At 68.5% G+C, this 115,343-nt stretch carries 96 protein-coding genes and 2 pseudogenes (2 of these 98 cut by a window edge); 58 read left to right on the top strand and 40 right to left on the bottom strand.

The genetic code is table 11. From position 1 onward, the window contains the following. The 16 genes from AFR_RS29675 to AFR_RS44095 all read left to right on the top strand — a co-directional run. Positions 1–387: the end of a phospholipase D-like domain-containing protein gene (locus AFR_RS29675; protein WP_023560509.1), read on the top strand. It extends 1,161 nt beyond the left edge of the window; 387 of the gene's 1,548 nt are visible here — the last part of the coding sequence; its start codon lies off the left edge, out of view; its stop codon occupies positions 385–387. Between the two features lie 948 nt (positions 388–1,335). Continuing rightward, on the top strand, positions 1,336–1,785 hold the full coding sequence (locus AFR_RS29670) for a hypothetical protein (RefSeq protein WP_148308100.1): 450 nt from the start codon (positions 1,336–1,338) through the stop codon (positions 1,783–1,785). A gap of 398 nt (positions 1,786–2,183) precedes the next feature. Then, a complete protein-coding gene (locus AFR_RS48495; protein ID WP_274519439.1) occupies positions 2,184–2,318 on the top strand; it encodes a hypothetical protein in 135 nt (44 codons plus the stop codon). A 124-nt stretch (positions 2,319–2,442) separates the two neighbouring features. Next, entirely contained in the window at positions 2,443–2,832 is a 390-nt protein-coding gene (locus AFR_RS29665; RefSeq protein WP_023560507.1) for a sigma factor, read from the top strand. Between the two features lie 139 nt (positions 2,833–2,971). After that, complete coding sequence (locus AFR_RS29660; protein WP_148308099.1) at positions 2,972–4,117, top strand: hypothetical protein; 1,146 nt, start codon at positions 2,972–2,974, stop codon at positions 4,115–4,117. 393 nt (positions 4,118–4,510) lie between these two features. Beyond that, positions 4,511–5,413 carry a hypothetical protein gene (locus tag AFR_RS29655; protein WP_148308098.1) on the top strand — a complete coding sequence of 301 codons (903 nt, stop codon included), beginning with the start codon at positions 4,511–4,513 and terminating at the stop codon, positions 5,411–5,413. Positions 5,414–6,513: 1,100 nt separating this feature from the next. Next, positions 6,514–7,179, top strand: coding sequence for a hypothetical protein (locus tag AFR_RS29650; protein WP_148308097.1), 666 nt, complete (start codon positions 6,514–6,516; stop codon positions 7,177–7,179). Continuing rightward, entirely contained in the window at positions 7,176–10,319 is a 3,144-nt protein-coding gene (locus tag AFR_RS29645) for an ATP-binding protein (protein WP_023560503.1), read from the top strand. The genes AFR_RS29650 and AFR_RS29645 overlap by 4 nt, the downstream gene beginning before the upstream one ends. 23 nt (positions 10,320–10,342) lie before the next feature. Further along, complete coding sequence (locus AFR_RS29640; RefSeq protein ID WP_023560502.1) at positions 10,343–12,073, top strand: AIPR family protein; 1,731 nt, start codon at positions 10,343–10,345, stop codon at positions 12,071–12,073. Positions 12,074–12,169: 96 nt separating this feature from the next. Next, positions 12,170–12,508 (top strand): site-specific integrase, encoded by a 339-nt coding sequence (locus AFR_RS29635; RefSeq protein WP_041841238.1) that lies wholly within the window; start codon positions 12,170–12,172, stop codon positions 12,506–12,508. A gap of 726 nt (positions 12,509–13,234) precedes the next feature. Then, positions 13,235–13,654 carry a hypothetical protein gene (locus AFR_RS44110; RefSeq protein ID WP_148308096.1) on the top strand — a complete coding sequence of 140 codons (420 nt, stop codon included), beginning with the start codon at positions 13,235–13,237 and terminating at the stop codon, positions 13,652–13,654. Between the two features lie 157 nt (positions 13,655–13,811). Next, positions 13,812–14,597 (top strand): alpha/beta hydrolase, encoded by a 786-nt coding sequence (locus AFR_RS29625; RefSeq protein WP_023560499.1) that lies wholly within the window; start codon positions 13,812–13,814, stop codon positions 14,595–14,597. After that, complete coding sequence (locus AFR_RS29620) at positions 14,594–16,219, top strand: MFS transporter (RefSeq protein ID WP_023560498.1); 1,626 nt, start codon at positions 14,594–14,596, stop codon at positions 16,217–16,219. The genes AFR_RS29625 and AFR_RS29620 overlap by 4 nt, the downstream gene beginning before the upstream one ends. Further along, positions 16,216–16,578 (top strand): VOC family protein, encoded by a 363-nt coding sequence (locus AFR_RS44105; RefSeq protein ID WP_023560497.1) that lies wholly within the window; start codon positions 16,216–16,218, stop codon positions 16,576–16,578. Before AFR_RS29620 ends, AFR_RS44105 begins: the two co-directional genes overlap by 4 nt. 136 nt (positions 16,579–16,714) lie before the next feature. Beyond that, positions 16,715–18,289 (top strand): discoidin domain-containing protein, encoded by a 1,575-nt coding sequence (locus AFR_RS44100; protein ID WP_023560496.1) that lies wholly within the window; start codon positions 16,715–16,717, stop codon positions 18,287–18,289. 134 nt (positions 18,290–18,423) lie between these two features. Beyond that, positions 18,424–19,215, top strand: a complete 792-nt coding sequence (locus AFR_RS44095) for a DUF1963 domain-containing protein (protein ID WP_052359505.1) — start codon at positions 18,424–18,426, stop codon at positions 19,213–19,215. Between the two features lie 43 nt (positions 19,216–19,258). Here AFR_RS44095 and AFR_RS29600 read toward each other — a convergent pair whose 3' ends face one another. Together AFR_RS29600 and AFR_RS29595 are read right to left on the bottom strand one after the other, a co-directional pair. Next, positions 19,259–20,257, bottom strand: coding sequence for a pirin family protein (locus AFR_RS29600; RefSeq protein WP_023560494.1), 999 nt, complete (start codon positions 20,255–20,257; stop codon positions 19,259–19,261). 38 nt (positions 20,258–20,295) lie between these two features. Then, positions 20,296–21,036 carry an SDR family oxidoreductase gene (locus tag AFR_RS29595; RefSeq protein WP_023560493.1) on the bottom strand — a complete coding sequence of 247 codons (741 nt, stop codon included), beginning with the start codon at positions 21,034–21,036 and terminating at the stop codon, positions 20,296–20,298. A gap of 185 nt (positions 21,037–21,221) precedes the next feature. Between AFR_RS29595 and AFR_RS29590 the strand changes: the two genes are divergently transcribed. Then, positions 21,222–21,875 carry a TetR/AcrR family transcriptional regulator gene (locus tag AFR_RS29590; RefSeq protein ID WP_084298188.1) on the top strand — a complete coding sequence of 218 codons (654 nt, stop codon included), beginning with the start codon at positions 21,222–21,224 and terminating at the stop codon, positions 21,873–21,875. Between the two features lie 205 nt (positions 21,876–22,080). Here AFR_RS29590 and AFR_RS29585 read toward each other — a convergent pair whose 3' ends face one another. After that, positions 22,081–22,575, bottom strand: coding sequence for a MarR family winged helix-turn-helix transcriptional regulator (locus tag AFR_RS29585; protein ID WP_238547151.1), 495 nt, complete (start codon positions 22,573–22,575; stop codon positions 22,081–22,083). 122 nt (positions 22,576–22,697) lie between these two features. Here AFR_RS29585 and AFR_RS29580 point away from each other — a divergent pair, with 122 nt between their 5' ends. From AFR_RS29580 to AFR_RS29565, 4 genes are all read left to right on the top strand, one after another. Then, positions 22,698–23,138 (top strand): ester cyclase, encoded by a 441-nt coding sequence (locus AFR_RS29580; RefSeq protein ID WP_023560490.1) that lies wholly within the window; start codon positions 22,698–22,700, stop codon positions 23,136–23,138. A 195-nt stretch (positions 23,139–23,333) separates the two neighbouring features. Beyond that, positions 23,334–24,746 (top strand): FAD-binding oxidoreductase, encoded by a 1,413-nt coding sequence (locus AFR_RS29575; RefSeq protein ID WP_023560489.1) that lies wholly within the window; start codon positions 23,334–23,336, stop codon positions 24,744–24,746. A 101-nt stretch (positions 24,747–24,847) separates the two neighbouring features. Beyond that, entirely contained in the window at positions 24,848–26,650 is a 1,803-nt protein-coding gene (locus tag AFR_RS29570; RefSeq protein ID WP_023560488.1) for an AfsR/SARP family transcriptional regulator, read from the top strand. A 135-nt stretch (positions 26,651–26,785) separates the two neighbouring features. Continuing rightward, the gene (locus tag AFR_RS29565; RefSeq protein ID WP_023560487.1) at positions 26,786–27,280 is read left to right on the top strand and encodes a nuclear transport factor 2 family protein; all 495 of its coding nucleotides are present in this window, start codon (positions 26,786–26,788) and stop codon (positions 27,278–27,280) included. A 79-nt stretch (positions 27,281–27,359) separates the two neighbouring features. Here AFR_RS29565 and AFR_RS29560 read toward each other — a convergent pair whose 3' ends face one another. Continuing rightward, a complete protein-coding gene (locus AFR_RS29560; protein WP_023560486.1) occupies positions 27,360–27,980 on the bottom strand; it encodes a TetR/AcrR family transcriptional regulator in 621 nt (206 codons plus the stop codon). Positions 27,981–28,047: 67 nt separating this feature from the next. Here AFR_RS29560 and AFR_RS29555 point away from each other — a divergent pair, with 67 nt between their 5' ends. Next, a complete protein-coding gene (locus AFR_RS29555) occupies positions 28,048–30,216 on the top strand; it encodes a 2Fe-2S iron-sulfur cluster-binding protein (RefSeq protein WP_052359841.1) in 2,169 nt (722 codons plus the stop codon). Here AFR_RS29555 and AFR_RS44090 read toward each other — a convergent pair. From AFR_RS44090 to AFR_RS29540, 3 genes are read right to left on the bottom strand one after another with little or no spacing between them, the layout of a single operon-like run. Continuing rightward, the gene (locus AFR_RS44090; RefSeq protein ID WP_023560484.1) at positions 30,209–31,045 is read right to left on the bottom strand and encodes a DUF1963 domain-containing protein; all 837 of its coding nucleotides are present in this window, start codon (positions 31,043–31,045) and stop codon (positions 30,209–30,211) included. The two genes, AFR_RS29555 and AFR_RS44090, sit on opposite strands and share 8 nt — an antisense overlap. A 28-nt stretch (positions 31,046–31,073) precedes the next feature. Further along, positions 31,074–32,867, bottom strand: coding sequence for a sensor histidine kinase (locus AFR_RS29545; protein WP_023560483.1), 1,794 nt, complete (start codon positions 32,865–32,867; stop codon positions 31,074–31,076). Next, positions 32,867–33,556 carry a response regulator transcription factor gene (locus tag AFR_RS29540; protein WP_041841236.1) on the bottom strand — a complete coding sequence of 230 codons (690 nt, stop codon included), beginning with the start codon at positions 33,554–33,556 and terminating at the stop codon, positions 32,867–32,869. The genes AFR_RS29545 and AFR_RS29540 overlap by 1 nt, the downstream gene beginning before the upstream one ends. Positions 33,557–33,653: 97 nt before the next feature. Between AFR_RS29540 and AFR_RS29535 the strand changes: the two genes are divergently transcribed. The 3 genes from AFR_RS29535 to AFR_RS29525 are packed head-to-tail and all read left to right on the top strand — an operon-like array spanning position 33,654 to position 36,681. After that, complete coding sequence (locus AFR_RS29535) at positions 33,654–34,829, top strand: hypothetical protein (protein ID WP_041842894.1); 1,176 nt, start codon at positions 33,654–33,656, stop codon at positions 34,827–34,829. Then, positions 34,826–35,497, top strand: coding sequence for an ABC transporter ATP-binding protein (locus AFR_RS29530; RefSeq protein WP_023560480.1), 672 nt, complete (start codon positions 34,826–34,828; stop codon positions 35,495–35,497). Before AFR_RS29535 ends, AFR_RS29530 begins: the two co-directional genes overlap by 4 nt. Next, entirely contained in the window at positions 35,494–36,681 is a 1,188-nt protein-coding gene (locus tag AFR_RS29525) for an ABC transporter permease (RefSeq protein WP_041841235.1), read from the top strand. Before AFR_RS29530 ends, AFR_RS29525 begins: the two co-directional genes overlap by 4 nt. A gap of 16 nt (positions 36,682–36,697) precedes the next feature. Here AFR_RS29525 and AFR_RS29520 read toward each other — a convergent pair whose 3' ends face one another. The 5 genes and pseudogenes from AFR_RS29520 to tnpA form a co-directional block, all read right to left on the bottom strand. Further along, the gene (locus AFR_RS29520; RefSeq protein WP_148308095.1) at positions 36,698–37,243 is read right to left on the bottom strand and encodes a hypothetical protein; all 546 of its coding nucleotides are present in this window, start codon (positions 37,241–37,243) and stop codon (positions 36,698–36,700) included. A 79-nt stretch (positions 37,244–37,322) separates the two neighbouring features. Further along, positions 37,323–38,084, bottom strand: a complete 762-nt coding sequence (locus AFR_RS29515; protein WP_023560477.1) for an SDR family NAD(P)-dependent oxidoreductase — start codon at positions 38,082–38,084, stop codon at positions 37,323–37,325. Then, positions 38,081–38,890, bottom strand: coding sequence for an amidohydrolase family protein (locus AFR_RS29510; protein ID WP_023560476.1), 810 nt, complete (start codon positions 38,888–38,890; stop codon positions 38,081–38,083). The genes AFR_RS29515 and AFR_RS29510 overlap by 4 nt, the downstream gene beginning before the upstream one ends. A 2-nt stretch (positions 38,891–38,892) precedes the next feature. Continuing rightward, the gene (locus AFR_RS29505) at positions 38,893–40,047 is read right to left on the bottom strand and encodes an alpha/beta hydrolase (RefSeq protein WP_023560475.1); all 1,155 of its coding nucleotides are present in this window, start codon (positions 40,045–40,047) and stop codon (positions 38,893–38,895) included. Positions 40,048–40,155: 108 nt separating this feature from the next. Beyond that, positions 40,156–40,386 (bottom strand): annotated as a pseudogene (gene tnpA, locus AFR_RS29500) (IS200/IS605 family transposase); the annotation flags it as partial. Positions 40,387–40,400: 14 nt separating this feature from the next. Here tnpA and AFR_RS29495 point away from each other — a divergent pair. Then, positions 40,401–41,633 carry an RNA-guided endonuclease InsQ/TnpB family protein gene (locus AFR_RS29495; protein ID WP_148308094.1) on the top strand — a complete coding sequence of 411 codons (1,233 nt, stop codon included), beginning with the start codon at positions 40,401–40,403 and terminating at the stop codon, positions 41,631–41,633. Here AFR_RS29495 and AFR_RS29490 read toward each other — a convergent pair. After that, on the bottom strand, positions 41,630–43,129 hold the full coding sequence (locus AFR_RS29490) for an FAD-dependent monooxygenase (RefSeq protein ID WP_023560472.1): 1,500 nt from the start codon (positions 43,127–43,129) through the stop codon (positions 41,630–41,632). The genes AFR_RS29495 and AFR_RS29490 overlap by 4 nt on opposite strands. A gap of 168 nt (positions 43,130–43,297) precedes the next feature. Between AFR_RS29490 and AFR_RS29485 the strand changes: the two genes are divergently transcribed. Beyond that, a complete protein-coding gene (locus AFR_RS29485; protein WP_023560471.1) occupies positions 43,298–43,792 on the top strand; it encodes an FBP domain-containing protein in 495 nt (164 codons plus the stop codon). Between the two features lie 21 nt (positions 43,793–43,813). Here AFR_RS29485 and AFR_RS29480 read toward each other — a convergent pair whose 3' ends face one another. Beyond that, entirely contained in the window at positions 43,814–44,383 is a 570-nt protein-coding gene (locus AFR_RS29480) for a TetR/AcrR family transcriptional regulator (RefSeq protein ID WP_023560470.1), read from the bottom strand. Positions 44,384–44,516: 133 nt separating this feature from the next. On the opposite strand from AFR_RS29480, the gene AFR_RS29475 reads away from it, so the two are divergent. The 3 genes from AFR_RS29475 to AFR_RS29465 all read left to right on the top strand — a co-directional run bounded on the left by AFR_RS29475 (position 44,517) and on the right by AFR_RS29465 (position 47,318). Next, on the top strand, positions 44,517–46,058 hold the full coding sequence (locus AFR_RS29475; RefSeq protein ID WP_052359840.1) for a dolichyl-phosphate-mannose--protein mannosyltransferase: 1,542 nt from the start codon (positions 44,517–44,519) through the stop codon (positions 46,056–46,058). A 207-nt stretch (positions 46,059–46,265) separates the two neighbouring features. Then, positions 46,266–46,736 (top strand): nuclear transport factor 2 family protein, encoded by a 471-nt coding sequence (locus tag AFR_RS29470; protein WP_023560468.1) that lies wholly within the window; start codon positions 46,266–46,268, stop codon positions 46,734–46,736. Between the two features lie 45 nt (positions 46,737–46,781). After that, positions 46,782–47,318, top strand: a complete 537-nt coding sequence (locus AFR_RS29465; protein ID WP_023560467.1) for a TetR/AcrR family transcriptional regulator — start codon at positions 46,782–46,784, stop codon at positions 47,316–47,318. A gap of 374 nt (positions 47,319–47,692) precedes the next feature. On the opposite strand, the gene AFR_RS46315 is transcribed toward AFR_RS29465, so the two are convergent. The 5 genes and pseudogenes from AFR_RS46315 to AFR_RS29450 form a co-directional block, all read right to left on the bottom strand. Then, a complete protein-coding gene (locus AFR_RS46315; protein ID WP_148308093.1) occupies positions 47,693–48,142 on the bottom strand; it encodes a hypothetical protein in 450 nt (149 codons plus the stop codon). A 477-nt stretch (positions 48,143–48,619) separates the two neighbouring features. Further along, positions 48,620–49,126 carry a hypothetical protein gene (locus AFR_RS29460; protein ID WP_023560466.1) on the bottom strand — a complete coding sequence of 169 codons (507 nt, stop codon included), beginning with the start codon at positions 49,124–49,126 and terminating at the stop codon, positions 48,620–48,622. After that, a complete protein-coding gene (locus AFR_RS29455) occupies positions 49,123–49,788 on the bottom strand; it encodes a hypothetical protein (protein WP_148308092.1) in 666 nt (221 codons plus the stop codon). The genes AFR_RS29460 and AFR_RS29455 overlap by 4 nt, the downstream gene beginning before the upstream one ends. A gap of 272 nt (positions 49,789–50,060) precedes the next feature. Further along, positions 50,061–50,210, bottom strand: a pseudogene (locus AFR_RS48830) (IS630 family transposase); the annotation flags it as partial. A gap of 71 nt (positions 50,211–50,281) precedes the next feature. Next, complete coding sequence (locus AFR_RS29450) at positions 50,282–51,514, bottom strand: MFS transporter (RefSeq protein WP_023560464.1); 1,233 nt, start codon at positions 51,512–51,514, stop codon at positions 50,282–50,284. 195 nt (positions 51,515–51,709) lie between these two features. Between AFR_RS29450 and AFR_RS29445 the strand changes: the two genes are divergently transcribed. Next, positions 51,710–52,144, top strand: coding sequence for an ester cyclase (locus tag AFR_RS29445; protein WP_063749552.1), 435 nt, complete (start codon positions 51,710–51,712; stop codon positions 52,142–52,144). Here AFR_RS29445 and AFR_RS29440 read toward each other — a convergent pair. The 3 genes from AFR_RS29440 to AFR_RS29430 form a co-directional block, all read right to left on the bottom strand. After that, a complete protein-coding gene (locus tag AFR_RS29440; RefSeq protein WP_023560462.1) occupies positions 52,138–52,686 on the bottom strand; it encodes an AraC family transcriptional regulator in 549 nt (182 codons plus the stop codon). The genes AFR_RS29445 and AFR_RS29440 overlap by 7 nt on opposite strands. An 83-nt stretch (positions 52,687–52,769) precedes the next feature. Next, positions 52,770–53,603 carry an alpha/beta fold hydrolase gene (locus AFR_RS29435; protein WP_023560461.1) on the bottom strand — a complete coding sequence of 278 codons (834 nt, stop codon included), beginning with the start codon at positions 53,601–53,603 and terminating at the stop codon, positions 52,770–52,772. A 109-nt stretch (positions 53,604–53,712) separates the two neighbouring features. Continuing rightward, entirely contained in the window at positions 53,713–54,129 is a 417-nt protein-coding gene (locus AFR_RS29430) for a hypothetical protein (protein ID WP_052359501.1), read from the bottom strand. Between the two features lie 280 nt (positions 54,130–54,409). Here AFR_RS29430 and AFR_RS29425 point away from each other — a divergent pair, with 280 nt between their 5' ends. Beyond that, on the top strand, positions 54,410–55,096 hold the full coding sequence (locus tag AFR_RS29425; RefSeq protein WP_063749641.1) for a TetR/AcrR family transcriptional regulator: 687 nt from the start codon (positions 54,410–54,412) through the stop codon (positions 55,094–55,096). Here the strand turns inward: AFR_RS29425 and AFR_RS29420 are convergent. From AFR_RS29420 to AFR_RS29395, 6 genes are all read right to left on the bottom strand, one after another. Next, positions 55,082–55,768, bottom strand: a complete 687-nt coding sequence (locus tag AFR_RS29420) for an NAD(P)H-binding protein (RefSeq protein WP_023560458.1) — start codon at positions 55,766–55,768, stop codon at positions 55,082–55,084. The genes AFR_RS29425 and AFR_RS29420 overlap by 15 nt on opposite strands. A gap of 22 nt (positions 55,769–55,790) precedes the next feature. Then, the gene (locus tag AFR_RS29415; RefSeq protein ID WP_023560457.1) at positions 55,791–57,197 is read right to left on the bottom strand and encodes an amidase; all 1,407 of its coding nucleotides are present in this window, start codon (positions 57,195–57,197) and stop codon (positions 55,791–55,793) included. 59 nt (positions 57,198–57,256) lie between these two features. Further along, entirely contained in the window at positions 57,257–57,949 is a 693-nt protein-coding gene (locus tag AFR_RS29410; protein WP_193786328.1) for a type 1 glutamine amidotransferase domain-containing protein, read from the bottom strand. Between the two features lie 253 nt (positions 57,950–58,202). Continuing rightward, the gene (locus AFR_RS29405; RefSeq protein WP_023560455.1) at positions 58,203–59,708 is read right to left on the bottom strand and encodes a class II fumarate hydratase; all 1,506 of its coding nucleotides are present in this window, start codon (positions 59,706–59,708) and stop codon (positions 58,203–58,205) included. Between the two features lie 3 nt (positions 59,709–59,711). Beyond that, positions 59,712–61,376: an NAD-dependent malic enzyme gene (locus AFR_RS29400; protein ID WP_023560454.1), complete on the bottom strand. Its 1,665-nt coding sequence runs from the start codon at positions 61,374–61,376 to the stop codon at positions 59,712–59,714. 50 nt (positions 61,377–61,426) lie between these two features. Next, entirely contained in the window at positions 61,427–62,275 is an 849-nt protein-coding gene (locus AFR_RS29395) for an SDR family oxidoreductase (RefSeq protein WP_023560453.1), read from the bottom strand. Between the two features lie 359 nt (positions 62,276–62,634). Here AFR_RS29395 and AFR_RS29390 point away from each other — a divergent pair, with 359 nt between their 5' ends. Further along, positions 62,635–63,555 (top strand): LysR family transcriptional regulator, encoded by a 921-nt coding sequence (locus AFR_RS29390; protein WP_023560452.1) that lies wholly within the window; start codon positions 62,635–62,637, stop codon positions 63,553–63,555. A gap of 3 nt (positions 63,556–63,558) precedes the next feature. Here the strand turns inward: AFR_RS29390 and AFR_RS29385 are convergent, their stop codons facing one another. Continuing rightward, positions 63,559–64,455 carry a LysR family transcriptional regulator gene (locus AFR_RS29385; protein WP_023560451.1) on the bottom strand — a complete coding sequence of 299 codons (897 nt, stop codon included), beginning with the start codon at positions 64,453–64,455 and terminating at the stop codon, positions 63,559–63,561. 91 nt (positions 64,456–64,546) lie between these two features. On the opposite strand from AFR_RS29385, the gene AFR_RS45415 reads away from it, so the two are divergent. Further along, complete coding sequence (locus AFR_RS45415; protein WP_023560450.1) at positions 64,547–65,104, top strand: VOC family protein; 558 nt, start codon at positions 64,547–64,549, stop codon at positions 65,102–65,104. Positions 65,105–65,336: 232 nt separating this feature from the next. Next, the gene (locus tag AFR_RS29375; RefSeq protein ID WP_023560449.1) at positions 65,337–65,681 is read left to right on the top strand and encodes a hypothetical protein; all 345 of its coding nucleotides are present in this window, start codon (positions 65,337–65,339) and stop codon (positions 65,679–65,681) included. Between the two features lie 31 nt (positions 65,682–65,712). Here AFR_RS29375 and bdeA read toward each other — a convergent pair whose 3' ends face one another. After that, positions 65,713–66,585, bottom strand: coding sequence for a bis(hydroxyethyl) terephthalate hydrolase (gene bdeA / locus AFR_RS29370; protein WP_023560448.1), 873 nt, complete (start codon positions 66,583–66,585; stop codon positions 65,713–65,715). A 421-nt stretch (positions 66,586–67,006) separates the two neighbouring features. Between bdeA and AFR_RS29365 the strand changes: the two genes are divergently transcribed. From AFR_RS29365 to AFR_RS29345, 5 genes are all read left to right on the top strand, one after another. Beyond that, on the top strand, positions 67,007–67,582 hold the full coding sequence (locus tag AFR_RS29365) for a QsdR family transcriptional regulator (protein ID WP_202963961.1): 576 nt from the start codon (positions 67,007–67,009) through the stop codon (positions 67,580–67,582). A gap of 20 nt (positions 67,583–67,602) precedes the next feature. After that, positions 67,603–68,358, top strand: a complete 756-nt coding sequence (locus AFR_RS29360) for an MBL fold metallo-hydrolase (RefSeq protein WP_023560446.1) — start codon at positions 67,603–67,605, stop codon at positions 68,356–68,358. A 324-nt stretch (positions 68,359–68,682) separates the two neighbouring features. Next, positions 68,683–74,649 carry a non-ribosomal peptide synthetase gene (locus AFR_RS29355; protein ID WP_023560445.1) on the top strand — a complete coding sequence of 1,989 codons (5,967 nt, stop codon included), beginning with the start codon at positions 68,683–68,685 and terminating at the stop codon, positions 74,647–74,649. Next, positions 74,646–74,867, top strand: coding sequence for an MbtH family protein (locus AFR_RS29350; RefSeq protein WP_023560444.1), 222 nt, complete (start codon positions 74,646–74,648; stop codon positions 74,865–74,867). The genes AFR_RS29355 and AFR_RS29350 overlap by 4 nt, the downstream gene beginning before the upstream one ends. After that, positions 74,864–75,607 (top strand): sulfotransferase-like domain-containing protein, encoded by a 744-nt coding sequence (locus AFR_RS29345; protein WP_148308090.1) that lies wholly within the window; start codon positions 74,864–74,866, stop codon positions 75,605–75,607. The genes AFR_RS29350 and AFR_RS29345 overlap by 4 nt, the downstream gene beginning before the upstream one ends. Here AFR_RS29345 and AFR_RS29340 read toward each other — a convergent pair. Continuing rightward, a complete protein-coding gene (locus AFR_RS29340; protein WP_023560442.1) occupies positions 75,586–77,340 on the bottom strand; it encodes an ABC transporter ATP-binding protein in 1,755 nt (584 codons plus the stop codon). The genes AFR_RS29345 and AFR_RS29340 overlap by 22 nt on opposite strands. A 598-nt stretch (positions 77,341–77,938) precedes the next feature. Here AFR_RS29340 and AFR_RS44085 point away from each other — a divergent pair. Further along, entirely contained in the window at positions 77,939–78,706 is a 768-nt protein-coding gene (locus AFR_RS44085) for an alpha/beta fold hydrolase (RefSeq protein ID WP_148308089.1), read from the top strand. A gap of 116 nt (positions 78,707–78,822) precedes the next feature. On the opposite strand, the gene AFR_RS29330 is transcribed toward AFR_RS44085, so the two are convergent. Genes AFR_RS29330 through AFR_RS29320 form a run of 3 tightly spaced genes read right to left on the bottom strand, consistent with a single transcriptional unit; the run spans position 78,823 to position 86,218 of the window. Further along, a complete protein-coding gene (locus AFR_RS29330; RefSeq protein ID WP_023560440.1) occupies positions 78,823–81,681 on the bottom strand; it encodes a glycosyl hydrolase family 95 catalytic domain-containing protein in 2,859 nt (952 codons plus the stop codon). Beyond that, positions 81,678–83,375 (bottom strand): ThuA domain-containing protein, encoded by a 1,698-nt coding sequence (locus AFR_RS29325; protein ID WP_023560439.1) that lies wholly within the window; start codon positions 83,373–83,375, stop codon positions 81,678–81,680. The genes AFR_RS29330 and AFR_RS29325 overlap by 4 nt, the downstream gene beginning before the upstream one ends. A gap of 14 nt (positions 83,376–83,389) precedes the next feature. Next, positions 83,390–86,218 (bottom strand): PQQ-dependent sugar dehydrogenase, encoded by a 2,829-nt coding sequence (locus tag AFR_RS29320; RefSeq protein ID WP_041841231.1) that lies wholly within the window; start codon positions 86,216–86,218, stop codon positions 83,390–83,392. Between the two features lie 433 nt (positions 86,219–86,651). Between AFR_RS29320 and AFR_RS29315 the strand changes: the two genes are divergently transcribed. The 4 genes from AFR_RS29315 (at position 86,652) to AFR_RS29300 (ending at position 94,673) form a co-directional block, all read left to right on the top strand. Further along, the gene (locus tag AFR_RS29315) at positions 86,652–88,097 is read left to right on the top strand and encodes a ricin-type beta-trefoil lectin domain protein (protein WP_041841230.1); all 1,446 of its coding nucleotides are present in this window, start codon (positions 86,652–86,654) and stop codon (positions 88,095–88,097) included. A 226-nt stretch (positions 88,098–88,323) separates the two neighbouring features. Next, entirely contained in the window at positions 88,324–90,381 is a 2,058-nt protein-coding gene (locus AFR_RS29310; protein WP_041842881.1) for a family 43 glycosylhydrolase, read from the top strand. Between the two features lie 31 nt (positions 90,382–90,412). After that, positions 90,413–92,263, top strand: a complete 1,851-nt coding sequence (locus AFR_RS29305) for a family 43 glycosylhydrolase (RefSeq protein ID WP_023560435.1) — start codon at positions 90,413–90,415, stop codon at positions 92,261–92,263. Between the two features lie 28 nt (positions 92,264–92,291). Next, a complete protein-coding gene (locus tag AFR_RS29300) occupies positions 92,292–94,673 on the top strand; it encodes a ricin-type beta-trefoil lectin domain protein (protein WP_023560434.1) in 2,382 nt (793 codons plus the stop codon). Between the two features lie 58 nt (positions 94,674–94,731). Here AFR_RS29300 and AFR_RS29295 read toward each other — a convergent pair whose 3' ends face one another. After that, complete coding sequence (locus AFR_RS29295; RefSeq protein WP_023560433.1) at positions 94,732–97,062, bottom strand: beta-L-arabinofuranosidase domain-containing protein; 2,331 nt, start codon at positions 97,060–97,062, stop codon at positions 94,732–94,734. A gap of 254 nt (positions 97,063–97,316) precedes the next feature. Between AFR_RS29295 and AFR_RS29290 the strand changes: the two genes are divergently transcribed. From AFR_RS29290 to AFR_RS29280, 3 genes are read left to right on the top strand one after another with little or no spacing between them, the layout of a single operon-like run. Then, on the top strand, positions 97,317–98,420 hold the full coding sequence (locus tag AFR_RS29290; RefSeq protein WP_023560432.1) for a ricin-type beta-trefoil lectin domain protein: 1,104 nt from the start codon (positions 97,317–97,319) through the stop codon (positions 98,418–98,420). A gap of 21 nt (positions 98,421–98,441) precedes the next feature. Continuing rightward, positions 98,442–100,058: a glycoside hydrolase family 27 protein gene (locus tag AFR_RS29285; protein WP_023560431.1), complete on the top strand. Its 1,617-nt coding sequence runs from the start codon at positions 98,442–98,444 to the stop codon at positions 100,056–100,058. Beyond that, positions 100,055–102,436 carry a ricin-type beta-trefoil lectin domain protein gene (locus AFR_RS29280; protein WP_084298456.1) on the top strand — a complete coding sequence of 794 codons (2,382 nt, stop codon included), beginning with the start codon at positions 100,055–100,057 and terminating at the stop codon, positions 102,434–102,436. The genes AFR_RS29285 and AFR_RS29280 overlap by 4 nt, the downstream gene beginning before the upstream one ends. Before the next feature lie 29 nt (positions 102,437–102,465). On the opposite strand, the gene AFR_RS29275 is transcribed toward AFR_RS29280, so the two are convergent. Next, positions 102,466–103,404, bottom strand: coding sequence for an AraC family transcriptional regulator (locus tag AFR_RS29275; RefSeq protein WP_023560429.1), 939 nt, complete (start codon positions 103,402–103,404; stop codon positions 102,466–102,468). An 80-nt stretch (positions 103,405–103,484) separates the two neighbouring features. Here AFR_RS29275 and AFR_RS29270 point away from each other — a divergent pair, with 80 nt between their 5' ends. Further along, positions 103,485–104,162, top strand: coding sequence for an NADPH-dependent F420 reductase (locus tag AFR_RS29270; protein ID WP_023560428.1), 678 nt, complete (start codon positions 103,485–103,487; stop codon positions 104,160–104,162). Further along, on the top strand, positions 104,159–105,103 hold the full coding sequence (locus tag AFR_RS29265) for a quinone oxidoreductase family protein (protein WP_023560427.1): 945 nt from the start codon (positions 104,159–104,161) through the stop codon (positions 105,101–105,103). Before AFR_RS29270 ends, AFR_RS29265 begins: the two co-directional genes overlap by 4 nt. 34 nt (positions 105,104–105,137) lie before the next feature. Here the strand turns inward: AFR_RS29265 and AFR_RS29260 are convergent, their stop codons facing one another. Beyond that, positions 105,138–105,833: an NADPH-dependent F420 reductase gene (locus AFR_RS29260; RefSeq protein WP_023560426.1), complete on the bottom strand. Its 696-nt coding sequence runs from the start codon at positions 105,831–105,833 to the stop codon at positions 105,138–105,140. A 100-nt stretch (positions 105,834–105,933) separates the two neighbouring features. On the opposite strand from AFR_RS29260, the gene AFR_RS29255 reads away from it, so the two are divergent. After that, positions 105,934–106,296, top strand: a complete 363-nt coding sequence (locus tag AFR_RS29255; RefSeq protein ID WP_023560425.1) for a winged helix-turn-helix transcriptional regulator — start codon at positions 105,934–105,936, stop codon at positions 106,294–106,296. 8 nt (positions 106,297–106,304) lie between these two features. Here the strand turns inward: AFR_RS29255 and AFR_RS29250 are convergent, their stop codons facing one another. Both AFR_RS29250 and AFR_RS29245 read right to left on the bottom strand, forming a co-directional pair. Further along, complete coding sequence (locus tag AFR_RS29250) at positions 106,305–107,060, bottom strand: SDR family oxidoreductase (protein WP_023560424.1); 756 nt, start codon at positions 107,058–107,060, stop codon at positions 106,305–106,307. Further along, positions 107,057–108,088 (bottom strand): zinc-dependent alcohol dehydrogenase, encoded by a 1,032-nt coding sequence (locus tag AFR_RS29245; protein ID WP_023560423.1) that lies wholly within the window; start codon positions 108,086–108,088, stop codon positions 107,057–107,059. Before AFR_RS29245 ends, AFR_RS29250 begins: the two co-directional genes overlap by 4 nt. A gap of 117 nt (positions 108,089–108,205) precedes the next feature. On the opposite strand from AFR_RS29245, the gene AFR_RS29240 reads away from it, so the two are divergent. The 7 genes from AFR_RS29240 to AFR_RS29210 are packed head-to-tail and all read left to right on the top strand — an operon-like array spanning position 108,206 to position 114,803. Beyond that, positions 108,206–109,573, top strand: coding sequence for an ABC transporter substrate-binding protein (locus AFR_RS29240; RefSeq protein ID WP_041841228.1), 1,368 nt, complete (start codon positions 108,206–108,208; stop codon positions 109,571–109,573). After that, the gene (locus tag AFR_RS29235) at positions 109,570–110,502 is read left to right on the top strand and encodes a carbohydrate ABC transporter permease (protein ID WP_023560421.1); all 933 of its coding nucleotides are present in this window, start codon (positions 109,570–109,572) and stop codon (positions 110,500–110,502) included. The genes AFR_RS29240 and AFR_RS29235 overlap by 4 nt, the downstream gene beginning before the upstream one ends. A 4-nt stretch (positions 110,503–110,506) precedes the next feature. Then, the gene (locus tag AFR_RS29230) at positions 110,507–111,418 is read left to right on the top strand and encodes a carbohydrate ABC transporter permease (protein WP_023560420.1); all 912 of its coding nucleotides are present in this window, start codon (positions 110,507–110,509) and stop codon (positions 111,416–111,418) included. Positions 111,419–111,446: 28 nt separating this feature from the next. Beyond that, complete coding sequence (locus AFR_RS29225; RefSeq protein WP_023560419.1) at positions 111,447–112,634, top strand: mandelate racemase/muconate lactonizing enzyme family protein; 1,188 nt, start codon at positions 111,447–111,449, stop codon at positions 112,632–112,634. Next, complete coding sequence (locus AFR_RS29220; RefSeq protein WP_041842878.1) at positions 112,631–112,972, top strand: L-rhamnose mutarotase; 342 nt, start codon at positions 112,631–112,633, stop codon at positions 112,970–112,972. The genes AFR_RS29225 and AFR_RS29220 overlap by 4 nt, the downstream gene beginning before the upstream one ends. Then, the gene (locus AFR_RS29215) at positions 112,969–113,784 is read left to right on the top strand and encodes an amidohydrolase family protein (protein ID WP_023560417.1); all 816 of its coding nucleotides are present in this window, start codon (positions 112,969–112,971) and stop codon (positions 113,782–113,784) included. The genes AFR_RS29220 and AFR_RS29215 overlap by 4 nt, the downstream gene beginning before the upstream one ends. A gap of 8 nt (positions 113,785–113,792) precedes the next feature. Next, positions 113,793–114,803 carry an aldo/keto reductase gene (locus AFR_RS29210; protein ID WP_023560416.1) on the top strand — a complete coding sequence of 337 codons (1,011 nt, stop codon included), beginning with the start codon at positions 113,793–113,795 and terminating at the stop codon, positions 114,801–114,803. Here the strand turns inward: AFR_RS29210 and AFR_RS29205 are convergent. Then, positions 114,745–115,343, bottom strand: partial view of a FadR/GntR family transcriptional regulator gene (locus AFR_RS29205; protein ID WP_023560415.1) — the 3' portion only. It continues 157 nt past the right edge of the window; 599 of the gene's 756 nt are visible here — the last part of the coding sequence; its start codon lies off the right edge, out of view — the gene reads right to left on this strand; the stop codon is at positions 114,745–114,747. The two genes, AFR_RS29210 and AFR_RS29205, sit on opposite strands and share 59 nt — an antisense overlap.

Genomic DNA, 115,343 nt, shown 5'->3' with positions numbered 1-115,343 from the left:
GCAGAGACCGACCTGGAACTCGCCGTGAACCCGCCGGCCGGCGTCACCGCCGACCGGCTACTGGCCGACTCGCTGCGACGATGGCCCCTCCCGGGCCACGGATTTGTGTCTTGTAACGATCAGACCTGGGCTCAGCTCGCTACCCACACCGGTCCTGCTTTGTGGGAGCAGGACGGCGACCATCACCTGGTGTTCAGCGGGGCACGCTGCTACCGGCTCATCGGAGAGGGAGCCAGATGGCGCATGGAGCCAGCCAACCGCCCCGCGGGATCTCGGAACATTCGTCAACTAATCGAAGGTTGGATTTCGCCTCGGCGCGGCAATAGATCCACTGACACCAACAGGCGCGGCATCTTTGCTCCAGTGCTCCGCAGGGCTAGCTCCTAATATGCGAGGTATGCGGAAGCAAATTTTATGTCAGTTGGCTTTAGGAATGGTGTGCGCATCGAATGACAGTCACTGCACTTGATTGGCCGTGGTCACAGGCATGGTCAACTTCTCTTCATTGGGCGATACTGGGCGGTACTAAGATGCCGTTCTGTCCAGATCTGTGTACATAAAGGCACCCCCTGATACTGCTTAACAGAATTGTAATGCGACTGGGGGTCAAGGGGTCGCAGGTTCAAATCCTGTCAGCCCGACTTAACAAAAGGCCAGCGTAGCTGGCCTTTTGCATTTGTCGACATTGATGTACCCGCGTCGGCGCGACACGTGTTTTTTGGACGTACGCGCGTACGGTGTACGCCGGGATTCCGACCGATCTTCGTGGCCTGCTCGGTACTCGACGCTCCTTGAGCTTCCAACCTGAATCGCTCTTACCTTCAGGAACCCTCGGTGAGCAGGGCGTTCGCGGGGCGGGAGGATCGGATTCGATGTGGCAGGCTTCCTTGTCTGCGATGCCAAACATCGGTGTGCGGCTTACTCCTACATGGACGATCACGACACCTCGCTGACACCAACGCCCGTACGGTGATCATTCTTAGGTTCGCCGACCAATTTCGGGCCAGTAGTCCATCGGGTCGGCACCGGCCAGCCGGCCAAGGACATGGTTCACGCCAGGCCCTGTATTCAGCCAAGCAGCGCAACCTCTTACTCACGCTGCTGCACCATCGGCCGACCAACAAGATCAAAGGACTCGCCCGCATCCATGTAGGTATCTGGATGTAATGGGGCGATGAGTACGTGCCCACACGACAAGCCCTGCGAGCGCTCCAGACCTGGGTCGGCGACCCGCGGGCCAGCAAGCGGCAGGCCCGCCAGATCGCCTAGCGGGTTGTCCAACAACTCGACAATCCGAGCGCCACCACGTCTGCACGGCAGACGCTGGTGGAGACCTTGACGGACATCGCCTACACCGGGCGTGCGGACCTCGACAGCTTGACGGTCGCCATACGTGAGGTGTTCGAACCCGGTGCCGGAGCCATCCGCAAAGCCATCGGCCACCCCGCAGCACCGCTGCTGGCCGAGTCTCTGATCGTGCTCATACGAGCACGCCTGGAGGCAATCGCACGACTGGCCGAGGGCGTGGTCACCGAAGACGAACTCCGGCGGGCGCGGCACGCTCATCTCGTTGCCTATGCCGAGTACGCCATCCAGCAACCTTCATATACGGCCCACGCTCCATCGGCGATGCCGGACATGTATGAGCCCGTCACGGCCGAGACCATGCTGGTCAACTCCTGCGGCCATCTCCTGACTATCTTGGGGATCAACGCGCTGAACCCTCAGCGGACTGTTGGGTTCGCCGCGGTACCGGCACCCCGGATCGTCTTTGAGGTGAGGTGACCGGGCTGGTGGTGTCCTGCACTCGCACCAGTCGTCCGCAGTGTTGCGCGTCAGGGCCGACCCCCGAGCCGGGGCGGTTGCAGGTGCGCGCTAGTGCGCTGACCGGCAAGGCCGGCGGCTATACGGTGGCTGTGCCGTTTATCCCGGACATGCTCTTGGTGCGGTGTCTGCAACGGGGATCACGCGAATGGACTTGGGGGACCTCCTTCCCACTTCTAGCGTCGGCGGGGAGAGGTTCGAGGCGTTCCTCGCCGACCTGCTGAAGGCCGGCCGCGGCTCAGCAGGCGCCTCCGCCGGCGGCGGTCAAGCAGTCGGCGCGTTCTCGTCCTGACGGACTGCCGAGGCATGAGCGTCCCCGGAGCCCGCGGCGCCGCGCGTCCCATCTGCACAAGGCCGCCGTGACGGGACTGGCCGGCCACCTGACGGCCACCTTCGCGGTGACCGGATTCTCGGTAAACGCGCTGCTGCGGGCACCGGAGGCCGGATTGCGCACGACCCGTGCTGACCGCCGCAGCCTCCGCGACGGACCGTGAGACCGGCGCTGACCACAACGCGGTCGCGGGTGCCGCGAGCCCCGCAATTTCAGAAAAGCGATCATCCCGTGCAACCCATGGCAGTCCACCGCGCCTCTTAACACGACGAAGGGAGCACAACGGAGTGGATACCGAAGACGCGGACGATTTTCGCGAGTTTGTCCGCAGCCGGTTCGAGCAGCTGCGCTCGCTCGCGTTCGTGACCTGTGGCGATTGGCAGACGGCTGAGGACGCCACGGCGGCGACCCTCGCGAAGCTCTACCGGCGCTGGAAGAAGGTCACCACACCGGACGCGTACGCCCGCACCATGGTGGTCCGCGCGGCGATCAGCGAGAAACGGAAGCCGTGGCGGCGTGAGCGCTCCTTCGGCAGCGAGATGCCGGACGCCGCCCTGCCCGACCATGCCGACGTCATCGACGAACAGATGCGCCTGCATCACGCACTGAGCAAGGTGCCGACGCGGCAACGAGCGGTGCTCGTCCTGAGGTTCCTCGAGGGCCTCAGCGTTGAGTAGACCGCCGAGGTCTTGAAGTGCCGGCCGGGCACCGTCAAGAGCCAGTGCGCCCGAGGACTGGCCACCGCACGGGCCCTGCTGGCGGTCGAGGAAATCACCCTGTACGACGACGATGAGGGGAACGAACGTGGTGTACCGCATGCAGGACGTTTTGAGATCGGTCGAAGCGATGCCGCCGCCTCCGTCGCGTACGACCACCGATGACATCATCGGCCGCGCGCGCCGCTCCCAGATCTGGCGGAACGTCGCCCTGGGCTCGGGAGTGGCTGCCTGCCTGGCCGTGGTCGTCACCGTTCCCGCGCTGGCCCTGACCGGGCCCGACATGGGCGGTGCTCAACCGGCCGCGCAGCCGGCTCAACAGCAGTCATCGGCCCCGCCGCCGGCAACACCGACCGATCCGCCGCTGCCGGTCAAGAAAGTCGCCTTTCGCACCGATCTAGCGGGGTACCGAATCGGGGAGTTCCAGGTCGGCCCGCCCGCCTACGTCACCGCCGGGTACACCGAACTGCCGGTCTACCGAGATGGCGTCGTCGGTCTGATGAGTACGCCGCAGGGCACGTCGCCGACGATGCTTCCGGTGGAGATTGCGACGATCACGGTCTACGCCAAGGATGTGTACGACACGGCGACGTTCGGCGGCGCCGGTAACGCCACCCTCGCCATCGGTCAGCGGTATCCGATGTCGATCGAGGGGCGGCAGGCCTGGACCCGGGACTGGGTCTACACCTCACCCGTCAACCCCAAGAAAAAGATGACCATGGCCGCTCTGGCCTGGCAGCACGCAGACGGCGCCTGGGCCACCCTGGTGCCCAACTTCAACAGCCTGGACCTGAGCCGGGAGCAGGCGACGAAGATCGCCACCGGGCTGACCACAAGGACTCCGGTCGATCTGAAGGTGCCGTACCGGCTGAGCTACCTTCCGGCTAACTGGCAGGCGGTCGCGGTCCGGCAGAACCCTGCCGCCAACAGAAATCTCATCTCACAGGTTTTCCTGCACCAGGGCCCGGTGGCCGATCCTGCCGCCCGGATCGACGATGTACTCCCCGGCAACCTGCAGATATCGCTGATGAAGGGCTTGGGAGCGGGGAAGGCAGAATCCATCAAGAAAGAAGGGGTGCACTGCACTCCGGGTAAGGCGACCTGCGCGGTCATCCACGGCGACTACCGGATCGACCTGTACGGCTACGGCGGCACCCTGTCTGACACCGAGATCAAGAAGATCGCCGACGGTCTGCAATTGGGCGACCTGGCTCACCAGAACACCTGGTACAAGGTCGACTTCTAGGCTCGACCACTACCTTCGACCGTCATGCGCTACCTCACCTTCGCGATACTTCGGGTGCGCGCCGCGCAGGTTTCCACGCTGCATCTGCTCACCGGCCTCGCCACCGTCACCGCGGCGGCGAGGCCGTAGGCGGTGCGGTCAGCACCGGGCGAACTGCGGCGGCAGACCTCGTCGAGGTACCACCCCGGGACGGGCACACGTTCACGCTCGACCTCGAACCGAGTGACAAGCTCACCGATCTATCCGTACGGGCGGCCGACAAGCGCGCCCATCTCCTCTCAGAGTTTGTTCCGCCAAGCTGGCGCTGGGGCGCACACGGCCGATGAGCCTGGCCAGGTTGGGCTGACTCCGGCCGGCGCCCCGGCTGCGACGATAACCATTACAGTCGCATTCGTGAGCGCAGATCAAGGTCTTGTCCGGGTGTCCGACTCCTTCGGCGTACGCCGTACCCGAGCCGGATCGATCCTCGCGGATGACGGGACGAACTATCAGGTCAAGTGGGATGACACCGATGAGGAAGAGCTTGTCCCACGGGACGCCGGCGTTCACGTCGCGACGAGGGGTTCGCTGCGTTTCCTGGCTCTGTCCGACTCCCGGCTGTTCCACGCCGTCTTCGCCCAAGAGCCCCTCGCGGTGGTTCTCCACCTGTTGGCCGAGTCGTCGGTCCCGCTGAAGGTGCGAGAGATCCGGGAGCGTCTGGCCGAGCTCGGTCTCCGGAACGAGACCTGGGCCCGGCACGGGCCCCGCGCGCTGGCGGTTCTGCCCAAGTGGCCAAATGTCGTCCGACGGCCGAGGGGCGACACTCTGGCTTACGCCTGGGTGGGGGACGACCTTCCCGAACTCCCGTCAGAGGCCGAGCCTGAACCGGAGCCGGCACCTACGCCCGCGCCTGTGTCGAAGCCCGCTCCTTCTCCCGCCAAGCCGATCGCGGCAGCCGCGACACCGGCCGAACCGGCGGTGCCGTCCGCCGAGCGCCTTCGGCGCCAGATGAGCGCCGCGCGGAGCATCGGCGAGGTCGCTCGCCTGCTCACGCTCCCGAGAGAGTTCGTGGCTGAGTTGTCACCGGAGGTGGTCGCCTCCGCGCTCCGCCGGGTCGCCGCTGAGGATCGGCTGGTCGCGGGCTGGCTCGACGCCCTGACCGCCTCCGGGCCGATCGGTGCGCTGACCGAGGAACTGGCGACGGCCCGGGCGGCGAACGTCGCACTCCAGAGCCGGGTCGATGAGCTGGAGGAGTGGTGGACGGCCCTTGAGCAGAGCACCGATCCAGGCGACGCAACCCGTCAGCCGGGTAGCTGAGGAGCTTCGGGTGCGCCGGCTCGGAAGTGCGCAGTTAGGGCGATCCGCACCGCCTTGTATCTCCCCTCGCTAGAACACGCCGATTTCTGTACCCCGCTGGCGCGATCCGGAAGTTGCTGGAGACCTATGCGATGCCAGCGCCGCTAGGGCGCCCGTGGCGCTGGCTTCCAGAAGGATGCCGCACCACGCCGCTCCAGCACGCCGGCGCACTATGGCCGGCGACAGCTCCCGCGACAACGCCGCCTTCCACGAATCGAGATGTGCGTACCCGCTGATCTCAGCCACCTGCAGATCCCCAAGCTCGGCAACAACTCGCCCCGCGCAGGGTTCGCGCGTATTCGGCGTGGGTGGTCGGGGCGGCGTCGACCTTGAGCGCCAGCCACCGCTCGATCCACTCACGCAACAGCGTTGTGGGCGGCCGCGGCAACGCCCGAGACGAGATCGGATCGATCGCCGCGTACACCCGCGCAAGGGTCACCAACGTGCCGTGCACCTCGACTTACTGCTTGGCCGCGACGGCCTTGATGTTGGACAGGCCGCTAAACGTGCAGCACTGCTGGCGCCCACCGGCAGCCCGCCACCGGACACAGAACGACTTTCCTCGTGCATAGATCGAAGCCATGGCGTGTCGTCGGTACCCCTCTGATAGGTGCCGGACCGCCGGCGTCTACCGCCGCATCTTGGTGGGTGGCCGGCTCGACGCCGGCGCTTCGGCGGAGGCGTTGCACGAGACGGTTCAGTCGCAGCGGCGTCGGTTCCCGCGCAATCCCAGCGTTTGGGCGTCCTTCCTGCATATCGGCCGGTGACGTGGGCGACCGCCGGGACGGCTCCGGGGGAGAGGCCCTTCCGGCGGTTACCGGGATCGGGTCAACTCAGCTGCAGCCCTTGGCCCCGCCGCCGACGCCAGCCCGGTCTCGACCCACCGGTCTTCCTGCACAGCGGTTGATCCTGTCGAGTCGTCAAGACCAATTGTCATCTCGGTGTGACGGATACCTGACAGAGCGGCATCAGACATTACGGCAGTCGGGGGGTTCCCGGCGGTCACCAGACTTGGGAATGATGCCCCCGTACGGGTCCCTTCCCCCTCGGAGAACACCTTCATGACTTCTGACCTTGGCACGTCCGCACGGCAGGCTCTGATTGCCCTCATGGTGCGCGTGACGCCAGCGTCGAATCCCGATCTCCGTGAGAGCTATCGGGTGCAGATCGACAAGGCGACGCGACAAGAGTTGGCGGACGCTGGATTGATCAGCTGGCGGAAGGGACTGCGTGGCGCGATCTTCCACGAGCTGACCGAGCGCGGCTGGATCCGAGCCCGGCAGGAATTCGTGGTCGCTCCGCCGGAAAGGGTGTCGAGCGCCTGGCTTCTGCACTACGCGACCCTGCGGCACCTCGCTTCGATCATGGAGCGCAACGATCACAAGATCGCCGATGTCTTCGCCGCCACCGACCCCGGACCCGAGACCGCGCCGTCCGGGAAAACTGAGGACACGCCCTTGGAGGATCGCATCAAGCGGGCGTATTCCGAGGTCGCCGAGAGCCCCGGAGACCTGGTCAGCCTGTTCTCCATCCGGGAGCGGCTCGCCGATTTCGACCGTGCTGAGCTCGACCGGGCGCTCAAGGAGATGGATCGTCGCCGCGAGATCCACCTCGATCCCGACCCCCGGCGCAACGAGCTCCCGCAGGAGGTCCTCGACGCGGCCATCGCCGTCGGGGGAGAAGACAAGCATTTACTGACGATCGGCCAGGCGAACGGTCCAGCGTGATCGGCGACGGCGAGAAGCGGGCGCTGATAGAACTGCGCCGTCTCGACTGGGCACCCACGGCCGAGGACGTGTGGACCTCGTTGGACATCCACCTCGATTCGCTGAACGGGACCGCCGGCGCGGCGGTGCTGCGGGCGTTCGACGATGCGGGCGTCAACCGGAGCGCCTCCCCACTCGGGCTGGTGATCGAGGGACAGCACGGCTCGGGGAAGACCCACCTCTTGCGGTGGGCGCGCGAGAAGGTGCAGCTCCAGCACGGCTATTTCTTCCTGATGGGTGTGGCGGACGGCCGCTCGTTCTGGGTGAACATCGTCAATACGTTCCTGCGCGGGCTCCGGCGCTCCGGCTCCTACCGCCATTCGCAATTGGCGGTCCTCCTGGAGCGGTTGAGTGAACGCGCTCGCATGCCGCTCGCGTTGCGCCAGCAAGTGCGCGGACAGGCGCCGCTGTCTCCCACCACTCTCGACACCTTTGCGGCGGAGTTCCGCAGGGCCGAGCCGGATGCCGGCCGCGAGTGCCGGCAGACCCTCCGGGCGCTGGTTCTGCTCGCCTCGTCGGACGGCAACGTCGCCGACCTGGGCGAGTCCTGGCTGCTGTCCCTGCCGGATCTCGCACCGGCGGATCTCGCCCACTGGGGGCTACCCGCTCACCCGAAGAACGCGCAGGATGTGGCGCAGGAGATCTCCCGCTTGCTCGCGTGCACGGGCGCCAGCATGCTCGCGGTCGACCAGATCGACACGATCTTCGCGCAGAGCCGGCCCGAGACGGCCGGGCAGCGCGCCGCTGATCCCGTTCACCGGGTGACCGCGACCATGACCCTCGCCGAGGACCTTGGCAACGGGCTCATGGATCTGCGCGAGAAGCTGTTCCGAACCGTGACGGTCGTGGCCTGCCTGCCGATGTCGTGGGATCTGATCAAGAAGCAGGCGCTCGTCTCCGTGGGTGGCCGCTTCCGGCAGGAGACCAGGCTCAGCCGGCTCCCGTCCCGGGAGGTTGCCGCAGAGCTGATCAGCGTGCGCTTCGCGCCCCTGTTCGAGGTGGCAAACTTCAAGCCGCCGTACGCCACCTGGCCGATCCGTCCCGAAGCCCTCACCGACGCCCTGGACTACACGCCTCGCCAGCTGATCGAGCGAGCCGACGAGCACGTGCGGTACTGCCTGGCCCACAACGAAGTCGTTCCGCTTACCAATCTTCATCAGCATCGCCTACACGTCGAACTGGCAGTGCCGCAAATCGACCCGGGCAAGCTGGCCGCCTTCGATGCCCACTTCTCCCAGCTCCGGACCGAGGCCACCGTGGACGGCGCACTGCAGCCGAAGACGGAAGACACCGAGATGTCGCGCCTACTGGAGGCCGGCCTGCGCGCTTGGACGATCGAACAGGGTGACCGGGCGAGCCGCTACCGCGTGCAGCCCGGCGAGCAGGGGAGCCCCTCGGCGCACGCCTGGCTTCGCGAGCTACTCAACAAGGAGACCGAGGACGAGGCGCATTGGTCCTTCCGGGGGCTCTCGCACTCCCACCACCGTGCGGTGCAGGCCCGGATGGCGCGGTTGCGCGGGTTCGTCAACCTCGACCCTGCGGTGAGTAAGCGGCGCGCCATCCTGCTGCGCAACGTGCCGTGGCCGAACGGCCCGGTCAGCCGGCGGGTCCTGGACGACTTCCTGGATGTCGGCGGCGTCGTCACGGACGTCTCGAGCGACGATCTTCGTACCTTCGCCGCGCTGGCCGAGCTGCTGACCGAGAACGACGCCGCGCTGGCCGACTACCTGCGGACCCGCCAGCCCGCAAGCCGCACCACGCTGTTTGTCAAAGTTTTCGGGGCCCCGCCCGGGCCGCCGGCACCGACTCCGGACCCACCCACCGGTGGATCGCCGTCGTCGGCGGCGGACGTGCCGACCGCGCAGGACGACAGCATTCCCCTCGGCGCGGTCACGGAGACGGGACAGCCGGTGTGGGTGCCGCTCGAGTCGCTGCGCAAACACGCCGTGATCTTCGCCGGCTCCGGGTCGGGAAAGACTGTGCTGATTCGCCGGCTCGTAGAGGAGAGTGCGCTGCTGGGCGTCTCGGCCATCATCCTGGACCCGAACAACGATCTCGCCCGGCTCGGCGACGCCTGGCCCGAACCGCCGACCTCGTGGCGCGAGGACGATCCGGCCAAGGCTGACAACTATCTGACCGGGACCGACGTGGTGGTCTGGACTCCGAGGCGAGAGGCGGGACGGCCGCTCAGCCTGCAACCACTGCCGGACTTCAGCGCCGTACGCGACGAGCCGGACGAGTTCGCCCTCGCTCTGGACGCGGCGGTTGCCACGCTGGCTCCCCGAGCCCGAATGGCGGCCAACACGGCCAAGGCGGATCGTGGGCGCGCCGTGTTACGTCAGGCGCTGGAGCACTTCGGGCGCGACGATGGAGGCGGGCTGGACGAATTCGTCGAGCTTCTCAGCGACCTGCCGGACGAAGCCACCTCGTTGACGCGAGCCCGCGAGGTCGCCGCCGACATGGCCGAGACTCTGAAGGCCGCCATGGTCAACGATCCGCTGTTCGGTGGGGCCGGCACGCCGCTCGACCCGGGAGTCCTGCTCACGCCCCGGCCCGGGCGGCGATCGAGGGTCTCGGTGATCGGCCTGATCGGTCTGCCGAGTGACGAGCAGCGGCAGAGCTTCGTGAATCAGTTGCAGATGGCGCTCTTCGCGTGGATCAAGCGAAATCCCGCGGGCGATCGTCCGCTGGGCGGGCTGTTCGTCATGGACGAGGCGCAGAACTTCGCGCCCTCCGGCGCCATGACCGCCTGCACGGAGAGCACTCTGGCGCTGGCCAGCCAGGCGAGGAAGTACGGACTCGGGCTGGTGTTCGCTACGCAGGCGCCCAAGGGAATCCACAACCGCATCGTCGGCAACGCCGCGACCCAGTTCTACGGTTTTCTCAACAGCCCGACCCAGATCGCGGCAGCCAACGAGGTGGCCCGGGCCAAGGGAAGCGCGGTGCTGGACATCTCCCGCCTCCGTGCCGGCCAGTTCTACGCAGTCACCGAGGGAAAGCCGTTCCGCAAGGTGTCCACGCCGATGTGTCTCACCTACCACCCGAGTAGCGCTCTGACCGCGGAAGAAGTGCTGCTCAGGGCCCGGCGCGAAGGCGCCTGAGTACGAGTCGCAGGGGGCATCCGATGGACATTGTCATCGACAGGCTGGTCAAGCAGTTCCAGGAGGATCACGATCTGGCCGCGCTGCCCGGTGACGAGGCCTTCGAGGCCTTCACCGGTTACTGCGTGCTCAGTTCCTACTACGAAAGCGAGTTCAACCCGGACGACTTCCGGATGGGCGGAGGCAACGACCTAGGGATCGATGTCGCCGGCGTCCTGGTCAACGGTGTTCTTCTGCGCGACGAGGCCGAGGTGCGGGCCGCCGCCGAGCAAGCCAGACAGCTCGACGTCCGAATCGTCGTGGTCCAGGCCAAGACGAGCCCGAAGTTCGAGGCCAAGGTCATCGCGGACCTCGCGGACAACCTCTCCCACATCGTCGCCAAGGACAAGTTGCCGTATCCGGCGTCCGATGATGTGGAGAACCTCCGCAAATGCCTCACCGCCATCTACGAGAACATCGCCAAGTTCTCGGGCGGGCGGCCCCAGTTGCACGTCCACTATGCAACGACCGGCAATCAGGTGGCGGACCTGCTGCGGCGCAAGGCGGTGTCCGCCGAGAAGATGCTCATGAAGTCCGGGCTGTTCGACGTCGTCGACGTTCGCTGCGTCACCCGTGACGATCTGCGAGAGCTCTACAAGCGGGCCACCCAGGCGGTGCCGGCCACGTTCGAGATGCCGAAGAAGATGTCGCTGCCGCGGATGCCCGGTGTCGAAGAATCACTGCTCGGGCTGCTGTCGGCGCGCGAGCTGGTCGAGAAGGTGCTCACCGATCCCACCGGACATATCCGCACGGCGCTGTTCCATGAGAATGTGCGGGACTTCCAGGGATACAACGGCGTGAACGCTCAGATTCGCGACACCATTCGCGACGAGATCGGCCACCGGCGCTTCGCCGTCCTGAACAATGGCATCACTATCGTCACGCGGAACCTCCGAGTCGTCGGCGACGAGGTCCACATACGCGACTTTCAGGTGGTCAACGGGTGCCAGACCTGCCACGTGCTGTTCGACGAGCGGAGCCACCTGAACAACGACGTGCAGGTCAGCGTCCGGGTGGTGCACAGCGCCGACGAGAACGTCATCACCGGCATCATCGCTGCGACGAACCGGCAGACGGCAGTCAGCGAGGAGGATCTCTCGACCCGCGAGGACTTCCACAAGCAGCTCGAGGACTGGTTCGCCGCCCAGGACGCACCACGGCGGTTGTTCTACGAACGCCGATCCAAGCAGTACGCGGCCCGGCAAGACGTCGAGAAGACTCGAGTGATCAACCGGAGCCAGCTCACCCGCGCTTATGCCGCAATGTTCCTCGGAGAGCCGTCAGCCGTCGGCCACTACAAGGACCTGACGACGCGGCGAAAGAACGATCTGTTCCAGGCCGGCCACCTACCGGACGCCTATTATGTCGCGGCGGCGACGCTGTACCGCATCGAGTGGCTACTGCGCACGCGTCGGGTACGCGCCGGCCTCCGTCCCGTCCGCTACCACTTGATGGCCGCGCTCCGGTGGCAGCTCCTGGGTGATGAAAGGCTTCCGGCGAGTCCCAAGAAGGCATCCGAGCAATGTCGTCGGCTCATCGAGCTGGTCTGGGAGCCGGGAAAGGCGGAGCAGGCCGTCCTCAAGCTCATCCCGACGCTCACCGAGATCATCGGAAAGGAGGAGGCGACGGGGGTGCCGCTCGGCGAGATGGTCCGCAACCGCCGCTTCGCGGACGCCGTCCGAGCCGCCGCGCTGGGCCCGCGGGTGTCGGCATGACGCGTCACGTCGCCGCGGATCACGGGCCGAGATGGATGTGGGACGCCCACAGGTGTGGTTGGTCCGGGTAGTTTTGCGGGTCTGCCGTCCCGCCAGGTGCAGCGCCTCGGCCGTGAGAGCGCCGCCGTCCAGGTGCGCATAGCCGCGAAGGCCCGGCCGATCGGCCCGCACCAGATCCGGGACCTGACCGCTTCAACTCTGCTCGACGCCGGCTACGGCGTCCACGAAGTCGCGGAAAGGCTCGGCCATGACCCGGCCACGCTCATGCGCTACTACACCCGGGTCGACGCAACTAGACGCCTGCAGGCCACGGACCGGATCACCGACCTGATGACAGTGTCCGAAGTCCCGCCGAGGCCGCTACGGAACTGGGGTGGCTGCACCGCGAGTCTGCTCTTTGACGATGGTAAGTCCGTGGAGACGCTTGCCAGCTGAGGCCCGGAAGGCGCGTACCCGGATACGCCGGCCGACGGCGATGACGTGTCACCTGGCTCTGACGATGATGCGGGAAGAACCGGATCTGACCCGTATTGAGATCGCCCGCCGGCTGGGAGTGTCGACGCGCCGGCTCCGCGAAGTGCTCGCGGGCTGATCGAGCGCGAAAGCCCGGACCGAGCTGCCGCCTGTTCGAAGTTCGAAGCCGACTGCGATCGGGCCGGAGTCCTCGTCATCGACGTCAGATCCTGCGCCGCGTCTCCGCGAGTGCGGTCGCTGAGCCGGTTGACCGCCGATGCTCGAGCGCTCAGGGCGGACGTACGTTACGTCATGAAGCGGAAACACGGTGTGTTCTAGGTGGGCCAAGACGGTCTGCTTCGCGATCCGGCCGTTCGCCAACTTGACCGGTTCGTACGCGGCGCACGGGCTCGGCCGGCCGAGCGCTTGCCGAGGAGTCGTCGATGCCTGCCGGTCCAGCTCGACATAAGCATGGACCTGACATCGTGACTTTCGCCGACCGCTGCGGGCAATGCCTGCTGCGTGAGTGAAACGGTCTCTGGTGAGTTCGGTAAGGGAGCGGTAGAAAGTGCTGGCGAACTCTCTGGGCGTGCTGGTCAAGGCACCACGGACGCGATCGGTATCAACCGGTACGGTCCATCACCACAAGTGCCAGGATCCGTGACGGGGGCACCTGGGTGATTTTTGAACCGCAGATTGCTGATTGAGGTGACGGTGGTCAAGACGGTCGGGATGTTCGTCGAGTTGAGCCAGGGCTTTCACCCGGCGCCGCCGCAGAGCATCAGGGATCACATCGCGCTCGGTCCGTTGCCTGATGTCGACAAGGTGGTGGCGTATCTCGATGCGGGCCACCCTCTGATCGACATGATGGATATCGAGAACGACCCCCTCGATCCCACGCACCAGGTCATGAACGGCAGTTCTGTTCTGACCAATGGACAGTGGCTGTGGCGCCAGGATTTCGGCTACTACGTGCGCCGGCACAATGTGGTCGTCCCGGAGCAGCTGCTGAGCCTTATCCGTGGCCGCGGATATGTCGTGCCTGAGTGTTCGGTCGAGGAACTCACCGAGTTGGCGGCGGAAGCGGAAAAGTTTGCGTTCGGCCTCGATGGCGGTGTGTCTCCGTAGATTGCGCAGGTCATGGTGTGGCCCGGCCGGGATTGCCGACGACACCGAGAATGTCCGGCACTCGCTTTCGCCGCTTGACGGCACCCACAGGGACGCCCCGGCCGGCATCGGTCGTTTGACCTTTGACACCCGGGCGCCCTGGACGGGAGGGTGAGTCATGATCTCGATCGACCTCGACGTTCCGTACGCCTCGGCGAAGGAGCAGGTCCTCGACGTGTACGGGGACCCGGCCGGCTCCCGCCCGGCCGTCGTGCTGGTGCACGGTGGCGGCTGGTTCCGCGGTGACAAGTCGAAGGAACAAAAGCTGGCGTCGATCCTGGTGGACGCGGGGTACCTCGTCTTCGTGCCCAACTACCGGCTCGCGCCGGATCACCCGTTCCCGGCCGGCCGCGAGGATGTCCTGGCCGCCGCGGACTGGGCCCGTGCGTCCGGGTACGCCTTCGACCGTGACCGGCTCGCGTTCCTCGGCGGCTCGGCGGGCGGCAACCTGGCCGTCGAGGCGGGCCTCGCCACCGGGCGGCCGTCGGCGAGCTGGTCGGGCATCTTCAACCTCGAGGCGTTCATCGAGGCGACCGACGCCACCGTCGCGGCGACGCCGACCACCCAGGACCTGGACGCCATGCGCAGCGCGGACATCAACCAGACAGGCCGGGATGATGCCTTCCTGCGCTGGTGCATCCTGCAGGAGGTTGGCGGCGACCGGTCCCTGCTGCCGCGCGCCTCGACCGTCCGGCACGCCGTGGCGTCGGCCGGTCCGGTCTACCTGGCCAACTCGCTGGCCGAGTTCGTGCCGGTCAGCGATCCGGTGGCGATGCAGCAGGCGCTCACCGATGTCGGGGTGGCCAGCACACTCCAGCTGATCCCCGGGACCAAGCATGCGGAGGGCTACCTCGAGCACGCGGTCGAGGGCACGCTGGCCTTCCTCCGGCAGGTGCTGGCATGACCACCGTGGCGGGTACCTGGGCGCCCCTGCGGCACCCGGTGTTCCGGGCGGTCTGGATCGCCGCCTTCGTGGCGAACGTCGGCACCTGGATGCAGACCGTCGCCGGCCAGTGGCTGCTCATCGAGCAGCACAGTTCCAGTCTGCTGATCTCCCTGGTGCAGAGCGCCTCCAGCGTGCCGGTGCTGCTGCTGGTGATCCCCGCCGGTATGGTCGCTGACTTCCTGGACCGCCGGCGGCTGCTGCTGGTCACCCAGGGCGTGCAGGCGGTCCTCGCCGGGATCCTGGCGTTGCTGACCGCGGCCGGGCGCACGTCGCCCGAGGTGCTGCTGCTGTTCACCTTCCTGCTCGGCTGCGGCGCGGCCGCTCAGATGCCGGCCTTCCAGGCGATGGTGTCCGACCTGCTGCCGCGTTCCGAGCTCGGCCCCGGCGCGTCGCTGAGCTCGCTCGGCGTCAACCTCGCGCGGGCGGTCGGCCCGGCCATCGCCGGGCTGCTGCTCGCCCACCTCGGCGTGCCGTGGCTCTTCGGCCTGAACGCGATCAGCTTTGTGCTCTTCGGCGCCGCGCTGCTGCTGACCCCGGCGGGCCGGCCGGGGACAGGCTCGGCGGTGAAGGCCGCCTCGCTGTCGAGCTTCGAGGCGGGTGGCCGGTACGTGCTGAACTCGCCCGCGGTGCGCCGCATCCTGCTGCGGCTGGTGCTGTTCGCCCTGCCCGCCAACGTGCTGTGGGCGTTGCTGGCGCCGCTGGCCGAGGGCCGGCTGGGACTGGGCGCCGCCGGCTACGGCGTCCTGTTGGGCGCGGCCGGCGCCGGGGCGGTCGCGGGCGCGGTCCTGATGCCGCTGGTGCAGAACCGGCTGTCGGCGTCCGCGAAGCTCACCGTCGCGGGCGCGGTTTACGGCGCCGGGCTGATCGGGCTGGCCCTGACCCGTAACGTCGGCGTGGCGGTGGCCCTGCTGGTGCCAATTGGCGTCGGCTGGATCGCGGTGATCGCCGGCCTCAACGCCGGCGTGCAGGCGTTCCTGCCGGACTGGGTACGCGCCCGCGCCCTGGCCGTCTATCAGATGGTGCTGTTCGCGACGTTCGCCGGCAGCGCCGCTCTCTGGGGAGCGGTGGCCACCTGGATCGGGCTGGGCCGCACTTTCGCCGGCGCCGGAATCCTGCTGGTCGCCACGACGGTGGCCGGGGTGTGGCTGCCTTTGCGCCGTACCGATATCGGTGACCGGACGGCGGTCCCGCCCGGGGTGCTGCCGGAGGCGACATTTGTCGGCGCGATCACGCCGGACGACCCGGTGGAGGTCCTGGTCCGGTATCACGTACGGCCGGAGCGACGCGACGACTTCGTCCGGGCGATCGCCGAGCTGCGGACCAGCCGGTTGCGCACCGGCGCGACCCAGTGGGTGCTGCTCAGCGACGCCGTCGAGACGGATCAGCTGGTCGAGCGCTACCGGGTCGCCTCCTGGACCGAGCTTCTCGACCAGCGCAGCAACCGGCAGACGCCGTTCGACGAGGAGGTACGCCGGCGCGTCGAGGCGCTCGCCGACACGGTCACCCAGCAGCACCTGCTGAACGTCGCCGTCCCGCATCACGTGCACAACGTCGTCCAGCACCTCGGGGAGCCCGCATGACCAGCCCGTTCACCACCGTCGCCGACGTCTTCTGCTTCGTGCCCGACCTGGCCGCCGCGACCGCCTGGTACACCGACCGGCTGGGCGTCCCGCCGGCTTTGCAGGCCGCCCAGCTGGCCCGCTTCGATCTCGGTACGAGCAGCCTGACCCTGCACCAGTTCGACGAGTTCAACACCGGTGGCACGGCGGGCTGCGTGGCCTACTGGGACGTCGAGGACGTCGACGCGGTGGTCGCCGAGTGGGGCCGGCACGGCGCGATCGCCCACCGTGGACCCAAGACGATCATGACCGGCGAACGGCTCTGCCAGCTGCTCGACCCCTTCGGCAACCTGATCGGCGTCCGGCAGGCGAGCAGGTGACAGCCCTCCTCGTGGGGGTCCCTCGGCCCGTGACCGAGGGGCTCTCCGGTACCTGATCGCCGATTTCCGTTATCGAGGGTTGCCGTTGTCGGTCTCCCATCTGGTTCAGCCAGGAGCTTCCAGAAGGAGATCGCCCATGCGCATCCGTACAGCGGCGTCGGCCTGCGCCGTTGCGCTGGTCGCCGCGGCCGCACTGGTGGCCGGCAACCTGCACGGCAACGCCTTCGCCGCCGACTCGCTGTCGGCGGGCAGGTCCGCCACCGCATCGAGTGCCACCGCCGGCAACACCGCCGCCAAAGCGGTCGACGGCGACAGCGGTACCCGATGGGAATCCGCGCAGGGCCTCGACCCGCAGTGGCTGCAGGTCGACCTGGGCTCCGCGCAGGCGCTGGGCCGTGTCGAGCTCGACTGGGAGCGCGCCGCCGCCAAGTCCTACTCTCTGCAGCTGTCGGACGACGGCCAGACCTGGCGAACGGTCTACTCCACGACGACGTCGGCGGGTGGCAAGCAGAGCGTGCCGGTGAGCGGCACGGGTCGCTTCGTCCGCATGTACGGCACGGCGCGCACCACCCAGTACGGATACTCCCTGTACGAGTTCGGCGTCTACGCACCGGACGGCACGGGAGGCCAGCCGAGCCCGTCGGGTGCTGCGGCGATCTCCGGCGTCTCGCTGATCGACAACACGGCGCGGCAGCCGGTGGCAGGGTTCAACCCTCTCCGCGACGGCGCGACCGTCGATCTGGCTCAGCTGGCCCACCGTACGCTCAGCCTGCGCGCCGATCCGTCCTCCGGCGCCGCCGTCGGCAGTGTGTTCTTCACTCTCACCGGGGCCGGCGGGAACACCTACACCAGGGTCGAGAGCAAAGCACCGTACTTCCTGTGCAACGACTTCATCGACTGCCCGCAGTTGCTCGTCGCCGGCACCTACACCGTGACCGTTCAGGCGTACACGGGTGCCGACCGCCAGGGAGCTGTCCTGGGGGCACCGTTGACGGTGCACTTCACCGTGCGCGGCGACGCGGCGCCCACCGATGCCCTCGACGTGCTCTTCATCGGCAACAGCCTGATCGGTACCCGGACCGGTGCCACCAACCAGGACACCGCGGACGTCGTCAAGAGTCTGGCCGCGACGTCCGGCCGGGCGCTGAACCTGACCGAGGTCATCCACTTCGGCAACACCCTGCAGGAGACCTGGGACGCGGGTGAGGTCAAGAGCGCACTCAGCTCGGCCAAGAAGTACGACCTCATCCTGCTGCAGGAACAGAGCACCCTGGTGACGAAGAACTTCGCCGCCGCCGAGAAGGCACTGCTCGACACGTACGCTCCCGCGGTGGTGAAGAACCTCGAACCGGGCGGCCGGGTCCTGCTGTTCGAGAACTGGGCCCTGGCCGACAACGCGGGCTTCCCGTCGCGGGCGGCGAACGTCGCGGCGATCGAATCCGGCTACGCACGGCTGTCAGCCGAGCTGACCGTGCCGAACACGATCGTGCCGATCAGCGACGCCTTCGAGAAGATCATCGCGGCCGACGGCACCTCGGGCCTGATCGTCGCGGACGGGCGGCACCCGAACGACAAGGCCATCTACCTGGATGCGGCGGTCCTCTACGGCATCCTGTTCACTACATCCCCTGAGAACCTCGCCGGCCTCTACCTCCCGGCGGCCACCGCGGCTCGGCTGCGGGCGGTTGCCGCGGACGTGCTCGGCTACTGAGCGACCGCCGGGGGCCGGCATCGACTGTTCAGCAGTCAAGCCGCCTGCCCTCGGTGACCACCCCCGGGTTCCCGCCGCGGCAGTTCTTGACGGGCGGCCTTCCGTGCCGTCTCCGTGGTGCCTACCTTCACAGCATGTCCGACATGGGAATCGATCTCACCACCTACAAAGAGCGCTTTCGGCAGGTGGCGTCCGAGCGTCAGGCCTCCGCGGCGGAGGTGGAGAGATTCCTGGCGGTGCTGCGTCCCCGCGTCGCGCTCCATGAGGAGGCCAACGACGGGGGTGTGGTCTTCCGATACGGAGGCCTGCCGCGTTTGCCGGAGGACGTCGAGTGGCCTGGAGGTGCCAGCTTCCTCGGTGCTCTGGACTGCGCGGCCGTACCCCGCGGGGAGCTCGATCTCCCATATCCGGAGTCGGGTCAGCTCATGGTCTTCTGGGGTGGCGAAGCCCACTGGGGCGACTGCTGGGGTGAGGTGATCTACGTCGCTGATCCAACGACGGCGACACTGCGGCAGCCACCGTCCCAGGTCGGAGACGTCTTCGCTCCGGTGGACTATTTCGCGACACCTCAAGTTCGTCTTCCGTACGACTCCGGCTGGTACGACGATGTCGCTTTCGACGGCCTGGAGGGCATCGCCGATGCCGTGGAGAAGACGTTCTCCGAGGTGTTCGATCAGTTCGCCCTGGGTGGATTCCCGAACACCGAGGCCGGACCCGAATGGGACAAGATCAACGAAACACCCGACGCGATCTCGGTACAGGAGGCGCAGCAGAGGTTTGCTCTACTGCGCAGCCAGTACCGCGTGCTCCTGCTGAGCGATTGGGAGCCTCGGGACCAGTCCCGCATCAACTACGTCATCCGAACCCAGGACATGGCTGCCGGCCGCTTCGACACCGTCGAGATGTTCGCTGAAGTCGGCCACTGAGCCGGCTCGCCGTTCGCCCGGCTGCGCCCACTCCTCACGCCGGTCAGCGGTACTGCAGGCGGGCCTGCCGGGGGACCGCGCCGAAGCGGCCGGATCGGAAGTCGCGGTGTGCCTGGACGATCTCGGCCTGGGTGTTCATGACGAACGGGCCGCCGAACACGACGGGCTGCCGCATCGGTTGGCCGCTGAAGGCCAGCACGACGGCCCGCTGATCGGTGTCGCCGGTGCGGAGCGCGATGGTCGAGGTTTCCGGGCCGCCGCCCGGCAGCGGATCGGACCAGCCGGTCTGCCCGGTGGTCAGGGTGCGTCCGGCGATGGTGACAGTCCCACTGAGCACGGTGAAGAACGCCCGGTCGTGGGCGGGCAGCGTGTGCCGCAGGGTGCGGTTCGGTTCCAGCGTCAGGGTGGCGCCGGTGATCGGCCAATGGTTCTGCGCCGGGCCGGTGTGGCCGCCGGCGCGCCCGGAGATCAGGTCGATGCGGGTGCCGTCCGCCTCGATGACCGGCCGTTGCGCGGCGAGCAGGTCCTGGTAGCGGTTGTCGACCATCTTCTGTTCCGCCGGCAGATTCACCCACAACTGCAGGATGTGGGCGCGTTCGTTGCGGAACGCGAGCTCGCGGTGAATCACGCCGCGGCCGGCCGTCATCCACTGGACGTCCCCGGTGGACAGGGTGCCGACGTGGCCGATGTTGTCGCCGTGTTCGAGGACACCGTCGAGGACGACCGTGACGGTCTCCAGGCCGCGGTGCGGGTGCCACTCGAAGCCGGGCGACGAGAACAGGTCGTCGACGAGCACGAGAAACGGATCGGTCAACTGCGGCGACTTCGGGGTGAACAGCAAGGCCTTGTCGTCGACCTGCTGGTCCGGACCGAGATGCAGGCGGTCGTCGACCCGATCGATGGTGCGTTGCTGGACCGTGTGCATCATGTTGTTCCTCCGGCCGGTCGAGTTCAGGTTCCTCACCGGACGGTGGGAACGGTTGACGGGGTGACGCCGGGACGGGTCGGTGGTCTTGCCGTCCGAGCTGCTCGGCGCGGTCACGTCTCCAGCGGATCGATCATCGAACGGCGGCCTGCCGGCTAGATCTGCTCGGCGCCGCCGTCAACGAAGATCTCGGAGCCGGTCATGAAGCTGGACTGATCCGACACCAGGAACAGCGCCGCGTTGGCGATCTCCTCCGGGCGGCCGATCCGGCCCATCGGGATGCCCGTGGCGAGCTGCTGGAACAGCGCCTGCGGGTTGTCGGGCACGAGGCCGCCGAGGCCGGGGGTCTCGGTCGGGCCGGGAACGATCGTGTTGACCCGGATGCCGCGCCCGACCAGCTCGCCCGCCCAAGTGCGGCCCAGCGAGCGGATCGCGGCTTTGCTGGCGGCGTAGAGACCGAACGACGGCTGCCCGTTGCCGGCCGAGCTCGAGCCGGTCAGCACGATGGCGGCGCCCGGGTTGAGCAGCGGCAGCACCTTCTGCACGGTGAAGATCACGCCGCCCACGTTGGTGTTGAAGGTCTTCTGGTAGTCCTGCCAGCCGACCGAGTCGAGCGTCGCGAACTCGCCGATGCCCGCGTTGACGAAGACCGCGTCGAGCCCCGTGCCGTGCTCCCTGATCGCGAGGGCGAGCCGGTCGAGGTCGGCGAGGTCACTGACGTCGCTGCGCACGCCCGTCGCGTTGCCCACCTCTTTGACGGCGTTGTCGAGGCGCTGCTGATCGCGCCCGGTGATGAACACGTGCGCGCCCTCAGCGGCGAACCGGTGCGCGGTGGCCAGGCCGATCCCGCTCGTACCCCCGGTGACCAGTGCGATCTTGCCATCCAGTTGTCCCATCGAACTTCCTCCCTGTAGCCCACGACCGGTCGTCCCGATGACCGGTCTCACCATAAAATCAATCGCTTGTTTTAATTTAAGAGCGCGGCTGGAGTTTGTCAAGCGACTGTTTGACCTTCTTCCGTCACCCGAGTGCGCGACACAGTCGGGTTGACAAGAAATCAAGCGCTTGTTTCAGTTTGGGCATGGCATCGGGAGGGTCGGATCTGCGCCGGGAGGCCGGACAGCGAACACGTGAGTGCCTGCTGCGCACGACGTTGCACCTTCTCGCAGCGCGCGGCCCGGACGGACTCTCGTTACGGGAGGTCACCGAGGCCGCCGGCACCAACGTGGCTGCGGTCAGCTATCACTTCGGCTCGCTCAGGGCCCTGCGTGACGCCGCTGTGGAGAGCGCGCTGGAAACCTACCTGGACGCACAGCTCGGCGCGCTCGCCCCGCTGTCGGCCGACTCGACGCTGAGGGAGCTGGCCGCGGCGTTCGCCCGGCCCATGATGCACGCCCTGGCCGTCGGCGGGCCCGAGCTCGCCATCATGCGCACGGTGGCCCGGGTCGGCATCGATCCGCCCGACAGCTGGGGCCGCCTGACCGCGAAGTTCGAGCAGACCCGCACCGACGCGCTCCGGGTGCTGACTGCGCGCCTGCCCGAGGTCGGCCACGAGGAACTGACGTTCCGGACGCGGTGCGCCGCGGGCCTGCTGAACTGGCTGGTGATGGCGCCCATCGGCGGCGAACTGGCCGCTCGGCCGGCTGAGCAGATCGAGCGTTGGCTGGTCCCGGTCCTGACCGGAACCCTCGAGGGGCACGCGCACCCGGGAACCGGCGCGCTTCTCCGCGGCTGACGGTTCCGGGGAGCCCGTACCCTTCGCACGGCGAAGTGCCCGCGACCACGCTCGACGCCGAGTTCGCCGACGCGACAAACCTCACCTGCGCGGCTCAGGCAACGATGCGCCGATCCGGCCTGCGGTCACCGGCTGGACCGACGTCGTGGTTGTCCGCGCCGAGATCCCGGCCACCGTCGAACGGCAGAGCTGGAGCCCCGGGAGGCTATGCCGGCGGGGGGCCCTCCGCCGCTTGGTGCCGGTTCTGGCCGAAATCAGCGACAGCGGCGGCGAACGACTCCAGGTCGAGGTCGGCCAGGTGGTCCATCACATTGGTTCGCACGCTGGCCAGAGCAGCCGGGTAGGCCTGCTGCAACCGCTGGAGGCCGGCCGCCGTCAGCGTTGCCGTCATCCCGCGCCCGTCGTGCTCGGCCTGCCCTCGCGTCACCAGACCTTGGCGTTCCATCCGCGCGACCAGCCGGGTGACGCCGCCGGAGGTCAATGTGGACTCGGCGGCGAGCTCGTACATCCGCAGCGTGCGGTGCGGCGCTTCGGAGAGGTTCACCAGCACGATGTACTCGGCGAGGTTGAGCCCGCAACCGGCGATCAGGTCGGCATCGAGCGCCTTCGGAACGACCAGGACCGCGCGCGCCACCGCGCGCCATGCCGCTTCCTCCACCGGGTCCAGTGGCATGGAGCGGGGTTTGGCTGCCTCTTGCACCCGTCCGATGGTACGGCGTCGGTCTCGGTTGAGGTCGCACCTCGATTTACTTGACCAGTCAGATAAATCCGACTACTTTCTGGTCAAGTACCTGACTGGTCAAACAAATACAGGAGGATCCCGTGTCGCCGTCCGAGCAGCTCGAGAGCAATAAGCAGATCGCCCGCGACTACATCGAGCAGGTGTTCAACAAGCACAACCCGCTCGCGGCCCGCGACTTCGTCACCGATGACGTCGTCTGGCACGGCGGTGCCCTCGGCGACCTCACGGGCGCCGAGAATCTGACCGGTCTGTTGACCGGTTTCCTGGGATCGCTGCCCGACCTGTACGCCGCAGAACAGGACGTCGTGGCCGAGAACGACCTGGTCATGGTGCGCCTGGTCGTGACGGCCACGGTCAAGGGACAGCTGCTCGGTGTGCCGGCCGACGGCCGGACGGTGCGCTGGGACGCGGTCGACATCTACCGCGTCACCGACGGCCGGATCAGCGAGGAATGGGCGGCCGACGACCTCGTGACCATCATGACCCAGCTCGGCGCCTTCACCCCACCGTGGGCTCCCTGATCACCCCGGCGCGGCGGCCGGCACGCTTGCCGACCCGGCCGCCGCGCTCACGCTGCGTGTTGGCCCGTACCGGCGTGCAGTGCCGCTCGGGGGCCGGCTGGGGCATGAGGTGGTCGACCGGGACGCCAGCCCGATGCCCGGGATCGTCAACGTTTTGTCGGCGTTCCGTCGGCGTGACGCTGGTGGATTGGGGCCATGACCGAATCGAGCAATGACTACCCGGCCGTGGTGGACCCGGCCGCCGCCGCCGAGCTGTCCCACCGCGTCGCCGGCCCGGTTCTGCTGCCCGGTGACAAGGGCTACGCCGAGGAATGCGCGACGTACAACCCGGCCGTGCCCAACAACCCTGCCCTGGTGGTGGGGGCCGCCGGGCCGTCCGACGTCCAGGCCGCGCTCGCGTTCGCGAAGGCCCACGACCTCGCCGTGGCGGTGATGAACACCGGCCACACCACCGTCGTGGCGAACGACCGTACGCTGCTGATCACGACGCGCCGGATGGACGAGGTCACCATCGATCCGGTGGCCCGCCGTGCCCGGGTCGGCGCCGGGGTGCGCTGGCAGCAGGTCGTCGACGCCGCGGCGAAGCACGGGCTCGCGCCGCTCAACGGCTCCTCGCCGCTGGTCGGCGTGGTCGGCTACACCCTCGGCGGCGGCCTGAGTGCCACGATGGGTCGCAAGTACGGCTGGGCGTCCGACCATGTCACCGCGCTGGACATCGTCACCGCGGACGGGCAGGTGCGGCAGGCCACCGCCGATGCCGAGCCGGAGCTGTTCTGGGCGGTCCGCGGCTCGAAGAGCAACCTGGGCATCGTCACCGCCCTCGAGTTCGAGCTGTTCCCGGTCACCCGGTTGTACGGCGGGGTGCTGATCTTCCCGGGCGAGCACGCCGAGGCGGTCCTGCGGGCGTACGCCACCCTGACCGCCCGGGCGCCGGACGAGCTGACCACCTCGATCGCGTTCATGCGGCTGCCGGACGTGCCGGTGTTCCCGGAGCCGCTGCGAGGCACCTTCACGGTGCACGTGCGGGTTTCGTTCCTGGGCGCCGCAGCTGAGGCGGACGCGCTGCTGGCGCCGTTGCGCACGGCGGCACCGGTCATGATCGACACCGTCGCCGACATGCCGTACACCGACTACGCCGCCATCTACTCCGACCCGGAGGGCCCGGCGCCGTTCGCGGAGCGCACGCTGAGCCTGTCGCCGCTGACCGGCGACCTGGTGGCGGAGCTGCTCGCGAGCATCGGACCGGCGGCCGACGTGCCGGCCGACATCATCGAACTGCGTCACCTCGGCGGCGCCCTGCGTGACACGCCGGCCGGGGCCGGTGCGGCCGGCCTGCGTACGTCGGAATTTGTCCTGTGGGTGGTCGCTGTCGGCGGCCCGGACCTGACCGGGCCGGCTCTGCGGTGGACCGATGGGCTGTTCGCCGCTCTCGAGCCGTGGGCGCTGGAGGGCAAGCACCTCAACTTCATCGGTCAGGAAGATCTGAGTGACGAGGCGGTCCGGGCGGCCTACCCGGCCGCCACCTACAGCCGGCTGGCGCGGGCCAAATCCGGGTACGACCCGGCCAACGTCTTCCGGCTCAACCACAACATCAAGCCGGCCGTCTGACCGCCGCCCGGATTTGTGGCATCGGTTTCAGATCGTAAGTTGTCTTAATAGTCACGCGCGACCGCCTTGGTGCAGCCCGCTCAATGCGTGAAGATTCAACGGTGAGATTCACTCTGCTGGGCCCGGTGCGGGTCATCACGGATGCTGGTGACGTGGCTCTGGGTACGCCCCAGCAGCGCGGGCTGCTGGCCCTGCTGCTGCTGCGGAACACCCCGGTGCCGATCGCCGACGTGGTGGACGCGCTGTGGGGTGAGCGCCCGCCGGCGTCGGCGCACGGCACCGTCCGCACGTACGCCGCCCGTCTGCGGCACATCCTCGCCGGTGGCGAGGCCGAGCTGGTCCGATCGGCGAGTGGCTACCACCTCGAGCGTAACGGCGCCGGTGTCGACACCGATGACTTCGACCGGCTCGTCGGCGCCGCCCGCGAGGCCCGGGCTTCCGGGGATCTCTCCGGCGCCGCGACGGCGCTGCGCGGGGCGCTCGATCTCTGGTCCGGTCCGGCGCTGGGTGGCGTCCGCGCGGAGTTCGCCGCCGCCCAGCGCACCCGGCTCGAGGAGTCCCGGCGCGCCGCCCGCGAACAGCTGTTCGACGTGGAGCTGGCGCTCGGCCGGCATGAGGCGATCCGCGCGGATCTGGCCGCGGCCGTCGCCGACCGGCCGGTGGACGCGCGCCTGACCGAGCTGTGGATGACCGCTCTGCACCGCTCCGGGCGGACGGTGGAGGCGCTCGAGGCCTTCCGCCGGCTGCGCACCGGGCTGCGCGACGAGCTCGGCATCGAACCCGGTGCCGAGCTGCAGCGGTTGCATCAGCGATTGTTGCGGGGCGACGAGGCGGTCGCCCGGCCGCAGACGCCGGCCGAGGCCCGGACAGCGCGGCCCGATCAGGTTCCGCCGGACACGCGCAACTTCACCGGTCGTCACGCCGAGATCGACCGGCTGGGCCGGGTGCTCACCGAGGACGGCGGGATACCGATCGCCGGCATCACCGGTCTCGGCGGGTCCGGCAAGTCGGCTCTGGCCGTGCACCTGGCCCATCAGCTCGCCGACCACTTCCCGGACGGGCGCGTGTACCTCGATCTGAGCGCTCGCAGCGGGCGGGCGATGAGTACGCACGAGGCCCTCGGCTCGCTGCTCCGCTCGATCCAGCCGGGTGCCGCCCTGCCGGACATGACGGCGGAGCGCTCCGCGCTGTGGCGCACCATGACGGCCGGACGCAGGATGCTGGTGATCCTCGATGACGCGGACAGCAGCGAGCAGGTGGAGCCGCTGCTGCCGGGCTGCGCGGTCATCGTCACGGCAAGTCGCAGGCTGCTGGAGCTGTCGACGGTGGTGTGGCAACGGCTCGGCCCGCTGAGCGAGCGAGAATCGCTGCACCTGCTCGGCGAGATCGCCGGGCGCCGGCGCGTCGACGGCGAACCGGACGCGGCTCGGGAGCTGGTCGGCGCCTGCTCCGGGCACGCCCTGTCGGTCCAGGTGGCCGCCGCCCGGCTGCTCGATCGACCGATGTGGACGGTCCGGCAGATCATGGCGCAGCTGGCCGACGACCTGCAGCAGCCGGTCGTCATGCACGAGGACTGCAAGATCGTCGATGAGCCGATCCGGCGGGCCGAGGCGAGACTGTCCGCGGTACCGGCCCAGGTCTTCCGCCTCGCCGCCCTCGCCGTCCCGCTGATCCGCACCGTCGCCGAGGTGAGCGCGATGACCGGGTTGCCCCGGGCCGAAGCGCGGGCCGCCATGGAAGACCTTGTGGACGCCCACCTGGTGGAGGCGGTCGACATCGACACCTACCGTTACACGGTGCTGATCCAGGCCATCGCGCGGCGCCGGGCCCAGAAGATCGAAGGTCCGGAGCGCTGCCGGGCGGCGCTGGCCGGCCTGGACCGGGAACTGGTCGCGGCGCTCTGACGATCAGGGGCGCTCATCCGGGTCAGCCATATCGCCGACCCGGGATCCGCGCCGGCCGCCCCGCAGATCGCGGCCCGCATCAGGCGTCAACGTTTCATCGGCGCTGCGTCGGCGCCCGCTTGATGGGATGAACTCATGACCGACACGATCACCACCGCCACGACCCTGACCGACCTCGTCGACCGGGCCGCCATCACCGACACCCTGCACCGCTACGCCGCCGGCCTCGATCTCAACGACGCCGATCTGCTCTCCTCCTCGCTGACCGAGGACGCTGTCGTCGACCTCGGCCCGGCCATGCGGCGCATCGGGTACGACTTCCCGCCGCTCGCTCCCCGGGAAACTGTCGTGACCAGCCTGATCGGTGCGGTGGGGCCGCTGGACTCCAGCCACTCCATCAGCAACGTCCGCATCACGCTCGACGGCGACCGCGCCACCGTGCTCGCCTACGCCCAGGCGCAGCACTTCAAGCCGGGCTCCGGTTCCGACCCGGCGGTGACCCGGCACGCCCTGATGATGAACCGTTACACCGCCTCGGTGGTCCGCGACGGCGAGCAGTGGCGGATCCAGCACCTCGACATCGCCAACGCCTGGTTCGAGGGCGACCCGCTCATGCTCCTCGGTGAATAACACCCACCTGCGCGGGCGTCGGCTGCATCGCGGTGATCGCCGGCCTCGACCTGAACGACACCAGGATTTCGGACGGCGTCTACCGGTCTCCGCGGAGGTAGCGCGTGACCAGGTCGACGAGTTCCTTTTCCAGGGTTTCGACGGCGACGGCGTTCGGGTCGGCCATCAGCCTGTGGGTGTTAATCTCCACGGTGAACGTGATCAGGTCGGCGGCGGTGTCGAGGTCTTGCACCTTGACGTCCGGGTGGCGGGCGAGCAGATCGCGGATCTGAGTGACGCGGGTCCGTCCGTGGTTGTTGATGGTCTCGAGCAGTTCCTTCGAGACGGGCGCTTCTTCGATCATGATGCGGAGCAGCTGCGGGTCGTCGTCGTGGTTGTCGATCGCGTCGCGGACCATCGCCTGCACGGTTGTCCTCAGGCTGCCGGGGGACAGGTCGAGTTGGTCGGCTTGCGTCCAGGTGCCGCGGTCGATGTGTCGGACCAGGAGCTTGGCGAGGATGGCGGCCTTGTTCGGGAAGTACTGGTACAGCGAGCCGATGGAGATGCGGGCGCGTTCGGCGATGCGGTTCGTCGTCCCCGCCGCGTAGCCGTACTCGGCGAAAATGTGAGCAGCGGCGGTGAGGATGCGCTCACGGGTGAGCTCGGCGCGGACCTGGCGGGGCTGGCGACGTGGCTGAAGGTGGCGGTCGTCGGACGGCATGGCGATGGCCCTCCCGAGGCGTCAAAAGCGAGTAGCCAATAGCTGAATGATTACTCACAATATTGTGGTGAGCTGGGAAAACAAGGCTGTAAGACAATTCGGTGGTCCGAACCGGCTGGCGACGGTCGACGAGGTCGAGGCGATCGTCGGGCGTCCGGCGCCGGTGGTGATGCTCAAACAGATCAGCGCCCTCGACGAGGGCTGCCGGGCCATCCTGGCCAATTGTGCTGTCGCGGCCTTCGGGTACCGGGACGCCGCCGGCACCAGCCGGACGACGTTCATCGGTGGCACGCCGGGATTCGCCCGCGTCCACTCGCCGACGCGAATATCGTTTCGCCTGCCTGAGTCCGGCGATCCGCTGGGCCCGGTCTCGTTGTTCTTCCTCCTGCCCGGTGTGGGGGAGATCCTGCGCGTCAACGGCACGGTGGCGGCGCGCAAGAGCGGGGAGACAACCGTCGACATCGACGAGGCCTACATCCACTGTGCGCAAGCCGTCCTGCGGTCCCGCCTGTGGCAGCCTCCTGCGCCGGCTGCCACCCCGGTCGAGATCACCGGAGACGGGCCGCTGCGCGGGCCTGGCATCGCCGAGTTCCTGGCGGCTTCACCCTTCCTGGCTCTGTCCAGCTGGGATTCTTCCGGCGGCAGTGACACGAGCCCGCGCGGGGACAGCGGTGCGGTAGTGCGGGTGCTGGACAGCCACACGCTCGTCATCCCGGATCGTAGGGGCAACAAACGGGCCGACACGCTGCACAACCTGCTGCAGGACGACCGGCTGTCGTTCGCTGCGCTCGTTCCGGGCCGCAGCGGTGTGCTGCACGTCCGTGGCCGCGGCGCGATAACCAATGACCCGGCGCTGCTGGAAACGATGGCGTTGCGCGGGATGTCCCCGCATGCGGCGCTGCTCATCGATGTCGAGCACGCCGAGGTGACCGTCAGCAACCCGGTGGCACGCTCGAGAATGTGGACTCCGGCGTCGCATCCGGACCGCGGGGCCGTGCCCGATCTCATGGCGCTGGCCGGGGAGCATCTGGCCGCCGGCACGACGCGGGCCAAGGGCGGCCCGCCGGCGTTCCTGCTCAAGGCGATCGGCGCTGTCCCGGGGATGGCCCGGCTGCTGCGGCTGGTCATGAACCGGGCCTATCTCTCCGGGCTGCGCAAGGAGGGCTACGACGACGTCGCCGCCGGCGTGAGCAGACCGGCTGCGGTCGACCGGCCGGCTCAACCGGAGCGTCCGCTGCGCATCGTCGAGGTGCGCAGGGAAACACCGAGCGTGGTCACGCTCGTCCTGCAAGACGCCGGCGATGGTCGCGGTTCGTTCGATTTCCGGCCGGGTCAGTCCTTCACGCTCGTCACCGACATCGACGGCCACCCGGTACGACGGGCGTACTCGGCCTCCTCGGCGCCGGGGTCGTCACGGCTGGAGGTCACCGTCAAACAGCTCGACGGTGGCCGTTTCTCCACCCACGTGCACAGCCATCTGCGTGCCGGTGACCTCCTGACCGTTCTCGGCCCGTCAGGGTCCTTCCACGCGCAGCCGCAACCACCCGAGCACGTGGTGATGGTCGCGGCGGGCAGCGGCGTGACCCCGATGATGAGCATGATCCGCGCGCAGCTCGCCGCCCGGCCGGCACAGGGCCGGATCACGCTGCTCTACAGCAGCCGAAGCCCGCAAGAGATCATCTTTTTCGATGAGCTGACCCGGCTGGAGCGGGACAACCCCGACCGGCTCACCGTCACCCACGTGCTGACCGGCCGGGACGGACGCCTCGACGCGGACCGCCTGCACCACTGGATCACCGGCCTGCCGGTGTCCCGGGACACCCACTACTACGTCTGCGGCCCGGAAGCGCTGACGGACGCCGTCCAGGCGGTGCTGAACGGGCTGGGTGTCCCGGATACGGCGGTGCACCATGAGCGCTACACCAGCGCGGCGGACATCAGGACCACAACGACCGCGCCCCAGGAGATGACCGTCCATCAGGACGGTCATCTGATCGGTAGCGCGGTCGTGGAGCCCGGCCAGACGCTGCTCGAAGCGGGACTCGCCGCCGGGCTGCCGATGCCGTACTCCTGCACGGTCGGGAGCTGTGGCGACTGCATGGTTCAGCTTCGCAGTGGAGAAGTCACCCGCAACGAGCCGAACTGCCTCACCGCGCAACAGAAAGCTGATGGGTACGTCCTGACCTGCGTGGGCTGCCCGCTGTCGACAGTGGTTCTCGATGTGAATCCTAATTGAACTCCTGCAGGAACGTGGCAGCGCGATCGAAGTGCCTACCGGCAAGATCCGTCGTGCGTATGGTGTAGAAGAAGCAGCATTCATTACCGTCGGGATCGGCGTCATCGTTTCTCCAGTATTCTGACGCCTCCTCCTCGGTGTTGCTCCTGAATCCGTCTCTGACCGTGATCTTGGCCAGGACAACCCAATCTTCAGGGGCGCCTTCGACCATCCACAACGGGTGTCCCTGGGGGGCCTCGAAATAGCCGCCGATCTGGATCAGGCACTCGTCCGGCATCGGGCCCTCTTTTATGAGCCGCTGGAAATCCTCATGGTGGTAAGGGTGGTCTTCGCTGCTCTGGCGGTACAGGTCCTCCAGGATCGGGCCCTCGTAGGGATACGACCACCCGACCCTGGCACCCAGGGTCGACGAGTGCATCGGAGCTGGATACGTGTCCTCAGGTGCATGTCGTTCTCGAGCCGTCGCATGCGCCGGCACATGCACTATCGAGCCCAGTTGGTCGTCGAAATCCAAGGTCGAGAAGAACAACAGCTGCCCGTCCCGCGGTAGGTCGATATCCAGAATGTCCAACGGCAGTTGTGAACAGTTGATGGATGCCGCGAACGGGACAGGTTCTTCCGGGCTGCCCGGGAATTCGCCATCCACTGGCCACGGTACGTCATCGGGAAGCGCGGGGTTGCCGCCGAACTGTCCAGCTGTTCCGCCCTCGTGCCGGAACAGTTCGATGTGCGGGCGGATGAGGTCGATCACCGCCTCGGTGATCGGTTCGCTGATCTCCAGAGACCGTGCGATGGTGCGGATCTTGGTTTTGTACTCTTCCAGAGTCATCTGTCGGACCTCTTGATCGGGGATCACGTCACCAGGTGGGCGTGACGGGGATGTGGACGGTGAAGGTGGACCCGGAGCCGGCGGTGCTGCTGGCCGACAGGGTTCCGCCGTGTGCCGTGGCCAGTTTGCGGGCGATGGCCAGGCCCAGGCCGCTACCGCCGGTGCTGCGGGTACGCGAGCTGTCGGCCCGCCAGAACCGGTCGAAGATCTTGGGTAGGTCCTCGGCGGCGATACCGGAGCCGGTGTCGGTGACCTCGATGGTGAGTTGGCCGCCGGCGACCCGGGAACGGACGGTGACGGTGCCGCCGGCGGGGGTGTGCCGGATGGCGTTGGACATCAGGTTGCCGACGAGCTGGCGCAGCCGCACCGGATCGACGACCACCTGCGGGTCGCCGGCCGCCTCGGTCACCACCCGCACCTGTGCGGCTTCCGCGGCACCGCGATGGGCCTCGGCGACCTGTTCCAGGGTGACGTTCAGGTAGACCGTCTCGGGGTGCATCCGCAGGTTGTCCGCATCGGCGGCAGCCAGGTCGCGCAGGTCGTCGATGATGTGCTGCAGCTGAACGGTTTCCTTGAGCAGCAGATCGACCAGTTGTGGCTGGGCCGGGGCGAGGCCGTCCTGGGCCGCCTCGAGCCAGCTGCGCATGTTGGTCAGGGGAGTACGCAACTCGTGGGCCACGTCGTTGACCATCGCCTTGCGCTGCTGTTCAGTCCGTTCCCGGCGCTCGGACAGGTCGTTGAGCGCCGTAGCCAGATAACCGATCTCGTCGCGGGTGGTGACCGGGACCCGGACCTGGGCGGTGACCGGGCGGCGGGCGGCTTCGGCGAGCCGGCGTAGCGGGCGGACCAGCCGGGCGCCGACCAGGACGGTGATCAGGATGGCGAGCAGCAGGACGGCACCGGTCACGGTGGCGATACGGATGATGTTGTCCTGCGACAGGTTGAACGTCGGCTGCGCCGTGCTGTCGGCCGGGTCGGTGACGAACAGCAGCGCGGGCGGGGCGACGTACGGCTGGAGCTGGGTCTGCCGTGACTTCAGCACGCAGGCGTTGACCTGCCGGGCCCGCGCGACACTTCCGGGCTTGTCCCCCTCGCCGAAGATCGTGGTGAAGTCCGGCTCGATGGCCAGTTTCGACTCCGAGGGGTCGCCGCCCAGACAGGCCATGGTCATCGCCAGGAGCTTTCTCAGAGCTTTCTGCTCCGTTCTTGTCTCATCGAGCGTTCCCACCGTGCAGTTCAGATCGGCAGCCCGCGGAGCGCTGGCGGGCAGTCGCAGGATCGGCCGGCCGCTCGCTGTCTCGACGACCTCGGCGGCCATTCCCTCTCTCTTGAGGCAGGCGGCTCGTTGCTCCGCGACGGCCCGCAGTTCCTGCCGCTCACGGCTGGGCAACCGGTAGGGTCCGACCGCTCGCGGATCGATGCGCTGCGTGCCGCCGGTCAGTTTCAGGTCCACGCTGAGCGGATCGACGATGGCTGATGGCCTGGCTGTGCCCAGCGATGGCCCACCGGTGCCGGCCGAGTCGGCCAGGACCTGCCGCTCCTCGGTGGTCAGCGTGATGCGCCGGCCGAGCTCGCGGGCTTTGCTGTCCACCAGTGCGTCCACGGTGGACCAATCGGGGTGGGTGGCCGCGTACCCGAGCAATTGGTCGTAGACGCTGGTGTCGTCCGACAGGGAGCGGCCCTGTTCCTGGCGGACCGCCTGGGTGGTCGACTGCACGACGAGCCAGGCGGTGGAGACGGTGGCGCAGATCGCGACCAGGACCGAGGTGGCCAGCAACCGGATGATCAGGCTGCGGCGCAGCGGTACGCGGTGCTCACGCATCAGCTCGCACCGGCGGTCAGCTTGTAGCCGATCCCGTACACGGTCAGCAGCTGAGCCGGGCGCCGCGGATCAGCCTCGATCTTGCGGCGCAGGTTCATCACGTGGACGTCGATGGTCCGCTCCGTGGAGTCGCGGTCCAGCCCGCTGGTGTGTTCCAGCAGCTGCCCCCGGGTGAAGACGCGGTCGGGGAGCTCGGCCATGGCGGCGAGGATGGCGAACTCACCGGGTGTGCAGTCGATCGGTGTCCCACCGGCGGTCACCTCGTGGCGTTGCGGGTCGATGCCGAGCCGGCCGACCCGGCGGATGGTCGAGGGGTTCGGAGAGCGTTGACCGCGCCGCAGCAGGGTCCGGACCCGGGCCATCAGCTCGCGCGGGCTGTAGGGCTTGGTCAGGTAGTCGTCGGCGCCGAGCTCGAGACCGATCACCACGTCGTCCTCACTGGCACGGGCGGTGAGGATCAGCACCGGTACGTCGGACTCGTCGCGCAGGATGCGGCACACGTTCAGGCCGTCGAGTCGCGGCATCATCACGTCCAGCACGACCAGTTCGGGCTGCCGGGCCCGGATCTGCTCCAGCGCGGCCTGGCCGTCACGCACCATGACGGTGTGGTGCCCGTCGGCCTCCAGATACCGGCGCAGCACCTCCGCCTGACTCTCGTCGTCCTCCGCGACCAGCACATACGCACACATGAGGCCGACTATAGGGCGGTGACGGCTTGGATCTCGCCGTTCGAATCGTGGCCGGGACCTCATAGGTTTCTGACAGTCGGCGGCCATGATCGCGGCCATGTCGAAGACGGTACGGATCCTCCTGACCGCTCTGGTGGTGCTCGCCGGTTCGGCCGGCGCGGCGGTGGCGTGGGCCGGTCGGCCGGCCGGCCCGCAGGCACCCGCCGATCGCCCGGTCGCCGCCGGCACCACACCGGTCGTCAGGACGGATCTGTCCAGCGCCGAATCGCTGCCGGGCACGCTGGGCCACGGCGCCGCCCGTCCCCTCAAAGGGGCCCGGGAGGGCCTGGTGACGTGGCTGCCGGCACCGGGTTCCACGGTCACCCGCGGCAGACAGCTCTACCGCGTGGACGACCAGCCGGTCCCGCTGTTCTACGGCAGCCTGCCGCTGTTTCGCACCCTCGCCACGGAGAACACGACCGGCCGCGACGTCCACGTGGTCGCGACCAACCTGAAGGCGCTCGGTTATGACATCGGCACGCAGCCGCGCACCGGCGCCACGGTCGTCGTCCGGGAGCCCGCCCCACCTCCGGGACCGGCAGACCCCGCGCCGGGTGAACCGGCCGTGACGCCCGAGCCGCCCGTCACCCATCGCATTGTTGTCGGTAAGGGCGAGGACGTGCTGACCAGGACGATGGTCAGAGCGATCCGGCGCTGGCAGCGCGACACCGGCCTGCCGGTCACCGGCCGCATCAAGGTCGGTGACGCGCTCGTCCTGTCCGGTGCGGTGCGCATCGACTCTCTCGCGGTGCAACTCGGCGATCCCGCCCAGGCCGAGCTGATGTCCGTGACCTCGACCGCCAAGGTGATCACCGTCCAGGCCGAGGCCGCCCTGGCCCGCAAGATCGACAAGGGGGACAAGGTGACTGTCGCGCTGCCGGACGACGACGCAGCCGCAGGAACCGTCACCGCGGTGGGCACCGCGTTGCGGACCCAGGACGGTGCCCCGGACGCGGCAGCGCCGAACTTCACCATCGCGGTCACCGTGGACAACCCGAAAAAGCTCAGCCGGCTGGATTCGGCCGACGTGCAGGTCAGTTTTGCCGGCGAGACCCACGACGCGGTGCTGGTGGTGCCGGTCGGCGCGCTGGTCGCCCTCAGCGAGGGCGGGTACGCCGTTCAGATCTCCGGCGGCGCCCTGGTCGCCGTCGAGACCGGCATGTTCGCCAAGGGTCTCGTCGAGGTCACCGGCGACGGCCTGGCCGAGGGCACGAACGTGGTGACCACCTCATGACGGTGCTGGCGGTCCGGCACGCGAGCATGGTCTATCCCGGCCCGGTCACCGCGCTCGACGACGTGTCGCTGAGCATCGAGCAGGGGGAGCTGCTGGCCATCGTCGGGCCGTCCGGCTCCGGCAAGTCGACCCTTCTGCACATCATGGGCACCCTGGACCGGCCGACCCGCGGAACGGTGGAGATCGGCGGCCACGAGGTGTCCGGGCTGTCCGACCGGCGGCTGTCGGCGTTGCGGGGCCGCATGCTGGGTTTTGTGTTCCAGCAGTTCCATCTCACCGACGGGCTCACGGCCGCGGAGAACGTGGCCACCGGCCTGCTCTACGCCGGGGTGCCGCGCCGCCGCCGGCGTCCGCTGGCCCTGGAAGCGCTGGCCCGGGTCGGGCTCGAGCACCGGGTGGGTCACCGCCCGAACCAGCTCTCCGGCGGTGAACGCCAGCGGGTGGCGATCGCCCGTGCCCTGGTCAACGAACCGGCGCTGGTGCTCGCCGACGAACCCACCGGAGCCCTGGACACCCGCAACGGTCACCTGGTGCTGGACCTGCTGCACCGCCTGCACGAGGAGGGCACGACCATCGCCGTCATCACCCACGACCGCGACATCGCCGGCCGGCTGCCGCGCCGCGTCGAGATCCGCGACGGCCGCCTGATCGGTGACACCGCCCGATGAGGCGTACCGGGCGGTTGACGCCCCTGGATCTGCTCGAGGTCGGGCTGCTCGGTCTGCGCACCCGCAAGACCCGGGCGGCGCTGTCGGCCCTGGGCATCGCCATCGGCATCGCCACGATGATCGTCGTCACCGGCATCCCCGCCTCCAGCCAGGCGGCCCTGTTGCGCGAACTCACCGCCCTGGGCACCAACACCCTGCAGGCGGTGGCCACCCCGGATCAGAACCCACCGGTGCTGCTGCCCGAGGAATCCGTGGGCATGGTCGCCCGCATCGGCCCGGTCACCCGGGTCAGCGCGGTTGCCAACACCCACACCCTGGTACGCCGTTCCGACCGTACCGATCCCCAGGACGGCTCCGGGCTGACCGTCCTCGCGGCCCGGCTCGACCTTCCCTCGGCGATCAACGCGCGAGTGCGTACCGGGCAATGGCTGAGCGCCGCCACGGAACGCTTTCCCACCGTGGTTCTCGGCTCGGTGGCCGCCGCCCGGCTCGGCGTCGACGACACCCGGGGCGGGCCTCAGGTGCTGATAGCCCGCACCTGGTTCACCGTCGTCGGGATCCTCGCCACCACCCCGCTGCTGCCCGACATCGACCGGTCGGTGCTGGTGGGATGGCCGGCCGCGACCGACTTCCTGCAGTTCGACGGCCACCCCACGGTGCTCTACGTTCAGGCCTTCGAGCCGTCGGTCGAAGCGGTCCGCGCGGTCCTGCCCGAGACGATCCATCCCGAACAACCCGGGCAGGTCCAGGTCAGCCGCCCCTCGGACGCGCTGGCGGCGAAGCGGGCCACCGAGAACACCTTCTCCGCGCTGTTTCTCGGCCTGGCCGCCGTGGCCCTGCTGGTCGGCGGGATCGGGGTCGCCAACACCATGGTGATCTCGGTGCTGGAACGGCGTCCCGAGATCGGCCTGCGGCGCGCGCTGGGGGCCAGCCGGGGTCAGATCCGCGGCCAATTTCTCACCGAGTCGGTCGCGCTGTCCACGCTGGGCGGCGTCGCCGGTACGGTGCTGGGGCTGGTCGCCACGGCCGGTTACGCGGCGTACCACGGCTGGCCGGTGGTCGTACCCCTGTCCTCGACGGTGGCCGGGCTGGCCGGCGCCGTTCTGGTCGGCGTGGTCGCCGGGGTGTACCCCTCGATGCGGGCCGCCCGGCTCACGCCGACGGAGGCGCTGGCCACCACGTGACCAGCGCCTCCGGGTGTTACTTGCCGGCGGCGACCTCGCGCTCGCAGTCGTCCAGGAACTCACCGGTCAACGAGATCGACCGGGAGTCGTTGTTCGAGCCTCCCGAGGTGATGCCGATGCCGTCGGGCTCTACGTCGACGTACTTCACACCCTTGCCCTTCAAGCACTTCACGACATCACGGGCGAAGTCCTTGGCCTCCGGATTCGCCGGGTCCCGCTCCCAGGCAGGCAACGGCCAGAACTGCTCACAGGCCTTCTGCGCCTCCCGTTGCTCCTTCGGGGCGTCATCGCCGGTGGCCCAGCTCGATGTTCCCTTCTCGGAGGTGACGCCCTGAGCTTTCATGCATTTCTGATAGGGCTTGAGAAGCAGCTGGTAGTCCGCCTCGGTGCCGTCGATGCGCAGCCGCGGACGTTCCGCGACGGCCGGAGCGGACGCCGGCGCGGAGGGCTGGACAATGCTGGCCACCGGGGGAGGAGTCGGCTCCGGATCCCCGCCGGAGCACGCGCCGATGCCGAACACCGCGGCAACCGCGACACAGCCCAGCCGTACAGATTTCACCATCATGGAACTCCTTGCTGGTCGTGGACGCAGCAAGAATTGCGAACAGTTGTCAGAAAGCTATGTGGACAGCGCGGAATCGTCAGGTGCGCAGGTGGGAGGCGCCATTGAGATCCAGGATCGTGCCCGATGCCCAGGTGGCTTCCGCAGAGCTGAGGTAGGCCACCGCTGCTCCCACCTCTTCCGGGGTGCCGACCCGGCCGAAAGGGCTCTCGGCGAGGACTGACGGGCCCGCGGCGCCGGCGAGTTTGCCGGCCTGCCGGTCGGTGCTGACAAATCCGGGCGCCACCGACGTGACGGCGATGCCGTGCGGGGCCAAGGCCACCGCCATCGATTGCCCGAACGCGTGCAGCCCGGCCTTGGCCGCACCGTACGCCGGATAGTCGGGCTCTCCGCGGAACGCCCCGCGGGAGCCGACGTTGACGACGGCGCCCGGTGCGCCGCGGCCGATCAGGTGCTGGGCGAAGCAGTACGTGACGTTCGCCGCGCCGATCAGGTCGACGTCGACCATACGGCGCCAGGCACGCTGCCAGTCGGCGTACGACACGTCAGCGACGGCGTGCCGGTTGTCCTCGCCCGGGGCGACGGCTGCGTTGTTGACCAGGACGTCGATGCCACCGAGTGCGGTCACGGCGTGGTCGACGACGGCGGCCGCCTGCTCGGCTTCGCTGACATCCCCGCCGATCAGAACGTGTCCGTCGCCGTCCAGCAGACTCAGCGTCTGTTCGGCTGCTTCGCGCCCGGTCGCGTAGTGCACCGCAACACGATCCCCGCGTGCGGCCAGTGCGATCGCGATCGCGCGGCCGATGCCACGGGAGGCGCCGGTGACCAGTGAGTTCCTCATCGGTGCCAGCCTATCCAGGCCGCCAGCGCGTCACCCATGACCAGCTCGAGGTCCCGTCCCTTGAGCCAGGACAGCTCGTCGGTGAACATGGTCACCGCCTCGGGCCACGTGCACGGCAGCCGGGTGATGTCGGTACCCCAGAACACGCGCTCGGCGCCGAAGGCGTTGAAAGCCCGCCGGATCAGCTCGTGCGTGCCCGGGTACGGGTAAGGGTCGGTGGCTGTCCCGGGGACGCCGGTGGCCTTGACCGCGATGTTGGGCCGGCGGGCCAGGGCGAGCAGGTCGTCGAAGTGCGCGGCGGCTTGCGGCAGTTTCTCGAACGGGCTCAGGGCGAGGTGGTCCATCACCAGGCGCATCCGCGGGTATCGACCAGCGATGTCGGCCACGGCCGGCAGATAGCGGGGCAACACGATGAGAGCGACCGGGATCTGCCGTTCGTGGGCGGCCGAGAAGAGCCAGTCGAGCGCTCCGGAGGCCAGTCGATCACCGAGCTCCGGGGTGGGCAGGATGAAGCGCAGGCCCAGCAGGCCGGGCCGGCTCAGAGCCCGGTCGACCGAGGAGGCGTCGGCCGTGGCGTCGAGCGGGAACCCGCCCATCGTGGCGAAGCGGTCCGGATGATCCAGGACCGCACGGTCGGCGTACTCGTCGGCGGCGGGATCCCACAGGGGTGGGCAGTTGACGGCCCGGCTGACACCGGCGGCTTGCATGTCGGCCAGGGCCCGTTCGACGGTGAAGGGCGAACGCCAGTGGTGCGCCGGCGCCGTGCCGCTGGCCCAGAGATGGATCTGGGCGTCGATGATCCGCATGATCATCCTTCCGGGTTCGACGTCGTCGGGCGGGCCGTGCCGGTGAGGCGTGCCGTCATCCAGTCGGTGATCAGCACATCGCGATCGGTCTTGTGGTTGTAGATGCAGTGCTCCCCATCGGTGAACACGACCATCTGTTTGTCCGCGGTCGGGACGCTGTCGAGCACCAGCCGCGCCTGTTCCGTGGAGACCAGGGGATCCCGGCCGCCGTGCACGATGAGCAACGGGTAGCCGGCGTTGGGCCCGGTGGTCCCGGGAGCCACGGTCTTCCAGGCCTGCATGGCCTGTTCCGGGTCATCGGTTCCGCAGAACGCCAGCATCTTGGAGTGGAAGGCGCCGGCACTGGGCGGGACCAGCCAGGGGGCGAGGATGCCGCCGTTGTCGCAGCACGCACTGATGCGGACATCGGCCGCGGCAACGGTCATCGCGAAGCTGCCGCCCATGCTGTTGCCGGCAAATCCGATGGGCCGTCCCGGTGCGCGCCGGTCGAGGTAGTCGATGGCATGCCGGTACGCGTCGAGCCACTGTGCCGACAGGTAGTGGTGATGGGCGAACCGTGATTCGCCCTGACCGGGTCCGTCCAGCACCAGCGCGTCGACGCCACGGGCTGCGAACGCCACCCCCAGGCTGTCGAAGTCCATGGCGTGGCCCTCGACACCGCCGATCACGACGACCGAGGCGCCGGCCGGCCGCGCGGCGCTGAACAGCCAGCCGATCAGCGGTTCGCGGTCGGTCCTGATCGACACGCGGCGCCGATCACCGAGCAGTTCAGCGGCCTGGTTGTACAGGTGCGCGGCTCCGGCGTAGATCTCGCGGCGTTCCCGCGTGTCGGAGAGCATCATCATCTGACTCATCCTCAGCAGGGCCGAGGCACGACGCAGATATCCGGCCCGCGTAGGGACGAACGCTGCGGGCGCGCTCTCGGCCCGGCTCAGACATGTCCGCGCCAGATCGGTGGCGGCCTGCTGCCAGTCCTGGCCGTCGACCACCCGGCCGCGCAGTTCCACGGCGTCGGCGTAGTCGACGCCGTAACCGACGGTCCGTTCGATCGAGAACTGACGCAAGGCCGCCTGCGATGTCGCAGGCAGCACCGCGAGCGCCTCGTCGGTTTCCGGTCGCCGGCCGACGAACTCGCGGGTCTCTGGGATTGCCACCATTGCTGAAGCCCTCCGTCTCAGCCGGCTACCGGGTTGCGGGCCAGTGCTTCGGGCTTCGGCCCGGGGGTGAAGGCTTGCGCGGGAGGGCCGCCAGGCCCGAGCGTGCCTTTAATTAACCGGTCGGTTCTGCTGCTCGATGTACTGATGCACGACACTCGGCAGTGCCCCGCCGACGGAGCCGGCGAAGTACGAGCCCGACCAGAGCTTGTTGACCCGGTAGTAGTGCCGCACGAGGTCCGGGAACTCCTGCCGCAGGCGGCGCGACGAAACGCCCTTGAGGCTGTTGACGAGCTTCGCCAGGGCGACCTTGGGCGGAAAGTTGACCAGCAGGTGGACGTGGCACAGTGGTTCTCGTGCAGCTCCGTTACAACTTCCGGCTTTACCCGGACACCGCTCAGCGCGAGGCGCTGGCCCGGTCGTTCGGATGTGCTCGGGTGGTGTTCAACGACGGGCTGCGCCTGCGTCAGCAGGCCCGCGAGGCGGGCGAGGAGTACGTCTCGGACGGCGAGCTGTCCCGTCGCCTGATCACCGAGGCGAAGTCCACCCCGGAACGTGTGTGGCTGGGCGAGGTGTCCAGCGCGATGTTGCAGCAGGCCCTTGCGGATCTGAACGCGGCGTACCGTAACTTTTTCGCCTCGATTTCGGGCAAGCGCAAGGGGCGGAAGCTGGCCCTGCCCCGGTTCCGGTCCCGCAAGGACAATCGGCAGGCGATCAGGTTCACGAAGAACTCCCGGTTCAAGGTGCTCGACAACGGCCGCCTGCGGCTGCCGAAGATTGGTGACCTCGCGGTGCGCTGGTCGCGGGCGCTGCCCTCGGACCCGTCGTCGGTGGCTGTGATCAAGGATGCTGCCGGCCGGTATTTCGCCTCGTTCGTCGTGCAGGCTGCCGAGGAGGAGGTGTTGCCGCCGGTCGGCTCCGAGGTGGGTATCGACCTGGGGCTGACGCACTTCGCGGTGCTGTCGGACGGCACGAAGGTGACGGCGCCGAAGTTTCTGCGCCGTGCGGCTCGCAAGCTCAAGCGGTTGCAGCAGGACCTGTCCCGCAAAATCAACGGTTCGAACAGGCGCAAGAAGGCCGTCGTGCAGGTCGCCCGGGCTCACGCGCGAGTGGCCGACACCCGGCGGGACTGGCAGCACAAACTTTCCACGACGTTGATCCGCGAGAACCAAGCGGTGTACGTCGAGGATCTGTGCGTGGTCGGTCTGGGCCGGACCCGGCTGGCGAAGTCCGTGCACGACGCGGGCTGGGCCGGTTTCACCGGCATGTTGGAGTACAAGGCCGCCCGGTACGGGCGGACCTTCGGTCGGGTGGACCGGTTTTTCCCGTCCACCCGGATGTGCTCCGATTGCGGCCGGATCAACGACAAGATGGCCCTGAACGTGCGAGCGTGGGACTGCCCATGTGGCAGTGACCACGACCGGGACGTCAACGCCGCCAGAAATATCAAGGCCGCCGGGCAGGCGGACTTCAACGACCGTGGAGCGCAGGTAAGACCGGGACTCGTCCCGGCACCGCGCGGTGAAGCGGTAACCCACCCGGACGCGGCGTGTTCCACGCGCAGCGTGGAGGGAATCTCCGTCCATTAGGACGGAGAGGATGTCAACGGCAGCATCAACTCGGTGTACTTGGACAGGGCGCCGGTCCAGTCCCCTTGGGTGACGTAGGCGACGTAGCCGTCGGGCCGCACGAGGATGTGCGCCGGACCGGTGATGCCGTAGATGCGGCGTACTCCGGCCGCATCCTTCTCGGGGATCTCGACGGTCTTCAGCTCGGCGCCCGTACCCGGCCACGAGATCTGCTTGAGCGCCGCGACTGCGGGCTCGCCGACGGCGATGAGGGTGAAGTGTGCACCGCGGAAATCGTCGAAGAGCTGACCTGCGTCGTGGCGGGCGTTGGGTGCCCGGTCCCCGGCGATGACCTTCGGGCTGTCCTCGCCGCTGTCGGCCGCCAGGGGGCCGCCGCGGTAGTTGAGGGCGAGCTGGCGTTCCTCGTCGCCGCGTTTGGCCGCGGCGAGCGGGCGGCTGCTCATCCGGGCGTAGATGTCGGTCGACAACCCGAGCACCCGGGCGGCGATCGGTTGCCGTTCGGCCTCGTAGGTGTCGAGCAGGAAGTCCGGCGCTCCGGCGAGGGCCTGGGCCAGCTTCCAGCCGAGGTTGTAGGCGTCCTGCACGCCGGTGTTCAGGCCCTGGCCGCCGGTCGGCGGATGCACATGGGCCGCGTCGCCGACGAGGAAGACGTGGCCGGACCGGTACCGCTGCGCCAGCCTGATGTTCGGCCGCCACACCGAGGCCCAGTGCACCTGCACCACGTGCAGTTTGGTGTTGCCCACGAACTGCTCGACGAGGCGGTTCACGGACTCCTGATTCAGATCGGCCTTCTCGTCCGGGCGCAGCTTGAGCATCAGCTGGAACTTCTCACCGTCCGGCAGAGGGCACAGCGCCATGAACCGGCCGTTGCCGCGGGGCCAGATGTGCCAGCGGTTGCGGGGCAGGCCGGTCAGGGTCACGTCAGCCACGATCATCCGGTCGCTGTCGTCGGTGTCGCCGATGAAGTCGATCCCCGCGGTACGGCGCACCACACTGCCGCCCCCGTCAGCGCCGACCAGGAAGCGGGCGGAGATCTGTTCGGTGCCGGCCGGAGTCTCGACGGTGGCCACGACGCCGTCGGCATCCTGCTCGTAGCCGGTGAGTCGCGTCCGGTACTCGACCGTCCCGCCGAGTTCCTCCAGACGGCGCTTGATGGCCGCGTCGGTGTTGTACTGCGCCACCAGCAGGGTGTTCGGGTGGGGAACGTCCTCGCTCGGCGTGCGGTGCTTGATCATCATCCACGGCAGCGTGAGGGGGCCGACGTGCGCGCCGAGCAGGGGATAGAGCGCGCTGTGGGCCTGGACGTCGGCCAGGATGCCGAGGTCGTCGAGAACCTCCTGGGTCCGCGGCTGGATTCCCTTGGCGCGGGAGCCTTCGAAGCTGCGGTCGGCGGCGTCGATGACGCGCAGCTTCACACCACGGCGCTGCAGATCGCAGGCCAGTGCGAGCCCGGCCGGGCCTGCTCCGGCCACCAGCACGTCGATACGGTCAGTCATGTCGTCCACCTAGGAGCTCGGAAAGCCACTGCACGCCGGTATTTATGGCTACACCGTAGCCACAAATCGATGACCGGGGCAATGTCATGAGACGCACACTCAACCTAAATATGTTAGGCTTTAGCCTAGACGCTTGCGGATCCACACTATGGGACGTAGATTGGGGTCATGGAGCCCATCACCGAGCGCGAGATCCGCGCGTCCTTCGTCAACTGCACCAAGGGTGCGACCAAACGTCTGGCTGTGCCCGCGGACCTGGACCAGCGCCCGTGGGGCGACCTGGACTTCCTCGGGTGGCGTGATCCCGCGTCGTTGCAGCGTGCGTACCTGGTGGCGGAGTCCGGCAACGGGCTGGTGGGGGTGGCGATGCGGCTGGCGTCGCCGAGCGCCGGGCAACCCCGGCGCAGCATGTGCTCGCTCTGCCTGACAACGCACAACCCCGGTGGTGTGTCGTTGATGACCGCGGCCAAGGCCGGGCGTAACGGCCAGAACGGCAACTCGGTCGGCACCTACATCTGTGTCGACCTGGCCTGCTCGTTGTACCTGCGCGGCAAGAAGAAGGCCGGACCGGCCACGCGTTTCCAGGAGTCGCTGACCGAGGACGAGAAGATCGAACGGACTGTCGGGAAGGTCGAGGCCTTCCTGGCCAGTGTGACCAGCTGACGATCCCGCTTCGGCGGAGAGTTATTCCGCGGGCCAGTTACGCAGCAGGGCGTCGAGGCCGTCCATGATCCGGGTCCAGGATTGCTGCGAGTCGGGGCTGCTGTGGTCGAAGCTCCCGCCCATCTCCAGGCGGATGTAGCCGTTGAACGTGCTGCCGAGCAGCCGGACGGCGTGCGTCTGATCCGTCTCGCTCAGGTGGTAGCCGCGAAGGATCGCCCGGATCATCTGCGAGTTGCGGGGTCCCGAGCTGGCCGCCGCGGTCTGCGGGTCGAGCCGCATTCCCGTCGCCTCGTAACGGCCCGGGTGTTCGCGGGCGTAGTCGCGGTAGACGTTGCCCAGGGCGATGAGTGCGTCCTTGCCGGATCGTCCGGCCAGAGCGGTGGAGCTGCGGTCGGCCAGCTCCGCCAGGGCCAGCACGGCGATCCCGGTCTTGAGGTCGTGCGAGTTGCGCAGATGGGCGTACAGGCTGGGGACCTTGACGTTGAACTTGCGGGCGACGGCGGAAACGGTGACCTTGTCGAATCCGACCTCGTCGGCCAGCTCGGCGCCGGCCTGCACCAGGCGTTCCGGGGTGAGACCCGCTCGCACCACGACCTGCCCCCTTCGCTCCGGAAAGACGTACGGGCCTAATCGTATTAGGCACATCTCTAAGGCGGGCACACCGGCTATACACTCGGGCTCCGCCGCGATGGGGGCGGTCCTGGTGCTGGCCGTCGGTGAAGGGATGATGGTGCTTACCGCCACGACAGAACGACCCACGCCGGCCCGCGCCGTGCCCGAGCTCGTCCGGCGCCGGCTGGCGACGCTCGAGAACTGGCTCAACCCGTACTCTTGGCTGGTCACCGGCATCATCGTGGTGATCGCGGCGATCCTGCGGCTGAACGGCATCACGACCCGCAAGGGCTACATCTTCGACGAGGTGTACTACCCGACCGACGCCTGGGACATGCTGCAGCACGGTGTCGAATGGGATCCGGAGAAGACCGGCGGTCCGGCGTTCGTGGTGCATCCGCCGCTCGGCAAATGGCTGATCGCGCTGGGTGAGAAGGCGTTCGGCAACAACGAGCTCGGCTGGCGTTTCCCGGCCGCGATCGCCGGCACGCTGATGATCCTGATTCTGATCCGGGTGGCGTACCGGATGTTCCACTCGATCGTCCTGGCCGGCACGGCCGGGCTGCTGATGACCCTCGACGGTTTCCAGCTGGTGCTCTCGCGCACCTCGTTGCTCGACATCTTCCTCGGCTTGTTCGTCCTGGCTTCCTTCGCCGCCCTGCTGCTCGACCGCGACCACTACCGGCGCCGCCTGCTGCGCTCGCTGGAGCGTGCTGAAGATCCCGCGGTGCCGCGGGCGGTGCCGTGGTGGCTGCTGATGGCCGGGGCGCTGTTGGGCCTGGCCTGCGGGGTGAAGTGGAGCGCGTTGTTCTTCCTGCCGTTCTTCGCCGTGCTGATCATCGCGTGGCGCGTGCAGGCCCGGCGCTCGGCGGGTGTCCGGCGGCCGTTGCGGGCCGGCCTCGTCGGCGACCTGGGCTGGGGCCTGCTCAGTTCTGTGCTGGTGGTGGTCTTCTACCTGGCCACCTGGACGGGCTGGTTCGTCACGTCCGGCGGATGGGACCGGCACTACCGTGAGCAGAACGGCCTGAGTGAACCACCGGTCATCGGGGCGCTGCTCAACCTGATGCACTACCACCAGTCGGCGTTCGAGTTCCACAGCAATCTGAGCTCACCGCACACCTACCAGTCGTGGCCGTGGCAATGGCTGCTGCTGGGCCGGCCGGTGGCCTTCGACTGGAAATCCAACGCGGGCAACTGCGGTGCCGCAAGCTGCGTCAGAGAAACCCTCCTTCTCGGTACGCCCATCCTCTGGTGGTCGTTCCTGCCCGCGCTGGCCGCCCTCATCTGGTTCGGCCTGTCCCGCCGCGACTGGCGCGCCTGGGCCATCCTGGTACCCGTCGCGGCCGGCCTGCTGCCCTGGTTCTACTACGCGGTCAAGGACAGCCGCACGATGTTCGCGTTCTACGCCCTGCCGGCGCTGCCGTTCCTGATCCTGGCTGTCGTCTACGTGCTCGGCGCCATCATGACCCCGCCCGAAGGCATGGTTCAGGGCCCTGGCCGCACCGATCGCCAGCTGCTGGGCGTGATCGTTGCCGGCGCCTACGTCGTCCTGGTCGCCCTGTGTTTCGCCTACTTCCATCCCATCTTCGTGAACGGGCTGCTCTCGTACGAGGACTGGGCGGCCCGGATGTGGCTCGGGAGTCGCTGGATCTAGTGCGCCGGTTCGTGCGGACGGTGACCTGGCGGGACCGGTCGGCGCGGGGTGCCGGCCAGATGCGGTCTCGAGACGTGGTGGCCAGGTTGCCCTGACCGTCCCGGATGCAGAGCAGGGATGGGTGTCATCGGACAACCGCACCGGGCGCGATCCTTCTCACCAGATCTGTTATAGGTCGACCACTAACTTGATCGCTAGGGTGGGAACATGACCGAGACGACCGAGAACCGCTCCCCGGCACAGCACGCGGTGGCCGACCACCTGCGGCTTCTGACCACCGGCAGGCTGGACGCCTGGGCTGAGCTGTACACCGCCGACGCCACGTTCACGTTTCCGTTTGCGCCGGCCGGGATGGCCTCCGAACTGCATGGGCGTGAAGCCCTTGTCACGCACATGCGGAACTTCGTAGCCACCTTCGACGTGCAGGCCGTGAATCTGCGCTACATCGCGACTACGAGCCCGCAGATCGCGGTGGCGTTGTGGACGCTGGACGGGACGGCGACGCCCACCGGGAAGCATTTTCACCAGGACTGCTTCGGGATCGTGCAGACCGACGCCGACGGGCTGATCACTCGATACGACGACTACTGGAACCCTCTGGCCGCCGTTGACGCGCTGACAACCAGCGACCCCGAGGCAACCGGAACCGTGGGTGTAGCCGGCTCTTTCGGTAGCTGAAACGGAGCGAACCGGCGGTCCAGGTGCCGTGGATAGGCTGACACCATGCCTGCCGCCGGGACGACCACGAAGAGCGATGAACGCCGTCAGCACGTCGTGGACGCGGCGGTGAGCTGTTTCGCGCGGAGAGGCTTTTACGGTACGACCACGAACGAGATCGCCGAGCGCGCCGGCATCTCGCAGCCCTACCTCTACCGGCTCTTCGCCAACAAGCAGGCGATCTTCGCTGCTGCGGTCACGCACGTCGGCGGCCTGCTGACCGAAACGCTCACCGCCGCCAAGGCCGCCGACACCACGATGAGCCCGCCGCAAGCACTGCGAGCCGCGTACAGCACGCTCATCACCGACGGTGACGTCCTGCGCTTCCTGATGCACGCCAACTGTGCCACCGACGAACCGGTCATTCGCGATGCGGTCCGCACGTGTTACGCCCAGCAGGTGACGATCGTCCGGAAGCTGTTGGACGGTGACGACGAGGCGGTCCGGCAGTGGTTCGCCGCCGGCATGCTCGACAACGTCATCACCATGCTCGGCCTCGCCGACGTAGCCGAACCCTGGGCCGCCACGCTCATCGACGCCTAGCCATAGCGTCAGAACACCATCATCGGGTCCGTGGTGCCGACCTTCACGGACGCGAAATCCGCCAGTTGCTCACTGCCAAGCTGCGGAACACAGGCAGTCCGCCACGATAAACATCGATCACTCTTTGCGGGACAGAACCGAGTTTGAGCGCCAGATGTTCGCGACGTTCGGCGCCACGTTGCTACCGCCGGGTGCCCAGCTGTTCGCGCACATCAAGCGCTAATCCTGGGTGATGGCAGGGTTCCGGTTTGTTAACTCGCACAGGCCATCTTTGAAAGTCCACGCCTTGTCGCGTTTAACCGAACAAGACCGATCCTCACCTGCTCGCGCTGATCAAATCGATACAGCGGGCCGTGCCACGAGCTTTGCTAGCGTCACAAATCCGAGTCGCCGGAAGGGCCGCGTTGACGATCAAGGTCGCGGTGGCGATCAAGGGCGCGTCGGTGTCGTATCTCAGATTGGACGGCTGGCAGTCGGCTGCGCCAATAGCGCGCCAGCGGATTTTGCAGTGTTCCAGCGAACAATAGCATTGCTTGCACGACAAACAACGCTGGCCGGCTCCAGAATGGCGGCAACGCCCAGGTAAGAACCACCGGAACTGCCAGTGCAGGAAGAATCCACTTCATCGGAAACGGGTCCAGGGCAACCGCGTACATGGGGTCGAACATGCATCGCAATATCGCTGTCAAGTACAGAGATACAACTCGCAGGCTGTAGAGCGCCCATGGCCACAGCAGGAATCCGCACCATGCCAGCCAGTGACCCCCGCCCGGCCAGTCGGCGGCCCAGCCGTCCGTCCAGCCGGGCAATGTATCGAGACCCATCGAATGATGGTACGTCAGCTGAGGCAGTTCCGTTAAGGGTGACGACTACCAGACCAGTCTCATCGAGACGTGCGCCTCTTGGGCAGACACCGCAGTCCACCGAACGCCGCCATATCGCGGTGTCGTGGAGCTCGCAGCGCACCGATGAAGGTCGGACGAAACGCACTCTCCTGCCGCAGTCAAGGCGCGTCTCGCCGGTCGAACCCTCACCGGGCGTACGTTGTCAGCTGGTCGACGACAGGGCTCACGGCTCCGCCCAGACGCGGCTCCCGAACTCGGGGACATCGAGATCGGTGAGATCTTGCTGGCGCCGAAACTCGGCGACATCTGGTATTGGCACTCGGCTCTGGCGCAGAGTCTGTGAATGATCTCGACGGCTGGCCAGTGCAGTCGACGGCTGACGCGTCAGGCCGGCGAGCGCTAGCCGTGCATGTTTTATCGACACGTTCAATGGCCCGGGGGCGAGGTGTCATGCGGCTACTCCGGGAGTTCCGCGATGCCGAGGGCCTCGGCGAATGCGTAAATTCCGTCGCCGAACGGCCCGGGGCGCTCCTCTAGTGCGGCCGCGAGCCGATCGGGGCTGGTGACGAGGCCGGCCTTCTCGACCCACACCAGTAGCCCGGCGAGGGCTTGGCTGTTGAGCGGCTCGAAGTCCTCGCCGTCGTCGGCGGCGAGGATCCGGACGATCTCCTCATTGAGGTGGAATGCGACGGTGCTGCCGGAGGGATCGGCCGCCGTGGCCCAGGCACAGTCGCTGTCAAAGACTGACAGCGCGATAGCCGGTGCCGCCGTCTCCAGCGCGAGGTCGGCCGCCAGGTCGCCTTCCGAGGAGTCGTCGACCGGGCCGAGGAACCCGATCCGCCAACCACACGCCCGCACGTTGTCGGTCACGGCAACGAACAGGTCGTCGACACACGCCAGCTCGTCGAGCCGCGTGTCGCCGCTGCGCGCGATGATGACAAGACCTGAGTAGCCCACGGTCACCTCTTCCGCTCGGCGGCACGCCTTCTGGCGAGTGCCACTATGTCGGCGCCCACACTGTCGGGATCGGAGTGCGGAAAATCCATGACTGCGTCAACGTCGCCGCGTTCGGCGTGCCGGTAAGCGGCGATGAGGCGTGTGCTCCAACGCCCCTCCGGCCAGGCGCCGGACTTCCACCGCCCGGAGGCGAGTTGTTCGGTGCGGGCTCGGGCGGCGCGTTCGCGGTCAGCCTCGGCGGCGGCGAGCATCGCGTCGGTGTCACCCAGCCAGGTCTTCATGCCGGGCAGGTTCTTCGCCAGCCAGACCCGCACGATGGTGGCGGCGTATTCCACGTCGGCTTCCGTGGACAGTGTGAACGTGTGGTCGGGAAGCTCGGCGGTGTCGTCGGTCGCCACCAGGCGATGGTTCCAGACGCTGTGGTGTGGCATGGCGTCACGGCGCGCATCGTCTTCGCCGAAGTAGTAGCGGAGGTGAGGGGCGAGCAGTACTCCGACGTTGATGAAAAACGCGACCTCTCCCTGCAGCGCGGTGGTGCGCTGGATGTTGAGCGCGATGCCGTTGCCCTCGGGGTCGAAATACCGGAATACCGGCCCGCGGCGGACAAAGCCGGCGGCTGCCAGGTCGGCTTCGAGGAGCCCGACGAACCGTCGTAACAAGGCATTCACGAGGCGGCACGGTACCGCACCCGGCGGAGGGCCACCTATCGGGCATCTGAGGAGATGATCTTCCCGTACTCCGATGACGCTTTGTGGCTGAAGTCTGGCCCGAGTGCGGACGAGGCACCCGTCGACCACTCCGGCTGAGCCGCTGAGACCGTTCACGGAATGTGCGCCAGAGCCCCGAAGGCCTGGAGATAATCAGTCAGGCCGCTCGAGCGGTGGATCGGCCCCATCGGCGTTGTCCTTCGCTGCGGATGCGGGCACCTTCGCGGCGTTGGGCGGCGGTGCACGACGCCCCAGAGTTGGTCGTCGCCGACCGAATAGCAGCCAGGGAACTGCCGGACACCCTGCAGCTTGTGATAGTTCGCCGGCAGCCGCCGTGGGTGATTCTTGGGCGCCCAGCCGGAGCCGGCCTGTGGGCGGATGGATCGTGTTCTCGTCCGCCTGAACCAGGCCGACGGCGTGTCAGTCAACACCGTGAACGTTGATGGTCACGGCACTAGCGGACCTTCGATTGGCCGAGCTGGTCCTCGACGAACGCGGGCCTGGCGAGGGTGATCGCCGGAACGGTGGCCACCAGCGCGACAGCGAGCAGGAACAGCAGCGGCAGGGTCCACCCGCCGCTCGCGTCGTGCAGCAGCCCGACGATCAGCGGACCGAGCGCGCCGAGCGCGTACGCGACTCCCTGGGAGAAGCCGCTCAGCGCGACGGTGCCGCCCTGGGTCCGGGTGCGGACGTTGATGAGCACCAGGCTGACCGGGAACAGGATCGATCCCGACCCGATGAGCAGAACCCAGAGCAGGGTGAGCGTTGCGGGCGCCAGCAGGAGGCCGAGGTAGCCGACCACGAAGCTCGCGACACCGGCGGCGATGAGCCAGCCGACATTGCGCAGCCGCGCGACGAGCAGCGGGGCGATGAGTGCGCCGGGCACGCTGACGATGCCGGTGACGGCGAGCAGCACACCGGCCTCGGTCGGCGTCGAGCCGGCGATGTCGCCGAGGATCTCGGGCAGCCACGCGAACGCCGCGTAGGTGCAGATCGTGCTGGTCGAGAACACAACGGTGATCGACAGGGCCACGCGTGACCGCCACAGTCGTGCGACCAGGGTGGTGGGCGCAGATTCGGCGGCGAGGTCGTCGGAGAGCCGCCGGCGGCGCTCCCGCACGATGAGCAGGAGCCACGGGACGAGCGCGACCGCGGAGGTCAGCGACCACATGCCGAGCGAGAACCGCCAGCCGATCCGCTCGGCGACCGGAGCGGCGAGCGCGGCGGGCACGGCCGTGCTCACGCCCACGATGCAGACGTAGACGGCGGTCAGCAGCGCCACCCGGTCGGGGAAGTAGCGCCGCACGATCGGCGGCAGCAACACGTTGCCGATACCCGTACCGGCGAGGGCGACCACGCTGCCGGCGAGCAGCACCGCGAAGCCCGGGGCGAAGGCACGCACAAGATGGCCGAGGGTCATGAGCAGCAACGCGAGCAGGATGCCGCCGTCGAGGCCGATGCCGCGGGCCACGCGCGGCGCGACGAACCCGGATGCCGCGAGCAGGATCGGTGGCAACGTGCCGAGCAGCCCGACGCCGATGCTCGATATCGGGATGTCCACCCGGATCTCGCCGAGGATGGGCGAGATCGCCGCAACGGCCTGGCGCAGGGTGAGGGCGACGAGCGCGATGCCCAGCAGGGCGGCCGTGCGTCCCGCCCACAGCGGAAGAGGGCGGTGCTCGGACATTCCCCGACTCTAGTTCTCCATCCGGGGATCGTGATCATCGCGGTTCGAACGAAATGGTGAAATGGCGCACCCCTCCGCAATATCTGCCTTGCGTCACCGCAATCGTCGACTGGCTGGTCCACCGGCCTTGCCGTTAACCTGAAAATCGATCATGACATATGTCGGGTGACATGCCCGCTTTCCTAGGGAGCATCCTTGTCTGCTGCGGAAAATGAACTGCGGGAACTTTATGGCCGGTACATTCAGGCCATCAACGAGCGACGGTTCGACGACATGGACCAGTTCACCCACGATGAGATCAATTTCAACGAGCAGATGATCACGCGTGCCGAATACTGCGCCGTCATCCAGGGCAACATCGACGCCGTTCCCGACTTCTTCTGGTGGGTCGACGAGCTGGTGATCGACGGTAACCTGCTCATCGCAAGGCTGGTCGACCACGGCACGCCGGCGAAGCCGTGGCTCGGCCTGGAGCCGACCGGCCGGCAGATCAACTTCATCGAGTACGCCATCTACCGCTTCCAGGACGGCCGGTTCAACTGGATCAACGTGGTGCTCGACAGGCCCTCGATCGCCCGGCAACTGTCCGGCGTCCCGGAGCAGGTCTACGCCGCGCAGCAGCTCTACTGACGCAGGGCCGCCCGGTACCGCGAGGGGGACATGCCGGTGTGGCGCCGGAACGTCTTCGAGAAGTGGGACGGGTCGACAAATCCGCAGAGCCCGGCGATCTCGGTGATGCTGACGCGCGTCGTTCGCAGAAGTCCCTGTCCCAGCTCGATGCGCAGCCGCAGGTGGAAGCGGGCCGGCGTCTCGCCGGTCTGTTGCTGGAACAGCCGCAGAAGGTGGAAGCGGCTGAGACCCGCTACGGCGGCGATGTCGGCCAGCTTCAGTGCGGTGTGCACGTTGGCGTGGAGCAATTCGATGACGCGTTGCACCCGGACGTCGTGGCGCGGCGGCGGGGGCGGTGCGGTCCCGTGGCAGGTGAGCACGTGGACCGCGAGGAGGCCGGCGGCTGTTGTCGCGGACAGGTCGCCCGCTTGAGTGGAGGCCGCCAGGTGCTGCAGCCGGGCCACCATGACACGCAGGACATGTTCGTCCGGCGGGGGAGGACTGCCGGTCGTCTTCTCCAGGTGCAGTTCCGGCGCTCTCCCTGCCGGATCAGTGGCGGTCATGCGGTCCTCGCTAGGCAGTAGGAGCGGTACGGCAGTGCGGGGCGCACCCACCAACTGGGTGGGTGCGCCCGCACGCCTCGGATTCAGGCGCCGGCGTTCGCTCGCAGAAAGGCGAGCATGAGAGTCGCGGTCTCGTCGGGGTACTGGACGTGGGGGTAGTGACCGGCCCCGTCGATCACCTCGAGCCGGGCTGATCCGGCCGGCAGCGCGGCGACGATGGCCTCGCCCTCGGCACGCGGGTCGGCCCAGTCGGGGTCGAGTGAGCCCTCGATGACCAGCACGGGACAGCGCACGTTCGGCAGCGCCACCCCGGCGTCGACCGGTGCGGACCGGCCCATCTTCTGCATCGCTGTCATCCGGCCCGGTTCGCGCAGCATGGCCTCGATGCGGTGGAGCCGGGCGTCGTAGTCGGCCGGCCTCTTCCCCGGGTACGCGACGTCGAGATAGCCACGCCAGAGGGGCACGCTGCCGAGCAGCGCCGTGCCCAGCAGTCGGAGCAGACCCTTGCGGTACCGGCGGATCCGCAGGTCGCCCAGCTTGACGGACTGCTTGCGGGTGAAGGGCGCCAGTTCGATGATGCCGCTGATCAGCTCGGGAGCCCGGGCGGCGGCGATCGTGGCGGCTCCGCCGGACACCGAGTGGCCGACGAGTACGGCCGGGTGGCCGAGGCGGCGGATCACCGCGAGCAGGTCACCCGCGATGTCCGTCCGGGTGTAGGACGCCCATCGTGCACTCGACTCGCCGTATCCCCGCACGTCGACGGCGGCGACCCGGTAACCCGCGGCCACCAGGCGCGGGGCGACGAACCGGTACGCCTCCCGGCTGTCGCCCATGCCGTGAGCGAGGACGACCAAGGGCCCCGAACCGTGTACCTCGTAGGCGATCGTGCCGCCCTCGACGGTGACGTGGTCGGTCATCGCGACTGTGGTGAGAGCAGGAAGGCGACGGTGTCGTGTTCGGAATTGTCGTCCACCGGTATGAGGCGGTCGGGGAAAAGCATCATTGTCTCCTTGGGATGAGGCAGGCTTATCCGTGCGCGAGTGTCTGCAGCCAGACGACGATCAGGCCGGCAATACCGAGAGCCGTGAGAAACAGCGTTCGCTGCCACCACGGCACTGTGACGCCGCGTATAGCAATAGCGGCGACAGTCACGAGCGTTGCCAGCAGAACGGCGGCGGAAATCCATAACGCAGGGGTGACGGGCCAGGCGCCGAGAGCCGAAGCGCCGAGCAGAGCAAGCGGGGCCACCACCGTCACCAAGGAGCCCAGCGAGGCGCGTAGCGCGTGGCGCAGCTCCGGCCCGTTGAGGAACCTTCCGTGTACGGCCAGGTGGGAGAGCGCGTCGGCGGTGAGCGCGGCGACCACTGTCCCGGTGGTGGTGACCAGCAGGACGAGCAACGCCTCCAGAGGCGCCCCGGGGTGAGAAGCCATGACCAGAGTCACCGACAGTGCGGTGAAGGTGACGTAGATCCCCTCGCGCAGGGAGTCGGTCTGCTGCGCAGGGGTGGCTGCGGGAGTGAACTGACGACGATGAGGGGGTCTGCGATCGGTATTGATGGCTACGTTGTCTCCGTAATCACTCGGCGAGGTGGTGTATAACGCAACAAATGCCCGTATTACGTCGCGCGGTTACCAGGCGTGTAGCGTCTCCGTGCTGCCTTGACCCCGAGGGGCGCGGCTTCGTACTCGTGAGGGGAGACGCGATCGGATGGACAGTCCGGCCATGAACGAACCGAAGCGGCCCCGGGGACGTCCCGCCCTCGGCCGCGCCCGCATCGTCGAGGCAGCGCTCGGCGTCATCGACGAGGGGGGCGCGGACGCTCTCACCTTCCGAGCTGTGGCCAAACGTCTCTCGTCGAGCACCGCGACGCTCTACCGCCACGTCGAGAGCCGCTCGGAACTGCTCGGCCTTGTCATGGATCACCTGCTCGGCCAGGCTGACCAGCAGATCCGGGCCCACCTCGAGGCGAACGCGAACTGGGACGAGGTCTGCCGGGCCTCCGCCCGAATCTCGTACCGGGTCCTGTCGAGCCACAACGCCTCGGCGCACCTGTTCACGAACAGATTCCCGCTCGGACCGAACGGCATGACCATCCGCGAACGGATGCTGGCCGCTCTGATCAAGGCCGGCTTCACCCCGATGATGGCTGTCAACACGGTCGCGACGATCTCTCACTACGTGGTCGGGTTCGCGATGCAGAACGACGCGACGGTCAGCCGCTCGACGCTGGACAACACCTTCGGAGGGGCGGGCGGGGACCGGTACCCCGCCACAGCTTCGGTGGTGCACCTGCTGCCCCGTCCGCTGGACGAGGAGTTCGAGTTCGGGCTCGGTCTGATCTTCGATGCACTGACCACGGGACTCCTCAGGTCCGCACCGCCCGCGGAGGACACCTCAGCTCCCGCGTGAGTCCTCACCTGCCCGCGTCGTGTCACGCACCGCGGCCCGGATCGCTTCGCTGACCGGGGTGTCACCGGCGTTCAGCTCCAGGATCTGGCGGCTGATGCCGGTCTCATGGACGACAGCCGCCAGTGTCGTGGCGACATCCTCGCGTGACACCTGCTCGTGGATCTCCGCCGGGCCCAGAGCGATCGTTCCCCGGCCGGAATAGTCCTGCAGCGCGGCCGGCCGGAGGATGACCCAGTCGAGGCCGCTCCGGGAGAGTGCAACATCAGCCTGCTTTTTCATGCGGATGTAGTACTCGAAACCGTCGCCCTCGAAGCGGTCCCGCCACGCCTCGGGGAAGACCGACACCAGCACGAAGCGCTGCACCTTCGCGAGGTGTGCCGCCTCGATGGCTTTGATGACGCCGTCGCGGTCGATGGCGGCGATCGCTTCCCGGCTGCCGCCTCCGGCACCGGCGGAGAAGACGATCGTCTCCGCATCGCCGATCATGTCGGCCAGTGCCCGAGCGGAACCGTTGGTCAGATCACCGACGTGCCCGACGGCTCCGAACTCGGCGAGTTCGCCCTTCTGCTCCTCGCGGCGAACGAGCCCGGCGACGTCGTCGCCCTGCTCCCGCAACTTCCTGGCGACCTGTCCGCCGACACCGCCGGTGATCCCGATGATGAAGATCTTCACCTTGGTCGTCTCCTGGTCTGGTTCAGATCGCCGGATGGAGGTTGCGCACCGGGCTCACGGACTCCAGGAGCGAGGCGAGATGCAGGATCGTGGATTCGGCGAACCACGGGGCGGCGATCTGAACGCCGATCGGAAGGCCTTCGCTGCTCGTCCCGAACCGCATCGACAGCGCGGGAAGGCCCGTCATGTTGAACGGGACGGTCGCATTCTGCATGTAGATGAACGGCACTGTCTCACCGTTGATCACGAACTCCTGAAGTCCGTGCGCGTGAGCGGGAATCGGCGTGGCGGGCAGCAGCAGCGCGTCGAACTTCTGGAAATATGCGGCGAAGCCGTCGCGGAGTTGCTCGATCCACTGCTCCGCGCCGACGTAGTCCGCCACGCTGGTGTCCGGCGTATCGAGGGTCGTCCTGGTGATCTGCCCGATCTCGTCCTCGTGGCCGCGTGTCACTTCGGCGAACGCCGGCTTGAGCTCCATCACGTGCTGCTTGTTGTACACGTTGAGGGCGAGGTCCCGCTCGAGCGCGGGAATGCGCACCTGCTCGATGGCGATCCCCATACCCTGGAACGCGGCTGCGGCGGCCTCGACGGTCGCGGCGACCTCCGGATGGATGGGTCCGAGGCCGGGTTCGACGAGCCAGCCGATCCGGATCGGCCGGTTCGGTGCCGAACCCACACCGGCGTCGAAGCCCCGGGGGATGATCGAGTAACCGTCGGCGCCGTCCGGGCCTTGAAGAATCGAGTACGCCAGGGCGATGTCGCGCACCGTGCGTGCCATCGGCCCGATGTGCCAGTCGCGGCGGGGGACCCGGGGCCACATTCCGGTCGCCGGAACACGGCCGTGGGTTGCCTTGAGGGCGATGATCCCGGTGTGCGCCGCCGGGCCGCGCACCGAGATGGCGAGGTCACTGCCCAGACCGAACGGCGACATCCCGGCCGCGATCGCTGCGGACTCGCCACCGCTGGAACCGCCCGGAGTCCGGTCGAGGTTCCACGGGTTGTTGGTCCGGCCGCTCAGCAGGTTGTCGCTCTCGGTCGAGTACGAGAACTCGGGCAGGTTGGTCTTGGCGATCAGGATGCCGCCGGCCTGCTTCACGCGCGCCACGCTGGTGGCGTCGGTGTCGGGGACCCGTCCCTTGAAGATCGGCGATCCGCGCTGGGTCAGCACACCGGCGGTGTCGATCGAGTCCTTGACCGTGAAGGGCACCCCGTGCAGCGGTCCGAGGTCGCCGCCGTCGGTGACCGCCGCCTCCGCCCTTCGTGCCGCGTCGAGCGCGCCGTCGGCCAGAGAGACGACCGCGTTGACCTGAGGGTTCGTGGCTTCGATGCGGTCCAGGTGCGCCCGCATGACCTCCACGGGGGACAGCTCGCGGGTGCGAATGAGGTGGGCCAGCTTGGTGACGTCGGAGAAGTAGATCTCGGAATCCATTACGTACCTCAATCTGGAAGCTCGTGCAGTGGTGGCAAGAGGGGAAGCCGTCGCGAGGGTCAGAGGGCTTTCAGCATCTCGACGGCCACCGGGCCGGAGGATGCAGGATTCTGACCGGTGTAGAGGTTGCGGTCCACGACCGTGTAGACCTCCCAGGCCGGCCCGCGGGAATACTGCGTCGGCAGATCCCTGACGCGGTCTTCCATCAACCACTCGGCCTTGTCGGCAAATCCGACCGCGGCTTCCTCGTCGTTGGTGAAGCCGGTGACCCGGTAGTCGGCGAACGGGGTGTGGCCGTGCTCGTCGCGGGTGGCGAGCAGACCCGCCGGTGCATGGCACACGATGCCGAGTGGCTTGCCGGAGGCGAGTGCTTTCCTGAGCACCATGCCCGAGTCGAGGTCGAAGGCGAGGTCTTCCATCGGACCGTGTCCTCCGGGATAGAAGACCGCGTCGTAATCGTCGAGACGGACGTCTCTGAGGACGGCAGGCCGGCGCAGCTCCTCCGCTGCTTCGATGACCGCCTCGAGCTCGAGGGATGTCTCCTCGCTGCCCGCCATGCTCGCCCGCAGGCTCATCGTGTCCACGGCGGGAACAACACCGCCCGGGGTGGCCACCGTGATGTGGTGACCGGCCTCGGTGAACGCACGGTACGGGGAAACGAACTCCTCGGCCCAGTACCCCGTCGGGTGGCGATGACCGTTCTTGAGTGTCCAGTAACGAGCGCCGGTCATAACGAACAGAATGTTGCTCACCAGGGATGACTCCTCGAGGATTCTGCCGCTTCGCATCACGGTGAACGGCAGGTTCATGGCGGCGGCCCAGTTCGAAGGAGATCGGTTTTCGAATACGTTGTAGCCATAAAGCTTTACGGCTACAACGTATCCGTAAAGCGCTGAGACTGTCAACGCTCCGATCCGACCGGAAGTGCAACCACCGACGTCCTTACGAAACGTAAATTTCGAAGTACGAAGCGTGACTTCGGAATGGCGCAAAAGGCCGTGAAAGCTACTGGCGCGGGCGTACCGACGAGCTGATGCTCAGCGCCACGTCGCGTTGCGGGTCGCCGACCATGGACTTCGGGTTGACGATGCGGTCGAACTGGTCCGCGTCGACTCCCGAGGCCATGGCGGCTTCCCGCAGGGTTGTTCCCTCGTCGTCGGCTTTGTGGGCGATCGCTGACGCCTTGTCGTAGCCGATGACGGGAGACAGCGCCGTGACGAGCATGAGAGAAGCGCCGACGAATCGGTCGATCTGGTCCCGGTCGAGTTCGGTTCCCTCGACGCTGTAGAGACGGAGTTTGTCGCTGGCGTCGCCGAGAATGGTGGCGCAATGGAGAACGTTGCTGATGATGATCGGGCGCATGGCGTTGAGCTCGAAGTTGCCCTGCGCTCCGGCCGCGGCAACGATGCCGTCCTCGCCGAGCACCTGCAGGCAGACCATGATCATCGCTTCCTGCTGAGTGGGATTGACCTTTCCGGGCATGATCGACGACCCGGGCTCGTTCGCCGGGAGCTTGAGTTCGTGCAAGCCGGCCCGAGGGCCGGACGCCAGCCACCGCATGTCGTTCGCCACCTTCATCACGGCGACGGCAATACTGCGCAGACCGGCGGAAACGGCGACCATCGCGTCCAGGGAACCTTGAACGGCGAACTTGGACGGTGCGGTCCGCAGTGGCTCACCGGTCAGTTCGGCGAGCTCGGCGGCGATCTCCTCGGCGAAACCACTCGGGGCGTTGAGCCCGGTGCCGACCGCGGTGCCACCGGCCGCGAGGTCGTACATGCCCGAGAGGGCGTGCTCGAGGCGGTCGGCTGCCTGGCGGACCTGGACGGCCCAGCCCGACCATTCCTGGCCGACGGTCAGCGGCGTGGCGTCCTGCAGGTGGGTGCGGCCGGTCTTGACGACGTCGACCCACCTCTCCGCCTTGGCCATGATCGCGTCCGCGAGGGCGCGTACCTGCAGCAGGGTGTCGCCCCGGACCTTGAGCAGGGTGGCGATGTGCATGGCGGTGGGGAAGGTGTCGTTGGACGACTGCCCCATGTTGACGTGGTCGTTGGGGTGCACCGGCGACCTGGTGCCGAGCTCACCACCGAGCAGCTGGCTGGCGCGATTGGCGAGGACCTCGTTGACGTTCATGTTCGACTGGGTGCCCGAGCCGGTCTGCCAGACGTACAGGGGAAACTGCCCGTCGAGCCGGCCGGAGATCGTTTCGTCGGCCGCCTGGACAATGGCGTCCTTGCGGGCGGTGTCGAGGCGCCCGGCAGCGTGGTTCACCACCGCCGCGGCCTTCTTGACGTAGCCGTAGGCGTGATAGACGGCCTTGGGCATGTGGTCGTCGCCGATGGAGAAGTGGATCAGGGAGCGCTGGGTCTGTGCACCCCAGTAGTGGGTCGCGGGGACCTCGATCGATCCCATCGAGTCGGTCTCGATGCGCGTACCGGTGGCTCCCGTGCCGATGGCCACGTCGCGCAGGGCCAGCTGCTGGTCGGCCTTCTTCTTGTCCCGTGGTGACATGGTCTAGGCCTCCGCATCCGGGTAGGCGGCCTGCCACATGGCGTCCTGGACGGCCTGGGTGAGATCGTCGTGCGCCCGGGTGGCGACGCCGTCGCGTGCCGCGGCCTGCGCGACAGCGAACGCGGCGATGGCGGAGGAGGCCCGGAGGTTCTGCACCGGTGGCAGCAGTGAGGCACCGGGCGGCGTGGGATCGACCTGGGAGGCGACCGCCTCGGCCGCAGCGAGCAGCATGCCGTCGGTGATGTGGGTGGCGCCGGACACGATCGCGCCCAGCCCGAGTCCCGGATAGAGCAGCGAGTTGTTGGCCTGCCCGATGGTGTAGGTGACACCGTCGTGGTCGTGAGGATCGGTGGGGATGCCCACCGCGACCAGTGCCTTGCCGCCGGACCAGTCGATGGCGTCCTGGGGCATGACTTCGATGCGTTCGGTCGGGTTGGACAACGGCAGCAGGATCGGCCGCTCCACGCCCGTGCACAACGCCCGGACGACCTCTTCGGTGAACGCGCCGTGCACCGTCGAGGTGCCGATGAGGATGGTCGGCTTGACCTCCTCGATGACGGTGAGCAGGTCGATGCTCCCGTTTGTCCTCTTCCAGCCGCGTACCTCGTCGGCCGCACGGGCGTAGGCCCGCTGGTAGCCGGGCAGGTCCACCATGTCGTCGACGACCAGACCGTGTTTGTCGATGAGCCAGACCCGGTCCTTGGCCTGCTCCTCGGACAGTCCGTCGCGGACCATGCCCGCTGCGAGCTGGTCGGCCATGCCCGTTCCGGCCGTTCCCGCGCCGAAGACCACAAGACGTTGCTCCGCGAAGGTCTGCCGGGTCACCTTCATGCCTGACAGGACCGAAGCCACGACGATGGCGCCGGTGCCCTGCATGTCATCGTTGAAGATCCGGTAGTCACCGCGGTACCGATCGAGGATGCGCCGTGCGTTCTCGGGGCCGAAGTCCTCGAAGTGCAGGATGGCGTTGGGAAACAGCTCCGCCGCGATCCGCAGGTATTCGGCGATGAATCTGTCGTAGCGCTGGCCGGACACCCGCGAGTGGCGATTACCCAGATAGGTGGGGTCGTTGAGCAGCGATGCGTTGTTGGTGCCGCAGTCGAGGCTCACGGCGATGACGCGCCCGGGGTTGATGCCGGCGGCGGCGGTGTAGACGGCGAGTTTGCCCACCGAGATCTCCACACCGTTGACGCCCCAGTCCCCGATACCCAGGATCTCCTCCGCGTCGGTGCACACGATCAGATCGACGTCATCGGCGCCGAGCCCGAACGACTCGAGCGAGACCCTGATGTCCTCGACGTGGTCGATGGAGAGGAAGGCCGCCTGGGCGACGCGGTAGTCCCGGCTCCATTCCTTGATGGCCTGCCCGACCGTGGGGTCGTACACGACGGGCAGCAGCTCGGCGAGATGGTCGGCGAGAACCTTGAAGTACAGGGTCTGGTTACGGTCGTGGAGAAGGTCGAGGTAGATGAACTGGGCGATGGGGGTGTCGATGCGTGACAACTGCTCGTAGCAGCGGGACGCCTGTTGGTCGAGGGTCTCGGTGACCGCCGGCAGCCGGCCGGTGAGACCGAGCCGGCGACGTTGCTCGTAGTCGAACGCTGTACCGCGACTTCGGAGCGGATCACTCAGGACCGTCCGTGCGCGATCCCCGGATTGCTTGCTCATCTGATTCCCTGTCGTCAGCGAGTCCTGCGGGCGGCGTGCGGGGGAGGGGCCTAAGGGGTGATGAGGGTCTCGGGCTCCATGTCGTAGGAGCTCTGGACCTGGTCCGGCCGGGTGCCCAGGCCGTCAGTGGTCTTCTTGTCCCACGGCGCCATGATGAGGTTCTTGGTTTCCTCGATCATTTCTTTCGGCTCGAGGTTGCGGTACGTGTCGATCTCGCCGGCCGCGACCGCGGTCATGGTCGCGTAGACCGGCTCCGGGTCGTACTGGGCGCGGGGGAACGCGAGCTTGTCGTAATCGAAGAGCCGATCGGCCGGATCGTCCTCCCAGCTGTGGTAGGTCTGGAAGATCCGGTCGTTGAAACCGGTGAGGAACGGCCCGGGGTTCACCGTCGCGACCTCGACCCCGAACTCCTGCAGCTCGAGCTTCATGGTCTCGGCGATGGCTTCGACGGCATGCTTGGAAGCGGCGTAGATGCCGGTGAACGGATTGACGTTCAGTCCCTCACGGGACGAGACCCACACGATGCGGCCGGCACCGCGCCGGGCCATCTGCTTGGCGATGCCCTGAGTGAGAAGCAGCGGACCGGTGACATTGACTTCCCACTCGTTGCGGATGTTGGCGGCAGGGATGTCGACGGTCGACCCGCCCTCACCGATGCCGGCGTTGTTGACCAGGATCTCCACTCCCCAGCCGAGGGCTTTACGGCGATCGCCCTCGTTGGTGACGTCCAGCTTCTCGACCTGGAGTTTCACGCCGCGCTCGTGCGCCTGACGCTTGAGCGTCTGGATCTGGCCGTAGATCTCGACGGTGGCGATCACGTCGAAACCCTTCTCGGCGAGCCGCAGGGCGACTTCGTGACCGAATCCGGTTCCTGCGCCGGTGATCAGCACCTTGTTCATCCGCACGGGGAAGTCCTTTCCTAGGGGCGCGACCTGACGGTGATGCCGTGCCGAATGGTGGCGAAGAATGGAATTTCCCCGGCAGCCGGTCACTGTTCGGTGGTGACGGGCAGCGTGCCGTGCCCTTCTGCCGCCGACCGGTCGTATGCTGTTCCTGGCCACCGCGGGGCTGCCTACGATCCGTGAGTAGATCGGCCATTTCATATGCCGGAAGGGTGTCTACGGTCGGTTTGGCCGCGAAGGGTTCGTTTGTGGTGTCGAGGGGTTCCTGGCAATGACGCTAGAGGACCGTGGCCGAGCGGGAAACAAGCAACTTCGCACGATGGGTGTGTAGATTTGCACAAGCGCCGAGGTGCGACATGAGTCCCGAAGCCGAAGGCCGGGACGTGCGGGCGGACGACCTCCGCTTCCTGGCCGTGGTCGCGGAAACGGGTCGCCTGACGGCGGCAGCGCGCACCCTCGGGGTCGACCACACCACCGTCTCACGCCGATTACGAGCGCTGGAGCTGGCCCTCGGCGCCCGGCTGCTCGACCGCAGGCAGGACGGCTGGGAACTGACCACGACCGGGCGGGCGGTGGTCGAACACGCCAGGGCCGTCCGGGACGCGGTCATCCTGGCCACCAGCGCCGCATCCGGCCGGGAAGCCGACGCGCTGGTCGGCACCATCCGCGTCACGGCCCCGGACGCTTTCGGCACCCTGTTCGTGGTCCCGGCGATAGCCCGTGTGCGGGCTCGCCATCCCGGCCTCAACGTCGAGCTGATAACAGGGGCACGCGAACTGATCCTGCGCGATTCTAATTTTGATCTCGCCATTACCATCGGTGGCCCCCAGGGCAGCACATTGTTCACCGAAAGACTGTGCGAGTACGACAGCGGGTTCTACGGCAGCGACGCCTATCTGGACAAACATGGCGACCCGGCGTCGCTCGAAGAACTGAATGCACACGCGTTGGTCTTCTTCGTGGATTCCCTGCAGCGGGTGCGCGAACTGGACATCGAACGGTACGTGTCGAAGCCCCTGATTCGATTCAGCTCGACGAACATCTTTGCGCAGCTCGAAGCGGTACGCCGCGGTGTAGGCATCGGGTTCCTGTCGAAATTTGTGGCCGACACGGCATCCGGCATCCGGCTTGTGACTGCGTACGTGCCGCCTGCCCGCGTCCAGGTCACCCTCGCGGCGCGTCGGGAGGCGATGCGCCGCAAGGAGGTGCTGGTGCTGCGCGAAGCTCTCCACCAGGAGGTTCGGAACCGCCGTGACGAGCTGATCTGGGCGACCTGAGGCTCACAGATTCGACGCCACGAGCTTGAGTGACCTCATGAAGGCGCAGGTGATCGGTGTCGGGTTGGGTCTCGTGAGCCCGAGCACCATGGGGTGGGGCCGGTCCGGGTCGGCAACCGGGATCGCCCGGATGCCTCCGGGCAGGAGCACGGCCGCGATTGCCGCCGGCACGACCGCGAGTCCCAGACCCGCGGCGACAAAACCCAGTCGCTCAGGCCAGTGCCGCACCATGTACGCGATCTCCGGGTCGGTCGCGCCCGCCCAGGGGCCGAACTGCGCGTCCCCCGTACCGCTGCCGCCGACTATCCAGGACTGACAGGACAGATCGTCGAGGGTCAGGCTGTCGCGGTCCGACAATGGATGTCCGGGTGGCACTGCGACGAGCAGCTGCCCTTCGAGGATCGGGGAGCAGAGTAATCCGTCGAGGGACTGACCGAAGTCCGGCTGGTAGGCGACGACCGCCACGTCGAGGTGCCCGTCCCGCAGGTGACGGATCTGGTCGGCAGAACTTCCTTCCCTGATGCGTACGGTGGCGGAGGGATGCTCGGCGCGCATGTGGACCACAGCGCGGGGTACGAGCAGAACCTGTCCGGTCGGGAACGCGCCCACCGTGACCGTCCCGGTGACCAGGCCCAGCATGGCGTCGATCTCCGCGACAGCGGTCTCGGCACCGTGCAACAGCGCAAGGGCGTGCCGGACCAGAACAGCGCCCGCGGGTGTGGGCTGTACGCCGCGTGGATGGCGCTCGAACAACGCCGTGCCGGCGGCTTTCTCCATCGCCGCCAGCTGCCGAGAAATTCCGGACTGGGTGTACCCCAGCGTGGCCGCCGCCGCGGATATCGACCCGGACGCGGCAACCTGCGAGATGACGCGTAGCCCGGTGAAAGTCAGGTCGTTCATGAGTCTCGTCGATCAAACATGCCGGTTGCGCATGGCGGGCTTGCGCGATCGGCGCTACTGGCCGGCGGCGCCGCCTGCCAGTCTCGGGAGCATGACCGAAACGGTGCAGAAGCTGACTTCATTCGACCTCCTTCGCCCCGCGATCCACCCGCTCGCGCAGGGCTTCTTCCAGTGGTGTGTGGTCACGCCGGACCTCGATGCCAAGTGCGCGGAACTCGAGAAGCTGTACGGCCCGGCCGGCTTTTGGATCATGGAGAACGCCCCGCTGCTGAACGTGACGTACCGGGGCAAGCAGATCGACCTTCGGGTGGACCTGGCCCTGGGCTACATCGGCGACACCAACATCGAAGTTGTCCGCCCTCGTCCCGACGGCGACGACAACCTGTACAGCGAGTTCCTCGAGGAGCGTCCGGAGGGCGGGTTCCACCACCTCGGTTTCCAGGTCTACGACTTCGAGGCGGCGGCCGAAAGCCTGACCGAGAGCCACGGCGCCGCCGTGCAGAGCGGAGACTTCGGCGTCGACGGCACTGTCTTCGCCTACTTCGACACCACCGCGGTGACAGGCCTCTACACGGAGATTCTGTATTTCGACGCCGGTGTCACCGGATCGATGGCCCGGCTGCGCGCAGGAAATCCCCCGCAGGTCTGACACGATCGGCCTCTGCCGCCGGTTGACGTGCGGCGGAGCCGGCCCTCCGTCGGAACGTTCTTCGCAACGATCAGTCATCGCCGTCCACACCGGAGGAGCAGGCCCCGGCCTCACGCCGGGGAGCCAAGGCCAAATTATGGCTACACCGTAGCCATATATGCATGGCGGGCGCAAGGTGTCAGGGGCGCTGGGCGGGGTACTGCGGGCTCACCTGATCAGGCGGGAGCCGACCATGTCACGAGGTGTCCGGGCCACGGCCGTCCTGCGGGCCGGGTGGGGGCTCACGCTGCTGCTGGTACCCGGCCGGCTGGCGCCCGGGGTGGTCCCGGCCGGTGTCGTCCCGGCGGCGCGGGTACTCGGTGTCCGGCACGTGGTGCAGGCCGCGGCGAGCGTCGTCGCGCCCACCGGCACCGTCGCGGTCCTCGGCATTGTCGTCGACGCTGTGCACACCGGCAGTTGTCTCGTACTGGCTGCGGCCGCACCTCGCTGGCGCCGCGCCGCGCTGCTGGACGCGGTGATCGAGGGCGGTCTGACCGCGGCCGCGTGGGGCGCGATCCGGGCCGCCCGGCGAGGATGAACGGCCCCGGTCGAACCCGTGGGTGGCCTGCTCAGGAGTGCGGGCAGGTGTCGCGGTATTCGGAGATCGCCGTGCTGACCCGGGGGGCCGGGCAGAGGAACTGGTCGTAGCGCAGGTCGTCGTCGATGAAACGCTTGAGCCAGGCGATGCTGTACTTCGCGATGGTGGTGTTCGAGCTGTTCGGCGCGAAGTGGCTGGCGTTGTTCAGCTCCAGGTACGCCTTGTTCAGCGTCGACGGCAGGCTGCTGTAGAAGCGTTCCGAGTGCGACGCCACCGGGGCGACGCTGTCGTTCTCGGCGCCGATGACCATCGTGGGCACGGTGACCCCGGGCCACAACTTGGTCAGGTTCCACGGCGTCAGCGGGATGGCTGCCTGCAGCGCCGGGCGGTCGTCGGCGGCCTCGAGGGTGCCGCCGCCGCCCATGGAGTGACCCATGACGCCCAGCCGCGAGCTGTCGATGCGGGTCCGGACCGTGCTGCGCTGGGTCAGGTAGTCCAGCGCGGCCAGCAACTGCCGGCCCCGGCTGGCCGGCTGATCCGAGGTGGTCAGCGTGTCGATGTTGAAGACCACGAAGCCCTGCGAGGCGATCCGCGGCGCGAGCCAGGCCATGCTCGATTTGCGGGCGGTGTAGCCGGGTGCGATCGCCACGGCGCCGAAGGTCCCAGCGGTCGTGCTGGTCGGGTAGTAGATGTCCCCGCCGCCGAAGCCGCTCGCGCTCAGCGACGACACGCTGGTCTGCGAGACCGCGAACGATCCGCGGGTCGCCTCGATGCTGGTGGTGGTCGGGGACGGGCCCCGCTCGAACGGGTTGGTCGCGGCGTCGGCGCTCGGGACCAGGGCGATGCTGCCCGCGGTCAGCGCGGCGGCGAGGGCCGCGCCCGCGACGGTCCGGCCCCGGAACAACCGGTTACGCCCCGTCGCCGTGGTCCTGCGGTGTCCCCGGACAGTGGCAGCGGGGGTCACGTCAGCTTCTGGCGTCACCAAAGCCTCCATTTTTCCCTGTGAAATGCGGTGACCGGAAATAGTCACGACAAGCATCAGATGCGTTCGGACGATAGCCAGCGGTATTCGCGCGGCACCAGATCCGTGACGAGCCTGAGACGGCTGTCGCACGTTCTGAGCAGGGGCTGGACCGTGCGAAGGGGGCGAATCGGAGAACGGGTCGAGCCGGTGATCAAACGCCGGGAAATGGACGACAAGGGAGCCGGCAAAACTGTCCGGACGGACAATACGAATGCGCCGGAATTCGGAGGTCCGCAGCCATGGTCATATCGCAAAATGAGGGAATGCCCGCCTGCCCCGTGAAGCGCTCGGGGGCGCCACGGTGAGCCCGCGGCGGGTGATCAGCCACGAGACCGTCGTCCGCGGCGCCATCCGGTACTTCCTGGAGCACGGGACCGTCGACGTCGACGAGCTCGCCCCGATTCTGGCCGTCAGCCGGGCGACGCTCTACCGGGTGGCCGGTAGCCGGGAACTGCTGCTCGGCCACGTGCTGTGGGCGCTGTGCGAGATCCGGCTGGACGCGGCGCGCCGCGCCCGTACCGTGGACGGCATCGAGGGTGTCCTCGAGGTGACCCGCCACTTCGGCGCGGGCCTGGCCGATGCCAAGGGCCTGATCACCTTCGTGACCACCGAGCCCGAGCTGGCCGGCCGGGTGCTGTCCTCACCCACCGGGGTCGTTCATCCGCGGGTGGTCGCCGCCCAGAAGGAGATCTTCCTGGAGGCGGGCTGCGGCGCCGGACCGGGCCCGGCCGTCGACCTGGACCGGCTGGCCTACCTCTACACGCGGATGGTCGAGGTGGCCGCCTACTCCGAGCTGCAGTACCCGGGACGGCCCGACCGCGGGCCGGTGGAGCAGGCGCTGCGGGCGTTGCTCACCGAGGCCTGGCCCGGCGGCTGACCTGAGCCTAAGGTGGCCGGATGCGCATCACGGTGCTGGGCGGGGCCGGTGCCTGGCCCGAACCGACGGCCGGCTGCAGCGGCTACGTCATCGAGCACGAGGACTTCATCCTGGTCGTCGACCCGGGCTATGCGACCCTGCTGCCGTTGCTGGCGTACTGCCCGGCCGCCGCCGTCGATGCGGTGGTGGTGACGCACGGGCATCCCGACCACTGTGCCGACCTGCATCCGTTGCTGCGAGCCAGGGCGCTGCCGCGGGAACCACTTCCGCCGTTGCCTTGCTACGCGCCGGCCGGGGCCCTCGACGCGGTCCTGGCCCTGGACGAGCCGGAGCTGCTCGACGGCGCGTACTCGTTGCACGAACTGTCGCAGGCCCACCGGTTGGTGATCGGTCCGTTCACCATCGACACCGCCTGGCTGCCGCATTTTCTGCCGAACGCTGGGCTTCGGATCACCGCCGGCCGGACGACCGTGGTCTACACCGGCGACAGCGGCCCGTCCCCGGATTTCGCCGGGTTCGCCGTCGGCGCGGATCTGTTGATCGCCGAGTCGACGTATGCCACCGAGGTGCCCGCCAGGCAGGCCGGCTTCCTGTCCACGGCGGTCGACGCCGCCGCGCTGGCGACGCGGGCCGAGGCCGGGACACTGTGGCTCACCCATCTCTGGCCGGGCAGCAGCCCGGCAGCCCATCTCGAGGCTGCCGCACGCGGGTACGCAGGCCCGACCGCCGTCGCGCGCCCCGGCCTGGCCTGGACGTCGCCTGTCGAACCTCGATGAGGTTGTCGGCCGGATGCGAATTACGGTGCCAGAACATGTGCCCGCCGGCACCGTGCTGATTGCCTGCCGGAGGCGACGCTCATGCCCCTTGATTTGATGATTGATTTTCTTGCCTGCTCACTGCCCATTCAGGTGGTCGGCCATTGGTCACGACGCAGCAGTGCTCATTCTTGTGGACCGCAATCGTGGTGATTTTCTCCATCTTGTGTTTTTTATTCGGTACCTCCACAGTGGCGTGACGTTGCGCCACTCAAGATCGTCACTGCGACAGCGAACGCCTTCTCGGCGGCCGGTCGCCGGGGCGCCGCTTCCAGGAGGCCGTTTGTGCTCGACTCTTCGCCAGGCAACCCGCCGACACTGCCGGAATTGTTCGCCGCGCAGGTCGAGCACGGTGCGAGCGAAGTCGCCGTGGTCGGCGACGACGCCTCGCTGTCCTTCGCGGAGCTGGACGAGCGGTCCAACCGGCTGGCCCGGCTGCTGATCGATCAGGGAGTCGGCCCCGAGGTCGTGGTGGCGCTGCGGATGAGCCGGTCCGTCGACTTCGTGGTGGCGGCCCTCGCGGTGGTCAAAGCCGGCGGGGCGTACGTGCCGGTGGACGTGGCTTATCCGGCCGCGCGCGCCGAGTTCATGATGGCCGACGCGCGGGCCCGGTGCGTGGTGACGACGACCAGCGCCGCATCGCCGGGTTCTTCCGCGATCCCTCAGGTGGTCCTCGACGACCCGAAGGTCGTCGACGAGCTGGCCGGCCTCGACGGGCACGCTGTCCGCGACGCCGACCGCCACGAGGAGCTGCTGCCGGACCACGCCGCCTACCTCATCTTCACCTCGGGTTCGACCGGTGTGCCCAAGGGCGTCGTGGTGACCCATCGCAGCGCGCAGAACCTCGTCCGGGCCCAGGCGCAGATCCTCGGGCTGGGTCCCGGGCGCCGGCGGCTGCAGTTCGCGTCGGTCAGTTTCGACGCCTCGGTGTCCGAGGTGTGGACGACGCTGCTGTCCGGTGCGGCCCTGGTCGTGGCCGACGCCTCGCGGCTGGTGCCCGGTCCCGCGCTGGTCGACCTCGTCCGGAGCCGGGGCGTCACCCACGTGACGCTGCCGCCGTCGCTGCTGTCCGCGGTGGAGGACGCCGGGGGTCTGCCGGATGCGGTGACGCTCGTCGTGGCCGGTGAGGCGTGTCCGCCCGCCGTGGCGGCCCGGTGGTGCCGCGATCGGCGCATGCTCAACGCGTACGGGCCGACGGAGGCCACGGTTGCGGCGACCGTGAGTGATCCGTTGACCGGTGACGGCACACCGCCGATCGGGCGGCCCCTGCCCAACGTACGGGTGTACGTGCTGGACGAGCTCCTGCGGGAACAGCCGGTCGGTGTCCCCGGTGAGCTGTACCTCGCCGGTGCCGGGCTGGCCCGCGGATATGCCGGGCGGACCGCGCTGACCGCCCAGCGTTTTGTCGCCGACCCGTTCGGCACGCCCGGAGAACGGATGTACCGCACCGGTGACGTGGTGCGCAGGCGCGCCGACGGTCAGCTGGAGTACCAGGGCCGCGCCGACGACCAGGTCAAGATCCGGGGCGTACGGGTGGAGCCGGGCGAGATCGAGTCGGCGCTGATGGGTCTGGCCGGTGTGGACCAGGCCGTCGTCGTCGCGCACGGCGACGGGGCCGATCGCCGTCTGGTCGCCTACGTCGTGGCCGATGCCGATGGCCCGGACGCCGCCGGTCTGCGCCGGAACCTGGCCGCGGTGGTGCCCGACCATCTGGTGCCCTCGGTGTTCACGATGCTCGACTCGATGCCCGTCACGGTGAACGGCAAGGTCGACCGCAAAGCCCTGCCGGATCCGGCCGGCGATGCGGGCGTCCGCGATTTTGTGCCGCCGGTCGGAGCGGTCGAGCAGACGCTGGCGCGGCTCTGGGAGGACGTGCTCGGCGTTCCCCGCGTCGGTCGCACCGACGAGTTCTACCGCCTCGGCGGCCACTCGCTGCTGGCGACGCAGCTGGTGAACCGCGTCCGGACGGCGATGAACGTCGAACTGCCGGTCCGGGACCTCTTCGAGACCTCGACTCTGGCCGATCTCGCCCGGCGGGTGTCGGTGCTGAAGTCCGGTACGCGGCCGGTGCTGCGGCGCCAGGTGCGTGCGGCGACGGTGCCGTTGTCCTACCCGCAGCAGCAGATGTGGCTGACCGCGCAGTTGCGCGGCGGCGACGGGGCGTACCACATCCCGGTGGTCGTCCGCCTGTCCGACGGTCTCGACGAGGCGGCGCTGCGTGCTGCGATCACCGACATCGTCCGGCGGCACGAGCCGTTGCGTACCCGCTTCCCGGTGCTGGAAGGACAGCCGCGACAGCAGGTCGTGCCGATGGCCGACCTCGGCGAGCTGCTCGTGCGCGAGCCGGTCGCAGCCGGCGATCGGGAGGACACCGTACGGCGGGTCGTCCGCGAAGGCTTCGACCTGACGACCCAGATCCCCTTGCGGGCACGCCTGCTGGAGTTCGGACCGGACGACTTCGTGCTGGTCCTGGTCCTGCACCACATCACCGCCGACGGCGCCTCCATGGAACCGCTGATGCGCGACCTCCAGGAGGCCTACGAGCGGCGGCGCGCGGGTCGCCCACCGCAGTGGACCGAGCTCCCGGTGCAGTACGCCGACTTCGCCGTGTGGCAGCGGGAACTGGTGCGGCTCGCCCGGCCCCAGATCGCTTACTGGCGGGACCTTCTGGCCGATGCCCCCCACGAGCTGGCGCTGCCGGTTGACCGCGGCCGGCCGGCCGAGCCGACGTACCGTGGCCGGTCGGTGCCGATCAGCGTCCCGGCGGAGGTGCACGAGCAGATCGCGGCGACGGCGCGGCGCCACGGCGCCACTGTTTTCATGGTCCTGCAGTCGGCCGTGGCCGCGTTGCTCTCCCGGCTCGGAGCCGGCACCGACGTCCCGCTCGGGTGGCCGGTGTCCGGCCGGGTCGACGAGGCCCTGGAAGATCTGGTCGGCTTTTTCGTCAACACCCTGGTGCTGCGGGCCGACCTCACCGGCGACCCGTCCTTCGACGAGCTCATCGGGCGGGTCCGCGAGCAGGACCTGCTGGCTTTCGGTCATCAGGACGTGCCGTTCGAGAGCGTCGTCGAGGAGCTGAACCCACCCCGCGTGCCCGGCCGGCATCCCCTGTTCCAGGTCATGGTCGCCTCGCAGGTCGGCCGGTCGGCGCGCTTCGGCCTCGCCGGCGTGCGCTCGGAGCGGATGGGCGTGGGGTCCGGATCGGCGAAGTTCGACCTCAGCGTTCAGTTCGTGGAGTTCCTCGATGAGTCCGGCCGGCCGTCCGGCCTCGGCGGTGAGGTGATGTACGCCTGCGACCTGTTCGACCACGACACCGTCGAGCGGATGGTCGGCATGCTCGGCCGTCTGCTGGCCGAGGCGGTCGCGCAGCCCGGCCTGCCGATCGGCCGGTTGCCGGTGATGAGCGGGGAGGAACGGCTCGCCGTCGAGGCGGCGAGCACCGGAGACGTCCGCGACTGGGCGGCGCGACCCTGGCCGCATCAGCTCGTCGAGCAACACGCCCGCCGGAACCCGGACGCGATCGCCGTACGGTTCGAGGGTGTGGACCTGCCGTACGGGGAGTTGAACCGCCGTGCGAACCAGCTCGCGCATCACCTCATCGAGCTCGGTGCAGGGCGCGAGACGCTGGTGGGCATCAGCATGGAACGCGGCTTCGACCTGGTCGTGGGTGTCCTCGCGATCTGGAAGACCGGAGGTGCGTTCGTCCCGCTCGACCCCGACCTGCCGGCCGCCCGCCTGACGTCGATGATCGGTGACGCCGCGGTCGGTGTTGTCCTCACCCACCGGGCCACCCAGGACCGGCTGGCCGCTCACGACGATCTGCTGCTGTGCGTCGACGGACCGGACACCGACCTCGCGGCACGTCCCTCGCACGATCCCGGGGTGCCGGTCGACGGCGAGGACGCCGTGTACGCGATCTACACCTCCGGGTCGACCGGCACCCCGAAGGGCGTGGTGAACGTCCGCGCGGCCATCCGCAACCGGCTGACGTGGATGAACGAGCGGTTCGGCGCCGGAACTGACGGCCGGGTGCTGCAGAAGTCGCCGTTCACCTTCGACACCTCGGTCTGGGAGCTGTTCTGGGCGCTGACGAACGGGGCGACGCTGGTCATGGCCCGGCCCGACGGGCACCGCGACCCGCGCTACCTGGTGGACCTCATCCAGCGGGAGCAGGTCACGCTCGTCGACTTCGTCCCGTCGATGCTCGAGATGTTCCTGCGGGAGCCCGACGCCGCGCGCTGCACCAGCCTGCGCCACGTCATCGCCGGTGGGGAGACGCTGACGCGCAGCTTGCGGAGCCGCTTCGCCGAGGCACTGCCTCAGACCGAGATCTACAACCTGTACGGCCCGACCGAAGCCGCCATCGGCGTGACGAGCTGGCTGTGCCGCGACGACGACGACAGTCGCAGCGCGCCGATCGGCGTCCCGATCGCCAACGCCCGGGTCTACGTGCTCGGTCCCGACCTCGGCCACGTGCCGCCCGGTATGCCGGGTGAGATCTACATCGCCGCACGTCCGCTCGCCCGCGGTTATCTGAACCGGGCCGACCTGACCGCGCAGCGGTTCGTCGCCGACCCGTTCGTGGCGGGGGAGCGGATGTACCGCACCGGTGACCGCGCCCGCCGGCGCCCCGACGGGGCGATCGAGTTCCTCGGCCGTGACGACGAACAGGTCAAGATCCGCGGTGTCCGGGTGGAGCTGGGCGAGGTCGAGGCGGCGCTGCTCGGACTGCACGGGGTGGAACAGGCCGTGGTGACGGTGCACGGCGACGGCGTGGACAAGCGGCTCGTGGCGTACGTCGTCGGCTTCGATCCCGACCCGGTGCGGCTGCGCCGGCAGATGCCCGCGGTGGTGCCGGCGCACCTGGTGCCGTCGGCGTTCGTGGCCATGGACGCCTTCCCGGTGACGGTGAACGGCAAGGTGGACCGTCGTCAGCTGCCGGACCCGGGCGTGGTGGACACCGACCGGGCGTACGAGGCGCCGGCCGGGCCGATCGAGGAGTCCCTGGCCGGGCTGTGGCAGGAACTGCTGTCCGTGGCGAGGGTGGGTCGCGACGACAACTTCTTCGCGCTCGGTGGCCACTCGCTGCTAGCGATGCAGATGGTCAACGAGATCCGGTCGCTGCTGCGCGTCGAACTGCCGTTCCGGACGGTCTTCGAGAGCTCGACGCTCGCCGACCTGGCTGCCCGCATCGGCGACCTGCCGCTGTTGCCGGACGCCGACTCCCAGGCCTCGCCCGAGGACCGGATGCGCGTCCTGGTCGCTCAGGCGCTGGGCGTCGACGAGGTGGCCGCCGAGGACAACCTCTTCGACCTCGGCGGTGGCCGCGAGACGGTCGAGGCGCTCACGCGGGCCATCGAGGCCGAGTTCGGGATGACCGTCAACCCGCTCGTGGTCTCCGCCGTGCCGACCGCCAAGGACCTGGCCGGGTGGCTCGCCGCCGAGCCCGAAGAGGCAACCCTCGACGTGGTGGTGCCGCTGCGGCCGGGCACCACCCCGGAGTCGCTGTTCTGCATCCATCCCCTGGGCGGGTTGAGCTGGCTCTACTACCCGCTGGTCAACGCGATCCCGTCGGCCGTCGGCGTGTACGGCGTCCAGGCTCGCGGACTGGGACCGGGCGAGGAACTGCCGACGACGATGACGGCGATGGCTGCCGACTACGTCCAGCAGATCCGCCTGGTCCAGCCCGAAGGGCCGTACCACCTGCTGGGTCTGAGCACCGGCGGGGAGATCGCCCACGAGATGGGCGTGCAGTTGCAGCGCGGTGGCGAGGAGGTCGCCCTGATCGCGATGCTCGATGCCCGTCCGACACCGCAGCGCCCGGCGACGCAGGTCGAGCGGCTGAACGCGGTCGCGCACCACTTCGACCTCAACGTCCCGGCCGAGGAACGTCCCCACCTCACCGGCGACATCCTCTACGAGCAGCTCCGGCAGCGTCAGGGGCCGTACTCGTTCCTGATGCGCCAGAAGGGCCGGGCCACGGTGGACTTCTACGAAAACATGATCAAGGTCGCCGACGGCCACAAGTTCTCGGTCTTCGACGGTGACGTGCTCTTCATCGAGGCGATCGCGGCACGGCCGGAAGAGCACTACTTCGCACCGATGTGGCACCCGTACGTCTCCGGCGCCGTCGACGTCATGGCCCTGGACTACAAGCACCGGCAACTCGCCCGGGCCGAGGTGCTGCAGCTGATCGGCGCCCGGGTGGCCGAGCACCTACGTCTCACTCCCACGGAAGGTCCGACGGCATGAGCAACCCGTTCGAACGCGAGGACATCAGCTACTTCGTGCTGGTCAACGACGAAGGACAGCACTCGCTGTGGCCGGAGGTGATCGATGTGCCGGCCGGCTGGCGTACCGTGTCGGGCCCGGAGAGCCGCGAGGATTGCCTGGCCTACATCGAGAGGTCGTGGTGGGACATCCGGCCGGCGAGCCTGATCACCCGCATGGCCTCGGCGCAGAACGGATGAGGGCCGCAGCCGTGCACTCCAACCTGATCTTCCTCTGGGGCACCCCCCGGTCGATGTCGACGGCATTCCTGCGGATGATGCTGGAACGCGGGGACCACGAGGTCTTCCACGAACCGTTCTCGAGCATCGTCGTCCAGGGCCGGACCGCCGTCGGCGACTACACCGCGACCAGCCACGACGAGCTGCTGAAACTGCTCGAGGAACGGGCCGGCGACCACCCGGTCTTCGTCAAGGAGACCACCGAGTACGACTACCTCACGACCGGCGGCGACCGCATTCCGGAGGTCGGGCGGCACACGTTCATCATCCGCGATCCGCGCCGGGTGATCCCGTCGCACTACGCGATGAACCCGGACATGGCCTGCGGCGAGATCGGGTACGGCCATCAGGTCGAGATGGCACGAAGGGTCCGCGAGACGACCGGTGTGCGGCCGTACGTGGTCGAGGCCGAGGAGCTGCTGACCGACGCACCAGGTGCGGTCGAGCGCTACTGCCGCCACCTCGGCATACCTTTTCTGGAGTCGTCACTGTCCTGGCAGCCCGGAGACCAGCAGGTCTGGAGCCGCACCTCGCAGTGGCACCGCGATGCGGCCGGCAGCTCCCACTTCATCCGCGCCGAGCGCACCTACGAGTCCACGGTGGACAACAACCGGTTCCTGTACGACTGCTACTGGCACCACCGGCCGGACTACCACGTGTTGCGCAAGTGGGCACGCTCTCACGCCGTCAGCGCGGCGTAGAAACCGTCGATCAAGATCAGGCTGTCGTGGGTGCCGGCCTCCAGGATCCGGCCGCCCCGCATGACGACGATCTGGTCGGCGTTGCGGATGGTCGACAGCCGGTGGGCGATGGTCACCGTCGTACGCCCGCGGGCCAGTTCTTCCAGGGCGCGCTGGACAGCCCGCTCGGTCGTGTTGTCCAGGGCGCTGGTCGCCTCGTCCAGCACCAGGATCGGCGGATTGCGCAGCAGCGTCCGGGCGATGGCGATCCGCTGCTTCTCCCCGCCGGAGAACCGGTGGCCGCGCGAGCCCACGACGGTGTCGTAACCCTCGGGAAGAGCGACGATGACGTCGTGGACCTGGGCGGCTCGCGCGGCCCACTCGATCTGCTCATCGGTGGCGTCGGGTCGCGCGTACCGCAGGTTCTCCCGGACCGAGGCGTGCAGCAGATAGGTCTCCTGGCCGACCATGCCGATCACACCGACCAGTTCGTTGAGCCGTAGCGCGCGCAGGTCGAAGCCGTCGACGGTGATCCGGCCCTCGGTCGGGTCGTAGAGCCGCACGATCAGCGAGGCCACCGTGCTCTTGCCCGAGCCGGTCTCGCCCACCAGCGCGATCGAGGACCCGGGCGGCACGTTCAGGGTGATGCCGCTGATGGCGGGCTCCACGCTGCCGGGGTAGGTGAAACTCACGTCGTCGAAACGCAGGTGGCCGCGTACCGGCAGGGGCAACCGGACCGGCAGGACCGGGTCGTCGACCTCGACCGGCAGATCCAGGTATTCGAAGACGCGCGCGAACAGCGCCGTCGAGCTGGCCAGCGAGACACCGACGTCGAGCAGGCCCATCATCGGCTGAAACAGCCGGGACTGCAGGCTGGTGAAGGCGACGATCGTGCCGATGGTCAGCTTGCCGGCGGACGGCGGCAGACCGGCGCTCAGATAGATGATCGCCGGGATCGCAGCGAAGATGATGTTCATGGTGGCGCCCCGCCAGCGACCGGTCAGCTGTGCACGCAGCTGCAGATCGACCAGGCGGGCCGACGAGCCGGCGAAGCGATCGATCAGTGCCGGGCCCGTCCCCATGATCTTGCTGAGTTGCACACCGCTGATCGACAGGCTCTCCTCGATGATGACGTTGAGGTCGGCGAGCTCGCGCTGACGCTGCGCGGTGATCTCCTTGCGCATCCGCGCGACCCGGCGGGCCAGCAGCAGCGCGGGCGGCAGCACGATCAGGGACACGAGGAAGAGCTGCCAGGACAGCACGAGCATGGCCACCGCCGTGGCGACGGCCGTCGTCAGGTTCGACGCGATCGACGTGGCCGTCGAGGTGACAACCGCCTGCATGCCGCCGATGTCGTTGGTGATCCGTGACTGGATCTCCCCGGCGCGGGTGCGGGTGAAGAACGCCACCGACTGACGGTGCAGATGGGTGAAGACATCCACCCGCAGCTGGTGCATGACCCGCTGACCGATGGCCGTGGCGATCCAGGTCTGGGTGATGCCGAACACCGCGGTCATCACGGCGACCGCGATCAGGCCGACGACGAGCCAGGTCAGCAGCTCGAGGTCCTGGGCCGGAAGCGCCCGGTCGATGATCGCGCGCAGCAGAAAAGGCGTGGCCATGCCGACCAGCGACGAGGCGACGATGATGGCGATGACCGCGGTCAGCCGGGGCCAATGCGGTTTGAGCAGGCCGCCGACGCGGCGCAGGGAGACCTCGGGCGGCTTCTTCTTGTCGTCAGTGGAACCCTCCAAGACTGCGGACCCCTCCTCGAACGACTGGCGTAGAGGCTACGGTCCGGGTCCGGCAGAACCGCGGCGCTATCGATAAATGTGAAATTGTCGGATCGAGTGCACAAAATCAGGCCGGCGAAGATTTGCCGTTGTCGTCGCCTGGACTCCGCGCGTTCTACAGATCAACACAGCTGGCCCTTCCGGTCGACTTTTCACCTCCTTGCAGAACGACGCCGACCTCATCGTGACCGGGCGCTGCGGCCGGCCGACCCGGACCCGTCGAAGCTGCCGTTACCCCGCCGGCCAGGCTTGCCGTCCCGGCCGACCACGTCGCCGCGGCGCTGGGGGAGGTGCTGTTCCGCCGGCATCCCGGCCGGCGAGAACGGCATCCGGATCCCTTAGCGGCCTGCATGATCAAGCACATCGTGCTGTTCAAGTTCCGCGACGGCGTCGACTGGCCGGGCGCTCGACGCCGAGAAGGCCACCACCGGCACTTCCCGGAATCAGGAAATTCTGCCGATGCGGAAGTCGCACGCCGACCTTCTCATCGTCGACGGCCTGTAAGCGTCGCCGAGCAAATTGCGGGGGTATGCACTGGTAGGCTGCCACCGTGCACTTCGTGGGCGACCTTCCCCTGGCGGTGAACGACTACGGCGGCAGCGGCACTGACGTCCTGTTGATGCACGGCGGCGGACGCACCCACCACGACTGGGACGAGTTCGCCGGGCTGCTGCGTGACGGCGGGTTCCGGCCGGTGGCGATGGACCTGCGCGGACACGGCGAGAGCGGACCCGGCCGATGGTCGTGGGATGCCGCCGTCGCCGACGCGGAAGCCGTGGTCGCTGAGCTCGGGCTGCGGACGCCGGTGGTCGCCGGGCATTCCCTGGGCGGCATGGTGGCCGCGGTCTGGGCCACTCGCCACAGCGACTGTCCGCTCGCGATCAACGTGGACGGGCACGGCAATCCCACCCGCACCGACCAGCTGCTCGGGCTCACCGGTGAGGACGCTGAAGTTGCGCTGCGGCGGTTGCGCACCGACCTGGACGGCATGTCGAAAGGCATGTCGCCGGCACTGATCCAGATGATGGAGGAAGTCGATGCCCTCGACCTGCCTGCTGTCTACCGCCGGCGCCGCTGCCCGATGCTGGTCGTGAGCGGCTCGTTGACCGCCGAGTTCGCGCTGCTGTTCGACGAGCCGTCGGCGTCCGCGTGGCGAGCCGGACGGGACGGCATGCAGGCCCGGCTGAACGAGCTGGCCTGCGAGTCCGGCACCTTCACCCACGAGTCCCTGGAAACGGGCCACGACGCTCACCGCGAGGACCCTGAGGGCCTCGCCCTGTTGCTGATGGACCACCCCGCGCTGAGCATGACCTCCGGCGCCAGGTAGCGGCCATCCCGGACCTGTCGAGCCTCGGCCCGGCCGCTCTCGACGAGATCGACCGGGCCGGTTCGATGAAGCAGTCATGGGTCCCCGGAATTGAGCGTTCAGGGACATCATGAGGCTCAGTCGACGCGCTGGAGTTGGAAGCGTTGGTTGGGGCCGGTGCCCGGAGTCCACTGTGAGATGCGGGCGCCGTCGGTGGTGGCGGCCTGCCAGACGTCCATGGCCAGCCCGCTCTGGCGGTTGAGGAGCCTGACCACTCCGCCGCCCTGGTCCTCGACCCGCCACTGCTGGCTGGTGGTGTCGGCGTCCGGCTGCTGGGTGATGTCCGCGCCGGTGGTGGTGCCGGCGACCTGCAGGACCAGGCCGCTGTGACGGGCCCGGATCCGGTGGTAGCCGCCGTCCGAAGGCAGGAAGTCGAACTGCTGGTTGAGGGCGCCGCTGGTCTGCCACTGGATCAGCTGTGCGCCGGCGGTGGTCGACGTGCCGTTGATGTCCGCGGCCTTTCCGCTGTGCTGGGCGACCAGCCGGTAGTACACGCCGGTCACCACCGGCCCCGCCTGTGCGGCCGATGCCCGGTAGATGTGGCCGGCCTGGCCGGTGAACTGGACGAGGTCGGTCTCCAGCCGGGTCGGCTGCACCGCGACGCTGCTCGTTTCGTCGCGCAGGTCGAAGGTGCCGGTGAAGATGCGGTTGCGGACCCGGATCGTGCCGGTGCGGTCGGGTGTGATGGTGAGGTCGGTGCGGGTGGCACTCCAGGCGGCGCCGACCGTGTGCCCGCCGCGGCCGCGCAGACCGGTGAAGCTGCCGGCGGGCCAGGCCGGCGGTAGTGCGGGCAGCACGTGCAGTTCGCCGTTGTGGCTGTGCAGCAGCATTTCGGCGATTCCGGAGGTGGCGCCGAAGTTGCCGTCGATCTGGAACGGGGGGTGCAGGTCGAACATGTTGGGTGCGAGGCGGTCGGTGCGTACCAGGTCGCGCAGGAGTTTGTGGGCGCGGGCACCGTCCTCCAGGCGGGCCCAGAAGTTGATTTTCCAGGCCAGTGACCAGCCGGTGCCGTCGTCGCCGCGCAGTTCCAGGGTCTGGCGCGCGGCCTGGTACAGCTGGGGTGTCGTCCGCCGGGTGATCTGGTTGCTCGGGTGCAGGCCGTACAGGTGGGAGACGTGCCGGTGGTTGCGCTCGGTCTCCACCCAGTCGGCGAGCCACTCCTGGATGTTGCCGCGTGAGCCGACCCGGGTGGGCGCCAGCCGGTCGCGTGCCGCAAGGACCTGGGTGCGGAAGGTGGCGTCCACGCCGAGTACCTCGCCGGCGCGCGCGACGCCGGTGAACAGGTCGCGCAGGATCTGGTTGTCCATGGTCGGCCCGGCGCACACGCTGGCGTTCGGGTGGTGGGGCAGCTCGGGGGAGTTCGACGGGTTGGTGACCAGGTGTCCCAGGGCCGGGTGGGTCACCAGCGTGTCGAGGAAGAACTGTGCGGCGCCCTTCATCGCCGGATAGTTGGCGCGCAGGAAATCGAGGTCGCCGGTGAACAGGTGGTGGTCCCAGATCATCGTGGCGAGCCAGGCGCCACCGGTCTGCCACATGCCCCACAGCGCGCCGTCGACGACCGACGATCCGCGCCAGGCGTCGGTGTTGTGGTGGGTCACCCAGCCGCCGGCGCCGTACTGCACGGTGGCGGTGCGGGCCCCGGTCACCGTCAGATCCTTGATCATGTCGAAGACGGGCAGGAAACACTCGGAGAGGTTCGTCGTGTCGGCCGGCCAGTAGTTCATCGGCAGGTTCGCGTTGACGGTGTACTTGGAATCCCACGACGGGGCCATGTCCTGGTTCCAGATGCCCTGCAGATTGGCCGGCTGGCTGCCGGGCCGCGACGAGGCGATCAGCAGGTAGCGGCCGTACTGGAACAGCAGGGCCGACAACTGCGGGTCGGTGACGGTCGCATGCTGGGCGATCCGCACGTCGGTGGTCTGATCGGCCGCCGGCGTACGGCCCAGGTCGATCGTCACCCGGTTGAACAGCGCCTGGTGGTCGGCCACGTGCCGGGTCCGCAGCTGGTCGAAGCCCGAGGTACGGGCGGCGGCGAGGTGCCGCCGGGCGATGCCCTGGTAGTCACCGTTGACCGTGCGGTAGTTGACGTAGCTGGAGCCGATGGACACCAGCACGGTGACGCTGGTGGCTCCGGCGACCCGCAGGGTGCCGCCGGAGCTGCTGACCGTGCCCCCGGTGACGCTCGCGCCGGCCAGAGCCAGGAACCGGACCGAGCCGGCGACACCTTCCATGTCGCCGGAGATGCCGTCGAGGGCGATCGTCGCAGAGTCGGGACTGGACACGGTCGTGCGCTGCGGGCTGTCGAACGTGGCGGTGAAGGTGATCGCGCCGGCCCGGTCGGCCGTGAGCCGGATCGCCACCACCTGGTCCGGCGCGCTGGCGAACACCTCGCGCTGATACCGCACACCGTTGAGCACGTACGTGGTGGTCATCGTGGCGGTGGTCAGGTCCAGCGTCCGGTTGTACCCGGACGCGCCGGTGGCACTGCCGCAGGCGAGCCGCAGATTGCCGACCGGCTGGTAGGCCAGCTGCCCGGCGGGGCTGCCGAGCATCGTCTGGTTGATCAGATCCTGGGCCGGGACCCACTGGTCGGCGAAGACCCGTCGCCGGATCTCCGCGAGGTTGGCTGCACCCCGCGTGTTGGCCGAGTCGTAGGGCCCACCGGCCCACACGGTGTCCTCGTTGAGCTGGAGCCGTTCGGTGTCGATATTGCCGAACACCATGGCCCCGAGGCGCCCGTTGCCGATCGGCAGGGCGCGCAGCCAGTCCGTGCCCGCGGGCTCGTCGTACCAGAGCGCCAGGTCCCCGGCTGCCAGCACACCCGCCGGTGGCACCGCTCCGGCCCGCGCGGCCGCGGTCCACCCGGGCGGCAGCAGCGCCGCCCCGGCCCCGGCCATCCCGGCGGCGAGCAACTTGCGGCGTGTCAGGTCGGTCATGGCAGCGTCCAGCGCTGGTTGGCGGCGCCGTGGCAGGACCAGATGATCAGCTGTGTCCCGTCCGCGGAGCCCGCACCGTTGGCGTCCAGGCACTTGCCGGACTGCGGGTTGACCAGGGAGCCGTTGGAACCGGGGGTCCAGGTCTGGCCGCCGGAGCCGTTGCAGGTCGACAGCTGGACCAGTGCGCCGTTGGCGGTGCTGCCGCCGGCGACACCCATGCACTTGCCGAGCGAGCGCACGGTCCCGTTGACCGTCCACTGCTGGTGGGCGCTGCCGGTGCAACCCCACAGCTGGATCTTCGTACCGTCGGCGGAGCTCCCGCCGGCGACGTCGACGCACTTGCCGGCGGCGCCGGTGATCGGGCCGGTCCGGGGTGTGGTGCCCGCTGACTCCTTGATCCGGATGTTGCGGAACGACACGTCCTCGCCGGTGCCGTGGTTCTGGATGCCGATGTGGCCGGAGGTCAGCGAGCGTGCCGGGTCGGTGTTGGTGAAGTCGTTGATGGTGACGCCGTTCAGCAGGACCTGCAGTCGTTCCCCCTCGACCAGCAGCTCGAAGGTGTTCCACTCACCCGGTGGGTTCAGCGCCGCGTCACGGGCGGCGATGTCGGCCGATTTCGCCCCGTACACCGCGCCGGTGGTCCGGTCGGCCGTGTCGGTGGCGTCGATCTGCACCTCGTAGCCGTTCGCGAGGGCCGCAGCCGGGTCGCTGCCGGCCGGGAAGCCGATCACCACACCGGAGTTGTCGTCGCCGGGCATCATCCAGTCGAGCTTGAGCGAGTACGAGCGGAACTCCTTGGTGCTGTACCACAGCAGGCCCGGTCCACCGGAGGAGGTCAGCGTGGCGTTGCTGTTGCTGAAGCCGCCCGGCCCGGCCTGGGACCAGCCCGTGGTGGACCCGTTGTAGAGCGCGGTGTAGCCGTTCTCGGGCCGGCAGTCCGCCTTGGTACGGCCGGCCGCGTACCGGATCCCGCCGAGGACGAGGGCCCGGAAGCCGGGCTCGGTGTAATTGGCCTGGGTGTGGCCGGCCCCGGTGTAGAAGGACCGGCCGCCCTGCAGGGTCTTGCACCAGGTGTGCGGGTGGTCGCCGCCCATGGTGCCGCCGGAGTAACTCGACTCGTCCAGTGCGGTGAGCACCCGGGCCGAGGACCGGGGATTGGTCCGGAAGTTGTACCACTCGTCGGTCCGGGTCACCGTCGGCGCCAGTCCGGCGGTCGCCGCGTGCGCCCGGTCCTCCACCCGCGTGGTCGCCTGCTGGATCGCCGGGTGCGAGGCGAAATACGCCCCGACCAGTTGGCCGTAGAACGGCCAGTCGTACTCGGTGTCCGAGGCCGCGTGTACGCCGACGTAGCCGCCGCCGGCCCGGATGTAACTCTCGAAGGCGCTCTGCTGGGTGGTGTTCAGGACGTCGCCGGTCGTGTTGAGGAAGACGACGGCCTCGAACCGGGCCAGGTTGGCCGTACTGAACTGGCCGGCGTCCTCGGTCGCGGTGACCGTGAAGCTGTTGCCGGCTCCCAGGTCACGGATCAGCTGGATGCCGGCCGGGATCGAGTCGTGCCGGAAGCCGGCGGTCCTGGAGAAGACCAGGACGTCGTACGGCGCGTCGGCGGCCTGCGCCGGTGCAGCACCGAGACCGGCGAGGGTCAGCAGCACTGCTGCGGCCGCGCCCAGGAGTGTGCGGGGAAGTGCTCGCATGGCCGGGATTCCTCTCATGGCAGTGTCCAGCGCTGGTTGGTGCCGCCGTGGCAGGTCCAGATGATCAGCTGGGTGCCGTTGGTGGAGCTGCCGCCGTTGGCGTCCAGGCACTTGCCGGAGCCGGCGTTGACCAGTGATCCGTTGGCCCCGGCCGTCCAGTTCTGCGCGCCGGAGCCGGTGCAGGTCGAGAGCTGCACCAGGCTGCCGTCGGCCGTCGCGCCACCGGCCACGCCCATGCACTTGCCCAGCGCCCGCAGGGTGTTCGCGGTACGGGTCCACTGCTGGTTGGTGCCGGTGTTGCAGGTCCACAGCTGGACCTTGGTGCCGTCGGCGGAACTGCCGGCGTTGACGTCGACACACGAACCGTTCGCGCCGACGATCCGGCCGGTGCCGCCACCGCCCGTCGCTGCGCCGAGCGTGAACGCATCCACGTCGAACAGCGTTCCGGTGCCGCCCTGGAACGTCAGGTAGAGCGTGGTGGTGCCGGCCGGGGCCCCGGACAGGGCCGTCGACACCTCGGTGAAGGTTTCCCAGCTTCCGGTGACCGGCACCGTGACGGTTCCCAGGACGGTGCCGGTGGGCGATCCGGCGCGCACCGAGAGCGTGCCGCCGGCACCGCCCGAGGACACCCGGGCCGTGAACTGGTTCTCGTTCGCGAGCGCGTACCGCTGGAACGCGATCCAGTCGCCGTTCTGGATGTCGCCGACCGTCTGCCCGCCCTCTGCGGCCGCCTTGCTGAACAGCGAGGTGCCGGACTGGGTGCTGCGGTGCTCGGCCTGCCGGTGCCGCAGCTGGAGGATCTGCTGCTTGTGCGTGGTCAGCGCGGGCTGGCCGTTGGCGCCGAGATCGGTGTACTCCGCGTCGAACACCGCGTACAGGTTGGCCGCCGTGTCGTGCTCGCCGTCCACCGGGATCTGCAGCGTCCCCGAGCAGCCGGTGCTCGAGGTGATCGGATGCGCGTGGTCGTCGTGGCCGAGCAGGTAGCTCAGCTTCACCCGGCTGCAGTCGACCGTGCCGTCCTCGGGGTCCGACACCGTGATCGAGTACGGCACGCTGTCACCGAACTTGAAAGGTGCTCCGTCGGCCGGCGTGGTCAGCACGACCGTCGGGGCGGTGTTGCCGACCGTGACCGTCAGCGAAGCGGACGCGCTGAGACCGGTGGGGTCGGTCACCGTGAGTGTCACCGTGCGCTGGCCGCTGGCGGCGAAGGTGTGGCTGGGGTTGGCCGACGAGGACGTGCTTCCGTCACCGAAGTTCCAGGCGTAGCTCAGTGCCCCGCCTTCGGGATCCGCCGAGCCGCTCGAGGAGAAGGCGACGGTCAGCGGGGCGGCGCCGGAGGTCGGATTCGCGGCGGCGCGGGCGATCGGCGCCTGGTTGTTGCCGCCCTTGGTGTACTCGATGCGGTACAGGGCGGAACTCGCGTCGCCGCTGCCCCAGCCGGTGCCGTAGTCCAGGACGTACAGGGCTCCGTCGGGGCCGAAGGCGCTGTCCATGATCTGGGTGCCGCGCCAGGGGAAGTCGCTGATCTGCCCGGCGGAGCCGTCGGAGTTGACGTCGATGCTCTTGATCCAGCGCCGCCCGAACTCCATCGCGAAGTAGTGCGCGTCGAGGGTGGCCGGGAACTTGACCGTGGACGGGTTGGCCGCGTCGTAGCGGTACACCGCGCCACCCATCGGCGACTCCGAGCCGCAGCCGAACGCGGCCAGCGAGCAGTTGTCGTACTTGATCCAGGCCGGTCGCGCGGCTGGGAGGTTGGTCAGCCCCGTGTTACGCGGGGAGTTGTTGACCGGTGCGGCGCAGTTGAACCGGTTGCCCGACGGCCCGGACGGGAACGTGTAGTCCACATAGGTCTCGTTGGTCGTGTTCGAGCCGGTGCAGTACGGCCAGCCGTAGTTGCCGGCGGAGGTGATCCGGTTGAACTCCACCTGCCCCGCCGGTCCTCGCGTCGAGGTGGTCGTGCCGGCGTCGGGTCCGTAGTCGGCGACGTAGACCGCGCCGGTCGGCTTGTCGACGCTGAGCCGGAACGGGTTGCGCAGGCCCATCGCGTAGATCTCCGGCCGGGTCCGGGCGGTGCCGGGCGTGAACAGGTTGCCCGAGGGGATCGAGTACGTCGCGTCCGCGTTCACCTTGATCCGCAGCACCTTGCCGCGAAGGTCGTTGGTGTTGCCCGCGCTGCGCTGTGCGTCGTAGACGGGGTTGCGGTTGCTGCGCTCGTCGATGGGCGTGTAGCCACTGGAGTCGAACGGGTTCGAGTCGTCGCCCGTGGACAGGTACAGGTTGCCGGCTGCGTCGAAGTCGATGTCGCCGCCGACGTGGCAGCACATGCCACGACTGGTCGGCACTTCCAGGACGGTCGCCTGGCTGGCGGTGTTGAGGGTGTAGTCGGCGTTGAGCGTGAACCGGGACAGCCGGTTGACGCCGTTCCACGCGGAGAAGTCCGTGCCGGTGGCCGGCGCGTCACCGCCGGGGGTGGACAACGGCGGCGCGTAGAAGAGGTAGATGTACCGGTTGCCGGCAAAGCCGGGATCCACCCCCACGCCCTGCAGGCCTTCCTCGTCGTGGGTGTAGACCGCCAGGGTGCCGATCGTGTTGGTGACCCCGGCGGCGGTGGTCCGGCGCAGCACGCCGTTGCGGGCCGTGTGCAGAACCGAGCGGTCCGGCAGCACCGCCATCGACATCGGCTCGCCGAGCTCACCCACCCCGCGGGCCAGCTCGACCTGCTGGAAATCGGCCGCGTCGACCGGGTGGGCGGCCGCCGGCGATTCGGGGGCCAGGACGGTCGCCACCAGGCCGGCGGCCGTGAGAACGGCGGCCGCTGCCGCCGCCATCGCGCGTCTTCTCATGGATTGGTCACACCTTCGTCGTCAGCGTCATTTCGGACGCGGCGCTGGGCGCCGGCGGAATGGGTCATGCCGTCGAGATGCCGGACCGGCGATCGAGGGCTGTGGTGACTCTGGGTCACTCACGGCGGCAGTCCTCGTCAGCACTGCCGCATCGTGGTGCCGGAGTTGTGAACGTTCACATGACTTCGCCCAGAGGGCCCATTCATGTGATGTCATACGTTAGACACGAGATAGAAACAAGTCAATGCCGAGGAGGGGCGGGCCGGTCGTCTGGTGTGGAACTGCAGGTGGAGCCCACTTTGGTCAGCCTGCGTCGCCCGCTGCCCGCTCGTTCTCGTTCGTGCGGATCCCGCGATTTGGCACTGGTGATCGTAGAAATTCGTATGACGTCTGTTGTATAGATGGACTCCGATTCCCACCGAAGAGGAGCGTCATGATCCGACAGCGAGTGACGGGTTTCCGCGCGGCCTGGGTGATCCGCGCCGTGGTGGCGCTGGCGGCGATCCCGCTGGCCCTGGTGGTCGCGGCGCCGAGCGCGTCGGCGGCGACGAATCAGTTCCGGGGGGTCAACTGGGCCCGCGCCGGCGACAACTTCACCGGGGAACCGCTGGTGCTGTACGGGCTGAGCGGCAGCGACAGCTACACCACCGTCCGTGCCAAGGCGGACGCCGTTCTGGCCGGCTTCGAGCGCAACCTCGGCGCCAACACCGTCCGGCTGCCGATCAACACCGCTTCGGTCGGTACGGCGTGGTGGAGTTCCTACACCGGTGTCATCGACTCGGCGACCGCCCGCGGCATGAAGGTCATCCTGTCGTTCTGGGACGACGGCCGGGCTGCCTCCGGTGGCCGGGTCACCGACACCGCCGCCTTCAACACGATGTGGAACACCGTCGTGGCCAAGTACGGCGCCAACTCGCTGGTCTACTTCGAGCCGATGAACGAACCGGCCGGATATAGCGCGGCGGACTGGAAGAACGTGGCCGCCGCGTGGCTCGCCGCGCGACCGTCGGTGCCCCGCAACCGCGTGTTCATCAGCGGATCCGGGCTGAACCAGGACATCAGGACGATGTGCGCCGACAGCCGCTTCGACGGGACGTACCTGTCGCTGCACCACTACACGTTCTTCAGTGGCGCGAAGACCTACGACGGATGGGTGAATTTCCTGCGCGAGGCTCTGGGCACCTGCGCCGACCGCACCGTCATCGACGAGTTCGGTGCCCCCATGGACACCGGCCTGAACTACGACGACGCCGGCAGCACCGACAACTTCGTCCGTTACTTCCGGGCCACCACCCAGGTGCTCCGCGAGCTCGGCATGGGCTCGGTCTACTGGCCCGGCCTCGGCGGCAAGATCACCGCCGGGCAGAACGACGACTGGTACGCCATGCAGAAGCTGCAGGGCAGCGGTACGAACCTGACCCTGACCACACCGAACGCCTCGGGTGCCGGGCGGCTGCGGTACAGCTGGGGCCTGACCGGCACCGATCCGGTGCCCGGCAACCGGCTGCGCAACAGCGGCTCGGGCCGGTGCCTCGACGTCCCGGGCGCCGTCACCGTCAACAACACCCAGGTCGCCATCTACGACTGCGGCACGGGTACGAACCAGCAGTGGACCGGCACGTCGGCCCGGGAACTGCGGGTCTACGGCACCAAGTGCCTCGACGCCCGTGGCCGGGGAACCGCCAACGGCACGGCGGTGGTCATCTACGACTGCACCGGCGGCACCAACCAGCAGTGGAACGTCAACGCCAACGGCACCATCACCGGTGTGGCCTCCGGGCGCTGCCTCGACGTGACGCAGAACGGCACCGCGAACGGCAGCCGCATGCAGCTGTGGGACTGCACGGGTGAAGCCAACCAATCGTGGTCCCGCGCCTGATCCACAACACCGGAAAACGAAAAGTGTTATGTGGTGAGCGGCTTCCGAGTCGCCGATAAATGAGTCGGTCGAATGGCGCTTGTCCGGCGTGAAGCCCCCTTGAGCTGTCCGAAACAATCTGGCAATATTGGCGAATCTGAATGGGACGTCGTCCCTTTTCCCTCGGCATTGAACGGACCCTGACGTCTACGCCGCGTTGTTAACGTTCACATGAATGGAGCGCACGATGAGGACCAACGGTGAGGCTCCGCGGCGGCGACGCCTGCTGCAAGCCGTCCTGACGGTGATGACCGTGCTGGCCGGGGGATTCGGTGTTGCGGTCACCGCAACGGAAGCCGGCGCGGCCACGATCGACACCGGTGCGTCGTACGTGCTGGTGAACCGCAACAGTGGCAAGGCTCTGGACGTCTACAACCTGGCCACCACCGACGGCGCCCGGATCACCCAGTGGTCCCGCAACGACGGCGCGCAGCAGCAGTGGCAGTTCGTCGACTCCGGCGGTGGCTTCTACCGGTTGAGATCGAAGCTGTCGGGCAAGGTCCTCGACGTCGCCAACCGCTCGACCGCTGACGGCGCCGCTGTCGTGCAGTGGGCGGACGGCAACGGCACGAATCAGCAGTTCAGCGTTCAGGACATCGACGGCTACATCCAGCTGATCAACCGCAACAGCGGCAAGGCCCTGGAGGTGCAGGGCGCGTCGACCGCCGACGGCGGCAACATCGTCCAGTACGCCGACTGGAACGGCACCAACCAGCAGTGGCAGCTGGTCCCGGTCGGCGGCACGCCGACCGGTGGGACCTTCACCAATCCGGTGGTGTGGCAGGACTTCGCCGACGGCGACATCATCCGGGTCGGCGACGTGTACTACTACTCCGCCTCGACGATGCACTACTCCCCAGGCGCCCCGGTCCTGCGTTCCTACGACCTGGTGAACTGGGAGTACGCCGGGCATTCGGTGCCACGGCTGGACTTCGACTCCAACGCCTACGACCTCAACGGCGGACGCGCCTACGTCAAAGGCATCTGGGCATCAGCGTTCAACTACCGGCCCAGCAACAGCACCTACTACTGGCTGGGCTGCACCGAGTTCAACCGCACCTACGTCTACACCTCCGCCAACGCCGGTAGTGGGTGGGGCAAGAAGGCCCGGATCAACAAGTGCTACTACGACGCCGGGCTGATGTTCGACAACGACACCCCCTACGTCGCCTACGGCAACGGCACCATCAGCGTCGCCCAACTGTCGTCGGACCTGACCTCCGAAGTCCGCTCGCAGACCGTGTACCAGACCCCGTCGAGCATCGGCACCCTCGAGGGCGCCCGGATGTACAAGCGGGGGAACTACTACTACATCTGGCTCACCCGCCCTGCGAACGGCCAGTACGTGCTGCGCTCGACCAGCCCCTGGGGCCCGTACGAGCAGAAACAGGTCCTGTTGAACCTGCCCGGACCGATCTCCGGGGGTGGGGTCCCGCACCAGGGCGGTCTGGTGCAGACGCAGAACGGTGAGTGGTGGTACATGGCCTTCACCGACGCGTACCCGGGTGGGCGGATGCCGACGCTGGCCCCGATCACCTGGAGTGCTGACGGCTGGCCGGTGCTGCAGACCGTCAACGGCCGGTGGGGCGCCTCGTATCCGCGCCCGAATCTGCCCTGGCACCCCGTCACCTCGATGACCGGAACCGACACCTTCACCGGCACCACCCTCGGACCGCGGTGGGAGTGGAACCACAACCCGGACAACAGCAAGTGGTCGGCCGGCAGCGGCCTGCGCCTGTCGACCGCGACCGTCACCAACGACCTCTACGCCGCCCGCAACACCCTGACTCACCGCATCCAGGGACCGTCGTCGACCGCGACGATCGAGCTCGACTACTCGCCCATGGCCAACGGCGACCGGACCGGGCTGGCCATGCTGCGTGACTCCTCGGCCTGGATCGGCGTCAAACGCGACAACGGCGCCACCCGGGTGACCATGGTCAACGGGCTCACCATGGACGGCAGCTGGAACACCACCGGCACCGGGACCGAAGTGGCCGGAGCCGCTGTCTCCGGCGGCCGGATCTGGCTGCGGGCCAGTGCCGACATCCGGCCCGGGTCCGGCCGGCAGGCCACCTTCTCGTACAGCACCGACGGCGTCACCTTCACCGCCCTCGGCCCGGCGTTCACCCTCAACAACGCGTGGCAGTTCTTCATGGGCTACCGCTTCGGCCTCTTCAACTACGCCACCCAGGCCCTCGGCGGCGCCGTCACCGTCCGCAGCTTCGCCCTGACCACCCCCTGACCCCTTCCCCCGTACGCGACAAGGAGTCCCCGTGCATCCCCACCCAATCGGGCGTCCGGCCCTGGCCCGGCCACGGCGTGCGGTCGCCGTGATCGCCGCTCTGCTGCTGGCAGTCACCCTGATGCCACTGCTCGGCGGGCCGGCCCGGGCCGACAACCCGATCGTGCAGACCATCTACACCGCCGACCCCGCGCCGCTGGTGCACAACGGCCGGGTCTACCTCTACACCGGTCGCGACGAGGACAACTCGACCTACTTCACCATGAAGGAGTGGCGGGTCTGGTCGTCCGCCGACATGGTCAACTGGACCGACCACGGCTCGCCGCTCAACCTGGCCAGCTTCAGCTGGGCCAGCAGCAACGCCTGGGCCGGACAGGCGGTCGAACGCAACGGCAAGTTCTACTGGTACGTGCCGATGACCGCCCGGGCCACCGGGCGGATGTCCATCGGTGTCGCCGTCGCGGACAGCCCGACCGGTCCGTTCCGCGACGCTCTGGGCCACCCGCTGGTGGAGAACAACGAGATCGACCCGACGGTCTTCATCGACAGCGACGGCCAGGCCTACCTCTACTGGGGTAACCCCAACCTGACCTACGTCAAGCTCAACGCCGACATGATCTCGTACTCCGGCAGCCCGACCCGGATCCCGCTGACCACCGCCGGTTTCGGCACCCGCACCGGTGACGCCAACCGCCCGACCCTGTACGAGGAAGGCCCCTGGGTCTACAAGCGCGGCGGCACCTACTACATGGTCTATGCCGCGAAATGCTGCTCGGAGTTCATCGCCTACTCGACGGCTCCCGGACCGCTCGGGCCCTGGACCTATCGCGGCACGGTGATGCCCACGCAGGGCGGCAGCTTCACCAACCATCCGGGCATCGTCGACTTCAACGGAAGCTCGTACTTCTTCTACCACAACGGCGCTCTGCCCGGCGGCGGCGGTTTCACCCGCTCGGTGGCCGTGGAGAAGTTCTCCTACAACGCCGACGGCAGCATCCCGACGATCACCATGACCACCGCCGGTGCGCCCCAGGTGGGCACCCTCAACCCGTTCGTGCGCCAGGAGGCCGAGACGATCGCCACCGAGGCCGGCGTCGAGACCGAAGCCTCGTCCGAGGGCGGCATGAACGTCGCCAACATCGAGAACGGCGATCACGTCAGGGTCAAGGGTGTCGCCTTCGGCAGCGGCGCCACATCGTTCACCGCCCGGGTCGCGTCGGCCACCAGCGGTGGGCGGATCGAGGTACGCACCGGCAGCCCCACCGGTGCGCTGGCGGGCACCTGCACGGTTCCCGGCACCGGTGGCTGGCAGGCCTGGACCTCGGTCTCCTGTCCCGTCAGCGGCCTGAGCGGCACGAAGGACCTGTACCTGCGGTTCACCGGTGGCAGCGGCTTCCTGCTCAACGTGAACTGGTGGCAGTTCACCGGCGCCGCCACCGGCGGGAACCTGCTCACCAACGCGGGCATGGAGGACGGAACCAGCGGCTGGCTGGTCAACGGCAGCGGCACGCTGTCCACCGTCACCGACGTCGTGCGCAGCGGCTCCCGGGCGCTCGCCGGCACCGGTCGTACGGGTGCCTGGAACGGCCCTGGCCAGGACGTGACGTCCCGGATGACCAACGGCAAGTCGTACTCCACCAGCGTGTGGGTCCGCACGCCGAGCGGCAGTCCGGCCGCGAAGGCCACCCTGGCGCTGACGGCCAACGGCACCACCAGCTATCTCCAGCTCACGCCGACCGCGACGGTGAACGCGTCGGGCTGGACCCAGGTGTCCGGCACGGCCACCGTCTCGTGGAGCGGGACGCTGACCCGGGCGATCTTCTACGTGGAGACCGCCGCCGGCACCGACAACCTCTACCTCGACGACGCCTCCTTCCAATGACCACGCCCCGACCCTCGAGGAGGGCCCCATGCCGGTGACCAAGTCGTCCCTGTTCCGCAAGAAAGTGCTGACCGCAGCGGCTGCGGCGGTCGTGGCCGCCGCGGTGGGAGTGGTGACCGCGGCGTCACCCGCTCAGGCCGCGACCACAACCATCTACGCTTCGCCGTCCGGCACCGGCAGCGCCTGTTCCAGCGCCCAGCCGTGCTCGCTGGCCGGTGCGCAGGCGGCCGTGCGGTCGTTGAACGACTCGATGTCCGGTGACATCGTGGTGCAGCTGGCCGACGGCGTGTACCGGCTGTCGGCCCCGTTCCGGCTGACCGCCGAGGATTCCGGCAGCAACGGCTACCGGGTGGTGTGGCAGGCGGCGCCGTCGGCCCGCCCGGCGATCAGCGGCTCCCGGGCGGTCACCGGATGGACCCAGGCCGACGCCGGCCGCAACATCTGGCGGGCCGACGTAGGAGCCGGGACCGACACCCGTCAGCTCTACGTCAACGGGGCTGTCGCCACCCGGGCCCGCACGGCGGTGAACCGGTCGGACTTCACCGTCACCACGACCGGCCTGCGGTTCAGCAACGGTGCTCTGAGCTATCTGAACAACCTGGCCGATCAGAGCCGGATCCAGATGGAGAGCATCGGATCGTTCACCGACCGGTACGCCTCGGTGCAGAGCATCAGCGGCAACGTCATCACGATGCAGCAGCCGAGCTGGAACAACAACACCTTCGGCTACGACACGTTCTCCAGCCCGCACCGCGCCGGTCCGCTGTACCTCACCAACGCCTACGAGCTCCTGGACTCACCCGGCGAGTGGTACCTCAACCGCGGCACCGGCGCGCTCTACTACATCCCCGCGGCCGGTCAGAACATGAGCAGCATCAGCGTGGAGCTGCCGACGCTGCAGTCGCTGGTGAACGTGGGCGGCACCTACGACTCACCCGCACACCACCTGACGTTCAGCGGGATCACCTTCACCGGCACCAGCTGGCTGGGTGCCAGCAGCAACCAGGGGTACGCCGACCAGCAGACCGGGGCGTACGTCACCGGCAACTGGAACTGGCCGGCGCTGAGTGCCTGCCAGGAGGGCTGTACGCAGTTCGAGGCCACCCGGCCGAACTGGAACCAGATGCCCGCCGCCGTTCAGGTCTCGGCGGCCGACTCCATCACCTTCAGCGGTTCGCAGTTCGTCAACCTCGGGCAGACGGCCATCGGCATCGGCAACGACGCCAACGCGCACGCCAGTGGGGTCGGGCTGGGCGCCAGCAACATCACGGTCACCGGTTCGGAGATCGCCCGCAGCTCGGCCGGCGGCATCGTGGCGGGCGGCGTACGCGCCGACGCGCACCACCCCAGCGACCAGCGGATGGTCAACCGCAACATCACGATCAGCAACAACCGCATCCACGACCTCGGGGTCGAGTACCGCGGGAACGTGTCGGTGCTGACGACCTACGTCACCACCGCCACGGTGTCGCACAACGAGGTCTACAACATGCCGTACTCCGGTATGTCGATCGGCTACGGCTGGGGTTCGAACGAGCCCGGCGGCAGCACCCAGTACACCAACCGGGGCCTGTACAACTACCAGCCGCGGTACACCACGCCCACCACCGCCTCCAACAACCGGCTCATCGGCAACTACATCCACGACGTGATGCAGCAGACGACCGACGGCGGGTGCATCTACACGCTGTCGTGGAACCCGGGCGCGCAGATCAGCGGGAACTACTGCCTGCGGACCAACGGCTGGTTCGGGCTCTACTTCGACGAGGGCTCCAAGTACTACACCGCCAGTGGCAACGTCTTCTCGTCCATCGGCACCTGGGCCACCGCCAACTACTGGGGCGGGGAGAACATGGGCAACTTCACCGTCACCGGGAACTGGACGAGCAACAGCGCCACCAACGTGACCAACGGCGATCGCGGCAACGTCGTGAACACCAACACCACCGTGACCAACGGGAGCTGGCCGTCCGGTGCCCAGGCCGTGATGGCGGCGGCCGGACCACAGACCGGTGGCACGCCCGCCACCCGGCTGGTCGGTACGCAGTCCGGCCGGTGTGCCGACGTGCCGAACAGCGTCACGACCAACGGCACCCAGACGCAACTGTGGGACTGCTCCGGCGCCGGCAACCAGAACTGGACCTACACCTCCGGTAAGCAGCTGAGCATCTACGGCGGCACCAAGTGCCTCGACGCCAACGGCCAGGGCACCAGCAACGGCACCACGGCGATCATCTGGGACTGCTCCGGACAGGCCAACCAGCAGTGGAACGTCAACGCCAACGGCACCATCACCGGTGTCCAGTCCGGGCTCTGCCTGGATGCCGTCGGCGCGAACACCGCCAACGGCACCAAGCTCGACCTCTGGTCCTGCAACGGCGGAGCCAACCAGCAGTGGTCACTGCGCTGAGCAGCTGACCGGCCGGCGGCTGGTTCGGACGATTCCTCGTCCGAACCAGCCGCCGTGTTCAGCCGATCTGAACGAGGCGCCAGTTGTTGTCGGCGCTGCCGTTGTCGGACTCCTGGACGACCTGGGCGCCCCACGTGCTGGAGGCGTTCAGGATGGCCAGGACCTTGCCGCTGTTGACGTTGCGGATCCGGTAGGACCCGTCGCTGTTGGCGACCAGGGTCCAGCGGTGGTCGGCGGTGCCGGTGTCACCCCACTGCAGGACGCGGGCGTTGTCGGCGGTCGACATGTTCTCCACGCCGAGGACCTTGCCGCTGTTGACGTTGCGGAACCGGACGGCGTTGCCGTCGGTGATCCGGACCCAGTTGTGGTCGGCGGTGCCGGTGTCACCCCAGCCGACGGCCAGGCCGCCGTCGGCGGTGGACATGTTCTGCACGCCGACAACCAGCCCGGTACCGACGTTGACCAGCTTGTAGGTGCCGCTGGTGGAAGTGCCGCCGGTGTTCCAGTAGACGGTGTAGTTGAAGTTCTGGGCGTCGTGGAACGGGCCGAGGTTCACCGTGGTGCCGTTCGCGGTCGCGGTGAACGCCAGGCTGCTGGTGCTGGTCCGGGCGATCGACGAGACGGTCAGCGACGGCAGCGCGGACAGGGCGGTGTTGCCGTAGTTGCCGCACAGCACCGCCGGCCCGTACGTGATGGCCTGGACAGCTGCGTTGTCGTTGGCCGCCTTCATGACCACACGCATCGGCAGCCGTACCGTGATGGTGTCGCCGGCGGCCCAGGTCCGGGTGACGGTGGCATAGCTGCCCGGGGTTGCGCTGACGTTCTGCACGGCGCCGTTGACGCTGATCACCGGATTAGCGGTCCAGGACGGGATGCGCAACCGGATGCCCCACGAGCCGCTCATCGTGCCGGACAGCGTCAGAGTGGTGGTGTCGCTGACCGGGTACGTGGTGGACTGGGTGACCGTGATCCCGCGCTGGCTCCAGCTGAGCACCGAAGGCACGTACAGGTTCACCGTCAGCGTGGTGCCGGCGTAGAAGTAGATCGAGTCCACCAGCTTGGTGTTGGTCTCGATGCCGGTGCCCTGGCAGCACCAGAAGCTGTTGTAGTCGGTGGACCAGGTGCCACCACCCCAGGCCGGGCCGACGCCGCGCCGCCCGCCCGGCTTCAGCGGGGTGAAGTACGTGATGTGGCCGTGGCTGTCGGCCGGGTTCTGGGCGCCGATCAGGTGGTTGAGCAGCGCCCGCTCGTAGTAGTCGAAGTAGTCGGCGCGGTTCGGGTCGAGCAGCCACAGCTCACGGGTCAGCTTGAGCATGTTGTAGGTGTTGCAGTGCTCGCAGGTGTCATTGGTGAGGTAGCCGGCGATCGCGTTGGGCGCCTTGAAGTGCTCGGCCTGGCTGTTCCCGCCGATGGCGTACGTGTGAGCGCCCGTGACCATGTTCCAGGCGTTGCCGGCGATGTCGCGGTAGCGGGTCGTGCCGGTGGCCTTGTACTCGCGGGCCGCCCCGACCACCTTCGGCAGCAGGGTGTTGGCGTGCTTGCCGTTGAGCTGGTCCTGGTTGGCGGCGAGCGGGTCGAAGACCGAGGCGTGGTCGAAGCGCTTGGCCACGGTCAGCCACCGGGAGTCGCCGGTCATCTGGTGGATGTCGGTGAGCACCTCGTTCATGCCGCCGAACTCGGTCTGCAGGACGACCTGCATCTGGTTGTAGCTCAGCCGGCCGGTGCGCCAGTCGACCCAGCCGGCGAAGTTCAGCAGCACGTCCTTGGCCTGGGTGTTGCCGATCAACCGCCAGACGTCGAGCAGCCCGGCCAGGGTCTTGTGGATGCAGTAGTACGACACGGCGACCGGCGTGCCCGCCTCGACGGCGCTGATGTCGGACTCGGGGAAGCCCGACAGGTACCCGGTGTTGAAGCCGGCGGCGCCGTTGTTCGCCTGGCACTTGGCCAGTTCGGCGACCATGGTGTTGGCCTTGTCACGGCAGGTGGTGTCGCCGAGCACGGCGTACGCCTGGGCCCAGGCGGTCAGGAAGTGGCCCTGCATGTGGCTGCGGAACGGGAAGTTCGGCGCGTCCCAGCCGCCGTTGGCCGCGGCCCCGTTGGTGGACAGCCGGTGGTTGGCGCGGAACACGTAGAGCAGGCGGTTGACGTCGACGAACCGCAGGTAGTTCAGCGTGCGGTTCTCGTTGTCCTGGAAACGGCCCGCGGTCAGGCGTACCTGGCCCAGGTCGAACGGGTACGCCGACACCCCGATGTCCGCCCGGGCGGGCGGGAGCACCGCCGCGGCGGCCGGGTTGGTCAGGAAGTCGGCGGTGCTGCCGACGGCGGAGGCCATCGCGCCGGCGCCGGCGATCTGCAGCAGTTGACGGCGGTTGAGGGGCGAGGGGGACATGGGCAGACTCCAGCGGGGGATGTGAACGGTAACAACGGTGTTTCGCATGTTACGGCCTGGCTACCGGCGACGTCGACCAAATGATCAATCCATATCGACTTACACATAGACGCAAACGGATGACAGGAAAGTGTTACGAGTGGTTCTTCCGAGAGGTCGCCAAAACGAGCTCCATTCTCCTACTTGAATGTCTTGAAACATTCTGGCAATCTCGGGAACGGAGTTGTTAACGTTAACAGCCGAAAGGTCGGCCGATGCACGGACGAAGAAGATGGATCCTCGGCGCGGCCCTCGCCGCCATTCTCACGCTGGCCGGCACGTTCACGCAGACCGCCGCCGCTCAGGCGGAGTCCAACGGCGGCGTCCGGGTCATGCCCTTGGGCGACTCGATCACCGAAGGGACCCAGGTGCCCGGTGGCTACCGCATCGGTCTCTGGCAACGGCTGTCCGGCGCCGGCTACCGGGTCGACTTCGTCGGCACCCAGTTCAACGGTCCGGCCGCACTCGGCGACCACGACCACCAAGGCCTGCCAGGGTGGCGCATCGACCAGATCGACGCCAACATCACCGGGTGGCTGGGATCGGCCCGGCCCCGCACCGTGCTGCTGCACATCGGAACCAACGACATCCTGCAGAACTACAACGTGTCGTCGGCGCCGAACCGCCTCTCCACCCTGATCGACCACATCGTGGCGGCCGCACCCGCCGCGGACGTGTTCGTGGCGACGATCATCCCCCTGGCCTCGGCCGGGCAGGAAGCGGCCGCCCGCACCTTCAACGCCGCCGTCCCGGGCATCGTGCAGAGCAAGGTCGCCGGCGGCAAGCGGGTGCACCTGGTCGACATGCACGCCGCCCTGACCACCGCGGACCTGATCGACGGTGTCCACCCCACCGCCACCGGCTACGACAAGATGGCCGCTACCTGGTACACCGCACTGCGGTCGGTGTCCGGCAGCATCGGGGACACCACCGGCACCCCGGCGGCCGGAGCCCTGGTCGGTGCCGCCTCCGGACGCTGCCTGGACGTGCCGGGCAGCAGCACCACCAACGGCACCCAGCCGGTCATCTGGGACTGCAACGGCGCCACCAATCAGAAGTGGACGGCCGCCGGTCAGGCCCTGCAGGCGCTGGGCAAGTGCCTCGACTCACCGACCGGCGCCACCGCCGGCACGAAGGTGCAGCTCTGGGACTGCTCCGGCGCGACGAACCAGCGCTGGAACCGCAACACCAACGGAACGATCAGCAACGTCGCGTCCGGCCTGTGCCTGGACGTCAACGGCAACGCCACCGCCGCCGGCAGCCCGGTCATCCTCTGGACCTGCACCGCTGCCGCCAACCAAGTCTGGACAGGTCGATAAACCATGAGACGTCTCAGGACCATGCTCGCCGCCGGACTGCTGCTGCTGTCGGGCACCGCCTTCGTGGCGACCGGCGCCTCGCCGGCGCAAGCGCTGGACAACGGGGTCAGCCGTACGCCGCCGATGGGCTGGAACAGCTGGAACACCTTCTTCTGCAACATCAACGAGTCGCTGATCCGCGGCATGGCCGACACCATGGTCAGCTCCGGCATGCGCGACGCGGGCTACCAGTACGTGGTCGTCGACGACTGCTGGATGAACCCCAACCGGGACTCGAGCGGCAACCTGCAGGCCGATCCGACCCGGTTCCCCAGCGGCATGAAGGCCCTCGGCGACTACATCCACGCCCGGGGACTGAAGTTCGGGATCTACCAGGCGCCGCTGGACAAGACCTGTGCGCAGTACTTCGGCTCGTACCCGGGCGCGACCGGCAGTCAGGGCCGCGAGGCCCAGGACGCCCGGTCGTTCGCGGCCTGGGGCGTCGACTACCTGAAGTACGACTGGTGCTCGCCCAGCGGCAGCATCAACGACCAGGTGACCACCTTCGCGAAGATGCGGGACGCGCTGGCCGCCACCGGCCGGCCGATCCTCTACAGCATCAACTCCAACAGCATCCACTCCAAGACCGGTCCCCAGCGCAACTGGGGCGATGTGGCGAACATCTGGCGCACCACCGAGGACATCCAGCTGGTCTGGAACACCGACCAGGTCAACGACTACCCGATGGGCGTTCAGAACATCATCAACGTGAACGTGCCGCTGGCCGGGTACGCAAAACCGGGTGGCTTCAACGACCCGGACATGATGGAGGTCGGGCGGGGCACGCTGACCGACACCGAGCAGCGTTCGCACTTTGCCATGTGGGCGGTCATGGCCGCGCCGCTGATCGCCGGTAACGACCTGCGAAACATGAGCGCCGCCACCCAGACCATCCTGAAGAACCCCCGGCTGATCGCGATCAACCAGGACAGCCTCGGCCTGCAGGGGGTCCAGGTCGCGGGCGACTCCAACCAGCGGGTGCTGGCCAAGCGACTGGCCAACGGCGACGTCGCGGTGGCCCTGTTCAACCAGAGCGGCGCCACCCGGACCATCTCCACCACCGCCGCCGCGATCGGCAAGAGCGGAAGCTCCTTCTCCCTGGCCGAGGCCTGGAACGGCGGCACGACGACCACCAGCGGCGCGATCAGCGCGAGCGTGCCCGCGCACGGCACGGTCGTCTACCGGGTCAGCGGCGGTCAGACCGGTGAACCGCCGGTGCCCACATCGACCAGCCTGGTCGGCACGCAGTCCGGTCGCTGCCTGGACCTGCCCAACAGCAGCACCACCAACGGCACCCAGCCGGTCATCTGGGACTGCAACGGCGCCACCAACCAGAAGTGGACGGTCTCCGGCCAGACCCTGCAGGCGCTGGGCAAGTGCCTCGACGCCCCGGTCGGCGCCACCGCCGGAGCGAAGGCGCAGATCTGGGACTGCAACGGCGGTACCAACCAGCAGTGGACGTTCCAGTCCAACGGCACGGTCCGCAGCAACCAGTCCGGGCTCTGCCTCGACGTCAACAACAACCAGACCGCCAACGGGACCCTGACCCTGCTCTGGACCTGCACCGGCGCCGCCAACCAGCAGTGGACCCGCAGATGACCCGTCCTCCTCGCACGCTCGCCGTGCTGGCCGTGTCGTCGCTGCTGGCGGCGCTGGGAGTCGTCGCCGGGTTCGCGGCGCCGGCCCAGGCCGCCACCGCGATCACCGTCAACGGCGCGTCGGGCGGCCGGACCTTCGACGGCGTCGGCGCGGTCAGCGGTGGCGGCGGCAACAGCCGCCTCCTGATCGACTACCCCGAGCCGCAACGCAGCCAGATCCTCGACTACCTGTTCCGCCCCGGGTACGGCGCGGCGCTGCAGACCCTCAAGGTCGAGATCGGCGGCGACACCAACTCGACCAGCGGCGCCGAGCCCAGCCACGCGCACTTCCGCGGTGATCTCGACTGCAACCGCGGGTACCAGTGGTGGATCATGGAGGAGGCCAAACGCCGCAACCCCGCCATCCAGCTGATCGGGCTGCCGTGGGGTGCACCCGGCTGGATCGGCAACGGCACCTTCCTCTCCGGCGATCTGAGCGGATACCTGCTGTCCTGGCTGGGCTGTGCGCGGCAGCACAACCTCACGATCGATTACCTGGTACCCGCGCAGAACGAACGCCAATGGAACGCCGGCACCACGATCGCCGTCCGCAACGCGCTCGACGCCAACGGCTACGGCAACGTCAAGATTGAGGTCGCCGAGGACTGGACGTACTCGCCGGCCGACCAGTTTGCGGCCAACCCGGCCCTGCGCGACGCCGTCGACGCGATCGGCGTGCACTACTCCTGCGGGTACCTGACGGACCAGAAGACCTGCACGTCCTCGGCCACCGCCATCAACTCCGGCAAGGCGCTGTGGTCCAGCGAGAACGGATCGCAGGACTACAACGGCGGTGCCAAGCCGCTCGCCCGGGGCATCAACCGCACGTACCTCGACGCCAAGATGACCGGTTACCAGAACTGGGACCTGGTCGCCTCGACCACCCCGAACAACCTGTGGCCGACGGTGGGCCTCGTGCTGGCCAACCAACCGTGGTCAGGGTTCTACTCGGTGGGCAAGGACGTCTGGTCCATCGCGCACACCACGCAGTTCACCGAACCGGGCTGGAAGTACCTGGACTCCTCCAGCGGCTACATCGCCGGGAACCGCAACAACGGCAGCTACATCACCATGAGGTCGCCGGACAGCGCGGACTACAGCATGATCATCGAGGCCATGGACGCGTCCGGCGCCCAGACCCTCGATCTCAGCGTCACCGGCGGGCTGTCCACGGGAGCGGTCCACGTGTGGGCCAGCAACCTCAACTCCAGCAATCCGGCCGACCACTTCACGCGCCAGGCGGACATCACCCCGTCCGGCGGCCGGTACTCCCTGACCGTCCAGCCGGGATACCAGTACACGATCACCACCACGACAGGGCAGGGCAAAGGCACCGCGACCGGACCGGGGCAGGGCACGCTCGCGCTGCCCCATACCGACAACTTCGACAGCTACCCCGCCGGGCGCGAAGCGAAGTACCTGATGGACATGCAGGGTGCGTTCGAGACGGTCGCGTGTGGTGGCGGCCGGACCGGGATGTGCGTACGCCAGGCCAGCACCCAGGCGCCGATCACCTGGAAGGCACTCAGTGACCCGTACGCGGAACTGGGCAGCACGACGTGGACCAACTACACGGTCCAGGCCGACGTCATGCTCGAACGTTCGGGGTACGCCGAACTTCTGGGCCGTGTCGGCGGGCAGGAGCTGATGAACCCGGGCGCACTGAACGCCTACCACCTGCGGGTCAGCGACACCGGAGCCTGGTCCGTGCTGCGCACCAACACCTCCGCCCAGACGACGACGCTGCGCAGTGGCAGTACCGCCGCACTGGGTACCGGCCGCTGGCACAGCGTCGCCCTCGGGTTCTCCGGCAGCACCATCACCGCCACCGTCGACGGTGCGGTGGTCGGCACGGTCGCCGACTCCACCCTGGGCTCGGGTCTCGCGGGCATCGGCACCAGCCAGGGTCAGACGGCGCAGTTCGACAACCTGAACATCGCCGCCGGCGCGGGCGGTGGCACCTCGCCGGTCCTGCGCAACGTCAACGCGAACCGGTGCCTGGACGTGCCGAACGCCTCGCAGGCCAACGGCACGCAACTCGCGCTGTGGGACTGCAACGCCGGCGCCAACCAGCAGTGGACGGCGACCGCTGCGGGCCAGCTCCAGGTGTACGGCACCAAGTGCCTGGACGCGGGCGCCGGGACCTCGGGCACCAGGGCGGTCATCGCGGCCTGCACGGGCGCCGCCGGTCAGCAGTGGAGGCTCAACGCCGACGACAGCGTCACCAGCGCACAGTCCGGCCTGTGCCTCGACGCGAGCGGCGCCGGAACAGCCAACGGAACCGCGGTCATCCTGTGGACCTGCACGAACGGCACCAACCAGAAATGGAGGCGAAGCTGATCCGCCGAAGCCGGACGACGCCGTAGCTGTCAGCGTGCGTCCGGCAGGCCGGCGCCGTTCTGCCGGGCGTGGGCGGCGTAGCGGCGGGGCGGCATGCCCATGATGCGCTTGAACGCGGTGGTGAACGCGTGCTCCGATTCGTAGCCCAGGGAGCCGGCGATGCGGGCGACGGTGTCGTCGCCCGCCTGGAGCCGGTCCGCGGCGAGCATCATCCGCCAGCGGGTCAGGTAGGCGATCGGGGTCTCGCCGGCGCGTTCACGGAAGCGCTCGGCGAAGGTCGAGCGGGACATGCCCGCGAGCGTGGCGAGTTCCCGGACGGTCCAGGAGCGGGCCGGTTCGTCATGCATCGCGGCCAGTGCGGCGTGCATCCGGGGGTCGGCGAGCGCGGCGAACCAGCCGACGTCGTCGTGGGCGGGCGCGGCCAGATAGAGGCGCAGGGCCTGAACCAGCATCATGTGCGCGAGCTGCTGCGCCATCAGGGCCGAGCCGGGTCGCGGCTCGCGGAACTCCTCCATCATCAACTCGATCGACCAGCGCAGCCGGGCCCGGTCGTCGGAGGTCATGACCAGCATCAGCGGCGGCAGGTTCTGCAGCAGCAGTTCGACGTGCGGGCTGCCGGCCTCGAAGCGGGTGCCGACCAGATAGACGTCACCGCCACCGTTGTAGGTGATGACCTCACCGCTGCGGTCGGGATCGAGCACCGTGGAGGCGCGCGCCGGCACGACGTCCGGTGAGCTGCCGATGACGGCGACGCGACCGGTGGGCAGCACAAAACAGGAGCCTTCCGGGACCAGCACCGGCGCTTCGCCGTCCACCGTCAGCCAGCAGGAACCCTCGACGACCGCGTAGCACTTGATCCGGCCGGCCAGGTCGTCGAGCCCCAGCGCCCAGTCGCCGCCGGCGTCGAATCCCGCCGTGATGTAGCTGCGCGGCTTCAGCAGCGCCAGCACCTCGCTCAGCGGATCCATCGGCGGCCTCCGGACGATCACGAACAAAAGACGGATTTCCGAGCATAGGTCGTCCGGGTCGGTGCTCTTAAGTTGGGATCATGACAACGATCGGATTCATCGGCAGCGGACGGATCGGTGGCGCACTGGCGCACCTGGCCGTCGCCGCCGGACACGACATCGTGCTGAGCAACAGCCGTGGACAGCAGAGCCTGCAGGAGACGGTGGCACTACTGGGATCCCGGGCCCGCGCGGCGACACCGGCTGAGGCCGCGGCCGCCGGCGACGTGGTCGTCGTGACCATCCCCGTCCGGGCGTACCGGCAGGTGCCGGTCGACCGGCTGCGCGGCCGGATCGTCATCGACACGCTCAACTACGACCCGGAACGCCAGGGCGCCGTCCCGGAGATCGAGGCGAGCGGCACCCCGCCCCACCTGCTGTTGCAGGCGCACCTGCCCGACGCGCAGGTGGTCAAGGCGTTCAGCACCGTGTTCTTCAAGCACCTGCCGCAGCTCACCCGCCCGCCCGGCGCGCCCGACCGCAGCGCCGTACCCATCGCGGGCGACCACCCGACGGCCAAGACTGCGGTCGCCGCGCTGATCGACTCACTCGGCTTCGACGCCTACGACGCCGGACCCCTCGCCGAGAGCCGCCGGTTCGCACCCGGCACCCCGGCACAACTCGCGTACCTCGATCCGGACGGCATGTTCGCCGCCCCCGCCCGGCCCGCCTCCGCCGCCGACCTGGCCGCGCTCCTCGACAAGGCGAACCGACCATGATGGCAGCGGTGGTGACCGCGTACGGCACGACTCCGCGGTACCTGGAGTTTCCCGAGCCGCAGCTGGCCGGCGAGCACGAGATCGTGGTCGAGGTCCTGGCCGCCGGTCTGCATCCCCGGGTACGCATGCAGGCCGGCGGTTCGCACTACACCAGTACCGGCACCGACCTGCCGCTCGTGCCCGGCATCGACGGCGTGGGACGTGACGCCGACGGCCGGCTCTGGTACTTCATGTCACTGGGCGGCAGGTACGGCTCGATGGCCGAACGCGCGGTCATCGACAAGCGCCGCAGCGTTGTGCTGCCCGCCCACACCGACCCGGTGACCATGGCCGCGACGCTGAACTGCGTGATCGCCTCCTCGCTGGCGCTCACCGAGCGGGTCACACTGCGGCCCGGCCAGAACGTGCTGGTCCTCGGCGCCACCGGCGGCACCGGGCGCATGGCGGTGCAGGTCGCCCGCCGGCTCGGGGCCGGCCAGGTCACCGCCGTCGGCCGCGACGCCGCCCGCCTGACCGCCCTCCCCGGCGCCACCTCCACCGCTCTGACCGGCGACCCGGACACGATCGCCCGCGTCGGCGCCGGGACCGACATCGTGCTCGACTTCCTCTGGGGAGAACCGGCCGCCGCGACGATGGCGGCGCTGATCGCCGGGCGCACCGACCCGATACGCCCCCTCACCTGGGTGAATCTCGGCGAGATGGCCGGACCCCGGGCAACACTTCCGGCCGGCGCGCTGCGCTCCACGCAGCTCCAGATCATCGGCAGCGGCCAGGGCTCCCTGACCGGTGCCACCATGGCGGCCGCAATTCCCGCCGTGGCGGCCGCGATCGCCGAGGGGACCTACGCGGTGGAGCCCGATCCCTTCCCGCTGCACGACGTCGAGCGGGCCTGGTCACTCCCGCCGGACAGCAGCCGGCGCATCGTCCTCAGCCCCGTCTGACCGGGCGTACACGAGGCCGTGCTGCTCGATGCGGTCAGGCCGGGTCGGCGTACGTGCCCGGACTCGACGCGGTGGCCCGGAATTCCTCGGGCCGGTCGTTGCTCGCGGCGGTGAGGGCGTTGCGCACGCCCTCGGCGTCGAGGTCGGCGAGGTAGACAGGGCTTCCCGGCTGCTGACGCCATGACTCGTCCAGGCCGCCGGCGTCGACAGCGTCGAAGCCGAGTTCCTGGACGAGCGCCGACACCTTGGCCTTGGCGGCGGAGTCGTCACCGGCGACGGGCAGGGCGATGCGCTCCGGTGCCCCGGCCGGTCGGCCGAGTTCCTGCAGGTGCTGAGCCAGGATGCTGTTGAACGCCTTGACCATCGGGCGGCCGAGGTGACGCTCGACCCATCGGGTTTCCGGTGTGCCCGTCTCGAGGGCGTCGATCCGTCCGTCCCGCTGCCGGGGGTAATAGTTGCCGGTGTCGACGAAGGCTGCTCCGGCTGCCGCTCCGTCCAGCACGCCGGCCGGTAGATCGAGGATGTTCTTCTGCGGGATCGTGACGATGACGATGTCCGCACCCTCGGCCGCCTCGGTCACCGGCGCGGCGTGCGCCCCGGTCTCGGCCGCGAGGTCACGCAGCGTTTCGGGGCCGCGTGAGTTGGCGATGGTCACTTCGTGCCCTACGGCTGTCAGCCTGCGCGTGAGCGCACTGCCGATGTTGCCCGCACCGATGATGCCGACCTTCATGATGCCTCCTTGTCGTGGCGCGTACCGATCGATCCTCAGGCGAGTGTTATCTTTTTACAACCAGGTACCTTTAAGTAACTACCTTCGACCAGGGAACTCCATGGCCACACTCGCGCAGCCGAAGTCCGGCATCACCGTGTTCGACGTCTACGCGGCGACCTGCCCCTCGCGCGCTCTGCTCGATCTGGTCACCAGCAGATGGGCAGTCCTCGTCATCGGTGCCCTGGAAGAACATCCCCAGCGGTTCGGGGCCCTGCGCCGCCGCCTGGAAGGGGTCAGCCAGAAAGTGCTGACCGAGAAGCTGCGCGACCTCGAGGCCGAGGGCCTGATCAGTCGCACCGTTGTCGACCGGCCTCTCGCCGTCTATTACGAGCTGACCCCGATCGGCCGCACCCTGGTGCAGCCCCTGGCGGCTCTGCGTGACTGGGCTCAGACGCATTGCGACGGCCACCAGGCGGATTGACGGGCGGATCAGCGTCCCAGCCAGCCACCGTCCACGGGCAGGGTGGTGCCGGAGACGTAGTCGGAGGCGGCGGAGCTGAGGAAGACCGCCGCCCCGGCGATGTCCTGGCCGTTGCCCCAGCGCCCGGCCGGGATCCGTTCCAGGATCGAGCGGGAGCGGTCCGGGTCCGCGCGCAGCGCCGCGGTGTTGTCGGTGGCGATGTAGCCGGGTGCGATGGCGTTGACGTTCACGCCCCGGCCGGCCCATTCGTTGGCCAGGGCGCGGGTGAGCCCGGCGATGCCGGACTTCGCGGCGGTGTAGCCCGGGACGTTGATGCCGCCCTGGAAGCTGAGCAGGCTCGCCGTGAAGATGATTTTGCCGTGTCCGCGTTCCAGCATCGGGGCGGCGACCAGCTGGGTGAGGGCGAACTGGTTCGACAGGTCGACCTCGATGACCCGGTCCCACCACGACAACGGGTGCTGCGCGGCGGGGGAGCGCTCGATCGTGCCCGCGTTGTTGATCAGGATGTCGGGCGCCCGTCCGGCGAGTTCGGCGCCCAGTGCGAGGACGGCCTCCCGGTCGGCGAAGTCCGCCTGGTACGCCTCGAAGGTGCGGCCGTGGCCCCGTACCGTGGTGGCGATCTTGTCGTCGGGCCGGAGTTGGGCGCTGACGCCGATGATGTCGGCCCCGGCGGCGGCGAGAGCCTCCGCCATCGCGAAGCCGATGCCGCGGCGGGCGCCGGTGACGACCGCGAGCCGGCCGCTGAGATCGAACAGCCCGGTCATGCCTGGTCCTGCCCGGCCACGTCGACCAGAATCTTCATGGCCCGGCCGGCTGACAGGTCGGCGATGGCGTCACCGGTCCGATCGAGCGGGACAACGTCGGTGATCAGTTCGGACACAGGTATGGCTCCCAGGCTCAGTAGTGAGATCGCGCGTTCGAAGTCGGACCGTTGGTAGACCCGGGCCCCGAGCACTCGCAGCTCCCGCCAGAACAGGCGCTGCAGGTCGACCTCGCGGGGAGCGGCATGGATGGCGACGATGACGATCGTGCCGCGGACCCGGGCCAGGCCGGTTGCCGAGCGGACGGCTGCCGCCGCTCCGGACACCTCGAAGACCACGTCCGCGCCGACGCCGCCGGTCCAGCGTTCGACCTCGGCGCCGAGGTCGGTCCCGGCCGGGTCCGACACCGTGAATCCGAGGCCGGCGATGCGGTCGCGGCGGGACTCGTCGATCTCGGCGATCAGGACGTCGGCGCCCGCCTGGCGGGCCACGCAGGCGATCAGGACGCCGATGGGGCCGCCGCCCAGAACGACGGCGCGGTCACCGACCTGCAGCCCGGACCGGCGCACGTCGTGGACGGCCACGGCCACGGGCTCGACCAGGGCCGCCGTCCTCAAATCGAGCTCAGCGGGGAGCCGGACCGCGATCGACGCGGGCACGTTCCAGCGTTGCTGCAGCGCGCCGGGTGAGTCGATGCCCACGAAGGTGAGGTTCTGGCAGATGTGCTGGTGGCCGGCCAGGCAGGCGGCGCAGGTGCCGTCCCAGATCAGCGGCATGACGGTCAGCGGGTCGCCGACCTCCCAGTCACTGACGCCGGGACCGACGGCGGCCACGGTGCCCGAGGCCTCGTGGCCGAACACCAGGGGAGTCCGCACCCGGGCGTCCATGTTGCCGTGCGCGATGTGCAGGTCGGTCCCGCAAAGACCGCAGTAGGCGACAGCGATCTGCAACTCCCCGGGTCCGGGTGGCTCGACCTGCACCGACACCGTCCTGAGTTGCCCCGCACCTTCGTAAGCCGCGCCCTTGGTCACCGAAATCTCCTTCGCGCCCGGGTGCCGAAGCACCCTTGCAAACATCATACGTATGCCCTTATATTTCGGGCCGATGAACGTGTCGTCAATAAGGAAGATCAGAAAAAGGACAACACCATGGTCCGTTTCAGGCCTGTCCCGAATCTCCGCGCTCTTCTGACGGCGGCCGGTAGCGCCGCAGCACTCACCCTTGCTCTCGCCGGTTGTGGAGGCGGTGGTGGCGGTGACTCCACCGCCGGTTCCTACGGATTCCCCCAGGTGGCCCAGGACGACAAAGCGGCCATCACGGTGTGGGTGGATGCCGACCGCACCAAGGCCGCCGACGCCTTCAAGAAGGCCAATCCCGGCGTGCCCATCCAGGTCGTGACCTACGACGGCTCCGCCAACGGGTCCAACTCCTTCCGGACCAAGATGCAGCTCTTCGATCGCGCCCAGAGCGGCTGGCCCGACGTCGTGTTCTCGACCCAGAACAACGACGCGGCCTGGGCCAGCCAGAAGAGCAACGGCAAGCAGGCCTTCGCCGCCGTGCTCGATGGTGGTCTCGTCGCCAAGGACACGCTCGACAAGTTCACCCCGGGCTCGCTCAACCCGTGCACGGTCGACGGCAAGGTCTACTGCCTGCGCAACGACCTGGCCCAGGCGGTGCTCTGGTACAACAAGTCCCTGCTGGACCAGTTCGGCTACTCCGTGCCGACCACCTGGCAGGAATACCAGGCGCTGGGCGAGAAGGTCGCCCAGGAACACCCCGGATACATCGTCGGCACGGTCGGCGACGCGTGGACGCCGGAGGTCTTCTTCTGGGCCAGCAAGTGTGAGGCCAACGGCATCACCGGCCCCAAGACGGTCACCGTCAACACGGGTACGCCGCAGTGCCGGCGGGCCGCCGCCATGCTCGACACGCTGATCAAGAACGGCACCACACCGAACATCAGCGTCTTCACACCCGAGTTCGTCAAGAAGTACACCGGCAAGGTTCTGCTGATGCCCGGGCCCGCCTGGTACGCCGGAGCCATCTTCAACAATCCGGAATCCCTCAAGGTTCCGGGCGGCCAGCTCGGCGTGGCGCCCCCACCGGCGTGGCAGGGCGAGGACGCGGTCACCGGTAACGTCGGCGGCGGCACCTGGTTCGTCAGCAGCCACTCCAAGAACCTCAAGGCCGCGGAGAGCTTCGTGCGGTTCGCCACGACGGCCGACGACTACCAGGTCGCGGTCGCTCCGGGTTACCCGGCGTACGCCCCGGCCGCGGAGAAGTGGGTGACCAAGCAGGAGGCGAGCAAGTACTACGCCACCAGCCTGCAGCCCGTCGTCACCGCCGGTACGGCCATCTGGCCCGGCTGGGGTTCCGGCATCTTCAGCCAGGAAGCCGTCTGGGCCAAGACGATGACCCCGGCGATCGCCGACGGCAAGAGCCTCGTCGCGCTGCTGCCCGAGTGGCAGACGGCGATCAAGAATCAGGCGCAGGTCGACGGATACACGGTCAAGTGACCGTCATCGACAATGCTGCCGGGGCGGCGGCTGTGGCGACCGGGCGGTCGCCCGGCCGTCCGGCCCGCCGCCCCGGCAGCGCGATGAGCTACGGCTTCGTCTCGATCTACGCGTTCCTCGCGCTCGTGTTCGGGATCCTGCCCGCCGTCTACGCGCTGTACCTGGCCTTCACCGACGCCGAGGGCGGCTTCGCCGGACTGGCCAACTTCACCAAGGTGATCGGCGACTTCCGGTTCTGGCCCGCGGCGACGCACGTCGCGCTCTACCTGGTCATCTGGCTGGTCGCCCTGGTGGTGCTGGTGACCCTGCTGGCGGTCATCGTGCACGCGATCAGGGTGCGGTGGCTCAGCCGTACGCTGCGGTTCGTCTTCTATCTGCCGGGTGCCCTGGCGGGTGCCTCGAGCGTGCTGCTGTGGCTGTTCGTGCTCGACCCGACGGCCAGCCCGGTCAGTGGACTGCTGCGGTTGCTGGGTTTCGACAGCTTCGTGCAGGTCATCGTCCCGGGCAATCTGCCGGTGGTCTTCGCGATCATCGCGTTCTGGACCGGCGCCGGCGGGTGGATCGTGATCATGTACGGCGCCCTCAACAACATCAGCGCCGAGGTGATCGAGGCCGCGCGGGTGGACGGCGCGAACGCGGTGCAGATCGCCTGGCGCATCCAGCTGCCGATGCTGCGCAAGTGGATCTCGTACATGGGCATCATGTCGCTCGCGGCCGGCACGCAGCTGTTCGTCGAGCCGCAGCTGCTCTCGCAGGCCAGCAACGCGGTCGTGCCCAACGACTACTCGCTCAACCAGCTCGCCTACCAGTACGCGTTCCAGCAGAACGACTTCAACGGAGCAGCGGCGATCTCGTTGCTGCTGCTCGTCATCGCCCTCGCGCTCTCAGCCGTCTTCGTGACGCGCGGCGGCCTGTTCGAGCGGGACTGATCTCATGACCACTACACAGTCCGCGCCGTCCGCGGCGCGCCGGCCCGGTCTCAGCGGCTGGAGCGGTCGCACGATCGTCGCGGTCGTGGTGACGGTCTTCGTGCTGTTCTTCGCCATCCCGATCGTCTGGCTGCTGCTGGCCACCACGAAGACGGCGCGGGGCCTGATCACCAGTAATCCGTTCGCTCCCGGCAGCGCCGGCGGTCTGTCGACCAACTGGAGTCAGCTCTTCGGTTTCCAGGACGGGGCTGTCACCACCTGGATGACCAATTCGGCGCTCTACGCCATCGGCGCCCTGATCATCACGCTGGTCGCCAGCATCCCGGCCGGGTATGCCCTGGCTCTGACCGAGTTCCGGTTCCGGCGGGTGCTGCTGGTGCTGACGCTGGTCGTGATGCTGATCCCGAACACCGCCCTGGTTCTGCCGATCTTCCTGGAACTCAACGTGGTCGGCCTGATCGGGAGCCCGCTGTCGGTGATCCTGCCGATGTCGTTCTTCCCCTTCGGGGTCTACCTGACCTACATCTACTTCTCCACCAGCATCCCGCGGGACCTGCTCGCCGCGGCCCGCATCGACGGCTGCCGGGAGTTCCAGGTCTTCACCAAGATCGCCCTGCCGCTGGCCGCTCCGATCGTGGCGCTGGTGGCGTTCTTCAGCTTCGTCCAGAACTGGAACAACTTCTTCCTGCCGTTCGTCATGCTGCCCTCCAGCGACGGATATCCCGTCCAGGTGGGACTGACGTCCCTGCTCGCCTCGACACCCGCGTTCAACCCCAGCTCCGCCGGTGCCCAGTCCGTCCAGCTGCCGACACTGGCCCTGGCGACCGTCGTCTCCGTGCTACCGGTGCTCCTCGTCTTCGTCGTGTCCCAGCGTTTCCTGGTCGCGGGCATGACCGCGGGCGGAACGAAGGAGTGAGCCACATTTCTGCCATCAAGGAGCCATCATGAAGGTCACCGGTTATCGCAGCCTGTTGACGAAGCACGACTGGGGCCGGCTGACCGGGGATGCCAACGGCGTGATGCCCGAGCCGCTGACCGACGTCCACGTGCTCATCCTCGAGACCGATGAGGGGCTGGAGGGAATCGGGCTCGGCGCCCACGGCGACATCGACCGGGTCTTCGGCGCCGTCGAGGGCGAGGACCCCCGGGCCGTGACCGCCCTGTACGACCGCATGCTGGCCTGGGTGTTCAAGACCGGCCACGCCGGGGCCACCTTCGGGGCGATCGGCGCGATCGACATGGCGCTCTGGGACCTCAAGGCCAAAGTGGCGGGTGAGCCGCTCTGGCGCACGCTCGGCGCGCTGGACCGCTTCGTCCCCGGGTACGCCTCCGGGCTAGACATCTCGCTCGACGACGACGCCCTGGTCGCCCTGTACGAGGGCTTCGCCGACCGGGGTTTCGGCGCCGCGAAGCTCAAGGGCGGACACGATGTCACCCACGACCTGCGCCGGCTCGTAGCGGTCAGGGACGTCCTGCAGCGCAACACGAGCCACCCGGCGCTGATGCTGGACGCCAACGAGTCCTGGAACCGTACCCAGGCCGTACGGTTCATCGAGGAGCTCGAACGCACCGTCGACCTGGCCTGGATCGAGGAACCGGTGCGCCGCTGGGACGCCGCCGGTCTCGCCTCGGTGCGCCAGCACATCCGTGCCGCCGTGGCGACCGGCGAGAACCTCACCGGGCTCGAGCAGTTCAGGCCGCTGCTGGACGCCGACGCCGTCGACATCGTCCAGGTCGGCAACGTCTGGGGTATCACGAACTTCCTCCGTGTCGCTGCCGTCGCGCACAGCTACGATCTGCCGGTGAGCCCGGTCGCCTATCACGCCAACCCGGTCGCGCACGCCGCCGCCGCGATCCCCAACCACCTGTCGTTCGAGGTCCAGCACCTCACGGCGCCGATCGGGCTGACGATCGACCAGGAGATCCAGGACGGCGGCATCGTCCTGGGCGACGAGCCGGGCCTGGGTGTCCGCGTCGACGAGAAACACATCGAGGCGGTCCGCGCCGCCAACCCCGTCGCCCGGCTGGCCGGGCCGCACGTGCGCCCGCCGCGGGCCGGGCTCAGCCTGGTCCCGGACCTCGGACCGGTCGACGCCTCCGGAGAGACCCCGGCGCGATGGGCACGGGCATGAGCGGGCGCGCACCGGAACGGCACGCCCTCGTCGTCGGCGTCCGGCCGGAGCACCGCGAGCGCTACCTGGAGCTGCACCGCGCTGTCTGGCCGCAGGTCGAGCAGACGCTGAGGGAAGCCAACGTCACGAACTACTCGATCTTCATCGTGGGCGACACCCTGTTCGCCTACTACGAGTACGTGGGCGACGACCACGACGCCGACCTGGCGCGGGTGGCCGAGGACCCGGTCAGCCGGGAGTGGTGGACCCACACCGATCCCTGCCAGACACGGATCGCCGAGGAGCGGATACCCGGCGCCCTGTGGCAGCCCATCGACGAGATCTGGCACTTGTCATGATCGACGCTCACGTCCATCTGTGGAACCGTTCCACCGATCCGCAGCCGTGGATCGATCCTGTGTCGATGGCCGCGATCGATCGTGACTTCGCCGCCGTTGACCTCGAGCAGATGCTCGCGGAAACCGGCGCCGGCGCGGCTGTGGTGGTCCAGGCCACCAACAGCCTCGCTGAGACCCGGCGACTGCTGGCCGGTGCCGGTCCGGGCGCGGCCGGCGTGGTCGGCTGGATCGACCTCACCGCGGACGCCGGCGCGCAGCTCGACTCCCTCGGCGCCGACGGCTCGCAGCGCCTGGTCGGTATCCGGCACCTGGTGCACGTCGATCCCGATCCCGGCTGGCTCGGCCGGCCCGGCATCGACGCGGCCCTGGACGTCCTCGGCGCCCGGGGACTCTGCTTCGACCTGGTCCTGCGCCCGTGGCAGCTGTCACTGGCCGCAACCGTCGCGGACGCCCATCCCGCTACGCGATTTGTGCTCGACCATCTCGGTGGTGTCGCCGACAGCACCGACGACGCCGGCTGGGAGAGCGGGCTTCGTGCCCTGGCCCAGCGCCCGAACGTCTCCGCGAAGATCTCCGGGCTGGCCGCCCTGGTGGCCGATCCGGTCCGCCTGCGTCGCGTGACCGGCGTGGCGATCGAGGCTTTCGGACCGAACCGGCTCATGTACGGGTCGGACTGGCCCCTGGTGCGACTGACCTCCGGCTCAGCGGCGTGGCGGACGGCCGTCGACGAGCTGATCGCCGACCTGAACGCGGGGGAGCGCACCGCGATCCTGTCCGGAACCGCCTCGGACTGCTACGGGCTCGCCCGATGAACCCCGCGGTGGCAAAACTGCTGGACCGGGGCCGTTCGCCGTACGGTGTCCTCGGGCTCGGCGGCGCACCGCTGGGCAACTTCGCCACGGCGATGAGCGACGAGGAAGCCGGCCGTACTGTCGCCCGCGCGTGGGAGCGCGGCATCCGCTACTTCGACACCGCTCCGCACTACGGCCTCGGGTTGTCCGAGCGTCGTCTCGGCGCCGCGCTACGGGACCGGCCGCGCTCCGAGTTCGTCGTGTCGACCAAGGTCGGCCGGCTGATCGTTCCCCGCCACCCGCCGCGTACCTGGGACGACGACGGCTTTGTGGTCCCCGGTGACCTTGCGCGACGCTGGGATTTCTCGCCCGAGGGTGTCGAGCGTTCGCTGTCCGAGAGCCTCGACCGGCTCGGGCTCGACGCGGTCGACATCCTCTTCGCGCACGACCCCGACCAGGCCTGGGACGGTGCGGCCCGGGAGGCGCTCGCGTCGCTGGCCCGGCTGCGGGCCGCGGGTGTCGTGTCGGCGATCGGCATCGGCACGAACTCGACCGACGGCCTGGCCCCACTGATCAGCGAGGGCCTGGTCGACGTGATCATGCTGGCCAACAGGTACTCGCTGCTCGATCAGGAGGCCCTCGAGACCGTGCTCGCGCCGGCCCACGCCGCGGGCGTCGCCGTCGTCGCCGTGGGAATCTTCGGCACCGGCCTGCTCGCGTCCACCACGCCCGCGCCCGGCGCCACCTACGACTACCGACCCGCCGACACCGCCGTGCGAGAACGCGCCGGGCGCATCGCCTCGATCTGCGCGGACCACGGTGTTGAACTGCCCGCCGCGGCGCTGGCCTTCCCGCTGCTGCATCCGGCCGTCGCCGCGGTGGCCGTCGGTATGCGCTCGCCCTCCGAGGTCGACGAGAACGTGCGCCGGACCGGCGTCGACATCCCGGCCGGTCTGTGGCGCGACCTCGTCTCGGCCGGGCTTATTCCGGCGGGTTCTTCTGCACCGGAGCAGCCAGACGGCGCCGATTCCACGAGCTGACGATGTGGTCACGCATGGCCCGCTCGGCGCCCTCGACGTCGCCACGGGCGATCGCCTCGACCACTCGGCCGTGCTCCTCCAGCGTGGACTCGAAAGCACCCTCGTACCGGATGCCCTGATACCTGTTGCTCTCCAGCGCGCGCCGGTACAGGCGCTTCGCGATGTTCTCGGCCAGGCGGTTCCGCGAGATCTCCATGACGGTGTAGTGGAAAACCACGTCCTCCTGGCGGAAGGCGTCGCTCTCGTGTTCCATCTCGCGCATCGCCTCGAACACATGCTCGATGCGGGCCAGTTCGTCCTTGGTGTGCTGAGCGGCAACCGCGCCGGCCATGGCCGACTCGAGGTTGCCCCGCACCACGGTCAGCTCGTCGAGGATGCCCAGCGACTCATCGTTGTCGATCATCGCCGACAGGACGATCGGATCCAGCATGTTCCACATCCCGGAGCGGGCGACCTGGGTGCCGCGCCCCTGCGCGACCACCAGCAGGCCCTTCTCCTCGAGCCGCTTGACCGACTCGCGCAGCACGGTGCGGCTGACCC

It is taken from the genome of Amorphoplanes friuliensis DSM 7358 (assembly GCF_000494755.1).
Lineage (GTDB): Bacteria > Actinomycetota > Actinomycetes > Mycobacteriales > Micromonosporaceae > Actinoplanes > Actinoplanes friuliensis.
This window is presented reverse-complemented; position numbering and strand designations above follow the sequence as displayed.

What these genes read in the sequence shown, in the direction of transcription:
- AFR_RS29660 (WP_148308099.1), top strand. Translation starts at nt 2,972, where the DNA reads ATGCAGGACGTTTTGAGATCGGTCGAAGCGATGCCGCCGCCTCCGTCG.
- AFR_RS29650 (WP_148308097.1), top strand. Translation starts at nt 6,514, where the DNA reads ATGACTTCTGACCTTGGCACGTCCGCACGGCAGGCTCTGATTGCCCTC.
- AFR_RS29640 (WP_023560502.1), top strand. Translation starts at nt 10,343, where the DNA reads ATGGACATTGTCATCGACAGGCTGGTCAAGCAGTTCCAGGAGGATCAC.
- AFR_RS29625 (WP_023560499.1), top strand. Translation starts at nt 13,812, where the DNA reads ATGATCTCGATCGACCTCGACGTTCCGTACGCCTCGGCGAAGGAGCAG.
- AFR_RS29620 (WP_023560498.1), top strand. Translation starts at nt 14,594, where the DNA reads ATGACCACCGTGGCGGGTACCTGGGCGCCCCTGCGGCACCCGGTGTTC.
- AFR_RS44105 (WP_023560497.1), top strand. Translation starts at nt 16,216, where the DNA reads ATGACCAGCCCGTTCACCACCGTCGCCGACGTCTTCTGCTTCGTGCCC.
- AFR_RS44100 (WP_023560496.1), top strand. Translation starts at nt 16,715, where the DNA reads ATGCGCATCCGTACAGCGGCGTCGGCCTGCGCCGTTGCGCTGGTCGCC.
- AFR_RS44095 (WP_052359505.1), top strand. Translation starts at nt 18,424, where the DNA reads ATGTCCGACATGGGAATCGATCTCACCACCTACAAAGAGCGCTTTCGG.
- AFR_RS29595 (WP_023560493.1), bottom strand. Translation starts at nt 21,036, where the DNA reads ATGGGACAACTGGATGGCAAGATCGCACTGGTCACCGGGGGTACGAGC.
- AFR_RS29590 (WP_084298188.1), top strand. Translation starts at nt 21,222, where the DNA reads ATGGCATCGGGAGGGTCGGATCTGCGCCGGGAGGCCGGACAGCGAACA.
- AFR_RS29575 (WP_023560489.1), top strand. Translation starts at nt 23,334, where the DNA reads ATGACCGAATCGAGCAATGACTACCCGGCCGTGGTGGACCCGGCCGCC.
- AFR_RS29565 (WP_023560487.1), top strand. Translation starts at nt 26,786, where the DNA reads ATGACCGACACGATCACCACCGCCACGACCCTGACCGACCTCGTCGAC.
- AFR_RS29560 (WP_023560486.1), bottom strand. Translation starts at nt 27,980, where the DNA reads ATGCCGTCCGACGACCGCCACCTTCAGCCACGTCGCCAGCCCCGCCAG.
- AFR_RS44090 (WP_023560484.1), bottom strand. Translation starts at nt 31,045, where the DNA reads ATGACTCTGGAAGAGTACAAAACCAAGATCCGCACCATCGCACGGTCT.
- AFR_RS29545 (WP_023560483.1), bottom strand. Translation starts at nt 32,867, where the DNA reads ATGCGTGAGCACCGCGTACCGCTGCGCCGCAGCCTGATCATCCGGTTG.
- AFR_RS29540 (WP_041841236.1), bottom strand. Translation starts at nt 33,556, where the DNA reads ATGTGTGCGTATGTGCTGGTCGCGGAGGACGACGAGAGTCAGGCGGAG.
- AFR_RS29535 (WP_041842894.1), top strand. Translation starts at nt 33,654, where the DNA reads ATGTCGAAGACGGTACGGATCCTCCTGACCGCTCTGGTGGTGCTCGCC.
- AFR_RS29530 (WP_023560480.1), top strand. Translation starts at nt 34,826, where the DNA reads ATGACGGTGCTGGCGGTCCGGCACGCGAGCATGGTCTATCCCGGCCCG.
- AFR_RS29525 (WP_041841235.1), top strand. Translation starts at nt 35,494, where the DNA reads ATGAGGCGTACCGGGCGGTTGACGCCCCTGGATCTGCTCGAGGTCGGG.
- AFR_RS29520 (WP_148308095.1), bottom strand. Translation starts at nt 37,243, where the DNA reads ATGGTGAAATCTGTACGGCTGGGCTGTGTCGCGGTTGCCGCGGTGTTC.
- AFR_RS29515 (WP_023560477.1), bottom strand. Translation starts at nt 38,084, where the DNA reads ATGAGGAACTCACTGGTCACCGGCGCCTCCCGTGGCATCGGCCGCGCG.
- AFR_RS29510 (WP_023560476.1), bottom strand. Translation starts at nt 38,890, where the DNA reads ATGCGGATCATCGACGCCCAGATCCATCTCTGGGCCAGCGGCACGGCG.
- AFR_RS29505 (WP_023560475.1), bottom strand. Translation starts at nt 40,047, where the DNA reads ATGGTGGCAATCCCAGAGACCCGCGAGTTCGTCGGCCGGCGACCGGAA.
- AFR_RS29490 (WP_023560472.1), bottom strand. Translation starts at nt 43,129, where the DNA reads ATGACTGACCGTATCGACGTGCTGGTGGCCGGAGCAGGCCCGGCCGGG.
- AFR_RS29485 (WP_023560471.1), top strand. Translation starts at nt 43,298, where the DNA reads ATGGAGCCCATCACCGAGCGCGAGATCCGCGCGTCCTTCGTCAACTGC.
- AFR_RS29475 (WP_052359840.1), top strand. Translation starts at nt 44,517, where the DNA reads ATGATGGTGCTTACCGCCACGACAGAACGACCCACGCCGGCCCGCGCC.
- AFR_RS29470 (WP_023560468.1), top strand. Translation starts at nt 46,266, where the DNA reads ATGACCGAGACGACCGAGAACCGCTCCCCGGCACAGCACGCGGTGGCC.
- AFR_RS29465 (WP_023560467.1), top strand. Translation starts at nt 46,782, where the DNA reads ATGCCTGCCGCCGGGACGACCACGAAGAGCGATGAACGCCGTCAGCAC.
- AFR_RS46315 (WP_148308093.1), bottom strand. Translation starts at nt 48,142, where the DNA reads ATGGGTCTCGATACATTGCCCGGCTGGACGGACGGCTGGGCCGCCGAC.
- AFR_RS29450 (WP_023560464.1), bottom strand. Translation starts at nt 51,514, where the DNA reads ATGTCCGAGCACCGCCCTCTTCCGCTGTGGGCGGGACGCACGGCCGCC.
- AFR_RS29440 (WP_023560462.1), bottom strand. Translation starts at nt 52,686, where the DNA reads ATGACCGCCACTGATCCGGCAGGGAGAGCGCCGGAACTGCACCTGGAG.
- AFR_RS29435 (WP_023560461.1), bottom strand. Translation starts at nt 53,603, where the DNA reads ATGACCGACCACGTCACCGTCGAGGGCGGCACGATCGCCTACGAGGTA.
- AFR_RS29425 (WP_063749641.1), top strand. Translation starts at nt 54,410, where the DNA reads ATGAACGAACCGAAGCGGCCCCGGGGACGTCCCGCCCTCGGCCGCGCC.
- AFR_RS29415 (WP_023560457.1), bottom strand. Translation starts at nt 57,197, where the DNA reads ATGGATTCCGAGATCTACTTCTCCGACGTCACCAAGCTGGCCCACCTC.
- AFR_RS29405 (WP_023560455.1), bottom strand. Translation starts at nt 59,708, where the DNA reads ATGTCACCACGGGACAAGAAGAAGGCCGACCAGCAGCTGGCCCTGCGC.
- AFR_RS29400 (WP_023560454.1), bottom strand. Translation starts at nt 61,376, where the DNA reads ATGAGCAAGCAATCCGGGGATCGCGCACGGACGGTCCTGAGTGATCCG.
- AFR_RS29395 (WP_023560453.1), bottom strand. Translation starts at nt 62,275, where the DNA reads ATGAACAAGGTGCTGATCACCGGCGCAGGAACCGGATTCGGTCACGAA.
- AFR_RS29390 (WP_023560452.1), top strand. Translation starts at nt 62,635, where the DNA reads ATGAGTCCCGAAGCCGAAGGCCGGGACGTGCGGGCGGACGACCTCCGC.
- AFR_RS29385 (WP_023560451.1), bottom strand. Translation starts at nt 64,455, where the DNA reads ATGAACGACCTGACTTTCACCGGGCTACGCGTCATCTCGCAGGTTGCC.
- AFR_RS45415 (WP_023560450.1), top strand. Translation starts at nt 64,547, where the DNA reads ATGACCGAAACGGTGCAGAAGCTGACTTCATTCGACCTCCTTCGCCCC.
- AFR_RS29375 (WP_023560449.1), top strand. Translation starts at nt 65,337, where the DNA reads ATGTCACGAGGTGTCCGGGCCACGGCCGTCCTGCGGGCCGGGTGGGGG.
- AFR_RS29360 (WP_023560446.1), top strand. Translation starts at nt 67,603, where the DNA reads ATGCGCATCACGGTGCTGGGCGGGGCCGGTGCCTGGCCCGAACCGACG.
- AFR_RS29350 (WP_023560444.1), top strand. Translation starts at nt 74,646, where the DNA reads ATGAGCAACCCGTTCGAACGCGAGGACATCAGCTACTTCGTGCTGGTC.
- AFR_RS29345 (WP_148308090.1), top strand. Translation starts at nt 74,864, where the DNA reads ATGAGGGCCGCAGCCGTGCACTCCAACCTGATCTTCCTCTGGGGCACC.
- AFR_RS29330 (WP_023560440.1), bottom strand. Translation starts at nt 81,681, where the DNA reads ATGACCGACCTGACACGCCGCAAGTTGCTCGCCGCCGGGATGGCCGGG.
- AFR_RS29325 (WP_023560439.1), bottom strand. Translation starts at nt 83,375, where the DNA reads ATGCGAGCACTTCCCCGCACACTCCTGGGCGCGGCCGCAGCAGTGCTG.
- AFR_RS29320 (WP_041841231.1), bottom strand. Translation starts at nt 86,218, where the DNA reads ATGAGAAGACGCGCGATGGCGGCGGCAGCGGCCGCCGTTCTCACGGCC.
- AFR_RS29315 (WP_041841230.1), top strand. Translation starts at nt 86,652, where the DNA reads ATGATCCGACAGCGAGTGACGGGTTTCCGCGCGGCCTGGGTGATCCGC.
- AFR_RS29310 (WP_041842881.1), top strand. Translation starts at nt 88,324, where the DNA reads ATGAGGACCAACGGTGAGGCTCCGCGGCGGCGACGCCTGCTGCAAGCC.
- AFR_RS29300 (WP_023560434.1), top strand. Translation starts at nt 92,292, where the DNA reads ATGCCGGTGACCAAGTCGTCCCTGTTCCGCAAGAAAGTGCTGACCGCA.
- AFR_RS29295 (WP_023560433.1), bottom strand. Translation starts at nt 97,062, where the DNA reads ATGTCCCCCTCGCCCCTCAACCGCCGTCAACTGCTGCAGATCGCCGGC.
- AFR_RS29290 (WP_023560432.1), top strand. Translation starts at nt 97,317, where the DNA reads ATGCACGGACGAAGAAGATGGATCCTCGGCGCGGCCCTCGCCGCCATT.
- AFR_RS29285 (WP_023560431.1), top strand. Translation starts at nt 98,442, where the DNA reads ATGCTCGCCGCCGGACTGCTGCTGCTGTCGGGCACCGCCTTCGTGGCG.
- AFR_RS29280 (WP_084298456.1), top strand. Translation starts at nt 100,055, where the DNA reads ATGACCCGTCCTCCTCGCACGCTCGCCGTGCTGGCCGTGTCGTCGCTG.
- AFR_RS29275 (WP_023560429.1), bottom strand. Translation starts at nt 103,404, where the DNA reads ATGGATCCGCTGAGCGAGGTGCTGGCGCTGCTGAAGCCGCGCAGCTAC.
- AFR_RS29270 (WP_023560428.1), top strand. Translation starts at nt 103,485, where the DNA reads ATGACAACGATCGGATTCATCGGCAGCGGACGGATCGGTGGCGCACTG.
- AFR_RS29265 (WP_023560427.1), top strand. Translation starts at nt 104,159, where the DNA reads ATGATGGCAGCGGTGGTGACCGCGTACGGCACGACTCCGCGGTACCTG.
- AFR_RS29260 (WP_023560426.1), bottom strand. Translation starts at nt 105,833, where the DNA reads ATGAAGGTCGGCATCATCGGTGCGGGCAACATCGGCAGTGCGCTCACG.
- AFR_RS29255 (WP_023560425.1), top strand. Translation starts at nt 105,934, where the DNA reads ATGGCCACACTCGCGCAGCCGAAGTCCGGCATCACCGTGTTCGACGTC.
- AFR_RS29250 (WP_023560424.1), bottom strand. Translation starts at nt 107,060, where the DNA reads ATGACCGGGCTGTTCGATCTCAGCGGCCGGCTCGCGGTCGTCACCGGC.
- AFR_RS29240 (WP_041841228.1), top strand. Translation starts at nt 108,206, where the DNA reads ATGGTCCGTTTCAGGCCTGTCCCGAATCTCCGCGCTCTTCTGACGGCG.
- AFR_RS29230 (WP_023560420.1), top strand. Translation starts at nt 110,507, where the DNA reads ATGACCACTACACAGTCCGCGCCGTCCGCGGCGCGCCGGCCCGGTCTC.
- AFR_RS29225 (WP_023560419.1), top strand. Translation starts at nt 111,447, where the DNA reads ATGAAGGTCACCGGTTATCGCAGCCTGTTGACGAAGCACGACTGGGGC.
- AFR_RS29220 (WP_041842878.1), top strand. Translation starts at nt 112,631, where the DNA reads ATGAGCGGGCGCGCACCGGAACGGCACGCCCTCGTCGTCGGCGTCCGG.
- AFR_RS29215 (WP_023560417.1), top strand. Translation starts at nt 112,969, where the DNA reads ATGATCGACGCTCACGTCCATCTGTGGAACCGTTCCACCGATCCGCAG.